Genomic DNA, 102,881 nt, shown 5'->3' on the forward strand with positions numbered 1-102,881 from the left:
ACGCAGATGGCCTGCCGCGATCGCGGTTCTGAATCGCTCGCAGATCTGCAGGTAGATCGGCAACTGATGGTGCCGGTCGATTTCGATGGTCAGGGCGGGCGTTGGGGCGGGCATCGCGGTCTCGTGGGCGACGGGAGCGAACGGCATGGACCAGTCCGATCGACGATTCTTGGCACTGATGGATAGGACATGATTCTTCCACAATTGCGCCATGCGATGCGACGGTCATGACCGTTTTCATCGGAGGCGGCGCGCGTCACGTGCCGCACGCGTCCAGGAAAACCCTTTCGTCAGGAGATTTTGCGATGAAGATCGTTGTCATCGGTGGTTCGGGCCTGATCGGCTCACGCGTCGTCACGTTGCTCGGCGAGGCAGGGCACCAGGCGCTCGCGGCGTCGCCGCGCACCGGCGTCAATTCCATCACGGGCGAAGGCCTGACCGACGCATTGACGGACGCCGACGTCGTCGTGGACGTCGCGAACGCGCCGTCATGGGAACCGCAGGCGGTGCTGGATTTCTTCCGCACGTCGGCCCGCAATCTCGGCAAGGCCGAAGTGGCCGCAGGCGTGCGCCATCACGTCGCGCTGTCGATCGTCGGCTGCGACCGGATGCCGGAGAACGGCTATTTCGCGGCCAAGGTCGCGCAGGAACAGGCGATCGAGGCGGCCGGCGTGCCGTACACGATCGTGCGTGCCACGCAATTCATGGAGTTCATCGGCGGTATTGCGGATTTCGGCACGGAAGACGGGACCGTGCGCATCGGCGACGGACTGTTTCAGCCGATTGCCGCGGAAGACGTCGCGGCGCTGCTCGCGCAGATCGCGCTGGCCGGGCCGCTGAACGGCACGGTCGAGATCGCGGGCCCGGATCGCGCGCCGTTCGCGGAGATCGTCGCGCGTTATCTGAAGTCGATCGGCGACACGCGTGCGGTGGTGACCGATCGCGATGCCCGTTATTACGGCGGCCGTGTCGAGGAACGATCGCTCGTGCCGCTCGGGGCAGCGCGACTCGGCAGCATCGGCCTGGACCGGTGGCTCGCGAGAAGCTGATTCGCGTGTCGAAGGTGGGGGGCAGGCGTACGCCTGCGACGGGCAGTCGGGATGGGCGGGATGTCTGGGGGCAGCGGAAATGAATCGATCGGATACGTCGGAGCACGGCGTTCGTCGCGACTTGCCAGGGCGCGCCGACGCATTGTCGGCCAGCTTCGGTGCAAGCTACGCGGGCATCCTCGCGTTCGTCGCGGTGGCGAGCGAGGGGAGCTTCACCAAGGCCGCCGAACGTCTCGGCGTCGGCCGGCCGGCCGTGAGCCGCAACGTCCAGAAGCTGGAGGCGCAGTTGAGCACGCGGCTGTTCCAGCGGACCACGCGCATGACGGAACTGACCTGCGAAGGCCAGCGATTCTTCGAGAACTGCCGCCAGGGCGTGGCGCAGATCGTCGAAGCGATGAACGACATGCTGGAACTGCGGGAGGGGCCGCCGCGCGGCCTCATCCGGATCAGCTCGGCGGTGGGCTTCGGCCGGAAGATCGTTGCGCCGCTGCTGGAAACGTTTGCGAAAGCCTACCCCGACATCGTCATCGATCTGCTGCTCGACGACCGGCCGGTCGATCTGGTGTCCGAACGAATCGACGTGTCGTTCCGCAATGGACGCATCGAGGATTCGAGCATCATCGCCCGGCAACTGATTCCGATGCAGATGGCGCTCTGCGCGTCGCCGTCGTATGTGGCCAGGCACGGCCTTCCGCAGAGTCTGGAGGATCTGGGACGGCACGAGTGCATCAACTTTCGTTTCGCCAGCGGCCGCATCTTCGAATGGGAGTTCAACGTCGACGGCCGCGTGCAGAAATACCTGCCGAAGTCGCGGCTGACGTTCAACGACGCGGACCTGGTGCTGCGTGCGGTCCTGAACGGTTCGGGCATCGCGCAGATGGCGGGTTACCAGATCCGCGACCATATCGCTTCGAGCGAACTCGTCGTCGCGCTGGCGAAGCATGTGCCGGAAGATCGCGGCCACTATATCTGCTATCTCAGCCGGCAACATCTTCCGACGCGCATTCGTATCTTCGTCGACTTCATAACCGAGCAGATACGCGCACTCGACCTGAACTGCATGACCCGGTTCAATCCGGATGTCGCGGTTGCGTCGCCGGCCGGGCTCGCAGCGTGACGAGCCGGTGAAGCGCGTCCACCACGGGCCGGGGCCGGTTCGTCAGGCATCGGCTGCGGTGAGCGGACGGCACGCGAGAAGCGTTCATGTCACGAACGGGACGATTGCGACGTCGCGGTTGTCGCGCAGGAAAACGAGGAATCGGGCGCGCGACCGGCGCGAAACCCGCGCGCGGCCGCTTACCCGCGCCCCTGCCGCAGCGCGCGGCCCATCTCCGCGATCGGCATCGAGACGATCGAGTTCAGCAGGCGCATTTCCCCGGCGTCGGGGCGCGCGACCTCGCGCACTTCGTCGAGCGTCTGCGCGACGCTGCGATCGAGCGGTTCGAGAAAGCGCAGCAGCTCGTTTTCGGCTGCCTTATCCCTGAGCCCGAGTGCGTTGCCGAACGCGATCAGCGCGCCCAGGTCGACGTCGGCGAAGCGCGTCGCCGCGCCGAGCGGCATCGTCAGTTCGCAGTGCGGCCAATGATCGCCGCGATGATCGGGCCGGTGCGTGGGCGTGTGATAGACGACCGTGCTGACGATGTCGTAGAACGGCGCGAGCCGGTAGCCGCGCGCGTCGACGAAGAACGACAGGTTCTTCAGGTGCGCGTCGCCGTTGCCGACCACCACGTTGAAGATCGTCCAGCGGAACACCGACAGGCGCGCCAGCGCACGCGTGCTGGTCTGCCCGATCGCGCGGCCGAGTTCTTCCGCGTTCGCGCGCTGGTACTTGAAGCCGCGATCGTAGTTCAGCAACTGCATCGCATCGATCGTATGCAGGCGGGCGGCCGGCTCCGATGCGGTATCGCGGTCGAAACGGTCGATCACGTAGCACGCGGACGGCGCGCGCAGAAAGTGCACGTCGGGCACGTCGAGGCCCATCCGCTTCGCGAGCTTCATGCAGAAGAACTCGTTGATCGCCGAATGCGGATAGCCGGCGGCGCGCATGTCCGGTTTCAGCAGATGCATCGACGGTTCGCTGCCGACCGGCTCGAACAGCGTGTAGTCGGGCGCGTCGCCGCGCAGGATCAGCAGCAGCTTCTGCTGCGCGCCGGCCGCCGACATGCGCTTGGGCGCGGTGGCCGTCAGCGCGCGCTCGGGCATCGCCTGGATGCGGCGTTCGAGTTCGTCGAGCGGGAGCGGCTGCATGCTGCCGGCCGCTTCCTGCTCGCCTTGCGCGAGCAGCGTGAGCGCGCCGGCCGATTCGCGCCCGAAGTACGCGAGCAGGCCCCACGCGTCGGCGGCGTCGACCCTGGCCTCGCGCGCAAGCGACGTGCGCATGCCTTCTTCCGGCAGCAGGTTGTCGAAGAACCACTGGACCGGGCGATCGGTCGAGGTGTCGGTGAAGGTGCCGGCGCGCAGCGGGAAAGCGGGGGACAGCGGGTACGCGCGTGGCGATGCCAGCCACTGCGCGTCGTAGGTGAACGACCAGACGCCTTTGTCGTCGGTCAGCGCGCCCATGCGCAACCCGTTCGCGGAGGCGATCAGCGTTCTACTCGCCATGGCGGCTCCTGCGGCGTTGCGCGGCCTTCAGCACGTTTGCCGCCGAAATCTCGATGGACGACTGCGCGAGCAGGGTGATGCCCAGTTCGCCGAGCAGCAGCAGGATCTTGCCGACCTGCGCGGTGGGTTTCCCGGCCTCCACCTGGCTGATGAATTTCGGCGAAAGCCCCGTGGCGTTCGCGAGTTCGTCCCGCGTGAATCCCTGCTGGAGCCGGGCCGCGCGGATGAGGTTGGCGAGTGCGCCGATCGTGCCGACGGGCAGGATCTCGTGCATGACGTCCTCCGTGCTTCGTATCTGATCGGGAACAGTATTGCACAACTCGTTGGCGCAGGCATCCATTCGTATCCGAACGGAAACGAATTGGTCGTGCCGGCAACGGAATATCCATTTCGTTCCCAATCGGGAACCAGATGCGCTGAAATGACGATCGTCGACATGTTCGTATCCGGGCGGATACGCGATGGATCGACGGAATGTCCCGAAGAAGGCCGGGGCAGCGCACGTCGCCATGGTTAGAATGACCGCCGCACGTCCGTTCATTCCGTGGCCCGTCACCGGGTCGACACGCGCCCATGACCTTGCAAGAACTCGAAAAACTGATGCGAAGCCTGTTCGAGGATGAGAGCCTCGACATCGTCGCCGACACCGGCTACAGCCTTTCCTTCGTCGTGCCCGGCAAGGTCCGGGACGTCAAGGCCGCGCTGCTCGCGCGCACCGACCCGGCCGGATGGGACGGCGAGGCGATCCACTGGTTCTACCGGTGCGACGACGAGGACTGGGCGCTGTACCTGCGCTCGGTTCCGCATTCGGTGTACTGCATCGCGACCGTGCAGTCGCTGCATGCGCGCCACATGCAGAAGTACGAGGATGCGGCGCGGGTCACGCCGGAGCAGCAAGCCATGTACGACGCCGAGGACGCGCAGCGCCGTGAGGAGGCGGAAGCGCGGCGGCGGCGCGACACGCGCAACGAGCCGCTTGCCCCGCTCGGCGGGCCGTTCCACAGCGATGGCGAACGCGTCTGGGCCCGCACCGGCAGCGGGCATCAGTATCGCGCGCTCAACAACTTCGATCTGGGCAGCTTCCGGCACCTGGTCGATCACTTTGCCGTCGATGCGTCGGGGTTGCGCTACTACGCGGGCGGCGCCGCGTTCAGCTACGACGATGCAGGCGAAGGGCTCGTTGCCGACGGCGATGCCGCCACGCTGGAATCCCTGGGCGGCGGCTGGTATCGCGATGCACGGCAGGCTTACTACTTCGAGCGTGACATCTACGATTCCGGCCACCTGACCGTCGTCAAGGCCGACGTGGCCAGCCTGACGCATATCGGCGGCGCGTACGCGCGGGATGCGAAACACCTGTTCTGCGCCGGCGTGCGCAAGCGCGGCATCGACGATCCGGCCGGCGTGGTGAGCCTCGGCTACCGGTATGCACGGCTCGGCGCGCAGATCCTTTACGACGGCAAGATCGTGACGAAGCCGGGGCGCGTCGACGTCGAGACCGCGCGCGGCGTCTTTCACGACATGCTGATCGACGCCGACGGTCACGTGCTGTGGGGGAAGAACTACCGCAAGCCGTTGCCGGGGATCGACGCACGAAGCCTGCGCTTTCTGAACTGGGCCTTTGCGGTCGACGACCAGCGCGTGTACTACCGCACCAATACGAACCTGGCCGTGTGCGAGGGCGTCGACCGTGCGAGCGTGGAGGTGGTGCCGCCGATCCGCATCCGCGACAAGCACGGGCTGATCGACATCCGGTATCCGGAGGGCATCGTGCGCGTACCCGACCCGTCGACGGAATCGTGACGGTCGCGATCGGCCGGGTTCGGGGGGCGCCACGCGCGACCGCCGCCGCGCCGGGGTATCGCGCAATGGTGCGATGGTGCATTGGTGCATTGGTGCATTGGTGCAATGGCGCGCGACCATTCCCTGCACACGCATAACAAAAGCTGAAATCGGCTTTTCACGCACACCGGGGGCGTCCCTATACTTTGCGGTGCCGTACGTGCGCCGGTTCGCGGATGTCGCGATCGCGCCGCGCAGCGGCATTCCCGAATCTCTCGTACAAGGAACCGCAGAATGACCGCCCGTGATGCCGTCGATCCGCGCGACGCGTTGCGCGACGCGCTCGCCGCATTGCCCGATCTCGCGAACGCGATCGGGCAGGATGCCGCGCAACGCGAGGCGCGTCGCGAATTGCCGTTCGACGGCTTCGCACTTTTCCGGCGCTCGGCGCTGGGCGTGCTGCGGATTCCGGTCGCGCGTGGCGGCCTCGGCGGCACGCTGGTCGATCTGTTCGACACGATCGCGACACTGGCCGCCGCCGATTCGAACCTCGCGCACGCGCTGCGGATCCACTACGACCAGACCGAGACGCTGCGGCTGTCGCCGCGCACGCCGTTCAACGACGTGCAACTCGAGCGGGCACTGGCCGGCGCGATCTTCGGCGGTGCGTCGACCGAGCGCGGCACGTCGCGGCCGGGCGAGAACACCACCGTGCTGCGCCGGGACGGCGAGCACTATCGCGTGACGGGGCGCAAATACTATTCGACCGGCACGGCGTTCGCCGATTTCGCGCGCATCAACGTGGAGAACGAGCAGGGCGACGCGGTCGCCGTGATCATTCCCGTCGCGCGCGACGGCGTGCAGGTGCTCGACGACTGGGACGGCATGGGCCAGCGCATGACCGCGAGCGGCAGCCTGCTGCTCGACGACGTGCAGGTGTTCGCGGACGAAGTGGCCCCGCGCGACGGCTCGACGCTCGTCGGCCGCCATTGCGGCGCGCTGCGCCAGCTGCATCTCGTCGCGACGGGCGCGGGCATCGTGCGCAACGTGGTTGCCGATGCGCGTCGTTATGTGCTCGCGCACGGCCGCCCGGTGCTGCACAGCCCGGCGCCGACCGCGCGCGACGATCACTTCATCCAGCAGGTCGTCGGCGAGCTGTCCGCGCACAGTCACGCGATCGACGCGCTCGTGCGCGAAAACGCGCGGGCGCTCGACCGTTCCGCCGACGCGATCGAGGCCGGCGATGCCGATGCGGATGCACGCGTGCTCGACAGCGCGCTCGCAACCGCGCGTACGCAGCTCGTCGTCAGCAAGCTCGCGCTGCACGCGGCCGAGCGGCTGTTCGAAGTCGGCGGGGCATCGGCGACGGCGCGCGAACACAATCTCGACCGGCACTGGCGCAACCTGCGCACGATCTTCAGCCACAACCCGCTGCTGCACAAGGCGCGCGTGATCGGCGACTACGACCTGAACGGCGTGACGACGCACCTCACCGAAGGCCGCGTGTTCTGACCTGGCCGTGTCGAAACCGTGAGTGCCGCGGCGGGCGATGCGTCCGCCGCCCGCGTCAGTGCCGCAAGCCGGCGGCGCGCAGCAGCGGCAGCACGCGCTCGCCGAAGAAGTCGAGATCGGGCTTGAAATCGTAGAAGCTCAACTGGATGCCGTCGATGCCCGCGCGGTGCAGCCGCACGATGGTGTCCGCGACTTCCTCCGGCGAACCCGTGATCGAGATGTTGCCGCCGATCGCGCGCGCGTCGGCCTGCGCGCGCTGTTCGAAGCCGCCTCGCCACGCATGCGCGTCGCTGTCGAAACGGTGGAAGCTGCCTTCGTCCGCATGCGCGACGATCGCGTCGCGATACGCGCGCGCTTCGGCTGACGTTTCGCGGCAGATCACGAGCGGGTTGAGCAGCGTGCGGATCGTCCGGCCGCGCGCGGCGGCGGCCGCCTTCACGCGCGCGGTATGCGCGGGCAGGGCGTCGATCGCGCGTTCGGCGTCGGGGCCGGCCGGGCTCGTGACGAACACGATGTCCGAATAGCGCGCCGCGAACTCGATCCCCGCGTCGGAGCCGGTCGCGTTGATCAGCAACGGGCGGCCGTAGCGTGGTTTCGGCGTGACGAACGCGCCGCCCAGCCGCCAGCCCGACAGCGCGGGCGTGTAGCTGAAATTGTCCGGTTGCGCCCACAACTGCTGCACCGCGTCGACGAACTCGGCGGCCATCTCGTAACGCCGGTCGTGCTCGATCCTGTTCCAGCCGAACATCTCGTGCTCGATGGCGCGATGACCGGTCACGACGTTGATGCCCCAGCGCCCGCGCGAGATGTGATCGAGTGTCGCGGTGAACTTCGCGAAATGCAGCGGATGCCACGGCCCGTACAGCACATGGCTCGTCGCGACCAGGATGATCCGCTCGGTGCGTGCGGTCAGCGCGGCCAGCGTCATGAACGAGTCGAGCGCGTGGCCGTCGAACACGCCGCCGTAACCGCCTTTCGGCAGCCATTGCGACAGCGCGAACACGAGATCGAAGCCGAGCGCTTCCGCGCGCGCGACCAGCTCGGCGTTGTAGTCGAACGTCCAGTCGGTCGTGCGCGGCAGTGTCGACGCGCTCCAGCCGCCGGCCTGGATCGGCAGGAACAGCCCGAGCATCAGCGGCTGCGCGAGCACGCGCGACACGGGGCTGTCGGGGAAATCCGCCGGCGAGCGGACGTCGACGAACGGTGACGTCGCGACCGGCGCGGCGACGGAGGGGGCGTTCATGATGGTTTCCTTGCGGGTTGGGCACGCACCGCACGGCAACGGCGGGTACGCGCGGCGGTGAATCGCCCGGGTGCGATGCCCGACGTGCCGACGCGCCGACGCAGTGCCGCGCACCGGCTGCTGCGCGGCGCGCGGGGAGGGAGTCGGTCATCGTCGAACGCGTATCGCGCCTGCGGGCAGCACGCGGGAAACACACGGGAAACGCCCATTCTCGGCAACCGGGCACGGCGCGGCAAACAACGATTCCCGCTTTGCTTATCGCGCCGCACCGCACCGCACCCGCTGCGCATGCCGTCAGAACTTCACGCGCAGCCCGCTGACGAGCGCGACCTGGCGGTTCGTCGACGACGCGCTGCCGATGTTCGAGATTGCCGCGATCCTGCGATAACCGCCCGCCGTCGCCGTGCTCGCATCGCCGGCCGCGAGCTGGTAGATGCCCGACACGTAGATATCGGTGCGCTTCGACAGCGCATAGTCGAACCCGAGCGTGAACTGGTGCCAGCGCGGCTTCAGCGTCTGGCCGCCGGTGCCCGGCAGGCCGCTCGCGCGCCCGTCGGTGAACGTATAGACGCCGATCAGCGTAGCCGCCGGCGTGATCTGGTAACGCGCGTTCACGTCGTAGTTGTTGAACTTGCGCGACGAGCCGTCGAGATAGTTGAGCTGCGTGTGGCTCCACGCGAAGCCGAGCGTCGCGCGGCCGAGCGCGTAGTTCGCGCCCGCCACGCCGATCTGCTGCTTGAGCACGCCGCCGTTCAGCCCGTAGAAGAACGCGCCGCTGTAGTCGTTGCCGGTGGTCGAGGTCGCGCCGCCCACCGCGCCGGTCGTATTCGACGTCGCATTCGGGTGATTGAGTCGCACGTAACCGCCGCCGACCGACAGCGGCCCGTTCACGTAGTTCGCCGACACGCCCCACGCATTGTTGTTCGAGAAGCCGGTGCCGGCGCCGCCGTTCGCCTGGTTGCTGAACGCATAGAGCAGGTCGGCCGTGAAGCCGGCGATCGTGTCGCTGCGGAACTTCACCGCGTTGTTCAGGCGGAAGCTCTGGTTCATGTTGTCGTTGTCGCCCACGTGCGTGGCCGGCGACCAGAAGCCGGACCCCGAGTACTGCGCGACGAGATCGGTGATCGGCTCGTACTGGCGGCCGAAGGTCAGCGTGCCGATGCCGGACTTGGCCAGGCCGACGTACGCGGAACGGCCGAACAGCCGGCCGCCCTGGCCGAGCCCGCCGTCGCTCGGCCGGAACCCGCTTTCGAGCGTGAAGACCGCCTGCAGGCCGCCACCGAGATCGTCGACGCCTTTCAGGCCCCAGCGGCTGCCGCTCAGCTTGCCGCTCGTCTGCTGGATGTTGCTCGCGCCGCCCTGGTTGTTCGTATAGGCGAAACCGGCATCGACGACGCCGTACAACGTGACCGAACTCTGCGCATGCGCGCTGACCGAACCGATCGAAACCAAACCCAGGACTACCGTTTTTTTGATCATGACTTTCCTCTGTTTTTATGAGTACGACAGTGAGGAGCACGATGCTATTGACGCGGGTCGAACCGGCGAACGGCCGATCCGTGGTTTGTAAATCGCTGCGCGGCCGATTTGTAATGTGCGTTGCTGCAAATCCGGCATGTGCGTCGCGATCGCGTCCGGCACCCCTGCTGCGGCGAACGCATCGCTCGAACGGCGAACGTCGGGCGCCGGCTACCCGCGGCCGCCGTCATATCGATCGATGAAATGGTTCGATATCCGCAATGTCCGCGATGCAACGGGCGATGCATTTACGCAACGGCCGTCTGTGCGGCGCACGATCGATGCGCTACGCGCGCCGGCATATCGATTTCGCAAAACGTTGGTAGGGCGGTGCGACGCGCAACGGTAGAGTCGGGCATCCGGCCAGGGGCCGGCCTGCTCCGGGATCACGACGGCGCCGACGTGCGCATGCGTCCCGGCTGAACAACGAACACGGGAGCCGTCTGACATGAGTCGCGATGTACTGTTTTTGCTGGAACCGGGCTTTGCCGATCCGAAGCATCCGGGCCAGCGTTTCGTCTGTCCGCACGGACTGTCGATCGAGGGGCTGCTGGCGAGTGCGCCCGAGCAGGCCGGCCGCATCGACGTGAAGCGCGTCGGCTTCGAGCGGCCGCGCCACGCGGTGATCGAGGCGCTCGACGATGCGCACCAGGGCTTGCCGGTCCTCGTGCTCGGTCGCGACCAGCCGGCGCCGGACGACGCGCAGACGCTCGGCGACGTGCGGTTCGTCACCGACGCGCGCCGCATCCTCGAACTGCTGGCCGAGCGCCACGGGTTCCCGGTGCTGCATTGATGCAGCCGCGCGGGCTTCCGCTCAATTCGCAACCGATCGACAGGAGGATTCGATGGCGTCAACGTCGGCGGCACGCCGCCGCCTGATTCTTGCCGGCGCCGCGGCCGTGGCGGCGCCGTTCGCCGCGAAGGCCGCGTTCGCCACGCCGGCCGTCAACGCCGATCTCGCCGGCACGACGTTGCGCGTCGCGACCTACAAGGGCGGCTGGCGCGCGCTGCTGCAGGCGGCCGGCCTCGGCGACACACCGTACCGGATCGACTGGCGCGAACTGAACAACGGCGTGCTGCACATCGAGGCGCTCAATGCGGACGCGCTCGATATCGGTTCGGGCAGCGAAATTCCGGCCGTGTTCGCCGCGCGCCAGAAGGCCAGCGTCCGGCTCATCACCCGCGTGCGCGAAGACCTGAACAACCAGGTCACGCTCGCACGCAAGGACACGCCGATCCGCAGTATCGCGGACCTGAAGGGCAAGCGCGTCGGCTACGTGCGCGCGACGACGTCGCACTACTTCCTGTATCGCCAGCTCACGGAAGCGGGCCTCGGCTTCGACGACATCCAGCCGATCAACCTGTCGCCGGCCGACGGGTTGTCGGCCTACGATCGCGGCGACATCGACGCGTGGGCGATCTACGGCTACAACGGCCAGCTCGCGCGCAATCGCTACGGCGCGCGCGTGCTGAAGACGGGGAAGGGTTATCTGTCGGGCAATTTCCCGGTGTACGCGAACCCGCGCACGCTCGACGATGCGCGCCGTCGTGCGGCGACGGGCGATCTGCTGCTGCGGTTCCGGCGCGCGTATGCGTGGGCGAACGGGCATTTCGGCGACTACGCGCGGGTGCAGAACCAGGAGACGCGCGTGCCGGTGGCCGATCTCGTCGCGATGTTCGACCAGCGCAGCGAAGACTATGCGCTGCTGCCGGTGACGCCCGACGTGGTGGCGCAGCATCAGCAGGTCGCGGATGTGTTCGCGCGGATCGGCGTGCTGGATGGGCCGGCGAATGTCGCGCCGTTGTGGGATACGTCGTTCAACACGCTGGTGGCATCGGCGTGACGCGATGCGCCGGGAAGACTTGCGCGTGAGCCGGCGGCTTCAGGCCCGACGCAGGTTTGGTCGGGCGCGCCGGTCCGGCGGGATCAGGCGAACGTCGTCGCGACCATGATGCCGAACACGAGCCCGAGCGCGATCCCGCAGAGCCGGCCGTAGATCGACGCGCGCACGTTGTCGTCGAGCACGAACGGCGAGCGCTTGTGCTTCCACACCGTGCTGAATGCGACCGGGCGGCTCAGCAGCGCAATGCAGGCGAGCAGCACCGGCGTGGCGATCAGCATCGCGATGCGCTGCCCGTTCCAGTCGACGCCGTGCATGGCGAGCGACACCAGCGCGGCGAGCGGCACCTCGACGCACAGGCCCAGCAACGAGCCGTTGACGAATGAATCTCCCGGGGTCTGGAACATGGTCGGTCGTCGCGTCCGGATGAAATCGGCGCCCCGTTCAGGCACCTGGAAAATGAAAGCCACGGCCGGAGTCCAGGGTCGGTCAACCGTGATCGGCGTCAGTCGAGATGACGGCCGGATGTTAAGGCAAATTGCCGGCCGGTTGTCGGTCATTCAAGCTATTTAACAAATGTTCGGAATCGCGACGCATTTTCAGGTCGCGCGGGAATATCGCGTCGTGGTAAAAATCGAGCATCCATTTTCTGGCGAACGGCCCCGGAGAACGGGGCCGCCGCCGAATGGATATCGCTCGCAATCGTATGACGATAACGGGTATTCGACTGCCTTCCGATAATCGGCGTCGCGCGTAAAGGCACACCGGCAGCCGGACCGATCGGAACGACGGACTGACCACTCTCACCACACGCATGAACACGTCCGACCACAACGAGGCCGACCGCCATCAACTCGTCGCGTTCGCGATCGACGACAACACGCAGGCCTGGTACGAAATGGTCATCCCGTTCATCGTCTCGCTGCGCGCGACGGACTACCGGGGGCGCATCGGCGTCATCGGCTACGGGTTGTCCGACGAGAAGCAGCAGCGGCTGCGCGCGAACGGGATCGAGGTGTACGCGGCGGCGGGCGTCGGCGACCTTGCCTGGGACCGCTACATCTCCGCGGCCGCGATCTTCGACGCCGATCCGGCGTTGCAGACGCTCGCGCTCTACGATGCCGACATCTGGTTCCCGGGGCCGCGGTTCGACATCTTCGACGTCGTGCCGCACGACGAGGCCCTTCACGTCGCACCGGATGCGCACTTCTGCGCGTTCGTGATGACGCCGCTCATCGGCGAACGGCGCGACGCGCTGATCCACCAGTGCGTGCAGGACGTGCTCGAGCGGCTGGGGCAGCCGCTGCAGGCGGGGCTCGTGGTCGGCGGCCGCGAGCCCTGGGCGCGATTCGCGCGGTTCGTCCGCGAACAGGCCGGCAGGATCGGCCAGGATTTCGTGGCGATCTACGGGCTGGACACGACCTTCCTGCATCTGTGGGGCGGCCTCGGCCACGTGCGGCTCGTGGGCTGCGAGCAGAATTTCGTCACGAAATGGGGCCTGCACGAGCGGCACGATTTCGACGCGGTCCGCATCGTGCTCGAGCATCAGGGCAAACCGATCCGTGGCCTGCACATGACGGGCGACGTGCGCTTCCTGAACCACTGGCGCTACCTGGCGCGTCATGCCGAGCATGCGATCGCGCTCGGGCAGGCGTTCGCGCTGGCGCCCGAGGCCGGCAAGCGGGCGCAGCCGGCCGATCCCGGCCTGCTTCAGCCCGAACGCTTCGTCGCGAGCGGGTTGTCGGTGCTGGCTGCGCACGAGGACGTGCTGGCGAACGTGCCGCGCCTGGCCGCGGGGCCGTCGTTCCGCAACCCGCAGGGCCATGCACTGAATGCGTGGGCGGCGCACACGGTCGAATTCGCGGTGACGCGCGACCGGTTGGTGCTGGACATCTGGCTGTCGCATCTGAGCGGCCAGCCTGCGGCGCCGGGCTTGCAACTGGAGCACAACGGCGCGACGGTCGCGCTGCTGGCGCCGCACAAGTTCAGCGTCGCGACGCAGCAGGGCGATCGGGTGGTGCTGCGCGCGCTGACGCTGCCGGGGCAGGCGTGTCATACCGCGTGGGATATCGTCGTGCGCCACGCGTGACGGCCCGGCCCGCACGCGCGATCGACCGAAGCGGCGCGCACCGCCGGACGGTCACGCGCGCCCCATGATCCGCGTGCCGAGCGAGATGCCGAGGTTGGACAGCGACGCGTTGGTCGCGAGTTGACGCTTTTCCCAGCCCGCCAGCGCGGCGTCGAACGCGGGGCCGTGCACGACGCCGCGCAGTGCCTCGGCGAGCCCGACCGCATTCTCCGCCGCTTTCGCGACGCCCGCGGCCGTATGCGGCCGCACGAGGCAGGCCGCGTCGCCGAGCAGCACCGCGCGGCCGAACGCCATGCGCTCGACCGAGAGATCGAGGATCGCCTGCGCGAACGGCGCCTGCGTCGCGTCGACGAGCGCGGCGAGCGTGGGCGCCAGCATCCGGCGGCCCGCGTCCACGAGTTCGAGACGGTTGTCGTCGCGCATCGCGCCGGGCGGCAGCGAACCGTCGCGCTGCGTGCCGTCCTGCGCGAGAAACAGCGACGGCAGGCTCGCCGGTGCGAGCCGCCGGTACCAGACCCAGTTCACGCGCCGCTTGCCCGGTTCGATCGCGCCGTCGCGGCCGGGGACCAGATAGGTGAGGAACAGGTGCGCGTCGCCTTGCTGGAACGTGAAGCGGTCGCGCAGCACGTCGAGCACCGGGGCCGGCAGCAGGTGCTCGTCGACGAGCCCGCGCCACGCGACATAACCCGCATACGCGGGCCGCGCATCGGGCAGCAGTTGCGCGCGCACGTTCGAGCGGCCGCCGTCGGCACCGACCAGCAGGTCGGCCGGCTCGACGCGGCCGTCCGCGAAGTGCGCGATCACGCGTTCGCCGTCCTGCTCGAAGCGCTCGAACGACACGCCGCCATGCACGACGCCGGCGGGCAGCGCGCGCTTCAGCGCCGTATAGATCACGTTCCACGCGGTCTGCGTCTGCGGCATGTTCATGCGTTGCACGATCCGGTCGTGCGCGTCGAGATAGATCCGGTCGCCGGAATCGACACCCGCGTCGTGCGGCACGGGCACGCCGCCGAACGCGAACGCGCGTTCGATCGGCGTTTGCAGCACGATGCCGCCGCCGCGGCTGTCGAGCTCGTTCGGCGATTGCTCGAAGACCTTGACGCGCCAGCCGGCCGCCCGCAGTGAAGTGGCGGTGAACAGCCCGCCCACCGATCCGCCGATCACGACCGCCAGCGGGCCCGAAATGTCGCTCATGCTGCCAGCCTCCCGATGGTTCGTTGCGCGCGCATCGAATCAGCCTTCCCAGTGCTGCAGGAAGTCGAGCAGCAGCGCGTTCACGCGCTCCGGCTGCTCCTCCTGCGGCAGGTGCCCGCACTGTGCGATCGGCTCGGCGCGCAGGTCCGTCGCCATGCTTTCCCACACGGATTTCATGTCGAACATCTTGCCGACCGCGTAGAAATCCTCGCCCCAGAGCGCCATCGTCGGGCACGCGATCTTGACGTCCGCGTCGACGAGATCCTGCTGCACGTCCTCGGCGTTCGCGCGATAGTCGGCCAGCGCGCCGCGCACGGCGCCCGGGCGCCGGTACGCGCGCACGTAGGTGTCGAACGCGTCGCCGGAGATCGCGTGCGGGTTGTAGCACCAGTCGGAGAAGAAGTGGCTGAGCCACTCGGCTTCCTTGCCGGCGATCAGCGCCTCGGGCAGATCCGGCACCTGATGGAACAGGAAGAACCAGTACGCGCGCGCCGTTTGCGCGGTCATGTTCTGCGCGACGATGCGCGTCGGCACGTTGTCCATCACGACGAGCCGGTCGACGCGCTCGGGGAAGTCCTTCGCGAAACGCGTCGCGACGCGCGCACCGCGGTCGTGCCCGACGAGCGCGATGCGGCCGATGCCGAGCGCGTCGAGCAGCCCGGCGACGTCGCGCGCCATGTTGCGCTTGTCGTAACCGGCGGCCGGCTTGTCGGTTTCGCCGTAACCGCGCAGGTCGGGCGCGATCACGCGGTAGCGCTGCGCGAGCGCGGGAATCTGGAAGCGCCACGCGAAGCTGGTCTCGGGGAAGCCGTGCAGCAGCACGACGGCGGGCCCGCTGCCGGCGTCGATGTAGTGCTGGCGGATGCCGTTCGCGGTGACGGTGTGATGGGTGATCGAAGGCATGGAGTGGGTCATGGGGCGGTCGCTGTTCGGTTCGGCCCGCGCGAAACCGGCGCGGCCGCAAATGCCTTTCGAGGATAGGCGAATCGTGCGGCGCGCCGGATAAATTGTTCTGAATTCGCGTGATTGCGCGCACGGCCGGAACCGGGCCGCCGGGTCACGGGCCGGCCGTGGCGGGCGGTTCCCGATCCCCGTGTGATTCGCCCGGCCGGTGGCGTCCCGTCGCGTGCGGGCCTGACGAAGACGCACGAGCGTGAACATGCCGGGCGACGATTCGACCGTCGTCGTCCGGCATGCCTGCCACCGGTGTCAGCCGCGCCGGCGCCGCCGCGCGGGTGCGTCCGACGTGAGCTGCTTCAGCGCGGCGGGCGTGCCGTGCAGGAACGCGTCGATCAGCCGTTCGATCTCGGTGTCGAGATCGTCGGGCACCGGCAGGCCGTAGACCCACTTGCGCACGCCGAAATAGAAGATGCTCGCGTGCAGGCTCCAGACCAGCTCGACTTCCGCATTGCGCTGGGCCTCGGTGGTGGGCGTCGCGAGGTCGTATTCGTGCCGCAGCTCGCGCAGCACCGGCAGGAACACGCGTTCGCGCAGCCGCGACAGGTAACGCGTGTTGAACCCCTCGCGGCTGAGCCCCGCGAAGATGAACGTGCGGATCCATTCGCGCCGCAGGATGGTTTGCGCATAGTCGCGATAGAACGCGACGAGCCGCTCCTGCAGCGACACCGTGCGGTCGGCGATCAGTTTTTCCCAGTCGGGGTTCCACGTGTAGATCTCGTCGTACACGCGGTCGATCAGCGCTTCCTTGCTCGGGAAGTACCGGTACAGCAGCGGCTGGGTGACGCCGATCTGCCGCGCGAGCTCGCGCGTGCTGCCGGAAAAGCCGTGCGTCGCGAAGTGCTCGATCGCCTTCTCGACGATCTGCCGCTCGCGCGCTTCCGGCGCGAGCCGGCGGCCCGGCGTGACGGCGTTGCCGTCGGCGTCCGTCCCGCGCTCGCGGGCCGGCGTGCTGCGTTTTCTTTCGGTCATGCATCGGCTCCCGATGGTGCGCCTGCGTTAACTATCGATCGAAAAATAGCACGATTGACAGGCCGCATGCCGTGCGCGGCGCGGCTTTCGGCGCGCTGCGGGGCCGGTGCGGGGCGCAATCCGCGTCGTGCCGGCCCGGCCCCCCGGCCACGCGAGCCCGCCGCCGATTCAGAAAAATTCAGGCGGGCGCCATGACATTAAGGTCGGCCTTCACTAGTCTGGCTTCCGAACCGCCGCACGGGCCGGATGCCAGTCGGCAGGCCGGGCCGGTCGGCGCAACCGGAGCGGAACATGCGTCATCAGATCTCGCCGGGCGCCGGCGCCACCATCCAGGAAACCGGGTCATGCCGTCGCAGCCGGTAACCGCGGGCGCCGTGCCCGACCGCGTGCGCGGCGAGGACGTGTTTCTCGCGTCGATCGCGGGTTATGTGGACACGCTCGGCTTCGTCGCGCTGTTCGGCCTGTTCACCGCGCACGTCACCGGCAACTTCATCCTGATCGGCTCGGGCCTGGCCGGCGTCGGGCAAGGGCTCGCGATCAAGTGGCTCGCGTTTCCGGCCTTCATCGCGGGGATCGTCGTCGCGCGCGTGCTCGACCACCGGATGCGCCAGCTGGGCCACGGCGTGCGCGCGCGTTCGCTGTATGCGCTGCAGGCCGTGCTGCTGGCCGGGTTCATGCTGGCCGGCGTGATGGCCTCGCCGATCGCCGATGCCGACGCGCCGAGGACGATCCTGTGCGGCCTCCTCGGCGCCGCGGCGATGGGCGTCCAGAACGCGCACGCGCGGCTGACGGCCCGTTCGGTCGTCGCCAACACGGTGATGACGGGCAACGTCACGCAGGCGGTGATCGATGCATTCGACTGGCTGGTGCCGCTCGCCGCGCCGGCCGAACGCGCAGCCGCGCGCGTGCGGCTGCGGCGCACGCTGCCGCCGGTCGCGGGCTTCGCGCTCGGCGCCGGCGCGGGCGCGATGGCTTATCTGTTCGCGGCGTTCTGGGCGCTCGCGCTGCCGCTCGCGGTGCTGTGCTTCCTCGCCTATCAATCCGGTCGGCCCGACGAGCGGCCGACGTCACGCTGAATGCGCGCGCGGCATGTGGCCGCGCGTGCCACTTTCAAGGAGAACCCGATGATCGCACTGAAATTGCAACAGGCATGGCGGCTGACGGCCGCGTCGGCGGCCGTGCTCGGCGCATTGCTGGCAACCGCGCCGGCCCATGCCGACGAGACGCGCCTGCTCGACACGTCGTCCGCGAAGGTGCCGGCCGTCGCGGTCGGCCCGCAGTACGACACGACGCACGTGTGCGTCGCGCCGGAAGATTTCGACCGTTTCACCGACAGCTTCGTCGCGACGTTCGGCGGCAAGAAATCGCAGCAGGGCGTGTTCCAGGTCACGCCGACGCCGAGCCAGACGATGTCGCAGCTCGTGTTCACGCCGGCCGGCACGATCTCGGTGTTCGGCTTCAAGACGCCGATCCCTTATCCGTTCTGCCAGGAGCGCACCGGTTACCTCGTCACCGACATGGACGTCGCGATGAAATCGGCGCGTGCGCACGGCGCGGACGTGGTCGTCGACACGTTCCCCGACCCGATCGGCCGCGACGCGATCATCCGCTGGCCGGGCGGCGTGAACATGCAGCTCTACTGGCACACGCAGGCGCCGAAATACGACCCGCTGCAGACGGTGCCGGAAAACCGCGTGTACGTGTCGCCGGAAAGCGCGAGCAAGCTGGTGCACGACTTCGTCGCGTTCTCGCGCGGCAAGGTGGTGTCCGACGTGCGCAAGGCGCCGGGCATCGAGATTGGCCGGCCGAACGATACGTATCGCCGCATCCGCATCGAATCGGGTTTCGGCAAGATGACCGTGCTCGCCACCGACGGCCATCTGCCTTACCCGTTCGGCCGCGAGATGACGGGCTACGAAGTGCCGGACCTGGCCGCGACGCTGAAGCAGGCGCAGGCCGCGGGCGTGACCGTGCTGGTGCCGACGTTCACGTCGGACGGGCGCGATGCGGCGCTCGTGCAGTTCCCGGGCGGCTACGTCGCCGAAATCCACGCGCGGTCGAAGTGATGGAACGCGGGTCGATGGGGCGGGCATGGCGGCGCGTGCTGCCGGCCGCCGTGCTGGCCGGCGGCGTCGCGGGTTATGCGGGTACGGCGGCCGGGGCCGAGGATGCCGCTTCGGCGGCTTCGACAGCTTCGACAGCTTCGACAGCTTCGGCGGCCCCGGCCGCCGGCACGACGTGTACCGCGAAGCGGCCCACGGTGCTGTTCAACCGCTGGCAGGAAGACTGGTCGGTGCTCGCGAACCCGTGCGTGCCGCGCCAGCCGGGCGATGCGCTGAAGTACATCCCGCTCGGCGGCGACCCGTCGACCTACCTGTCGCTCGGCGCGAACCTGCGCGAGCGCTTCGAGCTGAACAACGCGCCGCTGTTCGGGCTCGGCGCCGCGCACGACGACAACTACGTGATCCAGCGAGCGACGGTGCATGCGGACCTGCGTTACGCCGGGCATGTCCAGGCGTTCGTCCAGTTCGTCGATGCGCGGCCGTTCGGCAAGGACACGGTGTCGCCCGTCGACAAGGATCAGCTCGATATCGAGCAGGCGTTCGTCGCGTATGTCGACCAGATCGGCGGCGGCACGTTCAAGGCGCGGATCGGCCGGCAGGAGATGGCGTACGACCTGCAGCGGTTCGTGTCGGTGCGCGACGGCCCGAACGTGCGCCAGGCGTTCGACGCGCTGTGGGCGGATTACGAAATCGGCAAGTGGCGGCTGATCGGCTATGTGACGCGCCCGGTGCAGTATCGCAACGACGCGTCGTTCGACGACGTGTCGAACCGGCACCTGCGGTTCGACGGCGTGCGTGTCGAGCGCACCAACACGGGCCCCGGCGACCTGTCGGCGTACTGGTCGCGTTATACGCGCGACAACGCGCGCTACATCGCGGGGGCCGGCACCGAGCGGCGCGACGTGTTCGACATGCGCTACGCGGGCAAGTCCAGCGGGTTCGACTGGGACGTCGAGGCGATGCTCCAGACCGGGCACATCGGCCAGGACACGATCGGCGCGTGGGCATTCGGCGCGCTGGGCGGCTACACGTTCGCGAAGACGCCGGGCACGCCGCGCGTCGGCATCCAGGTCGACGGCGCATCGGGCGACAAGCATCCCGGCGACGGACGCATGGGCACCTTCAACCCGCTGTTCCCGAACGGCTATTACTTCACGCTCGCGGGCTACACCGGCTACAGCAACCTGATCCACGTGAAGCCGTCGCTGACGTTCAAGCCGTCGAGCAGCGTGACGGTGCTGACCGCGGTCGGTTTCCAGTGGCGCGAGACGACGGCCGACGCGATCTACGGGCAGGGGATGTCGGCGGTGCCCGGCACCGCAGGCAAGGGCGGTTCGTACACGGGGATGTATGCGCAGGCCCGCGTGGACTGGCTCGTCAATCCGAACATGGCGCTGGCCGTCGAGGCCGTGCACTTCCAGATCGCCGATTCGATCCGCGCGCTCGGCGCGCGCAATGCCGACTACGTAGGCGTCGAAGCGAAGTTCGGCTGGTAGCGTCGCGCGGCATGCCGCCGGACGGCTCAGTGCGGCGCGCGCACCAGCGTTTCGACGAAATCGATGAACGCGGTCACGCGTTTCGAGCCGCGCTGGGTCGGCAGGTAGAGCGCGGTGACGACCGAGCGGGCCGTGCCGGGCGTCACGTCGTATTGCTCGAAGAGGCGGCGCAGGCGGCCCGACTGGACGTCGGCCTCGACCAGCCAGTCGGGCAGCAGCGCGATGCCGGCGCCGTCGAGCGCAGCATCGCGAAGCACTTCGCTGTGGTTCGATTTCAGGCGCCCGGCAACGCGCACCTGCGCCGTGCCGTGCGCGTCGACGAACGACCACGCCTGCTGGTCGCCGCCGAAGTGAAAGCGCAGGCACGCGTGATCGACGAGCTCGCCCGGCGCGGCCGGCGTGCCGTGCGCGGCGAGGTAGTCGTGGCTCGCGACGACGTAGCGCTGGAACGTGCCGAGCGTTCGCGCGACGACTTCGGCGGACGGCGCCGCTTCGCCGAGCCGGATCGCGACGTCGATGCGGCTCGCGACGAGATCGACGCGTTCGTCGGTGAGCTGCAGGTCGAGGTCGAGCTTCGGATGGCGCGCGAGGAACGCCGCGACGTGCGGCGCGATGCGGCGCACGCCGTACGCGACCGGCACCGACACGCGCAGCGGCCCGGACGGCTCGTCGCCGCGATCGGACACCAGCGCGTCGGCTTCCGCGAGTTCCTCGAGCAGCTGCTTCGCGCGGGCGTAGTACATGGCGCCGGCATCGGAGAGCGTGACCTGGCGCGTCGTGCGATTCAGCAGCACGGTGCCGAGCGACGCCTCGAGCGCATCCACCGCGCGTACCACCGACGATGCCGCGAGGTCGAGGCGGCGCCCCGCGCTCGAGAAACCGCCGGCTTCCGCTACTTCGACGAACGCGCGCAGCGCGGAGAATTTGTCCATGTCGTGCTCTTCGAGTCTTCGTGCCTTTGTGCAGGCCGCAACGATGCATTGCGTGCCGTTCGCATTCTAACGTCGCCGCGCAAGCGTTATCTTCCGGACTGCAATGTACAGGAGATGACGATGAAACCCGTCGAAGTAACCGTGACCTACGACCTGATCTGCCCGTGGTGCTGGATCGCGGAGCACCGGCTCGCGGAGGCGATCGAGGCAGCCGGCCTGGCCGGCGCCGTGAACGTGCGGTTCGTGCCGTTCGAGCTGAACCCGACGATGCCGGCCGGCGGCATCGACCGCAAGGCGTACCGGAGCGCGAAGTTCGGCAGCTGGGCGCGTTCGCAGGCGCTCGATGCGCACGTGGCCGACGCCGGCCGCGCGGCGGGCCTCGTGTTCGACCACGCACGGATCGCGCGCACGCCGAACACGCGGCTCGCGCACCGGCTCGTCTGGTTCGCGCAGCAGCACGGCAGCGCGGTCGCGCTCGTCGATGCGCTGTTTGCCGCGTATTTCCGCGACGGCCGCGATATCGGCGATACGGACGTGCTGGTCGAGGTCGCGGCCGGCGCCGGCCTGTCCGGCGATGGGGTGCGTGCCTTCCTCGCATCCGGCGAAGGGCTCGACGCGGTGGTCGCGCTCGAGGAGGCGGCGGTGCGCGACGGCATCGCGTCGGTGCCGTCGACGCGCATCGGTACGACGGTCGTCAGCGGCGCGCAGCCGGCCGACGTGTTTCGCGCCGCGTTGCTCGACGCGCAGCGCGCGCGGGATCGGGCCGCGTAAGCCGCGCCGGCTTTCAGAACGATTCATGTCGTGCTCAGGATTATTGCGAAACCGGCCGGTAAGCTCGGTGTCGCGCGCCTGACCGGCCGGGCCGGCACCGCGCGCGATATCTCGATACGCAACCGGGGAGCGGACATGAAGAACCTGAACTGGCGTACCGGCGGCATGCTGGTCATCGCGTGGTGCTTCGGCATCCTCGCATCGGCCGCGTGTGCCGCCGAACCGGGCGGCGCCGATCAGGCGCCCGGCTTCTATCGGCAGCAGCTCGGCAGCCTGCGGATCGTCGCGCTGTCCGACGGCACGCATCCGTTTCCGGTCGATACGGTGTTCCGCGACATCTCGAAGGACGACATCCGGCGCGATCTCGACCGCGCGTTTCTCGAACCGCCCGTGCAGGGCTCGATCAACGCGTTCCTGGTCGATACCGGCACGAAGCGGATCCTCGTCGATTCGGGGGCCGGCGTGCTGTACGGCGATTGCTGCGGCAAGCTGCTCGCGAACCTGCGTGCGGCCGGTTATGCGCCGGAGCAGATCGACGAGGTGCTGCTCACCCACCTGCACAAGGATCATGTCGGCGGCATCGTGACGAACGGCAGGATGACCTTCCCGAACGCGGTGGTGCGCGTGAACGAGATCGAAGCGAACTACTGGCTCGATCCGGACAACAAGGCACAGGCGCCGGCGTTCCTCGCGTCGTTCTTCGATGCGGCTGCCGCGTCGGTCGCGCCGTATATCGCGGCGGGCCGCTTCAAGACGTTTCGCGGCGAAGCGACGCTCGCGCCCGGCATTCGCGCGGTGCCGATGCCAGGCCATACGCCGGGCCATACCGCGTACCTGATCGAGAGCGGCGACGCCGGGCTGCTCGCGTGGGGCGACATCGTGCACGTCGCGGCGATCCAGCTGCAGGACCCGGACGCGACGGTCCAGTACGACAGCGATGCGGACGTGGCGCGCCGCACCCGGCGCGATACGCTGAAGCGCGTCGCGAACAAGCGTTACCTCGTCGGCGCCGCGCATATCGCGTTTCCCGGGCTCGGGCATTTGCGCAGGGACGGGGAGCAGTACGACTGGGTGCCGGTCAATTACGACGCGACGCCGCTGCGGTGAGCGACGGGCGATGCGCGCCGTGAGGTGCCGTGATGCGCGCGTAGCGGTGGCACGCGGCGCGCGGCCGCGTCAGCGCGTCAGTTCGCGCCGCCAGGCGCCGGGCGGATGGCCGACGATGCGCGCGAATACGCGGTTCAGGTGGCTCTGGTCAGCGAAGCCGCAGGCGGCCGCGATTTCCGCGAGCGACATGTCGGTCGTCTCGATCAGTTGCCGCGCGCGGATCACACGCTGTTCGAGCAGCCATTGATGCGGCGTGCGCCCCGTCGTGCGCGAGAACGCACGAATGAAATAGCCGCGCGACAGATCGCATTCGCGCGCCACTTCCTCGATCGACACGCCGAGATCGGCCTTCTCCATCAGCAGCTCTTTCGCGAGCGCCGTCTTCGCCGGCGACAGCAGGCCCTTGTGCCGCAGGTCGCGCGCGTCCGCGTTGCCGTACTGGCGCGCGAGATGCGCGCCGATCGCGAGCCCCATCTGCTCGACGAACAGCGCGTTCAGTACGCCGGGCTCGTCGAGGCTGTCGGCCACCGCGTGCGCGAGATGGCCCAGCACCTCGTCCTGTACGTCGGGCGCGCAGGTCAGGCCGCCGATTTCGGTGCCGTCGTGCTCGCGGCCGAGGCCGTCGAGATACGCGTGCGACAGCTCGACCAGCAGGAAGTCGAACTTGCCGTACAGGTCGGCACGAAAATCCCGGGAGAAGTCGCGAATGTAGATCGAGTTGTGCTGGAACCGCCGCTCGGAGCGGGATTGGCCGGTGCCGCCGTAGATCGTGCGCCGGTGCCCGTCGTTGAGCGACACGCCGATCAGGAAGCCGCGATCGCTGGCCGACATCTCGATGCGCTCGAAGTGCTCGTCGCGCATGCATTTGCGATGGAGCGTGAGCCCGCCGACCGAGCGTTCGATGTCCTTGGACAGCAGGCTCGACAGGCAGCCGAGCGTGTCTTTCGGCCGTGCGGCCGGGGGCGCGGCGAGGGAATCTGGCATGGCGGAACAATCCTTCGTTGGGGGGCGGCGCGCGAACATATTTACGCGAAGTTTAAACGGTGCACTCACCCGGCCCAAGTTAACTTGAATAAATGTCCACTTGCTGACGAAATGCTTGCCAGCGGCCCGACCCGCACCGCGCGGGCTTCGACGGGCACGCGAGCGCGCTGCCATGGCCAACGCGGGGCCGATGTCGCCCCATTTTCATTCGGCGCGGCACCCGCCCGCGGGCGCGCCGGTGGGCGGGAGGCCAGCGCATTTTCCTTCAAGATTTTTGTTAATTCGGTGTTTACACTCAGTCCACATTTTGAGACTTTGCGCCCGGCCGGCAGCGCTGCACGGGTGTGCATTCCCGCCCTGGTGAACGGCCGTGTTCACACGGCGGTCATCGTGGGGAACCTGGAGGCGGCCATGATCCAGATCGGGACGTTGTCGGTGGATTTCGAGCAGCGGGACATTCGCCACCACGGCGCGTCGCTGCGTATCGGCGCACGCGCGCTTGACATACTTGAAGTGCTGCATCGTGCCAACGGTTCCGTCGTGTCGAAGGACGACATCATGGATGCCGTGTGGCCGGGCCTGATCGTCGAGGAAAACCGGCTGCAGGTTCACGTCGCGACGCTGCGCAAGGCGCTGGGCGCGGACCGCGACCTGATCAAGACGGTGCCGGGCCGCGGTTACCTGCTGGTCGCGCCGCCCGCCGTCGCGCACGAGCCCGCGCCGCGCGCGGCCGCGTTGCCGGCCGCCCCCGTCGCGGCGGCCCGCCCGGTTTCGCTCGTCGGGCGCCAGGCGGAGATCGGGCAGATCGTCGACAGGATCGAGCGCGCACCGGTCGTCACGCTCGTCGGGGCGGGCGGCATCGGCAAGACGAGCCTGGCCGGCCGCGTCGCCCACGAGCTGCGCGAGCGGTCCGGCGAACGCGTGCTGTTCGTCGCGCTCGCGAGCGCCGCGACGCGCGACGACGTGCTGCTCGCGATCGCCGCGGAACTCGGCCTCGAGACCGTCGGCGTGCCGGGCATCGCCCCGATCGCCGGCGCGTTCGCCGCGTCGCCGGCCCTGCTCGTGCTCGACAACGCGGAACACGTCGTCGATCTGGTGGCCGATCTCGTCGATACGCTGACGTCGCGTGCGCCGTCGCTGCGCGTGCTCGCGACGAGCCGCGAACCCCTGCATATCTCGGCCGAAGCCGTGTTTCGCGTGAGCCCGCTGGCGGTGCCGCACAGCGACGCGCCGCTCGACGAGATCGTGCGCCATTCGGCCGTCGAGCTGTTCCTCGCGCGGATCCGCGCCGCCACGCCCGACTGCGCGGTCGATGCGGCCGGCATCCGGCTGATCGGCGACATCTGCCGGCGCCTGGACGGGCTGCCGCTCGCGATCGAGCTGGCTGCCGCGCGCGTCGCGACGCTCGGGCTCGAGGCCGTCGCCGCGCGTCTGGACGACCGGCTGAACCTGCTGACCGGCGGGCTGCGCTCGGCGCTGCCGCGCCACCAGACGTTGCGGGCGACGTTCGACTGGAGCTACGTGCTGCTGGATGCGGCCGAGCGCGCGCTGTTTCGCCGCATGGCGTGCTTCATCGGGCCGTTCACGTTCGATGCCGCGCGCGAGGTCGCGATGGATCCCGGGATGTCGGCCGCCGAGACGATCGCGGTGCTCGGCGAACTGGTCGCGAAGTCGCTGGTGACCGTCGAGTTCCACGGCGCGCACGCGCGTTACCGGTTGACGGAATCGACGCGCGCGTACGCGCTCGAAAAACTGCGCAACGAAGGCGAATTCGACCTCGTCGCCGAGCGTCATGCGTGTTACGAACGCGAGCACGGGGAGGCGCGGATGCAGGCGCTGACGCCGGCCGCGGATCTCGCGAGTCCGCGTGTCGCCACGGACGCGCCGGCGCCGGCGCCGCACGAGCCCGTCGCGGTCGAGCCGCGCGGGCACGAAGCGGACGCACTGGCGCTCGCGTTGCTGGAGCCGGCGCGGATGCGCGAATGCGCGCAACCGGCGCGGCGGGCGCTCGACGCGATCGAGGCCGGCGGAACCGGCGATGCCGGCAGCATCGACGCGGCACGCGAGCTGCGCTTGCGCGCGGCCTACGCGACGGCGCTGCTGCATACCGACGGCGATACGCACGCGGCGGCCGCGATGTGGGACCGGACGCTCGTGCTCGCGGGCCGGATCGGCGACGAGGCGTTCGACGCGTGCGCGCTGGTCGGGCTGTGGAACACGATGCTGACGCGCTCCGACATCCACGAATCGCTGCGCTACGCGACGCGTTTCGAGCGCGCGGCCGAACGGCGCGGCGACCGGCCGCAGCGGCTGCTGGCGAACGCGATGGTCGCGACGTCGCTGCATTACTTCGGCGAACACGCGCAGGCCCGCGAGCGGCTGGAGGCCGCGACCGCCGGGCTGGACGTGGCCGGCGAGCCGTCCTGCGCGGAAGCCGCGCTCGGGGTCGACGTCGCGACGCTCGGCCGCACGATGCTGATGCGGCTCGTCTGGATGCAGGGCGATCCGGAATACGCGATGCGGCTGGCCGCGCAGGCGGTCGAATCCGCGCGTCGCACCGGGTCGGGGCTGGCGCTGTGCGTCGTGCTCGGCGCCGCGGCCGTGCCGATCGCGCTGCGCTACGGCGATCACGACGTGATTTCCGACTATCTCGGCACGCTGCGCTCGACCGCGGAGGCGAACGGGTTCGACATCTGGCTCAGCCATGCGGAAGGCCTCGCCGGGCAGTTCGACATGCAGGCCGGGCATCCCGGCGCCGGTCTCGCGCGGCTGGAACCCGCGCTGCGGCGCATCGAGGCGAGCGGGTTCCGGCGCCTGCTCGCGCCGCTGGTCGTCGCGTACGCGGAAGGGCTGACGCGCACCGGCCGCGCGGCCGAGGCATGCGCGAAACTCGACGCGACGCTCGCGCGCTGCCGCGCGCACGGCGAGCATCTGTTCGTGCCGGAACTGCTGCGCGTCCGGGGGCTCGCGATGCTCGAGCAGGCCCGCACCGCGGAGCCCGATGCCGCGCTCGCGTACGAAGTCGAAGGGCACCGGCATCTGCTGACCGGGATCCATACCGCGAACGGGCAGGGCGCCGCGATGTGGGCGCTGCGCGGCACGCTCGATCTCGCCGATCACCTGATCGAGCGCGGGCGGACCGGCCAGGCGTCGTCGCTGGTGGCGAACCTGTCGGGGCATTTCGATCCGCAATCGCGCGCATTCGACGTGCGCCGGCTCGCGCGCCTGCAGAACTTCGTGCGCCCGGAGCCGGCACTGCCGGCGGGCCGGCCGCGCATGCGGCACGAGGCGGCGGATGCGATGCAGCAGGTGGCGTAACGGCATGCCCGGTTCGCGCAGGACGACACCGCGCCATCGCGCCGCGGCCCGTCAGTCCGATCGTTCAATGTTCAAGGGGGAGTGGATGGTCCGTGTATCGTCGAACCGGAGGCAGGCGGCATGCGGCCGCGTGCCGGCTCACGGCGCAAGCGGAGGGCCTGACGGTGCTTAGGGCGACGGCATCCGCCGCGGCGGCGGACCTCATCGTATGCAATGGCAAGATCGCGACGCAGGACGACCGGCAGTCGTTCGTGACCGCGCTCGCCGTGAAGGACGGCCGGATTCTCGCAACGGGCAGCGGGCACGACGTGATGTGCCATGCGCATGCCGGCACGCAGTGCATCGACCTGAACGGCCGCACCGTGATCCCGGGGCTGAACGATTCGCACCTGCACATGATCCGCGGCGGCCTGAACTTCAACCTGGAACTGCGCTGGGACGGCGTGCAGACGCTGGCCGACGCGCTCGCGATGCTGCGTCGCCAGGTGCTGCGCACGCCCGCGCCGCACTGGGTGCGCGTGGTCGGCGGCTGGACCGAATTCCAGTTCGCCGAAAAGCGCGGGCCGACGGCGGCCGAACTGAACGCGATCGCGCCCGACACGCCGGTCTTCATCATGCACCTGGGCGACAGCGCGCTGCTGAACGCGGCCGCGCTGCGCGCGATCGGCTACGGCCGCGACACGTCGAACCCGCCCGGCGGCGAGATCCAGCGCGACCGCCTCGGCCGGCCGACCGGCCTGCTGATCGCGCGCCCGGACATGGCCGTGCTGCACGAGGCGCTCGAACGCGCCCCGAAGCTCGGCCACGACGACCAGATGAATTCGATGCGGCATTTCATGCGCGAGCTGAACCGGCTCGGCGTGACGAGCGCGATCGACGCGGGCGGCGATTTCCAGTCCTTTCCGGACGACTACGGCGCGATCCTGGCCCTCGCGCGGCGCGGCGAAATGACCGTGCGCGTCGCGTACAGCCTGTTCGTGCAGCATGCGGGGCGGGAGCTCGACGACTACGCGCGCTGGGTGACGCTCGCGAAACCCGGCGACGGCGACGCGTTCCTGCGGATGAACGGCGCCGGCGAGCTGCTGGTGTATTCGGCCGCCGATTTCGGCAATTTTCTCGAACCGCGCCCCGATCTGCCGGCGGCGCTGGAGGCCGAGCTGGCCGCGGTGGTGCGGCTGCTGGTGCGGCACCGCTGGCCGTTCCGGCTGCATGCGACCTACGACGAATCGATCGGCCGCTTCCTGAACGTGCTCGAAGCTGTGAACCGCGAGACGCCGTTCGACGGCCTGCGCTGGTTCTTCGATCACTGCGAGACGATCACGGATGCGAACATCGCGCGCATCGCCGCGCTCGGCGGCGGCGTGACGGTCCAGCACCGGATGGCGTTCCAGGGCGAGTACTTCATCGCGCGTTACGGCGCGCAAGCCGCGATGCGCACGCCGCCGATCCGCGCGATGCTGGCGGCCGGGCTGCCGGTCGGCGCGGGCACCGATGCAACGCGCATCGCAAGCTACAACCCGTTCGTGTCGCTGTACTGGATGGTGTCGGGGCGCACGGTCGGCGGCACGGCGCTGTATCCGGAACGCAACCGGCTCGGCCGGATGGAAGCGCTGCGCTGCTATACGGTCGGCAGCGCGTGGTTTTCCGGCGAGGACGACTGCAAGGGCGCGCTGGTGCCCGGCCACTACGCCGATTTCGCGGTGCTGACGGACGACTACTTCACGATCGACGAAGCGCGGATCACGTCGCTGTCGTCGGTGCTGACGGTCGTCGGCGGCAGGATCGTGCATGCGGACGACGAGTTCGCGTCGCTCGCACCGCCGCCGCCGGCGGTCAGCCCCGCGTGGTCGCCGGTCGCCGAATTCGGCGGTGCCGGCCGGCGTCGTTCGGCCGAGTCGGCTTCGCTGCGTGCCGCAGCCGGTGCAGCCGGCGCGGGCCCGCTGGCGGCCGGTGCCGCGCGGGGGTTCGGGCGCGCGTTCGTGCAGCGCCTGCATGCGGCCGCGATGGAAACCGCCGAGCAGTGCGAAGCATCGGGCTACCCCGGTTTCGCGTACTAGGCCGACGCCGTACCGGCCGTCAGTGTGCCCGCGCCGGCTGCGTCGGCGCGGGCCGCGCGAGACATGGACAATTTTCCGCCCCCGGCGAGGGGTAGAAGGAGACGAGATGAGTTCTGCGCACACGTGCGCGTCGGCCGACGATGAAGTCGCCGGTGTCCGCATTCCGCGGACGCCGATGGCGATCGAAGCGGCCGAAGCAGCCCGCGCGTCGCTGCCGCGGGCGATCACCGGGCATGCGAGCCGGGTGTTCGTGCTCGCGTCGCTGGCCGCGCAGCGTGCCGGCGAGACCTGCGATGCCGATGCGCTGTATGTGGCCGCGATGTACGCGAACATGGGACTGAGCACCGCGTATGGCCGCTCGGCCGCGCGCTACGAGCTCGACAGCGCCGATGCCGCCGATACGTTCCTGCTGCGCCACCAGACGTCGCAGCGCCTGCGCGACGACGTGTGGCACGCGATCGCGCTGCATACGACGCCCGGCGTTGCCGCGCGCGTGTCGCCGCTCGCTCGCGTGCTGGCGGCCGCCGTCTCGACCGACCTGATGGCCACCGATTTCGACGCGTATTCGGCCGACGAGCGGCGCGCGCTGCTCGCCGCCTACCCGCGCGGCGAAGGCTTCGGCGACGCGTTCCTCGATGCGGTCGCGCGCGGTGTCGCGCACCGGCCGGCGTCGACGTTCGGCACGTGGAGCGCCGACGTGCTCGAACGCGCCGATCCGGATTTCCACCGGCTGAATTTCTGCGGGCGCGTGCTCGGCGCACGCTGGCAGGACGCCTGACGGCGTCCCGCAGGTTCCGGCTGGTTCCGGCGGCGTGAGCCGGGTGCACAGGTGCTCGCGCGCCTGCGCACCTCGGCGCTTACGCACTCACGCCCGCCGCATCGTGACGCGCATAGTCGACGTAGCCCGCGCGGTCGCCGCCGTACCAGCCGACCGCCTTCGGCGCGGCGAGCGGTGCGTTCGCCGCGAGGCGTTCGACCAGATCGGGGTTCGCGATGTACGCCCGCGCGAACGCGACGAGATCTGCGTCGCCCGCGTCGATCAGCGCATTCGCGGCGTCCGGCGCGATGCCGCCGTTGACGATCAGCGTGCCGCCGAAATGCTGGCGCGTGTTCGCGACGATGCGCGGCAGGTCGGGTTCACCGCTCCAGCCGTTGGTGTCCGCCGCGTGCACATAGGCGACGCCGGCTTCGTCGAGCATGCGGCCGACGTACGCGTACGTTGCATCCGGATCCGCGTCACGCACGTTGTTGTATTTCGCGTACGGCGAGATGCGCACGCCCACGCGGCTGAGCGGCATCACGGCGCCGACCGCGTCGACGATCTCCTCGAGGAAGCGCGCGCGGTTCGCGACCGAGCCGCCGTATCGGTCGTCGCGGCGGTTCAGCGTCGACGACAGGAACTGGTGCGGCAGGTAGCCGTTGGCCGCGTGGATCTCGACGCCGTCGAAGCCGGCCGCCATCGCGCGAACGGCCGCGTCGCGGAATTCGTCGACCGTGTCGGCCACCTCGTCCGTCGTCATCGCGCGCGACGGCGTCGCGTGGATCTTCGTGTAATAGCCGTTCTGCAACTGCGCCCACACCTGCAACTGCTCGAGATCGTCGTTCACGCCGGACGGCGACAGCGGCGCGGCGCCGCCGAGCAGCGTCAGCGAGCTCACGCGGCCGCCGTGCCACAGCTGCGCGAAGATCCGGCCGCCGTTCGCATGCACGGCGTCCGTGACCTGCTTCCAGCCGGCCGCCTGCTCGTCGGTGACGAGCCCCGGCGTCAGTTCGAACGAAGCGGACGCCGGGCTGACGTTGGTCGCCTCGGTCACGATCAGGCCGGCGGACGCGCGCTGCGCGTAGTACTCGGCCATCAGTTCGGTCGGCTGGCCGCGCGACGGCGCGCGCGAGCGCGTCATCGGCCCCATCACGACACGGTTGGGAAGCGGCAGGCCGCGCAGGTCGTAGTGGCTGAGCAGGGAAGACATGATGGATTCCTTTTTGCGTGAGGCAGGGCGGCGCCGCGTGTCGCGTGGTGGCGACCGGTCAGGCGGCGGGCCCTGCGGAAAGTTCGGGAAAGACGGAGACGTCGTGCCGGCAGCGTTCCGGCGCGCATGCGGCCCGGAGGGCGTCGCGCGTGAACCGGTGCCGGCGCCGGTTCAGGACTGGGCGTGGCGTTGTGCGTGCGGACGCCCGATCACGAGGTAGTGGGCGAGCGCGATGACCGGGAACGCGCCGGCGACTGCAGCGACGAGCGGCCAGCCGCCGTGTTCGTACAGCGGGCTCGCGAGCGCGGAGCCGATCGCGCCGCCGACGAAGATGCTCGTCATGTACAGCGCGTTCAGCCGGTTGCGGCTTGCCGCGTGCAGCGCATAGATCTCGCGCTGGCCGAGCACCATGTTCATCTGCACTGCGAAGTCGAGCACGATGCCGGTGACGACGAGGCCATACAGGCCGGCGCCGTGGATCAGCGCGACCGCGTACGACAGCGCGCCGGCGACCAGCGCGATCAGCGTCGCCCGCACGCCGTGGCCGGCATCGGCGAGGCGGCCGGCAACCGGGGCCGACGTCGCGCCGATGGCCCCGACCAGCGCGAACAGGCCGATGGCCGATTGCGACAGCCCGTAGTGGCGCGTGAGCTCGACCGGCACGGCGGTCCAGAACAGGCTGAACGACGCGAACATCAGGCCCTGGTAGAACGCGCGATGGCGCAGCACCGGCATCGTGCGGACCAGGTGCAGCAGCGAGCCGATCAGCTCGAAATAGGTCGCGCGGTGATCGGGCTGGCGCGACGGGATCGTCAGCGCGAGCACGGCGGTCACGAGCGTCATCAGCACCGCGGCGGCCGCGAACACGAAGCGCCAGCCGAACGCGTCGGCCACCACGCTCGACAGCGGGCGCGCGAGCAGGATGCCGAGCAGCAGCCCGCCCATGATCGTGCCGACCACGCGGCCGCGCGAATGATCGGGCGCGAGGTGCGCGGCGAGCGGCACCAGGATCTGCACCGCGACCGAGCTGAAGCCGATCAGCAGCGAAACCGCGAGGAACAGTCCGGGCGTCTGCACGACGGCCGCCGCCGCGAGGCTCGCGATCGACACGACGGCCGTGACGATCATCAGCTTGCGGTTCTCGAGCAGGTCGCCGAGCGGCACGATGAAGAACAGGCCGAACGCATAGCCGATCTGCGTCAGCGACACGATCAGGCTCGCGGTTGCGCCGGACATGTGCAGGCTGGGCGCGATGAGTTCGGTGATCGGCTGCGCGTAGTACAGGTTCGCGACGATCGCGCCGCAACTGAACGCGAACAGCAGGATGAGGCCCTGCGTGAGCTTGGCTGCGTGCCCGTGGGCCGCGAGCGGGGTGGATTCTGCTGACATGGTCGACTCCTTCGAAAGAGATGTCGGGGGCCCGGCTGTCGGGCGGGCGTGATGGGATACGGGTGTTCGGGTGTTCGCCGCGGCGAAACGCAAGCCGCCGCATTGCCGACAAGGTTATTGATCGATCGATAACAAGAGAATACGGCCGGCGCGCAATCGAGCTTTGCGTGCCGCGCAAAGGGGTCGGAGCGCGTGCGGGTTCATGTGAGGGGGCTGAGGCCGAAGCCGAGATCGGTCGCGAGCCGCATGCCGGGGAGGGCGAGGGTGACCGCTGCGACGCGGCGCGTGGCCGCCCACGACGCGGTGCGCGGCGCGACGTCGCGCGCGTCGGCCGGCAACGCCTGCGCGAGCGTGGCCGGGGCGGCGAGCGCCTTCGACTTGCCGGATGCCGGATGCCGGATGCGGGCGCGGCGTGCGGGCCGCGTCGCCGACGCGCGCGATGCGCCCGTGCGCGAACGCGGGGCCGAGGACATCGAAGACGGCGTGGACGTCCTGGACGGACGGGCCGGCGTTCGCGATCGTCATGTTGGGCCTCTCGAAACGGGCCTCCGGCGCGGATATCGCGGATCGCAAGGCCCCTGAGAGCAGTCTGGATCGGGCGGACTGAATAGTCCTAAACCGCGTCTTAATTCACTTGATCGATGCGGTGTGCGCGCGGGCGCGGCCGCGCGGTTTCAGCGACGGGCATCGACGGCGGCCGTCAGCGGCGCTGCCCCTGCAGCGTCGGAATCTGCGCGAACAGCCCGGCGAGCCAGTCGACGAACACCTTGAGCTTGACGGGCGTATGCCGGTTGGGCGGATACAGGATCGAGATCGGCCGCGGCGGCGTGTTGAAATCGGTCAGCACCTCGCGCAGGCGCCCCGATTGCAGGTACGGCTCGACCAGGTACAGCGAGGTCTTGATCAGGCCGATGCCGGCGACGCCGCATGCGATATAGGTGTCGGCATCGTTGACCGCGACGGTGCCGCACATCTGTACGATGCGTGTTTCGCCGTCGACGACGTAGTCCCACGGCCGCGGCCGGCCCGTATCGGCCGACATGTGGCTGACCGCGATGTGCTGCGCGAGATCGTCGACCGTCTCGGGCGCGCCGCAGCGCTCGAGATACGCGGGCGCCGCGCACGTGCAGGTGGTCAGGCTGCCGATCCGTTTCGCGACCAGCCCCGAGTCGTCGAGCGCGCCGATGCGCACGACGCAATCGACGCCTTCACCGACGAGGTCGATCTGCCGGTCGGTCACGCCGAGTTCGACCGAGATGCCGGGATGCGCGGCGAGAAACTCGGGCAGCGCGGGCACCATGATCTGCTTGGCCATCGCCGGCGGCAGGTTCACCTTCAGGCGGCCGCGCGGCACGTTGCGCGCCTGCGAGACGGCCGCCTCCATGTCGTCGATCTCGCGCAGCACGCCGACGCAGCGCTCGTAGTAAGCTTGCCCGTCCTCGGTCAGCGAGATCCGGCGGGTGGTGCGGTTCAGCAGCCGGCAGCCGAGATGCTGTTCGAGCGTGCTCAGCAGCGCGGAGACGCGCGGCGTCGTCAGCCCGGTCGTGTCGGACGCGCGCGTGAAGCTGCCCGTTTCGACGATGCGCGTGAACACGCGCATCGAAAGCAAGGTATCCATCGTTCGGAAATCTCCAGCCTGTTCGTTGCCTGCGCCGGTGCATGCCGGCGCGGCTTGTATGTCGGGGTGCCGCCGCTACGCGTCGATGCGCTTCCTGAGCCCGTCGCCCGCGAACGGCATTTCGCGCATCCGCTGGCCGGTCGCATCGAAAATCGCGTTGGCCAGCGCGCCCGCGGTCGGCCCCATCGACGCCTCGGCCGCGCCGAGGAACGGCGCGCCCGGGCGGTTGATCAGGTGCACCTTGATGCTTTGCGGTGCCGCGCGGAAACGCAGGATCGGGTAGCTGCTCCAGTCGAAGCTGCGGATGCGCTGCGTATCGTATTGCAGCGCCTCGTACAGTGTCCAGCTTGCGGCCTGCACGATGCCGCCTTCGATCTGGTTGCGGATGCCGTCCGGCGACACGACCTGGCCCGCGTCGACGGCCACTTCCGCGCGGTCGAGCGTCACCTGGCCCGTTTCCGGCACGACCGTGATCTCGACCGCCATCGCGACGTAGGCCATCAGGTTCTTGTATTTGCCGAACGAGAAACCGACGCCGCGGTTGCGTTCGCGCGGCGGCCGGGGCCAGCCGAACTTCGTCGCGGCGAGCTTGATCACCTGGCTCGCGCGGTGATCCTGCATGTGCCGCAGCCGGAATTCGACCGGATCGACGCCGGCGGCGTGCGCGAGCTCGTCCATGAAGCTCTCGATCGCCCACACGTTGGTGTGCGCGCCGAGCGAGCGCATTGCGGAGGTCTGCAGCGGCATCGTCGGCGAGAAGTTGTTGACGATGTGCATGGTCGGCAGTGCGTACAGCGGGATCGCGTTGCGATCGCCGCCGCCCTCGGGCTGCAGCATCGGCGTCGACGGCGCGGGCACGAACGGCGGCTCGAGCATCCGCGCGGGCAGCAGCCGGCCGGCATTGACGATCCGTTCGTTGTGCGAGCTGCTCCACAGCGCGTAGTTCCAGTCGACGATATGGCCGCTCGCGTCGAGCGACGCGCTGAGCTCGGTGACCATCGCGGGCGTGAAGTGGTCCCACGTATGTTCCTGCTCGCGCATCCATTGCACGCGGATCGGCTTGCCGGGCAGCGCCGCCGCGATCAGTGCCGCATGCGCGGCCACGTCGTCCGCGCCGTTGTGCCCGTAGCAGCCGGAACCCTCGGTGTGGATGCAGCGCACGCTCGCCTTCGGCATCGACAGCATCTCGGCGAGCGCGTCGCGCAGCGGATACACGCCCTGCGAGTGGGTCCACACGGTCAGCATGCCGTTCTCGAGATGCGCGACCGAGCATGACGGCCCGATCGAGCCGTGCAGCAGGTAGTTCTTCAGGAACGTCGCGGACAGTGTTTTCGTGGCCGGCGCTGTGTCGCCCTTTGTGTTCGCGATCTCGATGCGCTGCGTCGCGATCCGCTTCAGGTCCTGATGCACGGTGCCGCGCTCGGGCAGCGCGCGGCCGGGCGACCAGCGGCTGCCGGCCGCCAGCGCGCGCTGCGCGACGACCGCCTGCCATTCGCCCTGCGCGACGACGGCGAGCATGCTGCCGTTGCGCACGATCCGCACCACGCCCGGCATCTTCAGGATCGCGGCTTCGTCGAACGACAGCAGCTTCGCGTCGTACACGGGCGGCATCACGACACGCGCGTGCAGCATGCCGGGCAGTTCCATGTCCTGCACGTAGCTGACGCCGCCCGTGACCTTGTTCGGAATGTCCACGCGCGGCAGCGACGTGCCGATCACCGAGAACGTGGCCGGCGGCTTCAGCGGCGACGTCGGTGTCGCGCTGCGGTGCAGGTCGACCGTGCGCACCGCGTCGCCGTAGCGCATCGTGCGGCCGTCCGGCGCCTTGATCACCGCGTCGGCGACGGTGAGCGTGCGCGGGTCGACGCCGAACTGCTTCGCCGCGCCGTCGACCAGCAGCCCGCGCACCTGTGCGGCCGCGTTCAGCAACGCGGAGCCGCTGTCGGCCATCGTGTGGCTGCCGGCCGTCAGGCCCTCGTCCGGCGACGCGCCGGTGTCGGCGGTCAGGAACGTGATCAGCGAGGGCTTCATGTTCAGCTCCTCGGCCGCCACCTGCAGCAGCGCGGTCCGCACGCCGGTGCCGAGCTCGACCTTGCCGGTGAACACGGTGACCTTGCCGTCGGGCGTGATCTTGATCCACGCGTCCAGCAGCGGGTTGGTCTTCAGGCTGCCGGCCAGCGTTTCGGTCGCCTTGGCGACGTGGACGGCGGCGCCTTCGTCCGCGATCACGAGCTGCGCGGCGGCACGCGCGACCGGCGCGAGGCTGAACGCGACGAAGAGCGCGCCGGAAACCATGAAGTGCCGGCGGCCTTCGTCGATGTCGTCGGTTGGGTTCATCAGAGTCCCTTGCTGATCATGACGGGCGCGGCGGCCGGTTCCGGGTCCGGCAGGCCGGCGACCTGGCGGATCGCCGCCAGGATCCGCATGTGCGTGCCGCAGCGGCACAGGTTCGGTTCCATCTGGGTGCGCAGTTCGCGTTCGGTGGGTTTCGGGTTGCGCTCGAGCAGCGCCTGCGCGCGCATGATCATGCCCGCGATGCAATACCCGCACTGCGCGGCCTGGTGATCGATGAACGCCTGCTGAAGCTTGCCCGGATGCGCGGCGCTGCCGAGGCTTTCGACGGTCCGCACGCGGCGCTCGCCGAGCGCGGACACCGGAATCAGGCACGAGAACATCGGCTTGTCGTCGACGATCACGGTGCATGCGCCGCATTGCCCGAGGCCGCAGCCGAATTTCGCGCCGTGCAGGTGCAGGTCGTTGCGCAGCGCGTACAGCAGCGGCGTGGACGGATCGATGTCGAGCGTGTGCCGCACGCCGTTGACGGTGAGGGTGATCATCGCGCGCTGTCCTCCTTTCTGAGCTTCGCGGCCAGGGTGTCGACGCCGCTCCACGCGGGACGATCGGAATATGCTTCCCGCAGGTACGCGGCGAGGTCCGCGATCTGCGCGTCGTCGTACTGGTCGATGAACGACGGCATGTAGTTCAGCGTGTCTTCGCCGTGCCAGCCGATTCCGTTGAACATCATCTGGATCGCGTTGCGCGGCGTATCGGCGGCGACGGCCGTGCTGAACGCGAGCGTCGGCCGCTCGCCGATCGACTGCATCGGCGCTGCCGGCCCGTGGCACTGCGCGCACGACGCCTGGAACAGCACCGCGCCGCGCTGGCCGGCGGGCGTCGTCGGGCCGTGTCCGGCACCGGCCGTCGCGGGCCGGGCGGCCGCCGGCTTCTGGATCGACAGGATGTATGCGGCGATCGCCTCGACGTCTTCCTGCGGCACGGTCGCGAGATCGCGCGTGACGGGCAGCATCGGGCCGGCCGCCGCGCCGTGCTCGCTCGCGCGGCCGGTGCGCAGGTAGGTGACGAGCTGCGCCTGCGTCCATGGCTTGACCGCGCTGCCGAGCGCATTGAGCGGCGGTGCCTCCCAGCCGTCGACGATGCCGCCGTCGAACGCCTTGCCGGCCTGTTCGCCGCCGATCGCATTGAGCGGCGAATGGCACGACGCGCAGTGCCCGAGGCCGTCGACGAGCAGCTTGCCGCGATTCCATTGCGCGGATTGCGACGGGTCGGGCCGGTACGCGCCTTCGCGCAGGAACAGTACGTTCCAGAATGCGACCAGCGGCCGGAAGTTCAGCGGAAAGATCAGGTCGTTAGTCGGGGTTTTCGTCCGCACCGGCTCGCGGGTCATCAGGTACGCGTAGGCGGCCGTGATGTCGTCGTCGGACATCCGCGTGAAGTGGATGTACGGAAATGCCGGGTAGAGCGGATGGCCGTCGCGGGCGATCCCGCTGCGCAGCGCGCGGGCGAACGCGTCGCGCGACCAGCGGCCGATGCCGGTGTCGGCATCCGGCGTGATGTTGGTCGCGTAGATCGTGCCGAACGGCGTCGCGAGCGGCAGCCCGCCGGCGAACGGCTTGCCGTCGTTCGCGGTGTGGCACACGACGCAATCGCCGAGCGCGACCACGCGCGCGCCGGCGCGAACGAGTTGCGGATCGAACGACGCGCGGGCGGGCGGATCGATCGGCGCGATCGACGGCTTGAACATGATGCCGATCGCGACCGCCAGGCCGACGGCCGCGATGCCGGCCGCGCCGAACCAGAGTCGTTTGTGCTTCATGCGCGCTCCACGCGAACCGGTTCGCCCGCGATCGTTCGAGCGGCGGGGCAATGGCGCGGATGCCGGACGCGCGCGCCGGCGCGGGTTCGGCTGCCGCGGCACGCGGGGCTGGATGGAAGGTCGGGCTCGCGCGTGCCGGCGGCGGTCGTTCCGGTCGGTGCGGCCGGATGACGGCGGCGCATCGCCGGGCGATCCGGCCATGGCGAGGCGGCCCGGTGGCAGCGGTTCGCGGCGGAGATCATGTCGTTGCTCCAGGTGTGGGGAGGCCGCGCGGGCAATGACGCAATCGCGTCATCGTGTGCGAGGCGGATGATGGAGGGCAGTCTACGCGGGCGTCGGCGGCATTTCCTGAAACTGCGCTGAAACGTTCTGAACCCCGCTGCGGCCCGGCCCGGCGCGGGCGCCGCTGCGTCAGCACGGCGTGCCGAGACCGAACGCCGCGGCCAGCTGCGGGCCCTTCTCGAGCAGCGACGTCACTTCGTCGCGCCGTCGCGCCGACCATTGCGCGAGGCGCGCGACGACGTCGGTCGCGTCCGCCGGCAACGCTTCGGCGAGCGACACCGCATCGCTCGCGGCCTTCGACGTGCCCGATGCGGTATGCGGGCGCACGGTGCACGCCGCATCGCCGATCAGCGCGACTCGACCATCGACGAATGCGGGGCTCAACGCATCGAAAATCGCCTGGTTGAACGGCATGCGCGTCGCGTGCACCAGTTGCGCGAGCAGGGCCGGCAGGCGTTCGCCGGCGAGTTGCCGCAGCGTCGCGACGACGTCGTCGGCGAGCTGCCCCGGATGCACGGACGCGTGATGGACGTGTCCGGCCCGATCGGTCAGGTGGTGGCGCAGCGCGTCGCGATCGGCTTCGTTGCGATACCAGAGCCAGTTGAAGCGGCGCGTGCCGGGCACGAGCGAGCCGTCGAGCGCGGGAATCAGGAACGCCATGAACAGCTCGCCCGGCGCCTTGTGCAGCGTCATGTTCTCGACCAGCGGCGCGATCGACGCGGCATCGAAATCCGCTTCGTCGACGATCCCGCGCCACGCGAGGTAACCGGCGAACGACGGCGCATAACCGGGAAAGAGCTGCGCGCGCAGGGTCGAGCCGGCCCCGTCGGCGGCGATCAGCACGTCCGCGCGGAGGCGCTCGTCGCCGAGGTGGACGTCGACGCCGTCCGCGTCCTGGTCGAAGCCGGTGACCGTGCAGCCGTACCGGATGCGCCCGTGCGGCAGCGTTTCGCACAGCGAACGGTAGACGGCGTCCCACGACGAAAACGGCAGTATCTCGGGCTCGTCGCGCGTGACGATGCCGTCGCGATCGATCCAGCGCCGCCGGTGTGTCGGCACGCTGATCGCGTGGCGGCAATGCCGGCCATGCCGTTCGAGAAACGCCATCATCCGGCGCAATACGGCCACGCCGCCGCCCTGGCCGCGCAGCGGCGACGGCGAGCGTTCGCAGACCGTCACGTCGTGTCCGACGCAGTCGAGCGTCAGCGCGGCCGCGAGACCGGCGATCGATCCGCCTGCAATGACTATCTTCATCGTGGGTGACTCCGGTGTGCGGCCGGTGGCGTGCGCCCCGGCCAGGCGTCGTGATGCACGGCGCCGCGCGCCTGCGGCCACGGCTGCTGCGGATCTTGCCATGTCCGGCCGCGGGCTGCGCCGACGGTGCAAGCGCGGCGGGCAGGCCGCCGTGCGCCGGCCCGACTGCTAGATCCGCAGCAGCTTGCCCGCATTACCGCCGAGGATCATCGCGCGCTGCTGCGCGCTCAGGTCGACACGGTCGAGAAAGCGCACCGGCTGCTCGTAGCCCATGTCGAAACAGTAGTCGCTGCCGAGCACGAGCCGGTCGACGCCGACGTTCTCGATCAGGAAGTTCAGCACGGGGCCCGAATGCGACACCGTGTCGTAGCTGAAGCGCCGCAGGTAGCTGCTGGGCTTCTGCGCGAGCCGGCGCGTTTCGGGCCGCACGGTCCAGCCCGCGTCGAGGCGCCCGACGAGGATCGGCAGTGCGCCGCCCGCGTGCGGCAACGTGATCTCCAGCGTCGGGTAGCGGTCGAGCACGCCGCCGAGGATCAGGTGCGAGCCCGCGATCGCTGTATCGAACGGGTTGCCGAGCAGGTTGCTGAGGTAGAAATCGCCGAGCCGTGCGCCGCCGACCGTCTGTTGCGGATGCAGGAACACCGGCAGGCCCAGCTGCTCGATGCGGGCGAACACGGGCGCGAACAGCGGATCGTCGAGATCGCGGTTGTCGATGTTGGTGCCCATGTACACGCCGCGCACGCCCGGCAATTGCGCGGCGCGTTCGAGTTCGTCGATCGCGTCGGCCGCGTTCAGCATCGGCAGCGTCGCGAGCACGACGAAACGCGTCGGGTGCCGCTGGTACACGCGCGACGCCGACGCATTCCAGTCGCGCGCGAGCTTCGCGTTGAACGGCCGGTCGCCCCAGTACGCCATCGGCACGCTGAGCGACAGCGCCTGCACGTCGACGCCGGACGCATCCATGTCCTTGAGCCGCGCATCGATGTCGATGAACTTCATCGGCAGCGGGCCGAGGCCGCCGGCGGGCGTGCGGAACGTGAACGACGTGTCGTCGCACACGAACGAGCCGCCGAAGCGCTTGCCTTCGCCGCCGACCAGGTCGCAGAAGCTCTCGGGGTAGTAATGCGCGTGGATGTCGATCGAGCGCGGCCGGTGCGGCGGCAGCGCGGCCGGGGTGCCGGCGCTGCCGGCGGCCGACGCGGACTGTCCGGCGACGGCGGTGCCCGCGAACGCGGCAAGCGCGCCGAGCAGGCGGCGGCGTCCCGGCGACGGGCAGCAGGTGCAATTCAGCATGGTGTCTCTCATGGTGTATCGAGGGTGCGTGACGTGCGGTTCAGCCGCGTTGCGTGATGGTCGTCGAGATGCCCGCCGTGAGGCCCATCTCGCACGCGACGAGCTGCGTGTCGAACTGCGCGCGCTCGCGTTGCGCGCGTGCCGAACGATCGGTGACGGAGAACAGGACGACGCCGGCGAAGGCCGCCGCCATCGAGAACAGCGCCGGGTATTCGTACGGATAGACCGCGTGCGCATGGCCCAGTACCTGGACCCACACGGTCGGGCTCAGCACGGTGAGCGTCACCGCGGTGGCGAGCCCGAGCAGGCCGCCCAGCACCGCGCCGCGCGTCGTCAGCCCGCGCCAGTAGATCGAGAGCAGCAGCACCGGGAAATTCGAGCTGGCCGCGATCGAAAACGTGAGGCTGACGATGAACGCGATGTTCTGCTTCTCGAACGCGATGCCGAGCAGGATCGCGAGCACGCCGAGCACGACGGTCGTGGCGCGCGCCACGCGCATTTCGTCCCGGTCGGACGCCTGCCCGCGCCGCAGCACGTTCGCGTAGAGGTCGTGCGAGATCGCCGACGAACCCGCGAGCGTGAGCCCGGCGACCACGGCCAGGATGGTCGAGAACGCGACCGCGCAGATGAAGCCGAGGAACACGTTGCCGCCGACCGCATGCGCGAGGTGGATCGCCACCATGTTCGCGCCGCCCGCGATCGCGCCGGACGCGTCGTGGTACTGCGGGTCCGACGCGACGAGCGCGATGGTGCCGAAGCCGATGACGATGATCAGCGCATACCCGATGCCGACGATGCCGGTCGCGTAGAGGATGCTCTTGCGGGCCGCCTTGACGTCGCCGACCGTGAAGAAGCGCATCAGGATGTGCGGCAGGCCCGCGGTGCCGAAGATCAGCGCGAGGCCGAGCGACACGGCCGAGACCGGATCGGACACCAGCCCGCCGGGGCGCATGATCGCCGCGTGTTTCGGGTGGACGAGAGTCGCCTGCGCGAACAGCGCGTCGAGGCTGAAGCCGAAACGGCTCAGCACCATGATCGCCATGAACGCCGCGCCGGCGAGCAGCAGCACGGCCTTGATGATCTGGATCCAGGTGGTGGCCAGCATCCCGCCGAAGAACACGTAGACGACCATCAGCACGCCGACGACCAGCACCGCGACCGTGTAGTTCAGGCCGAACAGCAGCTCGACCAGCTTGCCCGCGCCGACCATCTGCGACACGAGATACAGCAGCACGATGACGATCGAGCTCGACGCCGCGAATGCACGGATCGGCCGTTGCCGCAGGCGATACGACACGACGTCGGCGAGCGTGTACTTGCCGAGGTTGCGCAGCGGCTCGGCGATCAGGAACAGGATGATCGGCCAGCTCGCGAGAAACCCGACCGAATAGATCAGCCCGTCGTAGCCGCTCGTGAACACCAGCGCGGAGATGCCGAGCAGCGACGCGGCCGACATGTAGTCGCCGGCGATCGCCCAGCCGTTCTGGAACGCGGTGATCTTGCCGCCCGCCGCGTAGTGGTCGGCCACGCTGTGGTTCTTGCGCGCGGCCCAGCGCGTGATGAACAGCGTCGACGCGACGAACACGACGAACATGCCGATCGCGACCGGATTGTGCCCGTGCGCGAGCGCGGCCGGGCCGGCCGCGAACGCCGGTGCACAGCCGCAGGCGGCGAGCAGTGCGGGGAGCAGGCGTTTCATGATGCGTCTCCGTGGCGAAGGGCCGCGACGACCGTGTCGTGCACCGCATTGGCGCGGAACACGTAAAGCGCGACCAGCGCGAAGGTTGCGACGAACATGCCGAACCCGACCGGGATGCCCCACGGAGTCGGCCGGCCCGGCACGATCGGTGCGCCGAGCAGCGTCGGCGAAAACGCCAGCGTCAGGATGAACGCGAAATAGAGGGCGAGCATGACGAACGTCAGCGACCAGGCGAACAGCCTTCTGCGCCGGACGTGTTCGCGAAAGCGGGCATCGCGCTGCAGCGGATGCGTGGTGTATGACGGTGCGGCCGGTTCGGGCGCGGTGCCGGCGGTGGCCGGAAGCGGGTGGTTCACGGTGTCTCCTTCTCGTCTGGAATGGCCTGGCATGGCTTGGCTTGGCTTGGCGATGGGCGCCGCACGGGTCGCGCACGGCGCCCGTGCATGCTCAGAAATGCGGCGGGACGGCGGTTTCCCGCATCACGACTTCCGGCGTGCGATAGCGCTCGGCCATTTCGCGCTCGGTGTCGTTCCTGAGTTGCGCCTGCATGTAGGCGCCGAGGTGGCGCGCGTGCTCCACGATCGCCGCGCCGAACGCCGTGCGCGTCTCGCTGTATTCGCCCAGCGCGTCGAGCGTGTCGGTGCGCGTGGCGAGCGCGGTGGCGAGCGCGAGGGCATCGCCGGCGGCCTTCGTGACACCCATCCCGCAATGCGGCCGTGCGACGAACGCGGCGTCGCCGAGCAGCGCGATCCGGCCGAACGCCATGTTCGGCACTTCGAGGTCGTAGATCGGCTGGAACAGCGGCTGCGTCGCGCGTGCGACGACCTCGGCGAACTGCGGCGCCAGCAGCGCGTGGGCGGCGTCTTCCATGTCGTCGAGCACCTCGCGCCGGATCAGCGTCGGCGGAATGCCGCCCGCCCACAGCTTGCCGGTCGCGTCGGTCAGCAGGTTCGGCAGGTCGGTGTCCTCGCGGGTCGCGCGATACCACACGAAGTTGTAGCGGCGCTCGCCCGGCTTCGTGCTGTTGCCCTGGCCGGCGACCGGATAACCGAGGATCTGTTCGTGCGGCGGCAGGCCGAACGCGAAATTCCCGAACAGCGTCGCGTGGGTCGCCTCCGACAGCCCGGGTTCGTCGACCAGCCCGCGCCACGCGACGTAGCCCGCATACTGCAGCCGCGCGTCCGGCAGGAATTTCTCGCGGATCGCCGAGCGGAAGCCGTCGGCCGCGATGACCAGGTCGGCATGCACGACCGAGCCGTCGGCGAGCGTGACCGACGCGTGCCCGGGGCCGTCCGCCACGTCGGTGACGACCGCGCCCGCGCGGTAATGCTGGTCGGGCAGCGCCGCGCGCAGCACGTGGTACATCTTGCTCCATGCGGTGAGCGTCTGCGGCATCCGGCGTTCCGATACGACGGTGCCGTCGCGGCCCAGCGTGATCCGCGACTCGACCTCCACGCCGATCGATTCGTCGATGCGCACGCCCGCTGCGCGCATCACGTCGAACAGTTCGGGATGCGTGACGATCCCGGCGCCGCGGCCCGACAGCGCGTCGGGTACCCGTTCGAACACATCCACGTCCCAGCCGTTGCGCAGCAGGAGGTTCGCGGCAAACAGGCCGCCCAGCGAGCCGCCGACGATCGCGGCCTTGCGTTTGGTCGAAGTGCGGTGGTTCATGTCAGTCTCCGTGTGCTTGCGAGTCGCCGGCCGGGACGGCCGCGGGCAGTGCCAGCCCCGCGACTTCGGCGGCGGGGAAGTTGAGTTCGATCGTCACGCCGGACGGATCCTCGATGAACACCTGGTGCAGCCCGAGGCTCGGCACGGTGCGATCGCGCCACGCGACGTGTTCGGCGCGCAGCGTGTCCCACATCGCCTCGACGCCGGTCGCGAGGAAGGCGATGTGGTCGACGGTGCCGGTGCCCGACGCCGGCAGCGTCTTGTCGCCGAGGTAGGCCGCGAGCCCGTCCGGGTTGGCCGGGTCGACGCCGATGATGTGGACCGTGCCGTAATCGCTTTCGTCGCCGCCCTTGTAGAGCCATGCGCCGGGAAAGTCGAACGGCGGCCGGTAGCCGCGCTTGAAGCCGAGCACACGTTCGTAGAACCGGCACGATCGCTCGAGATCGAGCGTGCGGATCGAGTAGTGCGCGAGTCTGGATACCGTCATGACGAACCTCTTGTTTATCGATAGATAAGTTATCGTTCGATAAATACTAGTCGAAAAAAGCGGCGAGAAGAAGCCGCGATCGAACCGTGTATACCCTCGGTCGAAAACGGTGCCGGATGCCGGTGCGCGGCGGGTTACGGCGTGATTTCGCCGGCCATCACGTCGTCCGCGTAGCACCAGACCCAGCGCTCGCCGGGCTCGATCGAACGGGCGAGCGGGTGCGTCGTTTCATGAAAATGCCGGCTGGCGTGACGGTTCGGCGACGAGTCGCAACAGCCGACATGCCCGCAGCTCAGGCACAGGCGCAAATGCACCCATCGGCTGCCGGACTTCACGCATTCCTCGCAGTAGTCCTTGTCGGTGTTCAGGATGCGCGCTTCGCCGAGGTGGGTGCAGGTCGTGGCCATCTGCCGCTCCGATGCCGGCGCAGGGGGCGCTCGCAGCGCGGCCGGCGCGAAGCTGCGAGCGGGGGAACACGATGTATTTTGGACGGCGCGCATCGCGCTCGGACCTTAATTCTTATGAAACATGGCGGCCGTGGCGACGATGACGACTACAGTCACACGTGCGGCCGGCGCGGGAACCGGCCGGGATTCGACACGCGGTCAACGGGAGACGCTCATGGCGCAGTCGCAGCATGTCAAGGTCATCGGCCTGCCTCACAGCAAGGAGGCCTACGCGATCCGCGACTTCCTGAAGCGCGGCGTGGTCGAGTACGAATGGTGCGAGCTGACGTCCGACACCGATTGCGTGCGCGAGCTGGGCATCGCGCCGCTGCGCGACGTCCGGCTGCCGGTGGTCGTGTTTCCGGACGGCACGTGCATCTACCAGCCGACGCTGCCGGAGATCGCCGCGAAGCTCGGCTGGGTCTCCCGGCCACGCTTCATCGAGTACGACGTCTCGATTTACGGCGCCGGCCCGGCCGGCCTGTCGGCGGCCGTCTACGCGGCGTCGGAGGGGCTGCGGGCCGTCGTGATCGAACGCGACGCGATCGGCGGGCAGGCGGGCACGAGTTCGCTGATCGAGAACTACATGGGCTTTCCGGACGGCATCCCGGGTGCCGAGCTGGCGGAACGCGCGCGCCAGCAGGCGGTGAAGTTCGGCGTCGAGTTGCTGATGATGCGCGAGGGCGTGCATGCGACGTTCGTCGACGGCAAGATCCGCGTCGACATGGCCGACGGCTCGATCCTGACCGCGCGCTCGAACATCTGCGCGACGGGGATCGAATACCGCAGTCTCGGCCTGCCCGACGAACCGAAGTTTCTCAACGCGGGCCTGTATTACGGCGCGGGATCGAGCGAAGCGCCGATGTGCGAGGGCAAGCATGTGTTCATCGTCGGCGGCGGCAATTCGGCCGGGCAGGCCGTGATGAACTTCGCGCGGCACGCGCGCGAAGTCACGATGATCGTCCGGGGCGCGTCGCTCGCGGCGACGCTGTCGCGCTACCTGATCGACCGGATCGAGCGCATGCCGAACGTGACGGTGCGCTACGGCACGACCGTCGACGCGCTGCAGGGCGACGGCCGGCTCGAGGCGATCGTGCTGCGCACGGAAGACGGCGCGCGCGACGTGCTGCCGGCCACGCACCTGTTCGTCTGCATCGGCGGCGCGCCGAACACCGAATGGGCGCGCGACACCGACATCATCCGCAATCCGGGCGGTTACCTGGTGACGGGCAGCGACCTGTACGACTGCCCGGACTTCGCGCGCGTGTGGCCGCTCGAGCGCCGGCCGTACTACCTGGAAACCAGCGTGCCCGGCTCGTTCGCGGCGGGCGACGTCCGTTCGGGCTCGGTCAAGCGGGTGGCGTCGGCGGTCGGCGAAGGGGCGATGGCCGTCACGTTCGTGCACCGGTTCCTCAGCGAGGACGCGCACCGGCCGAGCGGAACCTGAAGCGCGGGGCAGGCCGGGCGGCGCAGCGGTGCGGGCTTCGACGTGGCGGGCCGCGCCGCGACGGTGACGACGGCGACGGCGCTCATGCGGCCACCGTGTTGCCAGCGTCCGTGGCTTGCGTGACCGCACGCACGTCGTGTTGCTTGGCCGGCCGCGCGGCGGGCATCTTTCAGAGCCGGTCGTCGCGTTGCGCGACGTTTTGCGGTGCGACGGAGGGCGGCGTCCACCCGCCGCCCAGCGCGCGCACCAGATCGACCGTCGCAATCGCGAGCGCCTGGCGGCTATGGATCAACTGGCGTTGCGCGTTCAATGCGTCGCGGTCCGCGTCGATGACCTCGAGATAGCTGACGTAGCCATGTGCATAGCGGCTCAGCGACAGCCGCGCGGCCGCTTCGGTCGAGCGCGCCGCGCTGTCGTAGCGCACGATCCGCTCGTTCTGCGCGGCGATGTCGTTGAGCGCGTCCTGCACCTCGCGCAGCGCGCCCAGCGCGGTCGCTCGATAGTTCGCGTCGGCGAGCGCCGTGCCGGCCTTCGCGGCGGCTACCGCGGCATCGCGCTTGCCGCCGTCGAACAGCGTTTCAGCCACGCTCGCCCCGAGGCCCCACAGCGAGCTGTTGCGCTCGAGAAACGAGCCGAGGTCGCGGCTCGCGAACCCGCCCTGGGCCGTCAGCGTCAGCGTCGGCAGCCATGCGGTGCGGGCAACGCCGGTTTCGAGCGATGCCGCATCGACACGGCGTGCCGCCGCATAGACGTCCGGCCGTTGCGCGAGCAGCACGGACGGCAGGCCGGGCGGCACCGCCGGCACGCGAATCGCGGCGGCGGTCGGCGCGACCGTGAAGCTGGTCGGCGACACGCCGGTCAGCACCGCGAGTGCATCGACGAGGTTCTCGCGTAGCCGCCGGCTGTCCGCGAGATCGGCGCGCGCGGTATCGAGATCGGCCGCCGCGCGCAGCGCGTCGAGATCGCTCGCCGCGCCGGCCCGCACGCGCGCGGCGATCACGTCGAGCGCGGTGCGGCGCAGCTCGATCGCGCGGGCGAGCGTCGCCAGATCCTCCTCGACGTAATGCAGCGTCAGGTAGTCGCTCGCGACCTCGGTCGCGACGCGCAGCCGCACGGCCGCGCGATCGGCGTCGGCCTGCAGCACGTTCTGCCTGCCGATCTCCGCGTCGCCGCGCAGGCGGCCCCACAGATCGACTTCATAGCTGGCGTTGAACGGCACCGACCAGTTGTGCATCAGCCGCTTCGGCAACGCATTGTCGACCGTGCCGGACACACGCGAACGGTTGAATGACGGATCGACGCCGACGGTGGGTGAAAGCGCGGCTTCGCGCACGCCGAGCAGCGCCTGCGCCTGGTCGACGCGCGCGGCGGCCGCACGGATGTCGAAGTTGCCGGCGAGCGCCGCGTCGACGAGCGCGACGAGCGGCGGACCGCCGAACGACGCGGGCCATCCGGCGAGCGACGGGGCCGGTTCGCCGGGCGCATCCGCATGACGGAACCGGTCGGTGCCGACCGGGACGGGCGCGAGCGGCTGCGGCGCGATCGTGCAGGCGCCCAGCAGGCCGGCGGCGAGCAGCGCGGCGAGGCGGCTCATGGCTGTTCCCGGCCGGCTTGCAGCGTGACGACGACCGACAGGCCGGGCCGGATGCGCGGCTCGGTCGACGCCTGCCCGTCGAGCAGGATCTTGACCGGCACCCGCTGCGTGACCTTCGTGAAGTTGCCGGTCGCGTTGTCGGGCGGCAGCAGCGCGAACTGCCCGCCGGTCGCGGGCGACAGGCTGTCGACGTGCCCGTTGAAGGTCAGGTCCGGCAGCGCGTCGAAACGCAGCCGCACGGCATCGCCGGCGCGCACGTGCTTGAGCTGCGTTTCGCGGAAGTTCGCGACGACCCACGGGTGCGGTTCGACCAGCGTGAGCAGCGCCTGGCCCGGCGCGACGTGCTCGCCGGTCTCGACGGTCTTCTTCCCGACGCGGCCGTCCGACGGCGCGACGACCGTCGTGTACTGCAGTTGCAACTCCGCATCGCGCAAGTCGGCGTCGCCCTGGTGCGACACGGCGTCTGCCGCCTGCCATGCGGCCTGCGCGCTGCGCTGCTGCGCTTGTGCCGCGTCGATGCGGGCACGCGCGGACTTGCGCGCCGCGTTGGCCGCATCGAATTCCTGTTGCGACAACCCGCGCGGTGTTTCGCGGGTCAGCTCGCGCGCCCGTGCGTAGTCGAGTTCGGCTTTCTCGGCGTCGGCGTGCGCGGACACGAGCGTCGCGTCGGCCTGCTCGACCAGCGCCTTCGCGCGCATCGCATCGGCACGCGCCTGCGCAACGCGCGCACGCTGCAGCGCGACGCGCACGTCGAAATCGCGCGGATCGAGCCGCACGAGCGGGTCGCCCGCATGCACGAACTGGTTGTCGTCCACCAGCACGCGCTCGACGGTGCCGGCCACGCGCGGCGAAATCACGTGCAGGTGGCCCGTCACGTACGCGTCGTCGGTGCCGCGTTCATGCGCGTCGTATTCGTAGACCAGCAGCGCGACGAGCAACAGCGCGGCGCCGGCGATCAGCACGATCGGCCATCTGCGCGAGCGCGCGGGGGAGGCGGGCGGCGGGCTCGACGCGTCGGTCGGGTTCGTCGGGTTCGTGCTCACGATCGGGTAACTCCATCGAACGGACAGGTTTCTTCACATCGCGCTATGCTTGCGCGAGCCTCAAATACGGGAGCCGCACGACGATGAATACCACGTTCGCCCCCGGTGGCGCGACACCGGGGCCGGCCGCGCCGGCCACCGACATACCGACGTTTCGTTCCATCGCCGCGATCGCGGCCGTGCTGCTCGGCGCGATCATCTCGACGCTGACCTCGCGCATCACCTCGCTCGGGCTCGCCGACGTACGCGGCGCGCTCGGCGTCGGCTTCGACGAGGGCGCATGGATCAACACCGCGTTCACCGCGTCGCAGATGTTCGTCGGGCCGCTCGCGATCGCGGCGGCCTTCGTGTTCGGCACGCGCCGCGTGCTGCTGGCGGGCGCCGCGGCATTCCTGGCCGTCGAAAGCATGCTGCCGCTGTGCACGGACTTCGGCACGTTCATCGCACTCCAGAGCGTAGCCGGTTTCGCATCCGGCGTGTTCGTGCCGTTGACCGTCGGGTTCGTCGTCCGCACGCTGCCGCCGCGGCTCATTCCGTTCGGCATCGCCGCGTATGCAATGAACCTCGAGATGTCGCTGAACCTGTCGGCGACGCTCGAAGGGTGGTACAGCGAACACCTGAGCTGGCGCTGGCTGTTCTGGCAGAACGCACTGCTGACCGTGCCGTTCATCGTGTGCCTGATGCTGTCGCTGTCCAACGAACCAATCAAGCGTTTCGCGTCCGGGATCGACACGCGCGGCATGGTGCTCGGCGCCGGCGGGTTCGCGTGCCTGTGCGTCGCGCTCGACCAGGGCGAACGGCTGTTCTGGTTCCAGTCGCCGCTGATCGTCACGTTGCTGTGTGTCGGCATCGTGATGGTGGCCGCGTTCCTGATCCACGAGCTGGCGTCGCGCAGCGCCGGGCTCGATCTCGGCTACCTCGCGCTGCCCAACGTCGCATGGCTGATCGTGCTGGTCGGCCTCGTGCGCTTCACCGTGCTCAACACGAGCTTCATTCCGTCGGCGTTTCTCGCGAGCACCTACGGGCTGCGCCCGCTGCAGATCGGCGACACGCTGCGCTGGATCGCGATCCCGCAGCTGCTGTTCGCGCCATGCGTCGCATGGCTGCTGCAACGCGTCGATCCGCGCCGGCTGATCGTCACCGGCTTCGTGATGGTGGCGTTCGCGTTCGCACTCGGCGCGCGCCTCACGCCCGTATGGGCCGAACCCGATTTCATCCCGTCGCAGTTGCTGCAGGCACTGGGCCAGACGATGGCGCTCACGTCGGTGATCTTCTTTTTCGGCAAGCACGTGACGGCCGAGCACGCGCTGACGTTCGGCGCGGTCGTGCAGACGACGCGCCTGCTGAGCGGGCAGCTCGGCACGACGTCGATCGCGGTGATCCAGCGGATCATGGAGGCTACCCATTCGAATCTCGTCGGTCTGCATGTCACGCTGTCGGACCCGCAAACGCTTGAGCGGCTGCGAGCCGGCGCGGCGTCGCTGGTCGCGCACGGCGCGACCTTCGCGGCAGGCGACCAGGCGACTTACGCGCTGCTCGACCGCGCGGTTCGCGTCCAGGCGACCACGCTCGCGCTGGCCGACAACTTCCGGGTGGCGATGGCGTTCGCGATCGCGGGCGCGCTGATCGGCTTGCTGCTCAGGCCGGCGCGTACGCCGTGAGCGCCCGCTGCCGCAGCAGCGGCGATCCCGGCGACGGCGCATGCGGCATGCGGAATCGCGACGGCCTGAAAATTCCTGAAAAATGCTGAAGGGCGCGCCGGCGTGACGGCATGACAGTATGACGTCCGGCGCGCCGTGTCGCGCGGCTTACGCCTTCAGGAAGGCGAGCAGTTCGGCATTGATCCGTGCGGCATCGACGACGCACATGCCGTGCGAGCCGCCCGGGATCACCTTGAGTTCCGCGTGCTTCACGATCTTCGCGGACAGCCGGGCCGAATCGTCGATCGGCACGATCTGGTCGTCGTCGCCGTGCAGGATCAGCGTCGGCACGTCGATCTTCTTCAGGTCTTCCGTGTAGTCGACCTCGGAGAATTCCTTCACGCACAGGTACTGGCCGTGCACGCCGCCCATCATGCCCTGGGCCCAGAACGCATCGATCGTGCCTTGCGACACCTTTGCCTGCGGCCGGTTGAAGCCGAAGAACGGCACCGCGAGATCCTTGTAGAACTGCGAGCGGTTTTCCGCGACGTTCTTGCGGATCCCGTCGAACACGTCCATCGGCAGGCCGCCGGGATTGGTCGCCGACTTCACCATCTGCGGCGGTACGGCGCCGATCAGCACGGCCTTCGCGACGCGCTTCGTGCCGTGCCGGCCGATGTAGTGCGCGACTTCACCGCCGCCGGTGGAGTGGCCGACGAGCGTGGCTTCGTGCAGGTCGAGCGCGTTCATCAGCGCGGCGAGATCGTCGGCATACGTGTCCATGTCGTTGCCCTGCGACGGCTGGCTCGAGCGGCCGTGACCGCGGCGGTCGTGCGCGATCACACGGAAGCCGTGCTGCACCAGGAACAGCATCTGCGAATCCCACGCGTCGGCGCACAGCGGCCAGCCGTGCGAGAACACGACCGGGCGGCCGCTGCCCCAGTCCTTGAAGTAAATCTGCGTACCGTCTTTCGTGGTGATCGTGTTCATCGTGTGGGTTCCTGAATGGGTGGAAGCGGCGTGTTTGGGGGCAGCCGCGGCGGCTGCCGGCAGCGCGGCGGCTGCAACGGCGGTCGCGCCGGCGAGCAGCATGTCTCGGCGGCGTGCCGAGGGAAGGGCGTCGGTATCTGCGGGACGCATGAAGTCTCCTTGAACGTGCGGTACATCGATGCCGCGTTGGATGGTGGGTTCGGATCTGCCCGCAGGCGGCAATCCCGCGGGCAGCCGGCATGTGTTCGAGAGGTCGCGCGCAGGCCGGCGCGCGAACGTCGTGAACGAAAGCCGACAGGAGCCTATCCCGCGGCCATGCGGGCTGTACTGAAATCGCGCTGAATTTTCGTGAAGCCCGTATGTGGTGCACGCCGCGGGACGCCTGCGCGCGCGCCGGCCAGAAAAATTAAGTCTCGCATCAAGACTCTTCAGCGGCGGCCCGCTATCGTCAGCGTCAGGTCATCCCGTCGCGGGCCGGTGCCGGCTCGCGCGGCGGATGACGATCGCGTAGCGGGCGGGTGCGAGGCATCCGGCCCGCCTCACCTGCCTGGATCTGCCATGGACGCATTCGATCGCTGGGAGCACGTGATGACGCTGCTCGACCCGTCGCCGGCCGCACGCCATTGCGCGCCGTCGCTTGTGCGCGACCCGGACACCGCGCGCCGCCGCCATTGCAACGATGCATCGGCCGCATCGAGCGGCAGCGTGCGCCGTCGTTGCGCGATCATCGCCGCCGAGCGACAGACCGATTCGTCGGTCCTGGTGTCGTGGAGCGACCCGACGCGCTGCCGCTACGACGAGCAGCGCTGGATCAGCGCGAAGTCGCGCGCACTCGCGCGCTGCGCGCTGACCGGCACGACGATTCGTCCGGGCGACGCGATCTACAAGCCGCAATGGCGCGGGGCCAAGCGTCCCGCGAACTACCGGGAAGTGATCCTCGCGACCGAGATGGACCGGTTCATCGGCCGGCTGTCCCGGTCGTGACGACTGACGCGGCACCTGTCCGCCGGCCGACGCCGGTGCGCGCCGCTTTTTCACCACTGAGGAATCCGTATGAGCACGTTCACGACCCGCGACGGCGTGTCGATTCACTACAAGGACTGGGGCGCCGGGCGCCCGGTCGTGTTCATTCACGGCTGGCCGCTGAACGCGGATATGTGGGACGTCCAGATGCATCACCTTGCGTCGAACGGCCTGCGCTGCATCGCCTACGACCGGCGCGGCTTCGGCCGCTCCGGCCAGCCGTGGACCGGATACGACTACGACACGCTGGCGGACGATCTCGCGACGCTGATCGATACGCTCGGGCTGCGCGACGTGACGCTCGTCGGCTTCTCGATGGGCGGCGGCGAGGTGGCCCGCTACATCGGCCGGCACGGCACGCGGCACATCGCGAAAGCCGTACTGGTCGGCTCGGTGACGCCGCTGGTCGCGCGGCGCGACGATCATCCGGACGGTGTCGACGTCGCCGTGTTCGACGGGATTCGCGCGGGTATCGTGGCCGATCGCGCGGCGTTCCTCGAGCAATTCTGGCCGCTGTTCACCGGGTCGAACCGGGCCGCTTCGACGATCTCGCGCGCCGCGCTCGACTGGACGTCGTTCATGGCGCTGCAGGCCGGGTTGAAGGGGACGCTCGACTGCGTCGGCGCGTTTTCCGAAACCGATTTCCGTGCGGATCTCGACAAGTTCGACGTGCCGACACTCGTGATTCACGGCGACGACGACCAGACGGCACCGCTCGCGCTTACGGGCGCCGTCACGGCGCGGCGCGTGCCGCACGCGACGCTGAGCGTCTACGAGGGCGGCCCGCACGCGTTGTACCTGACGCATGCGCAACGCCTGAACGACGAACTGCTGGCGTTCGCGCGCGCATGATCCGGCGGTGGCGGCGGTGACGCGGCCGCACGGGCCCGGCCGGACGGCCGGCTCACTCCGCCCATTTCGACCCGAGCACCAGCCCGCAGAAATTCGTCCGGCGATAGTCCGGGTCGCAACGCTCGAGCACGTCGGCGGACACGTTGCCGAACGCGGTAGCGGGGCGGTGTGCGGTGCCCGCGGCGAGCGCCTCGAGAAACAAATCCTTGAAGCAAGGGCCGCGCGGCCATGCATGCACGATCGCGTCGCGTTCGGACCGGCTCACCTCGTCGAAGTGATGCGCGAAGAGGTCGGTCTCGACGCCGGCGCCGAGCAGCGCCGTCAACGGCGTCATGTACGGGTGGATCCCGAACGTCGCATGCAGCGCGATCGCGCGCCAGACCTCCGCTGCGTCGTCGGCGGCGACGCCGTATCCTCCGAGGAATGCGTGCGCCGCATTCGCGCCGTCGATCTCGAAGCGCCGGCGCGAATGCCGGTAGCGCTCCGTCAAGCCGAAGTGATGGAACAGCGCGGCGACATACAGCAGCTCGGCGTTGAACACGATGCCGCGACGCAGCCCGATGATCGATGCAAACGCGAACACGCGCATCGCGTGCCGGAACAGCAGTTCCGGTTCGCACGCGCGTACGGTGTCGGCGGCGTCCCGTGCGAGGGGGGCGTCGGGAATCCTGATGCCGGCGATACGGTTGCCCATGGTCGTGTTCCTCACGGCGTGGTGAAAGTCGCTCGACGCTGGCGCCATCGATCCATCGTTGCGCGCCGCGCCGCTGAATGTCCTGAGCGGCGCCTGAATCGTTATGAACGGAAAATCCGACCGACCGCCGCCCGGGAAATCGGTTACACCACGGTTACGCCACGTCCAGCATGTCTTTTTTACCCGGTCCTGTCCGCCAATCCGGCGCGCGGCTATTTTTAATTGATGAGTCGAAGAAATTAACTCCGGCAAATCGCAGCTTTTATCCTACGAAACAGGTTCATGGGTGAATCACTGTTTCGCATGCAGTGGGCGCGAAATGCCGCGCCGCACAGGGGCAGCGTCGCCCCACGCGGAGACGCCGGGAAAATCGCGGCTTTCATCGATTCAAAAAATTTGCTCAGTAGCTTCTGATAATTTGAATCATTGCAAGGGGCAAATGCCGTAGCATGAGCATCCAGTCGATGTCATTTTTGACAGGGCATCGATGCACGCTATCGATTGAAAATTCTCATGATCCGAATTGGAACGCTACACGTATTTCTTGACAGGCGTGAAATTCGCTCGAACGGCAAACTGCTGCGTATCGGCAGTCGCGCATTCGAAATTCTCGAACTCCTGATTCGGGCGAACGGCGCCCTGGTCTCGAAAGACGAGATCATGCAGCGCGTGTGGCCGCACACCGTCGTGGAGGAAAACAACCTGCAGGTGCACATTGCCGCGTTGCGCAAGGCGCTCGCCGACGATCGCAACCTGATCGTGACGGTGCCGGGGCGCGGTTATCGGCTGGTCGGCGGCCGGACCGACGTCGCGCCCCCCGTGCGCGCCGTGACGTCGCGGTTGACGGCCGCGCCGACCGCGCTCGTCGGCCGCGAGCAGACCGTCGCCGAGGTGCTGGCGGCGCTCGACACCGCGCGCGTCGTGACGCTGGTCGGGGCGGGCGGCATCGGCAAGACGCGGCTTGCGCTCGAGGCGGCCATGCGCGCCGAAGCCCGTTTTCCGGACGGCGCCGCGTTCGTGTCGCTGGCCACGGTCGCCGCTCCGCAATTCGTGCCCGACGCGCTGGCGGCGGCGTTCGGCATCGCGCAGCCCGCCGGATCGCTGACGCTCGAGGCGGTGCTGGCCAGCGTCGCGAACCGCCGGATGTTGCTGGTGCTGGACAATTGCGAGCATCTGCTCGACGCGGCCGCGCGGATCGCAAGCGCGCTGACCGAATCCGACGCCGGCTTGCGCGTCCTCGCGACCAGCCGCGAGGCGTTGCGTATCCAGGGCGAGCGGCTGTGTCCGATCCCGCCGCTCGAGGTGCCGCGCGAAGGTGCCGACGATGCGGAAACGCTGGGTGCGAGCGCGGTGCAACTGTTCTCGGCGCGTGTGCAGGCCGCCGATCCGCGTTTCCCGCTCGACGAACGCAGCGTGTCGCTGATGGCATCGGTGTGCCGGCGCCTCGACGGCCTGCCGCTCGCGATCGAACTGGCCGCGGCCCGCGCGGCCGTGCTCGGCATCGACGTGCTGGCCGCGCATCTCGACGACCATTTCCGGTTGCTGACCGGCGGGTTTCGCACGGCGTTGCCGCGTCATCAGACGCTGCAAGCGATGTACGACTGGAGCTACCGCCTGCTCGGCGATGCGGAGCGCCTGCTGTTGCGATGGCTCGGCGTATTCCGCGGCACCTTCTCGATCGACGCGGTGCGGGAGATCGTCGGCGCCACGCGGCTGGCCGATGCGGACCTGCTCGACACGATCGCCGGCCTCGTGTCGAAGTCGCTGCTGAGTCTCGAAAGCGCGCACGGCGCACCGCGTTACCGTCTGCTGACGACGACGCGTGCGTACGCGCTGCAGCAGCTCGAGAACAACGGCGAGTGCGCGGCCGCCGCCCGCGCCCACGCGAACTACTTCCATGCGCTGTTCCGGCTCGCGCCGGTAGACGACGGCGGGACGCTCGGCGAATCGCGGCTCGACGTGATCCGGCGCGAGCTCGGCAACCTGCGCGCGGCGCTCGACTGGGCGTTTTCGCCGAACGGCGATGCGGAGATCGGCATCGCGCTGGCTGCCGTGGCGGTGCCGTGCCTGTTCGACCTGTCGCTGGTCGACGAATGTCGCGAACGCGCGCGCGCGGCGCTCGATTCGATGCGCGACATGGACGAGACGCGCACGCGCGACGACGCGCGCGTGCGTCTGCTGGCCGCGTATGCGGCCGCGCTTGCCCATACCGCCGGGTCGACGCAGGTCGCGGACGACGCGTGGTCGGTCGTGCACGCGCTCGGGCTCGACACGGGCGAGACCGAGCTGCCGCCGCGCGAATCGTAGCGGCGCGCGGCCGTCGCGGCTTCAGAACGTTTCAGGTTGAACACATGACCGGGCCGGCCGGTGCGTCTACATTGGACGCACGGACCGTCGACGATGCGCGGGCAGGCGGGCAGGCCGCCGGCTCGCGCTGCAGCGTCGCGCGGTCACGGCGCCGCTGCATGCCGGTGTGGCGCGGCGGCCGCCACACGTGCCGCCGCGGCGGCTTCGCGCGTCATCGAACGACTACCGCATGAAACCTGTCCAGCCCGACCTTTCGCGCCACGATTCGCCGCCTGCGGCTACACGCCGGATCGGGCCGTGGGCGATGTGCGTGCGCGGCTTCCGTGCGCGTCCTGTGTCACGCTTGCCGCCCGCTCCCTCATGCTGAACCTTTCCGCCACGGTCGCTTACGGCGCACCGATCGTCATTGTCGATCTCGTCGCATGGCGGTTGCTCGGGCCCGGCCGTTCGACGGCGAAGGCGATAGGGCGCTGCGCGTCGTTCGCCGCGCTGACCTATGTGCTGTTCGCGACCGGCGTGAGCCCGCTCGCGGTGCCGCCGTCGCCCGACCGGCTCGACCGGCTGGCGATCCAGGTGATCGGGGTCGCGTGGTGGCTGCAGTGCGCGCTCGTGTTCAGCCTGATGCTCGACCATCTGCTGCTGCCGCGCGCATGGCGCACCCAGCGGCTGTTTCACGACATCGCCGCCGGCGCCGTGTTCGGTGCGGCCGCGGTGGCCGCGCTCGGCTACGTGCTGGGCCTGCCGCTGAGCGGGCTGGTCGCGACGTCGGGCGCGGTGGCCGTGATCCTCGGGCTGGCCGTCCAGAACACGCTGAACGACGTGTTCTCCGGCCTCGTGCTGAATACCACCCAGCCGTTCCGGCTCGGCGACACGGTGGCCATCGGCGAGCTGGAAGGGCGGATCGTCGAAAGCAACTGGCGCGCGACCAAGCTGATCGACGGCCTCGGCAACCTGGTCGTCGTGCCGAACAGCACGGCGGCGAAGACGACGATCGTCAACCTGAGCGAACCCGAGAACGTGCACGGCGTGACGTTGACGATCGAGATCGATCCGGAAGTGCGGCCGGCCATCGTCGTCGATGCGCTCGACCGCGCCGCCGCCAGCTCGCTGGACGTGCTGCCCCGTCCCGCACCGGTTGCGGTGGTCAAGGCGTTCCGTACCAATTCCGTCGAATACGAACTCGTCTGTTACGTCGATGCGCTGCAGAAGAAGATCGCCGTGCGCAACCAGCTCTACGACCTGGCCCACCGGCATCTGGCCGCCGCGGACATCGCGTTGCGCCCGCTGGGCGGGACGGCCGCTGCGCACCGGCCGGTGTCGCGCGGGCAACGGCTGCTGCGCGCGGTCGAACTCTTCCGGCAGCTCGGCGACGCCGATCTGGCGGTGCTAGCCGATGCGCTCGCGTCACGCGTGTTCCACAAAGGGGACGTGATCTATGCATCGAATGCCGATACGCGCCTGCTGACGATCGTCGGGGCCGGTGTCGCGTCGGTGTTCGTGCCGGGCGCGGCGGGGGACATCGAGGTCAGGCGGATGGCGCCGGGCGACGCGATCGGCCAGTCCGTCGTGCTGGCCGGCACGCAACTGCACGCGAGCGTCCATGCGGTGACGACGGTGACGGCGTTTCAACTGAGCAGCGGCGACCTGTCGCCGCTGATCGCGCGCAAGCCTGAACTCGGGCGGCTGATGTGCGAATCGCTGTCCGAACACATCGCGACCGAGGAGAAGATGATGATCCCGCCGGCCGCGAGTGCGCACGCGTCGTTCAACCTGATCGAGTGGCTCGAGAAGGAGATGAAGCGCCTGCACGATTCGTTCGGCTGATGCGGGGCGGTTGCCTGCGGCCGGGGGCCAACGCAAGCCGCGGGCGGCGGAATTACACGAGCGCGGTAAACCGGTCGACGAGATCGGGTTGAGCGAGCTGGTCGACCCACCAGTGCAGCGCGCGTCCGGCTTCGTCGCCGCGCCATGCGATATAGCACTGCGTCGTGTCGCGCATGCCGGTCACCTCGCGCGCGACGAGCTTGCCCTGCGCGATCGCGCGTGCCGCGATGCAATCCGGGAGCGTGCCCACCGCGAGCCCTTCGCACTGCGCGGCCAGTTTCGCGGCGAGGGTGGGGACCGCGAGATACGGTTGCCCGGCATCGATCGCGACCGAGCGCGGCTGCAGCTCGCGCGACGTATCGCTGATCACGGCGCCGCGATACTCGACGACGGACGCCATCGACAGCGGTTCGGGCAATGCCGCGAGCGGATGGGTGGGCGCGATGGCGAACACGTGCCGGAGCGAGCCGATCGGTCGCGCGACGATGTCCGGCAGTTCAGGCGGCTCGCCCGCTGCGCCGACGACGAGATCCGCGCGCCGCGAAATCAGCGCATCCCACGTGCCGCCGAGGACTTCGGTGGACAGGCGCAGCCGCGTGTCCATCTCGAGCCCGTAGAACGCATGCACGTACGGCCACAATGCCTCGAAGGGCAGGATCTCGTCGATGCAGATGCGCACCTCGGTTTCCCAGCCTTGCTGCGCGCGCTGCGCTTTCAGTTCGAGCTGCTCGGCCGCATGCAGGAGCCGGCGGCCTTCCTCGACGACCACGCGTCCCGCGTGCGTGAGCTTTGCGCGGCGTCCGCTGCGGTCGAACAGCGCGACGCCGAGATCGCTTTCGAGCTTCTGCACGAGATAGGTCAGCGCGGACGGTACGCGGTGCAGCAGCTCGGCGGCTTCGGCGAACGTGCCGGTGCGGTCGATCGCGTCCAGTGCCTCGAGCGCTTCGAATGACAGCTTCATGATGAATTCCACGGGGGCATCGGGCTGTCATGTTATCGCCAAGCACGCCCGGCTCCAACACGGTTCACGACAATTGCGCCGCGTACGCGATCCAGGCGCCCTCGATCGGCGCGCGTCAGGCCGGTGTCGACGGCCCTTTCTTCGCGGCGGCCCGGGTGGCCTGCGCACCGGGCAGCGTGCCGAACATGTGCTGGCCGCACTTCGCGTCGCTCCACGCGGTTTTCAGCTGGATCCCGGACAGCATGCGGCGGGCGACCGGCAGGATCTGTTCGCCGGCGAGGATGCCCAGCAGGCCGGCCAATGCGACGGTAGGCGGCGCCGGCGATGCAACACCGATCAACGCGTAGACGGCACCCGCGAGAATGCCGGCCAATAACGATGCGATATAGGACGTCATGATTCGGATAAGGGAAATGACAACCGTGTGAAAAATACGGATAAATACCGACCGGTCGATGATCGGAAAATCAATTCGGAGCGTAGCAGGTCTGCTCCGGAGGCGCGTATTTAATTCGGGGCTTTTAAGATCTTTTAAGGCCTGAATTTAGGGTTTTTATTAATCAAGTCGATTAATTGGCGCTACGATGAATTCGCGTGTTGAATGACACCGGCTGGTACGCGAACCTCCCGTCACAGCGCAGTGGGCGCCTCCCGGTTTGCCGGTGAGGCTGGCTCTCTCTTTTCCCGCGTCAAAGGATATGACCGCCATGAGCAATCCGAAGCTTGAAGTACTCACTCCCCACAACAGCCAGATCATCTTCATCGACCAGCAGCCGCAGATGGCGTTCGGCGTGCAATCGATCGATCGCCAGGTACTGAAGAACAACGTCGTCGGGCTCGCGAAGGCCGCGAAGGTGTTCAACATCCCGACCACGATCACGACGGTCGAGAGCGACAGCTTCTCGGGCCATACCTATCCCGAACTGCTCGACGTGTTCCCGAACCAGAAGACGCTCGAACGTACGTCGATGAACTCGTGGGACGACCAGAAGGTGCGCGACGCGCTGGCCGCGAACGGCCGCAAGAAGGTGGTCGTGTCGGGCCTGTGGACGGAAGTCTGCAATACGACGTTCGCGCTCTGCGCAATGCTCGAAGGCGACTACGAGATCTACATGGTCGCCGATGCGTCGGGCGGCACGTCGAAGGACGCGCACGACTTCGCGATGCAGCGGATGGTGCAGGCCGGCGTCGTGCCGGTGACCTGGCAGCAGGTGCTGCTCGAATGGCAGCGCGACTGGGCGCACCGCGAGACCTATGACGCGGTGATGGCGATCGCGAAGGAACACTCGGGCGCGTACGGGATGGGTGTCGACTACGCGTACACGATGGTCCACAAGGCTGCACCGCGCACGGCGACGCCGCACGAGTCGATTCCGCCGGTTCCGGCGAAGTAATCGCGGGCAGTTGCGACTGCCCGTGCCGATGCCGCGTGTCCTGCACGAATACGCGCCATCGGCTCCATGAAAATCGCGGGCGGCTGCCGTGACTGCTTCACGGATGTCGCCCGCGCCTGTTTTCCAGGACGTAGAGCCTGCATTTCAACCTGACCGGGACATTGATCGTATGGAACCTTATCTGGTTTCCCTTGGCGCGGGTTTGCTGATCGGCGTGATCTACAGCGTGATCAAGGTTCGCTCTCCGGCGCCGCCGCTGATTGCCCTTGTCGGGTTGCTCGGCATGGTGATCGGCGTGCAGGCCATTCCCGCCGTCAAACAGCTTTTTGGCTTCTGATCGATACGAGGTGACGCACATGACCGCAACCGAGTCCCAACCGGATCTGATCCTTCACAACGGAAGGTTCACGACCCTCGACCGCGCGAACCCCGTCGCGACCGCCGTCGCAATCAAGGACGGCCGCTTCGCCGCGGTCGGCCACGACGCGGACGTGATGCCGCTCGCGGGCCGCGCGACGAAGGTCGTCGATCTCGGGGGCCGCGCCGCGCTGCCGGGCCTGATCGACAACCACTGCCACGTGATACGCGGCGGCCTGAACTACAACATGGAACTGCGCTGGGACGGCGTGCCGTCGCTCGCGCTTGCAATGGACATGCTCAAGCGGCAGGTGGCGATCACGCCCGCGCCGCAATGGGTGCGCGTGGTCGGCGGCTTCACCGAGCACCAGTTCGCCGAGAAGCGCCTGCCGACGATCGACGAACTCAACGCGGCCGCGCCCGATACGCCTGTGTTCATCCTGCACCTGTACGATCGCGCGCTGCTGAACGCGGCCGCGCTGCGCGTGGTCGGCTACACGAAGGACACGCCGGAGCCGCCGGGCGGCACGATCCTGCGCGATGCCGCGGGCAACCCGACCGGGCTGCTGCTCGCGAACCCGAACGCGACGATCCTGTACGCGACGCTCGCGAAAGGGCCGAAGCTGCCGTTCGAATACCAGTACAACTCGACGCGCCACTTCATGCGCGAACTGAACCGTCTCGGCGTGACCGGCGTGATCGACGCGGGCGGCGGTTCGCAGAACTATCCGGACGATTACGAGGTGATCCGCAAGCTGCACGACGCGGGCGAGATGACGATCCGGATCGCGTACAACCTGTTCACGCAGAAGCCGAACGCCGAGAAGGAAGACTTCGTGAACTGGACCAAGAGCACGAAGTATCACGACGGCACCGACTACTTCCGCAACAACGGCGCGGGCGAAATGCTGGTGTTTTCGGCGGCCGACTTCGAGGACTTCCGCGTCGCGCGTCCGGACCTGCCGGCGCAGATGGAAGACGATCTCGAGGGCGTCGTGCGCGTGCTCGCGCAGAACCGCTGGCCGTGGCGCATGCATGCGACGTACGACGAAACGATCAGCCGCGCGCTCGACGTGTTCGAGAAGGTGAACAAGGACATCCCGCTCGAAGGGCTGAACTGGTTCTTCGATCACGCGGAAACCATCACCGAAAAATCGATGGATCGTATCGCGGCACTGGGCGGCGGCATCGCGGTGCAGCACCGGATGGCGTACCAGGGCGAATACTTCGTCGAGCGCTACGGCGCGCAGGCGGCCGAAGCGACGCCGCCGGTCGCGAAGATGCTGTCGAAGGGCCTCAAGGTGTCGGCCGGCACCGACGCGACGCGCGTGGCGTCGTACAACCCGTGGGTATCGCTGTCGTGGCTCGTGACGGGCAAGACGATCGGCGGGCTGCGCATGTATCCGCAGCGCAACCTGCTCGACCGCGAGACCGCGCTGCGCATGTGGACCGAATACGTGACGTGGTTCTCGAACGAAGTCGGTAAGAAAGGGCGGATCGCGGTCGGGCAGCTGGCCGACGTGGTCGTGCCGGATCGCGACTTCTTCGCGTGCGCGGAGGACGACATCGCGGGCACGACCGCATTGCTGACGGTGGTCGGCGGCCGGATCGTGTGGGGCGCGGGCCCGTTCGCGTCGCATGACGCGCCGATTCCGCCCGCGATGCCGGACTGGTCGCCGGTGCGCGAGTACGGCGGTTACGGCGGCTGGGGCGCGACGCAGCGCAGCGGCGCACCGCTGCAACGCGCGGCGGCGGCCGCCGCGATGTGCGGTTGCGCGAATGCGTGCAACGTGCACCAGCATGCGCACGCGAGCGCGTGGGGCAGCGCATTGCCGACGTCGGACGCGAAGGGCTTCTGGGGCGCGTTCGGCTGTTCCTGCTGGGCGGTCTGACATGTCGACGACAACCGGCCGGTACAGCCCCGCGTGGATCCGTGCGCTGCTCGCGCAGCCGTGGATCGGCGCGCTGGTTCGACTTGCACTCGTGTCCGCCTTTCTGATCGGCGGGGTCAACAAGGCGATGCACTTCGATGCAGCAATCGCGGAGCAGGCGCATTTCGGTTTGCACCCGCCCGCGTTGTGGGCTGCACTGGCGGTCGTCGTCGAGATCGGCGGTTCGCTGTGCATCGTGTTTCGCCGCTTCACGTGGCTCGGCGCCGGCGGCCTCGGCATGCTGACGCTCGTCGCGATGGCGGTGGCGAACGACTTCTGGAACCAGACGGGCGCCGCGCATTTCATGGCGCTCAACAGCTTCTTCGAGCATCTCGGGCTGATCGCCGCGCTTGTCCTCGTCACGATGCTCGGCGACGTGCGAAGCGGGGAAGGGGACGGTCGAAGCTGATCGTCTGCTCTCCAGGCGATTGCAACGGGAAGGAGCGGCGGTCACGAAGCACGTTCGCGCGACATGCCCGGCGCGGATGGTGGCGGGCCTCTGCGCCGCACGCACGGCGTTCACGGCGTGGCGGAAACCCGTCGCCATGCCGGCGCCGACGCTCGCGGTCGGGCCGCACGACGACGCGGCGCATGTGTACGCGTCGCCCACCCGCCCGAGGAATTCGACCGTTTCACCGACAGCTTCGTCGCCGCGTACCGTGGCAGCAAGTCGAAGCAGGGGCGTGTTCCCGGTGACGCCCGACGTATGGTCAGACCATTTCCCGGCTCGTCTTCACGCCGTGCCGCGCGATTTCGGTACTTGCCAATATGTGGGAAACGTCGTGCATCCGGCACTGACGTCAGCAACCGGGCACGCCCCCCATCCAAACACCGGCCTATCGGCCGCACCGATCCCTTTGCAGGCTGCGCACGCGGCCACGATCCAGGCCTGCCTTCCTGATGACCGTCAGCGCAAGCGGCGGCACGGCCCATTGATCCCGGCCAAGCCCGCGCCCGAAACAATCGATCGAGCATGAACCGGCGCTCCGGTCAGCGCCCCGATTTGCGCGAGGTCGAGTTGCCCGCCGCCGCATGTCGCGTGGCAAGCGTCGAGTGATCGAATTCAAAATTTGTCTAGTCATCCTTGCGATTTGTCCATCCATCCTGCACCAAATCCGTGCCTGAATTCCCCGCGAAGAGGCGCGCCAGAGCCCTGTATTTAGGGGATTTCCCGCGTTTACGCGGTTTTTTTTGATCAACGCTTGTCCGGCCGTTTTTCTTCTTGCATGCTTGTATAGACAAATTCCTGAGGCGTCTTGCAGACCGAAGGGATGACGAACTTCAACGCAAGGAGAAATCTCGTGAACGGCAAGCGCATCAAGTGGGCAATCAGGACGATCGGCGCGATCGCGGCGGCTGCGGCAACTCTCTCCGCGCCTGTGCAGGCAAAGGAATGGAAGACGGTGACGGTGGCGCTCGAAGGCGGCTACGCGCCGTGGAACCTCACGCTGCCGGGCGGCAAGCTCGGTGGCTTCGAACCGGAGCTGCTCGCCAACGTGTGCGAGCGGATCAAGGTCCAGTGCAACATGGTCGCGCAGGACTGGGACGGGATGATTCCGGGCCTGCAGGCCGGTAAGTTCGACATCCTGATGGATGCGATCTCGATCACGCCGGAGCGCGAGAAGATCCTGCTGTTCTCGCGCCCGTACGCGGCCACGCCCGCGACGTTCGCCGTCACCGATACGAAGATCCTGCCGAAGGCCGCGCCCGGCGCGCCGATCGTCAAGCTGACCGGCGACGCGAATGCGGACAAGGCAACCGTCGATGCGCTGCGCAAGCAGTTGAAGGGCAAGACGATCGGCATCCAGTCGGGCACCGTCTACACGAAGTTCATCAACGACGGCTTCAAGGACATCGCGTCGATCCGCGTATACAAGACGTCGCCCGAGCGCGATCTCGACCTCGTCGCCGGTCGCATCGACGCATCGTTCGACGACGTCACTTACTACGCGGCGAACACCGGGAAGAAGGAGAACGCGTCGATCGTGCTCGCGGGCCCGAAGCTCGGCGGCCCGATCTGGGGGCCGGGCGAGGGCCTCGCGTTCCGCAAGCAGGATGCCGACCTGAAGACGAAGTTCGACGCGGCGATCGGCGCGGCACTCGCGGACGGCACCGTGAAGAAACTCGCCGACAAGTGGTTCAAGACCGACGTCACGCCGTAAGCACACGCGCGGCCGCCGCTGCATGAGCGACCCGACGGTCGCGCAGCGGCGCGCATCCCGCCGATCCACTCAACGCTTGCCGGGAGGCACGCATGGCCATCCTTGAAATGCTGGGCTTCGGAACCGAAGGCTGGGGCGGCGTCCTGCTGCTCGCGGCGCTGATGACGATCGCGCTGACGCTCGCCGCGCTCGCGGTCGGTGCCGTGATCGGCGCAGGCATCGCAGCCGCGAAACTGTCACGCCACCGCAGCGCGCGCGTGCTCGGCGACCTCTACACGACCGTGTTTCGCGGCGTGCCCGAACTGCTCGTGATCTACCTGTTCTATTTCGGCGGCTCGACGCTCGTCACGACCGTCGGCCAGTGGTTCGGCGCGGAGGGCTTCATCGGCGTGCCGCCGTTCGTGATCGGCGCGCTGGCGGTCGGGATGATCTCGGGCGCATACCAGGCCGAGGTGTATCGCGCGGCCGTGCTGGCCGTGTCGAAGGGCGAGCTCGAAGCGGCGCGCTCGATCGGCATGCCGCGAAGCATGGTGCTGCGCCGCATCCTGATTCCGCAGGTGCTGCGTTTCGCGCTGCCCGGCATCGGCAACGTGTGGCAACTGAGCCTCAAGGACTCCGCGCTGATCTCGGTCACCGGGCTCGCCGAGCTGCTGCGCACCAGCCAGATCGCCGCGAATTCGACGCACCAGTATTTCGTGTTCTTCGTCGCGGGCGGGGCGCTCTATCTCGTGATGACGGGCCTGTCGAACCGCGTGTTCAACCGGGCGGAAGCGATCGTCGGCCGCTCGTTCCGCCGCAATTTCGCACGCAACTGACGGAGCGATCGCATGTCCATCGATTTCGACTTTCTCCTCGACACGCTGCGCCAGCTGCTCGCGGCCGTGCCGACCACGCTCGGCCTGTTCTTCGCGTCGCTCGTGCTCGGCGGCCTGCTGTCGCTCGTGATCGTCACGATGCGCGTGTCGCCGCACTGGCTGCCGAACCGCTTCGCGCGTGCGTACATCCTCGTGTTTCGCGGCTCCCCGCTGCTGATCCAGATGTTCCTCGTGTACTACGGGCTCGGCCAGTTCGGCGTGATCCGCGAGAGCTTCATGTGGCCGCTGCTGCGCGAACCGTATGTGTGCGCGGTGCTGTCCCTCGCGCTGTGCACGGCCGGCTATACGGCCGAAATCCTGCGCGGCGGCTTGATGGCCGTGCCGGTCGGGCAGATCGAGGCCGGTTATTCGATCGGCCTGTCGGGCTTCGCGCTGCTGCGTCGCGTGATCGGCCCGATCGCGCTGCGCCAGTGCCTGCCCGCGTATTCGACCGAAGCCGTGCTGCTCGTCAAGTCGACCGCGCTGGCGAGCCTCGTCACCGTGTGGGAAGTGACGGGCGTCGCGCAGCAGATCATTCAACAGACCTACCGGACGACCGAGGTGTTCGTGTGCGCGGCCCTCATCTACCTGGGCCTGAACTTCATTGTCGTGCGCGTCCTCGGCGCGCTCGAATGGCGGCTGTCGGGCCACCTGCGCGCGCCGAAGCAGACCGGCGCGCCGGCCGCGGCCGCGCGCGACGCCCGGCGCGTCGCGTCCTGAGCGCATCCATCCTTCCAGGAGAATCCGATGAACACCGCTGCTCCCGTTGCCCTGTCGGTCAGGAACATCCACAAGTCGTTCGGCGATCACCACGTGCTGAAGGGCATTTCGCTCGACGCGCACGAAGGCGACGTGATCTCGATCCTCGGCGCGAGCGGCTCGGGCAAGAGCACGTTCCTGCGCTGCCTGAACCTGCTCGAAACGCCCGACGACGGCACTGTCGCGCTCGCCGGCGAGGAACTGAAGATGAAGCGCGCGCGCGACGGCAAGCTGCAGCCGGGCGACCGGCGCCAGGTCGACCGGATTCGCTCGCAGCTCGGGATGGTGTTCCAGAACTTCAACCTGTGGTCGCACATGACGGTGCTCGACAACCTCGTCGAAGGCCCGCTGCGCGTGCAGAAGCGCAGTCGCGCCGAAGCGGTCGAGGAAGCGGAGGCGCTCCTCGCGCGCGTCGGCCTCGCGGACAAGCGCGGCTACTATCCGGCGCACCTGTCGGGCGGCCAGCAGCAGCGTGTCGCGATCGCCCGTGCGCTCGCGATGCATCCGAAGGTGATGCTGTTCGACGAACCGACGTCGGCGCTCGATCCGGAACTGGTCGGCGAGGTGCTGCGCGTGATGCGTTCGCTCGCCGAGGAAGGGCGCACGATGCTGGTCGTCACGCATGAAATGGGTTTCGCACGCCACGTGTCGAATCGCGTGATGTTCCTGCACCAGGGCGAGGTCGACTCGGACGGCACGCCCGGCGACCTGTTCGGCGGCCAGTGCTCGGAGCGCTTCCGGCAGTTCGTGTCGAGCCATCACGACCGCGCCGCGAACTGAGGCCGTCATGACCGTATTCCGTTCGGCAAGGCCGCTCGACTGGCGGCAGATCGCGGAGGTGGCCGCCGGCGAATCGCTGGCGCTCACGGACGAAGCGCGCGTGCGCGTCGCCGCGGCACGCGAGCTCGTCGATGAAATCGTCGCGCGCGGCATCCGCGCGTACGGCGTCAACACCGGCGTCGGCGCGCTGTGCAACGTGATCGTGTCGCCGGCGCAGCAGAGCACGCTGTCGCGCAACATCCTGATGAGCCACGCGGTCGGCGTCGGCGCGCCGCTCGGCGCGGCGGAAACGCGCGCGATCATCGCGGCGGCGATCAACAATTACGCACACGGGCATTCCGGCGTGCGCGCCGATGTCGTCGACCAGCTCGTCGCGCTGCTCGAACACGATTGCCTGCCGGAGGTGCCGGCGCACGGGTCGGTCGGCTATCTGACGCATATGGCGCACGTCGCGCTCGTCTGCATCGGTCACGGCCATGCGCGCCATCGCGGCGAGCGGATGCGCGGCGACGAAGCGTTGCGCCGCATCGGCCGCGAGCCGCTGGTGCTCGGTGCGAAGGAGGGGCTGAGCCTCGTCAACGGCACGCCGTGCGTGACGGGGCTGGCCGCGCTCGCGCTCGCCCGCGCGGAGCGGCTGCTCGACTGGGCCGACTGGGTCGCGGCGATGAGCTTCGAGAACCTCGGTGGACAGCTGGCCTCCTTCGATCCGGCATCGCTCGCGCTACGCGTTTCGCCCGGCATCGGGCAGGTCGGCGCACGGCTGCGCGCGCTGCTCGCCGACAGCGGGATGCTCGGCGCGGCGAGCGGCCGGCATACGCAGGATCCGCTCAGCCTGCGCACGATTCCGCATGTGCACGGCGCGGCACGCGACGTGTTCGCCGTGACGGCGGAAGTGGTGGATCGCGAACTCGCGTCCGTCACCGACAACCCGATCGTCGCCGGCACGCGCGACGAACCGGCCGTCCATTCGCAGGCGCATGCGGTCGGCGCCGGCATTGCGCTCGCGATGGACAGCCTCGCGGCCGCGATGGCCCAGGTCGCGGCGATCGCCGAACGGCGTCTCGACCGTCTCGTCAATCCGCTCGTCAGCGGGCTGCCTGCGTTTCTCGCGACGCCGGGCGGCACGTGCTCCGGCTTCATGATCGCGCAGTACACGGCGGTCGCCCTCGTCGCGCAGAACCAGCGGCTCGCGGCGCCCGCGAGCCTCGACGGCGGCATCACGTCGGGGCTGCAGGAAGATCACCTGTGCCATGCGACTCCGGCGGCGCTGAAGGCGCTCGACATCATCGAGAACACGACGCGCGTGCTCGCGATCGAGATGCTGGCGGCCGCGCAGGCATACGATCTGCAGGCGAACGGCGCGGCGCGGGCCGCGCCCACCGATACGTTATGGCGGCACGTGCGCGAACGCGTGCCCGCGTACCAGGACGACCGGCCGCTCGCGGACGACATCGCGATCGCGACCGGCATCGTCGCGGGGATGCCGCCTCCGGTGCTGTGACGTCGGGTGACGGCTGGCGGTGGCGGGTTGTCTGGACATCTAACAATCATTCGGGCGAGGGCGCATGAACCATACGGGACGACACCTTTCCGCCGGGCTGGCGGTCGCGTCGGGCGACGACGTGCCGGCGCGCGCGCTGCCGGCCTACCAGCAGATCAAGCGCTACGTCGTCGAGCGGATCGCGAAAGGCGACTGGAAACCCGGCGGGGCGATTCCGACCGAAGCCGAACTGGTCAAGGAGTTCGGCGTCGCGCGGATGACAGTGTCACGCGCGCTGCGCGAGCTGACCGCCGAGCGCGTGCTGACCCGTATCCAGGGCGCGGGCACGTTCGTCGAACGGCGGCATTACGAATCGACGGTGCTGGAAATCCGCAACATCGCGGACGAGATCGCGGAGCGCGGCCATCGGCACAGCGGGCGCGTGCTGCTGCTCGAAAGCAGCGACGATACGGAGGCGATCGAAGCGCTCGGGCTGCGCTCGGGGCCGGTGTTTCATTCGCGTATCGTGCATTACGAGGACGACGAGCCGATCCAGTTCGAGGATCGCTACGTGAACCCGGCGCTGTTTCCCGCGTATCTGGAACAGGACTTCACGGTCGAGACGCCGAATCACTATATGGTGCGGCTCGCGCCGATCCAGCGCGCGGAGTTCCGGATCTATGCGCAGAAGCCCGATGCGCAGGTGCGCCGGCATCTGGTGATGGAAATCGGCGAGCCGTGCTTGTTGCTCCGGCGGCGGACCTGGGTCGGGGACCAGGTCGCGACGTCGGTGCGGTTGTGGCATCCGGCTTCGCGGTTTCATTTGGCGGGGAGGGTGTAGGGGCAGTTGCAGCCAGAGCACCTGTCCGCTTTCGGCGCGTTGGGCACGGCCGGTACCAACGAGGGTGATCAGCGCTTGGAAACTGGTGCGCCGCTCGCACTCGCGGCGATCCTGCTGCTGGTGAGAGGCGGGATACTGTGGTCCGCCATCCTGAAGCGATCGCGCGCGTCCACGTCGCGGCGCTCTGGGTAGCGCTCTTGGAGCGGCTGGCCGATGCCCCCGATCGCAAGATCGCGTGCGCCGTGTGTCAATCGGAGCCGCGCGGATGATGGCCGCGTCTGAACGTCAGCCGGCGTTCGTTGACGAGCGCACGCCAATCGAGCTTCATCAGCGCGAGCACGAGGCCGAGCAGGACCAGTTGCGTGACGACGAAGTAGCCGCCGAGATACGTGCCTTCGAGTTCCGATTCCACGTCCAGCCGGGTCGACGCAAAGCGGCCGAGATGCGCCCAGATCGCATAGGTCGTTGCGCGGCCGATGAAGAACGCCGTCGCGATGATTCTGAGCGGCAACCCGGAAAGCCCGTATGCAATGAAGAGGTAGTTCGACGGCAGCGGGCTCAAGGCGTAAAAGAAGAACGCGCCGGCGGTGAGCGTCCGGTGCTGTTGCAGCCAGCGCGTGGCGACGTCGATATTCTCGCGGTCGGATTCCCGCACCCAGCGGGAGCGGACGAGCGATCTCGCGAAGGTCGCCAGGATGACACGGCCCGTCGTCGCCGCGCCGGCCGCCACGACGGCAAAGATGAACGGATTGCCGTCGGGCAGGTTAAACCCGACCCACGACATCGCCATCCACGTGGGCGGGGCGAACGCCGGCATGAGATTCAGCAGAAGAATCAGCACGAAGAGCACAGCCAGCGTCAGCACGATATCGACTCCAGGCCATCCGGTGTCACGGCTCGATTTTGCTGAGGAAAGAGGCCGATGGCTTGACTCACGTCAAGCAACGCGGCGTGCCGGTCGTTCACGGGACGCACGCCGTCCTGACCCATGTCAATGCTCGAAGCACGGCGCTTCCTAGACTGATGCCACGCCGTCCGCAACCGGAGCCGGATGCGGCGAACACCACCATGCACGACGATCGGAGCAATGGTCATGTCCCGAGTCCCCTGGTCGATCGATCTCGTGTTGCTGATTTTGGCGGCCGCCACGCTCGCCGGCGGCGGCGTATGCGTGGCGTTCGGCCAGCCATCGCTCGCGCGATTCGCCTGGCTGCTGGGGACGCTGCCGGTCCTGCTCGCATTGACGGTCTCGCTGGTCAAGGCCGTGATGAGGCGGCAGGCCGGCATCGACGTGCTCGCGTGGCTCGCGATCGTGCTGGCGGTCGTGCTCGACGAAACGCTTGCGGCGGCCGTGATTGCGTTGATGCTGGCGAGCGGGCGGACGCTGGAGCGGTATGCGCAGGACCGCGCGCAACGCGAGATGAGCGCACTGCTCGGCCGCGCTCCCCGGCAGGCGACCCGTTTCGAGAACGGGGAATGGCGCTCGGTTGCGCCGGACACCCTTGTCCCCGGCGACAGGCTGCTGGTGCGGAGCGGCGAGTTCGTGCCCGTCGACGGCACATTGACCGGCGACGCGGAACTGGACGAGTCCATGCTGACGGGCGAATCGTCCACCCTGCGGCGCCGTTCCGGGGAAAACGCATGCAGCGGCGTGGTCAACGCCGGCGCGCCGTTCGAAATGGTTGCCCGCGCGACGGCGGGCGACAGCACGTTTGCCGGCATCGTTCGCATGGTCGAGCGTGCGCAACGCGAGCGCAGTCCGTCCGTGCGTCTCGCGGATCGCTACACAGCGTTCTTCGTGCTCGCATCGCTGCTCGTCGCGGGTATCGCGTGGCTGTTGACCGGCGACGTCGCACGTGCGCTTGCCGTGCTCGTCGTGGCCTCGCCGTGTCCGTTGATCCTCGCCGTGCCGGTCGCCATCGTATCCGGCACGTCGCGTTGTTCGAAACGCGGCATTCTGGTCAAGGGCGGAGGTGCGCTGGAGCGTCTTGCGCAAGCGACAATTCTGTTCTTCGACAAGACCGGGACGCTGACGGGAGGACGGGCGCGCATCGTTGCGATCGAATGCGGCGCGGACGTCGCAGCGGACGATGTGCTGCGTTTTGCAGCGTCATTGGCCCAAGCATCGGGCCATATCATCTCGGACGCGCTGACGGTCGCGGCGCGTGAACGTCGCATCGATCTGTCGCTGCCGTCGGCTGTCATCGAAACAGCCGGCGAAGGCGTGACGGGCCAGGTCGACGACCGGACCGTTGCAATCGGCAAGTTCGAATACGTGTCTGCGTGCGCGACGATTGCGCCGTGGAGCGACGCATTCCTGGCGCGAGTCGTCAGCGAGGGCGGGGCTGCCGTATTCGTCGGCGTGGATGGCGTCATGATCGGCGCGATTCAAATGGCCGATCAGGTGCGGCTGGAAACACCACGGGCATTGCGGTTGCTCAAACGTGAAGGCGTCGAGCGTCTCGTCATGCTGACCGGCGACCGGCACGACATTGCCGAGGCCGTCGGCGAACTGCTGGGCGTCACCGATGTACGCGCGGAGCAGACGCCGGCGGACAAGCTTGCCGCCATCCAGGCTGCCCGGCAGGAGGGCGTGACGATCATGGTCGGCGACGGTGTGAACGACGCACCGGCGCTGGCCGCGGCCGACGTCGGCATCGCGATGGGTGCGCGGGGAGCGGCCGCGTCATCCGAAGCAGCCGACGTGGTCTTGCTGGTCGATCGGCTGGATCGACTCGTGGATGCGATGCGTATCGCACGTCGATCGCGCCGGATCGCGCTCGAGAGCGTGGTGATCGGCATGTCGTTGTCGGTCGTCGGGATGACGATCGCGGCGGCGGGATTCCTGCCGCCGATTGCGGGTGCGGTGATTCAGGAAGTCGTCGACGTCGTCGTCATCGTCAATGCGCTACGCGTGTTGCTGGTGCGCACGAGGCCCACGGGAGCCGGGCTGGCCGATATCGACGTCGAGCAACTCAGGCGCGAGCACACGGCATTGTTGCCGTTGCTGGACCAGATCAGGGATTTCGCGGATCGCTTGCCGACACTGTCCGGGGGTGCCATCGCTGGCGAACTGGCTGGCATCATCGATGCGCTCGACCAACGGCTGCTGCCGCACGAACGCGCCGACGATCTGGAGGTCTACGCGCGTCTTGCACCGCTACTCGGCGGCGAAGATCCACTGGCTGCGATGAGCGGCGCACACCGGGAGATCTTCAAGATGGTCCGATCGCTCAGACAGATGGTCGCGGACCTGCCGCGCGACGGCACGAACACCATGCAGGTGCAGGCGATACAGCGCTTGTTGTACGGGCTGGAAGCGATCGTGCGCCTGCATTGCGCCCAGGAGGAGGAGCTGTTCCACGCCGTGGGTGCGGATGCGTGACGACGAAGCGCGTCACGCACGCGACGCTTGGACGAGCAGGACCGGCGTCTTCGTGATGCGCGCCACGCGCCCGGCCACGCTGCCGACGAGCCAGCGCGTCACGCCTCGCCGCCCGTGAACGGATAACTAATTTTACATAAGGTGATTTATCGGTGGTTTTTGTTGTAGCGGCTAAGTTGTAATGTCCGCTTCGGGGGTGCGGCTAGAATCTTGGACTGGTTTATGCCGCGAGTCCGAGGCGCTCCCGGTATTCGAGCGGACTCAGTGAGCCAAGCGAGATCTTAATCCGCTTGGCGTTGTACCAGCTGATGTAAGAATCGACCGCCTCGATGAACTGCTCGATGCTTGTAGCCTGCCAGGTCCGAGGATGGAACAGTTCCGTTTTCAATCGGCCGAAGAAACCTTCGCATGCCGCATTGTCGGGCGAGCAACCTTTGCGCGACATCGAGCGAATCAGCTTCGCATCGCGCATCCGTGAGAGCCACCCTGGCCAGCGATAGTGCGCACCGCGATCGGAGTGAACCATTGGCTGGTGTTGGCTGTTGGCCACTGTCTCGATCGCTGCGTCGAGCATGGTATTCACAAGCTCGGCGTCCGGACGCGTGCTGATCGACCAACTGACAACTAGCCCATCAAAGCAGTCGATCACGGGCGATAGATACACCTTGCCGGCTGGAATCTGGAAGTCCGTAATGTCGGTGAGCCACTTTTTATTCGGCGCTGCCGCCCGGAAGTCGCGATTGACGAGGTTTTCTGGCGCGGGGCCTATTTCGCCTTGATAGGAGCCGTAGCGACGCCGGCGGGCACTGCCAGCGGCCAAGCCTTCTTGCCTCATCAAACGTCGAACGACTTTCTCCGATATGAAGACCTGCTGCTTACCGAGTGCCGCGCGTATCCGGCGATAGCCGTAGCAACGGTAATTGAGTTCGAAGATGTTCGTGATGACGCGACGCACACCAGCATACTTGTCAGCGACAAGCAATCGTGCGCGATGGTAAAAATAGGAACTGCGGGCAAGACCCAATACGGCGAGCAGTTCTGGCAGTGCATGGATTTGTCTCAGGGCATCAACCAACGTCGTCTTCTCCCGATTGCTCAGGAGCCGCGGGTCGATGCCCAGGCCTTTTTTTAACAGTTCATTGGCCTTCTTCAGGATGTCGCGTTCGAGTTCCAGCTGCCGTATGTCGCGTCGAAGCGATTCCAGCTGCTGCTCCAGTTCTGCCGGCTCAGGGGCCGATGCCAGATTCTTATGGCGTTTCATGGATGCCGGAGCCTCTCGACCGAGTAGCTTATTTTTCCAGTTGTATAGCGTCGGCCTGCTCACGCCTATCTTTTCCGCGATCACGCGTGCACCTTCGTCTCTGGTGCACAGCTCAATGACCGCTGCCTGCCTCAACACTGGCGACGACGGCACATTCCGAGCATTGCTGACAAGACGCTTCCGAATATCGGGGCATAGCTCGTAGACCCACGCGGCCAGCACTGCGCGACACGGATACCCCAGTGCTCTCGTGGTCCCGATAGCCCGCCGGCAAATCGCCAACCTCAACGAACGCACGGTACCACCGTGCCAAGTTCTTGCGCGAAGGATATCCCAGCTCGCGAATAGTTGCCGCTGCGCTCCTGCCGTACTTGATGTAGAGCTGAACCGCTCGAACGCGGTCTTCGTATGAATACATGAACTACCTCCAAGGTAGTCCAAGATTTTGTCCGCACCCCCGAGCCGCATTCTTGGATTCGTGCGCCTCGCGATCGCGCCGCATATTCGAGCGCCGCGATCTTCGTGAGCCCGAGCACGCCATGATTCGCCGCGTGGTAGGTGCCTCGCTCAGCACCGCCGACAAGACCTCCGAGCGACGAGCAGTTGACGATTGCGCCGCTTCCCTGCTTTCGCATCTGCTGCAACTCGAACTTCATGCAGCTCCAGACCCCGCGCAGATTGATCGTATGCGGTCCGTAAGCGACGCCTGTTAGATCGGTATGCGCAGAAACGGAATGAATCTTCTCGGGATGACGGACAATTCCTTACGGTATGCTTATTGTCAACCGTAGCGACGCGAGGACCGTTCATACGTTACCAAGCGGCTTTCTCCATGCGGCCCGTTCATCGTACGCCGGTTCCTGTTCGAATCCATGCTGGTTCTTTCTTGGCAAGACCGGCGCAACCATTATCGGAGCCATATGGCATCTCATCAGCCCTTGCGAGCAGCAGCCACGATTCCCGTTCTTTGCATCGTGATGCTTGGGGGATGCACCGCCACGACGCAGCACCATACCGGCGTGACCGGTTCATACCAGCCATACACCGATGCGCAGCCGAAGCCCGCGCCCAGCGCCCGCGTGGCCGGCGCACCTTTTGTTCACCCCGGCCTGCTGCATACGGAGCGCGATTTCACGCGCATGCGCGAGAACGTCGCCGCGCGGCGGCAGCCGTGGTTTGACGGCTGGCAGCGCCTGGTTGCCAACCGGCATGCGTCGCTCGACTGGAAGCCGAATCCGCAGCCGGCCGTCTATCGCGGACGCAACCCCGACCACGCAGAGAATTACGCCACGCTCTTCAACGATGCCGCTGCGGCCTACGCGCTTGCACTTCGGTGGAAGATCACCGGCGACGACGCCTACGCGCAACACGCCATCGAAGTCCTGAATGCGTGGTCGCGCACGCTAACGATGATCGGTGGCAGTTCCGACAAGTTCCTGGCTTCCGGTATTTACGGCTACCAGCTGGCGAACGCCGGCGAAATCCTGCGCACGTCCCCACTGTGGCGCGCCGACGATTTCCGGCGCTTCCAGTCGATGATGCTCAGCGTGTTCTATCCCATGAACCACGACTTCCTGGTGCGGCACAACGGCGCAAAGATCGACCACTACTGGGCCAACTGGGATCTTGCCAACATGACATCGATGCTGGCAATCGGTGTCCTGACCGACCGTCGCGACATCTATGCCGAGGCGGTCGACTACTTCAAGCATGGCGCCGGCAACGGTTCCATCGAACACGCAGTGTGGAAGCTGTATCCGGATGGGCTGGGCCAGGTTCAGGAAAGCGGGCGCGATCAGGGGCATACCATGCTCGATATCACGCTGCTCGGGGCGTTCTGCCAGATGGCCTGGGGCCAGGGGGACGATCTTTACGGATATGACCACAACCGGTTCCTGCGCGGAGCCGAATACGCCGCCCGATACAACCTCGGGAAGGACGTGCCTTACACGCAATACACGAACAGCGACGTCACGCAGCCCGTCATCTCGCCGGATGAGCGCGGCGACGGGCGCCCGATCTGGGCACTCATCTACAACCATTACGTGGTGCTCAAAGGGCTTTCCGCGCCGGCAGTCGAGGCTTTTGCCCGCAAGGTCGCGCCGGAAGGCGGCGGTGGCGATTACGGTCCCAACAGCGGTGGCTTCGATCAACTCGGATATGGTACGTTGACCTATACGCTTAAATGACGGCCAGCGCGGAAGGCAATTATCCGGTAGGGTGTGGCTGGCGTAACAGGAGGCGTGATTTGTGATCAGCGGAGATCGGCCGGCATCTTCCATGGAAGCAGCGCATCGTAGTCGTCGGCGGTCTTCGCTCGTGGCAGACGCTGGAACAGCCAAGTGAGGTATCGGTACGGATCGATACCATTGGCCTTGCAGGTCTCGACGAGCGTATAAAGATTGGCACTCGCGTTTGCGCCGTCGACGGTGTCCGAGAACAGCCATCCGCGGCGCCCAACGCAGAACGGGCGAATCGCGTTTTCGCATGGATTGTTCGAGATGGGCCAGTCCCCATTCTCGAGGTAGCGGATCAACTTCGGCCATTGCGCGCGCAAGTAGGTCAGTCCCTTGCCGAGCAGGCTTTTCGGTACGACGCCGGCTGACTGCTCGAGCATCAGCGCGTGGATAGCGTCGAGTACGCGTGCACTGTAGCGTCGTCGCAATCGCTGTCGTCGCTGCGACGGCCACGTCTCACTACGTGTCTCGGCAGCGAACAGCTTTCCGATCAGCTTGATGAAGCGTGTCGCAAGCAGATCGGGCGTGCGCGCTGCCTTCGGTACGCTGTCCTCCGCTTTGACGAAGTACCGTCTCACGTGCACCCAGCATCCAAGGTGCACGAGCTGGTGACGTTGAGCGATGTCGTTGTAGGGCTCGTAGCCGTCGGTCATCATGACCGCGCCTTCGTGGATTCCGGTGAACAGCTTGTCGGCCAGCTTGGTGCCGCGCCCCGGCGTATAGGTGAAGCAGCGGATGGGGACACCCGAACCGGTCATTTGCGCCCAGAGGTAACTTTTCGTTTGGGGCGGCGGCCTTCCTCCTTCAGCACCTGGAGCGTCGTCTCGTCGCAGTAGATCAGCTCGGCATCGAGTAACGCATCGCGCATCAGGTTAATCACGGGCTGCGTCGCGAGGCCAACGCGGACCATGCTGGCGGCGATCGTGTTCGACGAGATGTCGCCGCCGAAACGCCGCAGCAGGCCGGCCTGGCGATACAGAGGCATGCCGAACTGGTACTTTCCGGTGGCAATCCACGCGAGTGCTGATTCGCTCAACAGTCCGCGAGGGATGATGCGCGGCGGCGCCGGCGTGACCTTGATGCCGAGATCGCAGCACGGACACGCGTATTTGACGCGCTGGTGCTGGATCACGCGAAGCTGCTCGGGGATCACATCGAGCTGCTCGCTGATATCCACGCCGAACTCGACAAGCGCGTACCCATCGTTTGCGCAGAAACGTTCAGCTTCGGGCAGTTCGTGTCGCACGACGTCGCGCGGCAGGTTGGGATCGAGCGGTTTGCGGTGGCCGCGCTTCTTGCGCGTATGCGCAGCGACCGTCAATTCCGGAGTGTCTTCCTGCGCCGGCGTCGCGTTTGTGCCCAGCGCTTCGGCTTCATTGAACAGACCTAGCTGTTCCGAGGCTCGCGCTTCGCTTTTGGCGCCGAACAATTCGTGTCGATAGGCGCGCAGCCGCTCCTCGGCGAGATCGCGTTCCGCCGTCACGAGACGCAGCGTGCCGCGAACTTCTTCATGCTCGCGTTGAAGCGAACCATACGCTTCGCGTATCGCGAGCAGCGCGGCAAGTTCGTCGGCGGTGATGGTGACCTGGATCGGCATGCCGATTCGACAGACATGCCGATCCCGCGTTCAACTGACGCGATGATATTCGCGTCTCGGATGCCGCTGGATCGTGGTAATGTCATCACCGTCGAGCAACGCGTGCAGCAGGTCCGTCGTCATCGTCACGACTTCGGTTTTCTTGTCTGGCCAGGTGAAGCGATCGGCCTCGAGGCGTTTCATCAGCAGCCAGAAGCCGTTCCCATCCCAGCCGAGGATCTTGATGCGATCACGACGCCGATTGCCGAACACGTAGAGCGAAGCATCCATCGGGTTCAGTCGCATCGACTGTTCGACGAGAATCGACAGGCTGTTCATGCCGTAGCGGAAGTCGACCGGATCGCGGTGCAGGTAGACCTTCAAGCTTTCGTCGAGCCGGAACACGGCATCCTCCCCAGGATCTGAACCAAGGTCGTCAGTTCGTCGACGGTCGCGATAGCCTTGCCGAGCTCAATCTCGACACCGTTGGATAGACGCACATGCAACGCGAGCGTCATCGATGCTGAGGGTGGTGTGGGCGATGTCAACGACGGCGCCGAAACGACCGGCACGAACGCAGATGGTGGTGCAGTGGCCGAAATGCGCTTGAGCGAACCTGGGTGATCGATAGCCACGCCATCGATCACCTCAACGGCGGGGGGCAATTCGCGCCCGTCAGCGTCGTTATCTTGCGACGCAGGCACGAGGCCTTTCTCGCGCTCGAGCAGATACTTCGAAATCCACTTGCGCAGCAGGTTGGCGTTGATCGCGTGCTCCTGCGCCAGGCGAGCCACCGACACGCCCGGGCGTAACGCCGCTTCGACCAATGCGCGTTTGCCCTTCTCGTCGTAGCGGCGACGGCCGTCGCTGTTTTGACGAACCACTCTCAACTTAGAGTCTTTGTCAGCCATAGGTGTCCACCTCCCAAATAGGTGGACACCTATGCTCCTCGCTCAGAGCGCCGCTGGGTAGACGCCGATAATGGAGCGCTTACGATTGATCGACATGACACGGTCATAATCGTCTCGCCGAAAATCTGCAGTTTCAGCGAGAACATTTTGCACACTGGCGTTGTTGTAGGCGACATCGCGTCGACCGAAAGCCGACACGGTTTGCGCGATCATTGTTTGCACCTGGCGTCATCGGACACATCGCACTGCACAGCAAGGGCTCTGGACCCTTGGGTCCTCAACGCGTCGACGGCTGACTGCACTGCTTCGACGTTCCAGTCTGCCAGCACGACCACGGCTCCCAACGAAGCGAACGCCTTTGCCGTCGCGAGACCCAACCCGGAGCCCTCACCCGTGAGGAGTGCGACCTTGTTTTCAAAAGTGATGTTCAAGACGCTTTCCTCTGCCCGGTACGGATACGGGCGCCAGCAATGATGTGCGTTGCTCCTACGACGGGAGCTGTCACATATGCACCTGTTCGGCATTCGCGGCGATCCGCACGGACGGATCAACCGACGCGTCGGCCTTCAACCGGATAGTTGGGATCGGTGTAGCCGGGAGTCGACGCATGGCCGGGCGGAACCAGACTGTCGACGAACTTTTCATCATCTGCTCCCAGTTGTAGCGTCAGTGCGTCCTTATAGCTGTCCCATTGCGCTTCCGTGCGCGGCCCAGCAATGGCAGAACTCACGAGCTTATTGCGGAGTACCCATGCGATCGCGAACGCAATTAAGGTGGTATCGCGCTCAGCGGCGTGCGCCGCGGCCTTCTGCGCGATGGCAAGCGACTCAGGACGCCACTCGGTCTGCTGGATGCGCTTGTCGCCGCGTGCAACGCGCGAGTCGGACGGCGGTGTGCCATCGATCGCATATTTGCCAGTCAGGATGCCTCGCGCGAGCGGGCTGTAGGGCACGACGCCGATGCCATAGTGTCCAGCCGCAGGCATCAGTTCGAGTTCGGCGGTACGGTCGACCATGTTGTAGACCGGCTCGATCGCAACGGGGCGATCAATGCCCAACTGATCCGCAAGCCGCACGATCTCCGCGATACGCCAGGCGCGGAAGTTGGACAGACCGAAGTAACGCACCTTACCCTGTCGAATGAGGTCGCCAATGGCACGAACCCCTTCCTCCAGCGGTGCGTCGACGAGCGACCGATGGAAATAGAGAACATCAATGTAGTCTGTGCCGAGGCGCTTCAGGCTGGCGTCGACCGTCTGGCAGATCCATTTGCGTGACTGCCCCTGCTCGTTTGCACGAGCGTTCGCCGAAGCCGGATACCCGAATTTGGTCGCCACGACCCAGTCGTCCCGACGCTCTGCGATCGCGCGACCGACGATTTCCTCTGATCGACCCGCGTGATAGACGTCAGCGGTGTCAAGAAAATTGACCCCTTGATCGAACGCCTTGTCGATGATCCGGCGAGAGGTTGCTTCGTCCGTTTCGCCTCCAAACATCATCGTCCCCAGACACAGGGGCGAAACCTTCAGGGCGCTGCGCCCCAGATATCGGTAGTCCATTCTGATCATCTCCATGCAGGCTGCGCCTGCCGTTACCGTTGCGCGCACGCCGTGAAGGGACGTGCCCACTGACGCCAGTCGCGCCATTTGCATGGAACATGGTAGAGCGGAGGTATCTAGCGGTAAAGTACGTAAAACGGCAAAACCTCATGAACCACATTCATGAATTCGACTATTCGCGGCCCGGATCGCCCTTGCGATAGCGGATCGCGTCGATCACGACAGTCAACGCGCCTGAGAACTCACGTCGGGTCGCATAGCACGCGTGCAGCCCCGGGAAAGTGGGACACCATTCATCCAATACTTTCACGAGGCGACCTGCTTCGACGTGCGGCTGGGCAAGATCCGCGGGAACATATGCCAGACCGTACCCCGACAACGCCGCAGCCAGCATCTGGTAGGTCCCGTTGAAAGCGAGTTGTCCATCGACGCGAACCTGCACCTCACGACTGCCTTTCCTCAGCTCCCACGAGTAGAAGCCACCCAAAGTCGGCAATCGAAGATTGATGCAGCTGTGTGCGGTGAGATCCTGAGGCTTTTGGGGCAACGCGCGTGTCTTCAGATATTGCGGCGCACCGACAATCGCCATGCGCATTGCTGGCGCCAGCCGAACGGCGATCATGTCCTTCGCCACCTGATCGCCGTGTCGAACCCCGATGTCGTACCCGTCGGCCACGATGTCCGAGAGGCCATAGTCGGTGATGATTTCCACCTTGAGATCCGGATAGTCATGCAGGACCGGTGACAACCTGGGCCACAGGATCGTCTGTGTCGCGTAGTCGGTCGCGGTAATACGGATCGTGCCTGCTGGTTTGCCGCGTAACTCCGACACTGCCGCCAGTTCGGAATCGATCTCTTCAAAGCGGGGTGCAATGTTCCGTATGAGGCGTTCGCCCGCCTCAGTCGGCGCCACGCTGCGGGTCGTGCGGGTGAGCAGTCGCATACCCAGCCGGGCTTCAAGCGCCCGGATGGTATGACTCAGGGCAGATTGGGATACACCGAGCTGCGCTGCGGCACGCGTGAAACTGCGCTCGCGCGCGACGGCGATCAGCGCAAGAAGGTCGTTGTAGCTTTCGCGACGCATTGATGAACTCGAGTCATAGGTGTTTGCCGATTCTATCGCCTAGTCGCATGCAACGGGGCGCGCTAGATTTCGGGTATGGCGCAATGCTTATCTGCCCCTGCTGCCTACGGCGCGATTTCTGGCCAAATGAGAGCGCCTTGCAGCGCCGTTGAGCGGTGTCGCGGTGATCGAATGGTTCAATGTGGGCGGAACTGATGGAGTACACGCCGATGAGGATGTTTGTTGTGGCGATACTGTCGTTGGCGCTCGGCACTTCGGCCTGCTCGCAGCTAGAAAGGAAACCTGAAATGACCAGTCTGGATCGCTCAACATCCGCGACATCGTTTGCCGCCATGAGCAACGTTTCGCCTGCCTTGGAGCACTATACGAACGCTGTGGTGCTCGGTGATCTGTGGAAACGTCCGCAGTTGTCTGCACGGAATCGAAGTGTCGTGACGCTCTCGGTGCTGATTGCCCGCAATCAGAGCACAGAGTTGCCGTTTTACCTCGATCTCGCGCTCGACAGTGGACTGAGGCCCAGCGAGATTTCAGAAATCATCGCTCACCTCGCCTTTTATTCCGGTTGGGCCAACGCCACCGCTGCTGCGCAAGTGACGAGTGCCGTATTTCAGAGACGTGGAATCACTGTAGAGCAGCTGCCGCCCGCGACAGTCGAAATGCTCCCGCTCGACAAGGCTGCGGAGGCCCAGCGAGAAAGCACGGTACAGCAGAATTTCGGCTTGGTGTCGCCAGGGGTCGTTCAGTTCACCCGCGACACGCTGTTCAATGATCTGTGGTTAAGACCCGGTCTGGCACCAAGGGATCGCAGCCTTGTCACCGTGAGCGCTCTGGTCGCAACAGGACAGGTCGCGCAACTCACCTATCACCTGAACCGCGCCATGGATAACGGCTTGACCGCGGAACAGGCGTCGGAAGTCATGACGCAGCTGGCCTTTTATGCTGGCTGGCCAAATGTTTTTACAGCGCTCCCCGTCGTGAAGGACGTTCTTGCGCGACGCCCCGGTTGATTTCCCACCACCCATCGTGCCGAGGTATTCGAATGACATCATGGTCAAAGGATGGCCTTGCGGCGATCGCCTCGAGCGACGATCTTTATGTGCGAGCCTACAACGGGCAGGCGTCCCGTTGGTATCAGGCTGCATTGCAGAAGCGGGCTGGCAGAATTCGCGTTGCCGGCATGACGCAAGACGTGGGCTTTGAGCCAGTGGCAGATGCTCTGAATGACAGCATCGACGACGCATACGGGATCAAATACCGCAACCGCCGCTATCTCGACTCAATGAAAAGCCGGCAGGCACGTTCTGCAACGGTAAAGATCTCCCCGTGCCTCCCGACTGGAGCGAACGTGGCGACCGGCCGCCATCCGCGCCGCGCGATAGCACAGCAGGCGCGCTGCATCGACCTTGGTCTGGCAGTCGGCGAGCAGGTGGCGGATCACCTGGAAGTCGTACAGCTGATGGTCGAACTGGATGCGGTCGTGCGCGTAGCGCGTGGCCGTCGTCACGGCCTGCTGGGCATTGCCCGTGTAAGCTGCCGCCACCGCGCAACGCTCGAGTTCGAGGTGTTCGGTGATGATCTTCCAGCCCTGCCCCTCTTCGCCCAGCAGCGCATCGGCCGGCACGCGCACTTCGTCGAGGAAGATTTCGGTCGTGCCCGTCGCATGGCGCGACAGCGTCGGCAGCTTGTTGATCACCACGCCCGGCGTGTCGTTCGGGATCAGCAGCACCGACAGGCCCTTGCGCTTGTCGTCCGTGCTGGTGCGCACAGCATCGCGATCGCGGTGTCCTTCGCGGCCGCGCCACTGCACCGAGCTTCTGGCCGCTGACGATCCAGTCGCCGTTGGCGTCGCGGCGTGCGCGCGTTTTCGTGTTCGCCGCATCGGAACCTGCATCGGGCTCGGAGATCGATACCGAAAAACGGATCCTGCCGTCGATGAACGCCTGCACGTACTTTTTCTTCTGCTCCGGCGTGCCGAACTTGGTGATGTTCATCGCAGTGAACGTCGGCACCAGCACCGAGCACGCGAAGTCGAAACCGAACTTGCCGAGGCCTTCGGCCATCAACGAATAATCGAAGATGTCGCCACCCGAGCCGCCCTCTTCCTCGGGAATCAGCAGGCCGAGCCAGCCCTGCTTCGCAATCTTTTCATAGGCCTCGTACGGGTAGTCGCGATTCATGTCGCACTTGCGCACGTATTCGACCGTGATCCGACAGCAGCATGCAGCAGAACGGCACCGGCCCGACGCCGCCCAGTTCCACGATTCTGATTCCCGCAAGCGGCCCGTTTGCATTGCCCATCTTGATCGTCTCCGTGAACATTTTGTTTTCAGGGTACGCGTGTCGGGCGATCCGTCCAATTTCGATTAATCGAATCGGCACTTCGGGCGGATCGAAACGGCGGGTCGCGCGGGAGGCGATGCGTCGCGCGGTCCCGTTCAGCCGAGCGCGTGGGCGTCGCGCTCCAGCCGCTCGCGATGATCGGGATGGGCGATGGCAATCATCTTCGGAATGCGCTGCGCGAGCGACAGGCCGCGCAAATCGGCGATCCCGTATTCGGTGACGATCACGCACGCATCGCTGCGCGGCACCGTGACGGGCCCCGACAGCCGGTTCACGATGCGGCTGTGCACGCCCGCGGTGGAAGGCAGCGCAACGACCGGCACGCCGCCGCGGCTGGCCTGTGCCGCGCGCAGGAAATCGGCGACGCCGCCGATCGCACCGACGTACGTGCCAACGGCGACCTCGGCGTTGATCTGCCCGGTCAGGTCGACCTCCACCGCCGAATTGATCGCGACGAAGCGATCGATCCTGCGCAGCACGTGCGGATTGTGCGTGTATTCGGTACCGCGCAACTCGAGCGCGGGGTTGCGATGCGCGAAACGGCGCACGTGCGCGGAGCCGATGATGACGCCGCCGACAGTGACGCCTGTGTCGATCGTCTTGCGCGCGTTCGTCACGATGCCGGCTTCGCACAGCGTCGCGATGCCGTCGCCGATGCTGCCGCTGTGCACGCCCAGGTCGCGCTTGTCGTGAAGCGCGGCCATCACCGCATCCGGAATCGCGCCGATGCCCGTCTGCAGCGTCGCGCCGTCTTCCACGAGCGATGCGACGTGCTGCCCGATCGCCTGTTCCACCGGCCCGGGCGCTGTCGATACGGTTTCCGGGAACGACGCGTCCGACGCCACCAGCAAATCGATGTCGGCTGCGCGCAGGTAGGTCCCGCCATAGGTCCACGGCACGTCGGGGTGCACTTCCGCGACGATCGACCGTGCATGCTTCACCGCTTCGACCAGGTACTCGCGCGCGAGCCCGAGGCTGTAGCGGCCGTGCTCGTCCGGCGGCGAGACCTGCAGCATCACGACGTCGATCCGCAACGCGCCGCTGCGGATCAGCTCCGGCAGTTGCGAATAGTGCGCGGGGAGAATGTCGAGCACATTCGCGCGCGCGAGCTTACGGTTCGCGCCGCTGCCGCAGTAGGCGAGGAAATCGAATGCGTCGGCATGTTCGGGCGCGAGTATGTCGGCGAGGCCGATGCCGAGAAAGAGGCGAATCCGCTTCAGGTCGTGCCGCTGCGCGACCAGCGCGCGCATCAGCGTCACCGGCTCGGCGTGCGACTGGCCCCACATCACCGTGTCGCCGGGGCGAATGAGCGTGGAAAGTGCGCGGCCGTCGCCGCCCTGGCGGGCATCGGCCGAACCGCCCGGAATCGCGAGTTCTGCGTGGTTCATGAATGGACAAGGTCGAGGGTCACGTCGCACGCGCCGGCGTCGTTCACGTGATCCGGATGCGTCGTCGTGACGGATTGAAGTGCTCGTGCGTCGCGCCGGCGTATCGACGGGACATCCGGATAGGCGTCTCTCCCGGAACGAGCCCGGCCGCCGGACGATGCGACGCTCATCGGCATTCATCGTGTGCGGCGCACCGGGGAGCGTCAACGCGATGCCGGCGGTTGTTCCGTACCTCGGAACGCCGGCGTCGAGCCTTTTCGTCCGGCACGCATGACCCGTCCGGCGGGCCGGATTCCACATTCCCGACCTGCTTTCCGAAGTACGGAATCATCGGGCAAGCGGTATTGACGGCGCGACGGTCGAACCGACACTGTTGGCGCTACGGCATGGTTGGGTCGTGGTGGAAAGCGTGGTCAATGGTGGCTTCGTCGGCGATCCGCGCGACACGATGCCGGAATCGACGGGCCAGCCTGGCTCATCGCGAGGCTCAGACAATGCAGAAGCGACGAACCGAGAATTACTTATCGAGCATGATGGGCGCGCGCGCGGCAGCGCGTGACAGCGCCAATGCGGAAGACGCTGCGCTGTGGCGATGGTTCGCCGCGTTGCTGGACGAGCGGCGGATACGCTGGTGCCACAGCGGACGCGGATGGCTGGTCAGCGTCGATCATCGTCACGTCGCGACCGGCACGCAGTTCGACCAGGCGATGCGGATCGCAAAGGAAAACGTCGAAGGCGGCGGCACCGTGCGCATTGATGCACCGTCGGCATCCGCCGAATCCGGACGAAGAATTCACCTCGTGAAGTAACGACGGCTTCGAACGCGCTGCACGATCACCCTTCCACGATCGGTCGCAGGCATGCATACGCCGGCGATCGATCTCCCCCACATCCCCCACGACATATCGCTCGCAACGCCGCACAATCGCGGCAAAATGCGCTCGGGACCGCGCGCTGCGGCTTTACCCTTAAGGGTCTCCACGCGGGGCGCAGGGCCTCGCGGCACGCCAGTTTCACTGCACGGAATCGGATCGCCAGACCGATTGACGGTGATATCGGCCACGCATCTAATCACCGAACGTTGCTGCAGCGGGACGTTGCAGGTTCGGTCGAGCCGGATGGACAGGTGGTTGGAAAAAGACCTCCATCGAGTCAGTTCATTTAGTCGTCCAAATCATTTTATCGTCCGCTGATTGCTACGTCACGACACGTAAATTCAGAAGAAATTTGGAGACGTTCAATGAGAAAGACGATTGCGCTTTGCGCAGCGGTAGGGTGCGCCTGCGGCACGGCACATGCGCAGAGCAGCGTGCAGTTGTACGGGATCCTCGACGAAGGGGTCAACTACGTCAGCAACGCATCCGGCCATCACCTCTACAGCCTCGCGAGCGGCGTGCTGAACGGAAGCCGCTGGGGGTTGCGCGTGAAAGAGGATCTCGGCGGTGGCTACGGCGTCGTGGCCGTGATGGAAAATGGCTTTGACGTCAATACCGGCAAGCTCGGCCAGGGCGGTCTCGAATTCGGCCGGCAGGTCTATGTCGGGCTTTCCGGCCCGTACGGCGTCGTCACTCTCGGGCGTCAATACGACTCCGTCGTCGATTCGGTCGGCCTGCTCGAGGCGGGCGATCAATGGGGTGGCTACCTCGCCGCCCATCCGTCCGACAACGACAACTTCAACAATACCAACCGCGTCAACAACGCGATCAAGTACACCAGCCCGGTATTTCACGGCGTGACCGCGACCGCGCTCTATTCGCTGGGCGGCGTACCGGGCCGCACCGGGCGCAACCAGATCTGGTCGGCCGGCGCCAGCTACGCGAACGGCCCGCTTTCGCTGGGCGCGGGCTACCTCAACGTGCGGAACCCGAACACGTCCTTCTACGGATCGGGGGGAACCGTCGCCGCGACGGTCAACGAGGTGCCCGGCTCGAACTTCGGCGCATCGCCGGTGATTTCGGGGTATGCATCGGCGCATACGCTGCAGGTGATCGGCACGGGTGCCGCCTATACGATCGGTTCGCTGACCCTGGGCGCGACGTATTCGAATACGCAGTTCCGCCATCTCGGCGATACCACGTCGGGCCCCGTGCCGGCCGGCGGGATCGGCGGTACCGCGAAATTCAACAACGCGGAATTGAACGTGAAGTATCAGATAACGCCCGCATTCATAGTTGGCGCGAACTATGTCTATACGAAGAACAGCGGCGCCGATGCGGTCGGGGGCGCTCACTACAACCAGGCTTCGGTTGGCGCCGACTACTTCCTGTCGAAACGTACGGACGTCTACTTCGTCGGCACGTATCAGCGTGCAAGCGGAACCGATTCGACCGGCCGCAGCGCCGTTGCGTCGATCAACCAGTTGACACCGTCGACGTCGAATCACCAGGTCGCGCTTCGCATCGCGATGCGGCACAAGTTCTGACGCATCGCGGCGACTCCGATCGCCGTGTCGACGTACCGCGCCGCACGAATCCGCCGCAGACCTCCCGGTGGGTTCGCGCGGCGCACTGCATTTCGCATCCGGTGCGACGAGCCGGAACTGGCCGTCGACGCACGCTCGTTACAGATCCAGAACCAGCCGCGCGGATTTCGACCGCGAACAGCACGGCAGGAACTGGTCGTTCGCCGCGCGTTCGTCGGGCGTCAGGCAGAGATCGAAGTGCTCGGGTTCGCCCGCGAGCACACGGGTCGCGCACGTCCCGCACACCCCCTGCTCGCACGACGTTTCGATCGCGATGCCGGCCTTCGCGAGTGCCCGCACGACCGATTCGTTCTTCTCGACGACGATCACCCTGCCCGAGCTTGCTATCTCGACTTCGAACCGGCCATCCCGATCGGTCCGTCGCGCGTCGGCCGCGAAGAACTCGTAATGCAGTTGCGCTTCCGGCCATCCGCTCGCACGCGCGGTGGTCAGCACGGCGTCCATGAAGCCCTTCGGGCCGCATACGTACAGGTGCGTGCCGGGCGCGGGAGCCGCGAGCCGTGCTGCGATATCGAAGCGCTGGTTTTCGCCTTCGTCGTCGAAATGAAGCTGCACTCGGCTGGCATAGGGTGCGTGCGCGATATGGTCGAGAAAGGCCGTGCGCGTGCGTGAGCGCGTGCAGTAATGCATGTCGAACGACGCATCGATGCGCGCCAGCCGTTCCGCCATGCAGAGAATCGGCGTCACGCCGATGCCGCCCGCCAGAAGCAGGCTGTGCGTCGCGTCATGCGCGAGCGCGAAGTGATTCCTCGGTGCGCTGATCGTCAGCATGTCGCCGGCATTCACGCGATCGTGCATGCCGGCCGACCCGCCGCGCGATTTCGGGTCGCGCAGCACGGCAATCCGGTACCGATGATGTTCGTCGGGCGCGTTGCACAGCGAATACTGGCGCGTCGGCCCGCCGGGCACGATCAAGTCGATATGCGAGCCTGCCGAGAACGGCGGCAGCGGCAGGCCTTCGACGTGAACCAGTTCGAAACTGCAGATGTCGGCGGCTTCGTCATGTTTCGCCGCGACGCGGACGGTCAGTCCGTCGATCATGATCGTCGCCTCTGGTGGTCGAACGTTGCAAGTGCACACGTTCGCGGTCGTCAACCCTCTGGAAAACGCGCGACGGACATCGCACGATTCCCCTCCCTGATCGTTCGATTACAGGGGGTGGGCTGCCGGGTGTCAATTCGGCGCGTTTCGACGTTCCGTACATCGGGGTGGTTTCGTTGGCTGCACCGGGCGACACCCGGCCTGCGTCTCGCGGGTTGACGGTCAACGACCGGGTACCGCCGACGCTCGAACGCGCGAGGCCGCGATGGCTTCCCGCTTCTCCACCAGGAAATCGATGATCGCCCTGACCTTGGCCGGCATCTGGGTCCGGGTCGGATCGCGATCATCTCCGTGGCAGGTGCCGTGATCGCGCTGGTTCAGAAGCAGATCAAATGACGGCCCGGAGGCAGCGCGCGTTCTGTTGACCGTTGCCCCTGAACCCGAATCGGTCGCGGGCGGCCCCGGCAGCACGGCGGCTGGACGCAATGTGAGGCAGCCTGATTCCAGCGTGCAGACAAGTCAATTCGCGCGGCGATACCGTTCCGTGCTTCGGAATAACGGGCATTGGAAGCGAAAAGGCGGAGCTGCGACACCGCGCAGGCCTTCATTGCAGGCAGCTGCAGAGATTCAGATACCAGAGCAGCAGTTCCCGGTGGCTGCCGATCGACAATCGTTCATACAGACGCTTTCGATACGTGACGACGGTCTCCGCGCCGATGCCGAGATCGGCCGCGATCCCCGACGTCGGCAGGCCGTACAGATAGCGCGCGCAAACCTCGGATTCGCGCGCGGTCAGCCGTTCGCCGGACAGCGCGATCTGCCGTTCGATCTCGGCGAGGTCGGTCAGCAGGCTCGGCAGCCGGCGCGCGCGCATCGCGAGGTCGTAATGCCTGGCGACGATCGACAGGATCGTCGCGGCGCGGTCGGCCAGCGCATCCACGTGACGCGATGCGAACGGACCGTATTGTTCCGGGCGCGTGACGCCGAGCACGAGCGGATGACCGTCGACGCGGCCGCCCATAAGCACCCGGTCGCGGATGTTCAGTTGCCCGTAGAGGGTCTGCCGCAGGCGCGGCGGTGCCGACAGCTTGAAGTCGGTCTTCAGCAGACGGCAATCGTCGCCCCCGCTCGTTGCGAGTTCGTTGATCTCGTCGTCGAACTGCCACCATCGGCCGCCGAGATAGGTGTTGCGCACGTGCTCGACACGGTCGGACCCGTCGCAGCCGATCGAGACGAATTCGACGGGGCGCGCGTCGACGATCCGGAAAATGAACGCGAGCTCCGCGCCGCACAGCGCGTGCAGCGACGCGCCGAACCGCTCGGGAAACGCGGCGCTCCCGATCGCGCCGATCAGGCTGTCGAGCGGATGGGTCGATCTGATTGCCGCACCGGACAAGCTCGCCTCCGTCTGCCCCAACAGGGTGGATTCATCGAATGCCGGTTCCGGCACGGGCGTCACGCCGGAACCGGAAACCGAACCGATCAAATGTTAGGTAGTCGGGGCGACCTTTGATAGCTGGTGTTTTCCTGTATGCCACCCGCGCACGGCCGGCTCGCCGATCTGACGCATCCGGCCATGCACGTGTGAACGTTTCACGTGCGAACGCCGTCAGCGCGCCGCGCGCAGGCGTTGCGTGCCGGCTTCGTCGATACGCAGCCCTTCCGGGTCCCGAAGCGGATCGCCCACCACCACGACACCATAATCGCGCGCCGCGCCCGCGATGCTCACGTACTCGTCGCGCACGTCGGCCAGCACCTTCGCCGGATCGCGCGCGAACGCATCGCCCCACCCGCCGCCGCCGTTCGTGATGTAGCGCGAGATCGCACCCGGTTCGGTCCGCCACACCGGCTGGCTACCGTAGTAGTGGTAGCGCCCCCGCTGCGGGTCGAGCACCTTGCTCTGCGGATCGAGCACGCCCGCGACCGGCGTGCTGGCCGCATAGACGTCCGGGCCGATGCCGAGCAGTGCGTTCGGGCGGCCGTCCGCATCGCTCGCGGGCGGGAAGAACCAGACGCCGCCGCACGGCCCCGCACTGCCGCCGTTCGCGCCGACACCGCTCGGTTCGCGCGTGCGGAACGGCGAGCTGTGGTGCTCGGCGGCCGTCAGCCACAGCGTGTCCTTCAGGTGCGCGGCGCCGCCCCGATGCGTGCCCGCGCCGCCGCCGTCGATCGCATGCTCCTTGCGCAGCAGCACGACCGGCGAATCGGCCTCGATCGATTCCGTCGCCGGGTCGAGGTTGTTGAGCGTCAGCAGCACGGTGTAGCTGTCGCCGTCCGCCTCCTTGGTCGCGCCCCACGGGCCGTGCTCGCCGCCGCACTGGCAGACATTGGCCCAGGGTGTGCCGGCACGTGTCACGCCGTAGGCGTTGTGCGTGCTGGTCGAGCCGTAGTCGCCCGCCACCGCGTTCTCGGCGAGCACCGGGTTGAGCGCGTTGAGGATCGCCGCGACCAGCGCGCCGCTGCTCTCCCAGAACATCATGATCGCGCCGTCGGGCGGCAGCGACGTCAGCAGCGTGCCGGCCGGCGCGGCCAGGTCGATGTCGCGCCAGGTGCCGGAGGTGAACGGCGCCTCGGGGTCGAGCAACAGCGTCAGCGCGACGCCGAGTGCCGTCTTCGCATCGAGAATGCCGCAGTTGATCGACGAGCGCGCCTGCGCGGAGCTGCCTGACAGGTCGGCCTCGATCCGGTGGCCGCGCTTGCGCAGCGTGATGTTGACGCGATAGTCGACGCTGGCGTCGACACCGTCCGCGTCGATCAGCGCGGAGCCCGTGTAGTCGCCGTCGGGAATCCGCCCGATCGCGTCGCGCATGCGTTCGGCCGATACGTCGCACGCGTAGGCCAGGCTGCCGAAATAGGCCTCGAGGCCGTAACGCGCGATGTTTTCGCGCACCAGCCGCTCGCCCAGTTCCAGCTGATGGGCAATGCTGTGGAAGTCCGGCAGCAGCAGGCCGCCGAAGCGCGAGTTGTCGAAGATCAGGCTGAACGTCGAGCGCACCGGCTTGCCTTTCGACCACAGCAGCATCGGCGGAATCACGAGGCCGTTCTCGTAGACGTTGCGCTTGGTTGCCGAGAAGCCGCCCGGCACGACGCCGCCGATGTCGAGCTGGTGCGCGCGCATGTTGACGAACGACACCAGCCGGCCGTCGACGAACACCGGGCGGATGAAGCAGACGTCGTTGACGTGCGTGCCGACGCGGTACGGGTCGTTGCAGATCAGCACGTCGCCGGGTTCGAGGTTGTGCGGCCCGTATTCCTGCACCGCGTTGCGCACCGCGTCGCCCATCGTGCCGAGGAACACGACCAGGCTGTTGCTGACCACCGGCATCGGGTAGTCCATCTCCGGCGGCCCGCTCAGGGTGCACGCGAAGTCGTACCAGTCTCGGATGATCGGCGAGAACGCTTCGCGCATGAAACCGGTCGACATGTGCTCGACCGCGTAGCGCAGCCGGTTGATCAGCACGGATGCCGTGAAGCGCTCACACGCGTACCGCTCCAGGAATTGCGCGTCGGACAGCGTGCGGATGCGCGCATGGGTGTCGCCGGCGCGCGGTGCGGCGGCGATATCGGTCAGGAGATTCATGGTGCGCTCATTCCTTGTTGCGAATCAGCATTTCGCCGAAGCGGCCCACCGTCGCGGTCTGGCGCGCGCCGATGTGCGTGGTCGACAAGCCTTCGTTGACGACGGCCGGGCCGTCGATCACGTCGCCGCGACGCAGCGCATCGCGGTGATAGACGGCCGCGTCCTGGCGCCCTTCGCCGCTCGCGTCGGACAGGTCGCCGAGGTAGCGCAGCGTCGTGCGGCCCGCCGGGCGCAGCGGTTCGGCGCCGCGCGCCGGCAGCTCCGGATAGGCGACCTTCGGCGTCTCGAGCACGGCGCGCACGCGGAACGTCACGCCCTGCACCGGGAAAGCTTCGAAGCGGTTGCCCGAGCGCGTCTCGTAGCTGTGGTGGAACGCGGCGATCATGGTGTCGATCGCGACCGCGTCGATCGTGCCGTTCGGCGCGGGCACGAACGGCGTCTCCCAGCTCTGGCCGGCCAGGCGCGCGTCGAAGCTGCGCTCGAAGGTGACGCGTGCGCCCGCATCGAGCCCTTCGCGCAGCTGCGCTTCCATCGTTGCAAAGAGCGCGTCGACCTGCGGCGCGAGTTCCGCCGAGAGGATCGCGTAGTGACTGCGGCTCGCGGTGAACACCTGGTCGGCCGACAGCAACCCGAGCGCCGAGAACAAACCGGGATTCGGCGGCACGATCACCTGCTTGCACTTGAGCGTGTCGAGCACGCCCGGCAACAGCATCGGCCCGGCCGCGCCGTACGCCATCAGGCTGTAATCGCGCGGATCGATGCCGTTCTTGATCGCGACGTTGAGCAGCCCTTCGGCGATGTTGTGGATCGCGATCTCGTACGCGTAGCGCACGCGCTGGGCCAGCGTGAACCCCGTGTCGAGATGCTCGAAAGCCTGCCGCGACAGCGCGCGGTCGAGCTTGATCGCGCCGTTCGCGAAGCCGTGCTCGTCGATCACGCCGATCATCAGGAAGGTGTCGGTAGTGGTCGGCTGCGTGCCGCCGCGACCGTAGCAGGCCGGCCCCGGCGTCGAGCCGGCGCTCGCCGGCCCGACCTGGATCTCGCCGGCCGGCCCGATCGCGACGATGCTGCCACCGCCCGCCCCGATCGCCGTGACGTCGATCGCGAGTGCGTTCACCACCATGTCGTGCTCGAGCTCGAACGACGTGTTGACGAACGGCGCGCCGCCCGTGACAACGCTGATGTCGAGCGACGTGCCGCCGACGTCGGCGCACAGCAGGTTCGGCTCGCCGATCATCGCGCCGAAGTGCGCGCTGCCGATCGCGCCCGCCGAGGGGCCGGAAAACACGATGCGGTACGGCTGCTCCATCGCGCGCCGCACCGGCACGAGCGTCGCCGCGCAGTCCGCGAAGTTCAGCTCGCCGCCGAAGCCTGCCGCCTTCAGGCCGTTCTCGAGCCGCTCGGTGTAGTCCGCGTAGATGATCTTCATGAAAGTGTCGATCACGGTCGTCGACGCACGCGGATACTCGCGCGCGAGCGGCGAAACCTCGCTCGAGATCGAACAGGCGACGTCGCCGAGCACGTCCCGCACGAGCGCCTTGAGACGCACTTCATGGGCGGGATTCAGGTATGAATTGAGCAGGCAGATCGACACGCCGGTCACACCGCAACGCTTGAGCACTTCCAGCTCTTCGCGCGCCTGCGCTTCGTCGAGCGGGAACAGCACTGAGCCGTCGGCGAGGATCCGCTCGCGGATGCCGCGGCGCAGGTAGCGCGGCACCAGCGGGCGCGTCGCGTCGCCGAAGCTGCGGCGCCACCGTGGATCGAGGATCGCCGAGGCGGGACGCCAGACGCGCCCCATGTCGAGAATGTCTCGGTGGCCTTCGGTCGTCAGGAATCCGATCTTCGGCAGCCGGCGCGTGATGACAGCGTTCAGGCCGTGCGTGCTGGCGTGGTTGAAGGCCTTGGCATCGGCGACGTTCAATTCGCGCGCGCCGGCGAGAATCGGTTTCGTCACGTCGTCATAGTCCGTCGAGATCTTGGCGGTCTCGATGCGGCCGTCGCGCAACGAGACCACATCGGTAAACGTACCGCCTACATCGATAGCAATCATCCGGGTTCTCTCCTACAGGGTGTCCGACAGCAGGCGCAGCACGGGCCCGAGCCGGGACGCCGGCTCGCGCCGGATGGAATGCAGGCATGCCTGGCATTTGACGACATCGAACCAGCCGCCCTCCGAATGCACGGGATAGCGCGCCAGCATCGTCGCGTCGCACGCGGGGCAAGCACCGTCCACGGGCGTGCGTTCCAGGTGCAATGCCTGGCTTGTCACGGTCGTTGAAGTCATGGGGTCCTCGCCGGATGGCCGGCGGCCACGGCTCGATGCCGGGGCCGGCACGACACGCTGAATGTCATGGACATGTCTCCTGTCGGTTGTGATCGTTGTCGTCGCGTTCGCGAGGGCGAACGACGAGACCGATGATAGGAAGCACGTGCGCCGCAGGGCATCACCTTCCAGGGGGACAAGCCGGTTCCTGCATTGTTAAGCGGGACTTACATGTGTAGTAGCCGGGCGGCGCTTGTCGATGGTGGATTCGGTTCCTACCATTTGAACCTGACAGCACGCATCGCCGACAGAGCGACGATTCGCAGTCTCACATCGCCAGCCACGCAAACCGGTACACGACGCGTGCTGGAACGAACCCCACGTCGCCGTACGACGTGCCGCCATGCGCTACCCCGGCCGCCTCGGCGCTCGCGCCGCTTTCCCGACGCGCGTCGAAGCAAGTCCTCGCAGGGCGCGAACCAGGCCGCCATGCCCGTCACACTGGAGCAATTCATGAGTACAAGCCCGATCAAGACCGTCACCTACCCGAACCTTGGCTGGGACACGGCCGCCGATCTCTATTTCCCGCCGGGTTTCGACGAGGGCAAGCAGTACCCGGCCATCGTCAGCACGCACCCGATCGGCAGTTGCAAAGAGCAGACCGCCGGCAACATCTACGCGAAGGGGCTGGCCGAGGCAGGCTTCGTCGTGCTGGTGCACGACGCGAGCTTTCAGGGTGCGAGCGGCGGCCTGCCGCGCTTCATCGAAGATCCGTCGATCCGCGTGTCCGACATCCGCTTCGCGGTCGACTACCTGCAGTCGCTGCCGTACGTCGACGCCGGCCGTATCGGTGCGATCGGCGTGTGCGGAGGCGGCGCCTATACCGTGCATGCGGGCATTACCGACCACCGTATCAAGGCGCTGGTGTCGATCACCGGCGTGAACTACGGCCGCCTGATCCGTGAAGGTTTCGCCGCCTTCAAGCCGGTTGAGTTCCTCGACAACATGGCGTCGATGCGTACCGCCGAAGCACAGGGCGGCGAACGTCACGTCGCCAACCTGCTGCCCGAGTCCGTGGCAGCCGGCAAGCAGGCCGGTATCACCGACATCGACGTGCTCGAAGCCACCGAGTACTACAAGACCGCACGCGGCCAGCAGCCGAATGGCGCCACGAGCCAGCTGATGTCGTTCAGCAGCGCCGCGATGGGCTGGGATGCGTTCCTGAACGCCGAAGTGCTGCTGACCCAGCCGCTGCTGGTCGTAATTGGCGACAAGCCGGGCGGCTTCGGCGCGTATCGCGACGGCTGGGAGATCTACGGCCGCGCGGCGTCGAAGGACAAGCGGATCGTCGTGGCCGAGGGCTGGTCGCACTACGACCTGTACGACAAACCCGAACCGGTCGGCATCGCGATGGCGAAGGTCGTGCCCTTCTTCAAGGAAACCCTCTAGGCGTCACGGCAGGCCACGACGCCACTCACCGGACGGGCGTGGCACACGCCCGTTTTCTTTTGACCATACGAAATCATTTCCCATGAAATCACTGCTTTCCGGAAAGACCGCCATCATCACCGGCGCCAGCAAGGGTATCGGCCTCGCGACTGCACAACTGTTCGCGCAGGAAGGCGCCAATGTCGTGCTGACCGCGCGCAAGCAGGCCGACCTGGACGCGGCCGTGAACGGCATCGTCGCGGCGGGCGGCAAGGCCATCGGCGTGCTGGCCGACTCGGCCGACCCGGGCGCGCCGAAGACGGTCTTCGCGCAGGCCATCGACGCCTTCGGCCAGGTTGACATCCTGGTCAACAACGCCGGTTACGGCGACATGGTTTCCATCGAGGAGTGCTCGGACGAGCACTTCGACCAGGTCGTGCAGGTCAACTACGCGGGCGTGTTCCGCTTCTGCCGCGAAGCGATCCAGCACTATCTGCCGCGCAACGAAGGCGTGATCGTGAACGTCACGTCGATCAACGGCTCGTTGCCGGTCGGCGGCGTGGCCTACACGTCGACCAAGGGCGCGGTCAACACGATGACGACCAACATCGCCGTGCGCTTCTCGGGCACCGGCATCCGCTGCAACGCGGTGGCGCCCGGCAATACGGACACGCCGATGGCCCAGGCTTGGGCGGCAGGCGAACTGCCGGGCGGCACGACGATGGTCGAATACGCGGGCAAGTACGCGAACCAGGACCTGCCCTTCACCCAGCCGGACGACCAGGCCAACGCGATCCTCTATTTCGCCAGCGACCTGAGCCGGGCCGTGACCGGCCGCGTGCTGGTGGTCGACAACGGCGCCTATATCGGCGCATGACGGGCTCGGCCGGCGTGCCGGGAGATCCGGCGCGCCGCGTGCGCGCCGGCCCGCATGCCGGCCGACGCATCGCAATCATCGTAAAAGGAGTCATCTCGTGAAGCACGTCCTCATTCTGGGCGCAAACGGCCAGATCGCCCGCTGGGTGATCGACGCACTCGCGGCCGACAGGAATGTCCGTCAGACCTTGCTGGTGCGCAACCCCAAAAATCTCGGCGATACGCCGGCGAACGCGCGAGTCGTGACCGGCGACGTGCTCGACCGGGCGCTGTTGCTGAATACCGTGCAAGGGCAGGACATCGTCTACGCGAACCTTGCCGGCGCGAACCTTGACACGCAGGCGGCGAGCGTGATCGCGGCGATGCAGGCGGCGGGCGTCAAGCGTCTCGTCTTCGTGCTGTCGCTCGGCATCTACGACGAAGTGCCCGGCAAGTTCGGCGACTGGAACAACGCGATCATCGGCGAAGACCTCAAGCCGTACCGCCGCTCGGCCGACGCGATCGAGGCGTCCGGCCTGCAATACACGATCCTGCGCCCGGCCTGGCTGACGGACGAGGATGAAGTCGACTACGAACTCACCGGCAGGAACGAACCGTTCAAGGGCACCGTGGTGTCGCGCAAGAGCGTGGGCGACCTGATCGTGCGGATCGTCGCTGCGCCCGAGTTGCACGTGGGCGAGAACCTCGGCGTCAACCAGCCCGGCAGCGACGGCGACAAGCCGTACTTCATGTAAGAGGTGACACGGATGAAGTTGCAGGAACTGAACGGCAAGATCGCCGTGATTACCGGTGCGTCGAGCGGCATCGGCGAAGCTGCCGCGCGCCTGCTCGTTGCCGAAGGCATGAAGGTCGTCCTGACCGCGCGCCGGAAGGAACGGATCGACACGCTCGCCGCCGAGCTGGGCGATGCGGCGCTTGCCGTGGCGGCGGACGTCTCCGACGCCGCCCAGGTCGCCGCGCTGTTCGACACCGTCCGCACGCATTTCGGCGGGCTCGATCTGTTGTTCAACAACGCGGGCATGGGCATCGCCGGCGCGTTCGAACACAGCCGGCCCGATGAATGGCGTACGCAAATCGACGCGAACCTGTACGGCATGCTGCATTGCACGCACGCGGCCATTCCGTTGATGAAGGGTCGCGCGGGCGCGATGATTTCTACCGTGTCCAGCGTCGGCGGCAAGACGGGGGCACCGAACTGGGCCGTGTACTGCGCGACCAAGTTCGCGGTTGGCGGCTTTTGCGAAGGCTTGCGGCAGGAACTGGCCGGCGACGGCATCCGTGTGTCGCTGATCTACCCCGGTGCCGTGCATACCGAATGGGGGCACAACGTCCCGGCCGAAGCGATGCGCGAGCGTCGCGACGCGATCGGTGCATTGCTGCCCGAAGATGTCGCCCGCGCGCTGGTGTACAGCTTTGCGCAACCGCCGGGTGTGCTCATCAATGAGCTCGAGATTCGCCCTAGCCTGCAGCTCACGCTGTAGGCGCCGCGGCCGCGCCGCGACCGATGCCGCCGCCGGGTTGCCCCGCCAGCGGCATCGCTGCGTCAGGCGGCCGAACGCGCGTCGCGCTGCACCGGGAACCAGCCGGTCGTCGCGTCGATGACACCCCACAGCTTGTCGGGAATCCCGAGCCGCGGCACATCGGACGGATTCAACTGCGTATTGATCGCGGCAGCGTCGCCACGTTGTGCATGCTCGACCCAGCCGGGATTCATCACGAGCCCCTTGCCCACCGCCACCACCGACACGCCCAGCCCAAGCGCGGCTTCCGCCTCTGCGGGCGTCCTGATCGTGCCAGCCGCCATCAGCGGCACGCGGCCCTGCACGATGTCGGCGACGCGCTCGATCGTGCGGCGCTCGTCGCTCGCATCGAGCGGTTTCGCATTCAGCAGGTCCGTCAGCGACACGTGGATGTAGTCGATGCCCGCCACGATCAGGCGATCGACCAGCGTCAGCGCATCGCCGATGCGCAACCCGTCCGCATCGGGTTCTTCCGGCGAGATCCGGTAGCCGAGCACGAACGGACGATCCGCATGCAGCGCGATCACGCGCTTGAGTTCGGCAACCAGCGCAAGCGGGAAACGCATCCGGTTCTCGAGCGAGCCGCCCCACGCGTCGGTGCGCTGATTGAAGCGCGGCGAGAAGAAATTCTGGATCAGGAAACCGTGTGCGCCGTGCAGCTCGACGCCGTCGAAACCGGCTTCGATCGCGCGTCGCGTGGTTTCGCCGAACGCGCGGATCATCTCGCCGATTTCGTCGTGGGTCAGCGCGCGGCTCTCGAGTTCGCCGCTGTTGAACGGCCCGGGCGGCGCCTTCATCGCGCTCGCGCTGACGAGCACGCCGTCCGGCACGAGCGCCGGCACCGCCTTGTTGCCCGCGTGAAAGATCTGAAGAATCGCGGGCGCCCCGCCGCTTTTCGCGGCGTCCGCCAGCTTGCGCAGGCTCGGCACGTAACGATCGTCGTGCGCCGCGAATTCGTCGGTGAAGCCGATGCCGCTTTCCGCCACGTGCGTGCAGCCGGTCAGCACCGCGCCGACGCCGTTCGCGCGGCGGCGGTAATACGCGAGCTCCTGATCGGACACGGTGCCGTCCGGATTCGACGACCAGGTGGTCATCGGCGCCATCAGCACGCGGTTGCGGAACGTGACGCCGTTCGGAAACGTGAGCGGCTGGAACAGCGTCTGAAATGCTTGAGTCATGGGAATCCCTGATTGGCTGCCGCACGCGGTGCGTTCACGGTGCGGCATGGAGTGGAACGTGCGGCTCGACGCCGCCGTGATGTGGCGCTCGCCTCACCGACGCTGGACTCGCGACACGCGGCCCGGGCCGGTGGTGCGGCGGACCCTCCTATCGTAGGGGCCGATTGGCATTACTCAAGCGCGCAAATCTGACATCAGTCGTATGCCAGCCTTAACAATCGCGGCCTTGGGCAACGCATCGTGGCGAAGCGCGCGCCTCAGATTCTGTAAAGACGGGCTTAACACTGAAGTCTGTTTTAGCCCATATATCCGAATCAATTTCTTGCCTACCATGGCATCACATCACCTCGTTGCCACCCACCACTGGAGTTACCCATCATGCAGAAAGTCAACTTCAAGAACCTGAACGGCCAGGGCGTCACGATTGCCGCCGTGATTCACGTTCCCGCCGGTTTCGATTCGAACGCGAAATACCCGGCCGTCGTCGTCGCTCATCCGGGCGGCGGCGTGAAGGAACAGACGGCCGGCCTGTACGCGCAGAAACTGGCCGAGAACGGTCTCGTCGCGATCGCGTTCGATGCGTCGTATCAAGGCGAAAGCACCGGCGAACCGCGCCAGCTCGAAAACCCGTATATCCGCACGGAAGACGTCAGCGCGGTGGTCGACTACCTGACCACGCTGCCGTACGTCGACGTCGAGCGGATCGGCGCGATGGGGATCTGTGCGGGCGGCGGCTACGCGGCCAACGCGGCCATCAACGACCGGCGCATCAAGGCCCTCGGCACGGTCAGCGCGGTCAACATCGGTTCGATGTTCCGCAACGGCTGGGAAAACACAGTGAAGGACGCCGATGCGATCCCGTACATCGCGCACGGTTCGCAAGCGCGCACCAGCGACGCGTCGGGCGCGCAACTGGCCACGCTGCCGCTCGCGCCGATGCGCAAGGAAGACGCACCGAACAAGGAACTGGAAGAAGCATGGGAGTACTACCATACGCCGCGCTGCGAGCACCCGAACGCGCCTGGCTTCATGACGGCCCGCAGCCTCAACCAGATCATCACGTACGACGCGTACAACAAGGCTGAAGCATTCCTCACGCAGCCGCTGCAGATCGTGGCCGGCAGCGTCGCGGGCAGCAAGTGGATGAGCGACGACCTGTTTGCACGTGCCGCCAGCGCGGACAAGCGCTTCCATGTGGTCGAAGGCGCGAACCACATGTCGCTGTACGACGTCCCGCAATACGTTGACGAGGCGGTTTCCGTGCTCGCGCCGTTCTTCAAGGGCGCGCTGTAACGCGAACCACGACCGGTACACGGCCGGTGCGCGCAACCGCGCACCGCGCCGACCGGACGGACAACGAACGGATCGCCTGCTTCGCGCGGCGATCCGTTCGTGCATTCCGATTCTCCTTGCGTCAACCTAACTACTGTTAGTATGTCGACATGACTCACCATGTACAGGCAACCAGGGGAATGGCCAAACGATCGAAATCGAATTCCGCCGGTACGTGCGAGACGCGTGAATCGCTGATCCGTTTTGCCGCCCGCACGTTCGGCCTGCAAGGCTATTCGGCCACGACGATGCGCAACATCGCCGATCAGGCCGGCATCGAGGCCGCGAGCATCTACTACCACTTCTCGTCGAAGGAAGAACTCGTCGAAGCGGTGATGGAGCAAGGTGCCTTGCACATCCTCCATCACCTGAACGAGCAGCTGGACGCACTCGGCGCCGGCGCCACCGCCGAGCAACGGTTCCGTGCGGCGGTACTCGGGCAGATGCGCGGCCTCGTCATGCACGGCGATTTCGCGGTCGCGCACGGCCGGCTGCTGGGCCAGTTGCCCGACACGATCCGCGAACGGCAGGTCGTGCGGCGCGAACATCACCAGACGCTCTGGAACGGGTTGCTGGAAGACCTGCGTGCCGAAGGCAGGCTCCGCGACGACGTGGACATTCCCCTCGCGCGCATCCACATCCTGGGCAGCATCAACTCGATCCAGTCGTGGTTCAACCCGCAAAAGGGCTCGCTGGAGCGGGTCGCCGACCAGCTTTGCACCCTGTTCTTCTCCGGCGCGGGGCCAGCGTCGCGCTGATTGCCGCGCCCTGCCCCGCAGCCGCCCCCCCACCG

Annotated in this window: 89 protein-coding genes and 6 pseudogenes; 45 read left to right on the top strand and 50 right to left on the bottom strand. The window is 67.4% G+C overall.

Annotated elements, in window-relative coordinates:
- Positions 1-305: 305 nt before the first annotated feature.
- Together VK92_RS18270 and VK92_RS18275 are read left to right on the top strand one after the other, a co-directional pair.
- On the top strand, positions 306-1,049 hold the full coding sequence (locus VK92_RS18270; protein ID WP_048027001.1) for an SDR family oxidoreductase: 744 nt from the start codon (positions 306-308) through the stop codon (positions 1,047-1,049).
- A gap of 79 nt (positions 1,050-1,128) precedes the next feature.
- Positions 1,129-2,166, top strand: a complete 1,038-nt coding sequence (locus VK92_RS18275; protein WP_048027003.1) for a LysR family transcriptional regulator — start codon at positions 1,129-1,131, stop codon at positions 2,164-2,166.
- A 179-nt stretch (positions 2,167-2,345) separates the two neighbouring features.
- Here VK92_RS18275 and VK92_RS18280 read toward each other — a convergent pair whose 3' ends face one another.
- Both VK92_RS18280 and VK92_RS18285 read right to left on the bottom strand, forming a co-directional pair.
- Positions 2,346-3,650: a HipA domain-containing protein gene (locus tag VK92_RS18280; protein ID WP_048027005.1), complete on the bottom strand. Its 1,305-nt coding sequence runs from the start codon at positions 3,648-3,650 to the stop codon at positions 2,346-2,348.
- Entirely contained in the window at positions 3,640-3,924 is a 285-nt protein-coding gene (locus VK92_RS18285) for a helix-turn-helix domain-containing protein (protein WP_021158233.1), read from the bottom strand. The genes VK92_RS18280 and VK92_RS18285 overlap by 11 nt, the downstream gene beginning before the upstream one ends.
- A 299-nt stretch (positions 3,925-4,223) precedes the next feature.
- Between VK92_RS18285 and VK92_RS39035 the strand changes: the two genes are divergently transcribed.
- Complete coding sequence (locus tag VK92_RS39035) at positions 4,224-5,453, top strand: DKNYY domain-containing protein (RefSeq protein WP_053077820.1); 1,230 nt, start codon at positions 4,224-4,226, stop codon at positions 5,451-5,453.
- 273 nt (positions 5,454-5,726) lie between these two features.
- Positions 5,727-6,944: an acyl-CoA dehydrogenase family protein gene (locus tag VK92_RS18295; RefSeq protein ID WP_048027008.1), complete on the top strand. Its 1,218-nt coding sequence runs from the start codon at positions 5,727-5,729 to the stop codon at positions 6,942-6,944.
- Positions 6,945-6,999: 55 nt separating this feature from the next.
- Here VK92_RS18295 and VK92_RS18300 read toward each other — a convergent pair whose 3' ends face one another.
- Together VK92_RS18300 and VK92_RS18305 are read right to left on the bottom strand one after the other, a co-directional pair.
- Positions 7,000-8,187: an LLM class flavin-dependent oxidoreductase gene (locus tag VK92_RS18300; protein ID WP_048027010.1), complete on the bottom strand. Its 1,188-nt coding sequence runs from the start codon at positions 8,185-8,187 to the stop codon at positions 7,000-7,002.
- Positions 8,188-8,481: 294 nt separating this feature from the next.
- Entirely contained in the window at positions 8,482-9,666 is a 1,185-nt protein-coding gene (locus VK92_RS18305; protein WP_048027012.1) for a porin, read from the bottom strand.
- Between the two features lie 487 nt (positions 9,667-10,153).
- Between VK92_RS18305 and VK92_RS18315 the strand changes: the two genes are divergently transcribed.
- Positions 10,154-10,498 (top strand): DUF3088 domain-containing protein, encoded by a 345-nt coding sequence (locus tag VK92_RS18315; protein ID WP_021158240.1) that lies wholly within the window; start codon positions 10,154-10,156, stop codon positions 10,496-10,498.
- Between the two features lie 52 nt (positions 10,499-10,550).
- On the top strand, positions 10,551-11,549 hold the full coding sequence (locus VK92_RS18320; protein WP_048027016.1) for an ABC transporter substrate-binding protein: 999 nt from the start codon (positions 10,551-10,553) through the stop codon (positions 11,547-11,549).
- 83 nt (positions 11,550-11,632) lie between these two features.
- Here VK92_RS18320 and VK92_RS18325 read toward each other — a convergent pair whose 3' ends face one another.
- A complete protein-coding gene (locus VK92_RS18325; protein WP_048027018.1) occupies positions 11,633-11,953 on the bottom strand; it encodes a hypothetical protein in 321 nt (106 codons plus the stop codon).
- Between the two features lie 407 nt (positions 11,954-12,360).
- On the opposite strand from VK92_RS18325, the gene VK92_RS18330 reads away from it, so the two are divergent.
- Entirely contained in the window at positions 12,361-13,635 is a 1,275-nt protein-coding gene (locus VK92_RS18330) for a hypothetical protein (RefSeq protein ID WP_048027020.1), read from the top strand.
- Between the two features lie 51 nt (positions 13,636-13,686).
- Here VK92_RS18330 and VK92_RS18335 read toward each other — a convergent pair whose 3' ends face one another.
- From VK92_RS18335 to VK92_RS18345, 3 genes are all read right to left on the bottom strand, one after another.
- Positions 13,687-14,829: an FAD binding domain-containing protein gene (locus tag VK92_RS18335; protein WP_048027021.1), complete on the bottom strand. Its 1,143-nt coding sequence runs from the start codon at positions 14,827-14,829 to the stop codon at positions 13,687-13,689.
- A gap of 39 nt (positions 14,830-14,868) precedes the next feature.
- Positions 14,869-15,744 carry an alpha/beta fold hydrolase gene (locus VK92_RS18340; protein WP_042973926.1) on the bottom strand — a complete coding sequence of 292 codons (876 nt, stop codon included), beginning with the start codon at positions 15,742-15,744 and terminating at the stop codon, positions 14,869-14,871.
- Between the two features lie 294 nt (positions 15,745-16,038).
- Positions 16,039-16,758, bottom strand: a complete 720-nt coding sequence (locus tag VK92_RS18345; RefSeq protein WP_021158247.1) for a TetR/AcrR family transcriptional regulator — start codon at positions 16,756-16,758, stop codon at positions 16,039-16,041.
- Positions 16,759-17,102: 344 nt separating this feature from the next.
- Here VK92_RS18345 and VK92_RS18350 point away from each other — a divergent pair, with 344 nt between their 5' ends.
- The 3 genes from VK92_RS18350 to VK92_RS18360 are packed head-to-tail and all read left to right on the top strand — an operon-like array spanning position 17,103 to position 20,317.
- The gene (locus VK92_RS18350) at positions 17,103-17,834 is read left to right on the top strand and encodes a YoaK family protein (RefSeq protein WP_048027023.1); all 732 of its coding nucleotides are present in this window, start codon (positions 17,103-17,105) and stop codon (positions 17,832-17,834) included.
- 48 nt (positions 17,835-17,882) lie between these two features.
- Positions 17,883-18,824, top strand: a complete 942-nt coding sequence (locus VK92_RS18355) for a hypothetical protein (RefSeq protein ID WP_021158249.1) — start codon at positions 17,883-17,885, stop codon at positions 18,822-18,824.
- A gap of 14 nt (positions 18,825-18,838) precedes the next feature.
- Complete coding sequence (locus VK92_RS18360) at positions 18,839-20,317, top strand: alginate export family protein (RefSeq protein ID WP_048027654.1); 1,479 nt, start codon at positions 18,839-18,841, stop codon at positions 20,315-20,317.
- A 26-nt stretch (positions 20,318-20,343) separates the two neighbouring features.
- Here VK92_RS18360 and VK92_RS18365 read toward each other — a convergent pair whose 3' ends face one another.
- Positions 20,344-21,249 (bottom strand): LysR family transcriptional regulator, encoded by a 906-nt coding sequence (locus tag VK92_RS18365; RefSeq protein WP_048027025.1) that lies wholly within the window; start codon positions 21,247-21,249, stop codon positions 20,344-20,346.
- Positions 21,250-21,369: 120 nt separating this feature from the next.
- Between VK92_RS18365 and VK92_RS18370 the strand changes: the two genes are divergently transcribed.
- Positions 21,370-22,020: a DsbA family oxidoreductase gene (locus tag VK92_RS18370; protein WP_048027656.1), complete on the top strand. Its 651-nt coding sequence runs from the start codon at positions 21,370-21,372 to the stop codon at positions 22,018-22,020.
- A 135-nt stretch (positions 22,021-22,155) separates the two neighbouring features.
- Positions 22,156-23,127 carry an MBL fold metallo-hydrolase gene (locus VK92_RS18375; protein ID WP_414142941.1) on the top strand — a complete coding sequence of 324 codons (972 nt, stop codon included), beginning with the start codon at positions 22,156-22,158 and terminating at the stop codon, positions 23,125-23,127.
- Between the two features lie 69 nt (positions 23,128-23,196).
- On the opposite strand, the gene VK92_RS18380 is transcribed toward VK92_RS18375, so the two are convergent.
- On the bottom strand, positions 23,197-24,111 hold the full coding sequence (locus tag VK92_RS18380) for a helix-turn-helix domain-containing protein (RefSeq protein WP_048027027.1): 915 nt from the start codon (positions 24,109-24,111) through the stop codon (positions 23,197-23,199).
- A 411-nt stretch (positions 24,112-24,522) separates the two neighbouring features.
- On the opposite strand from VK92_RS18380, the gene VK92_RS18385 reads away from it, so the two are divergent.
- The 3 genes from VK92_RS18385 to VK92_RS18395 all read left to right on the top strand — a co-directional run bounded on the left by VK92_RS18385 (position 24,523) and on the right by VK92_RS18395 (position 30,264).
- Positions 24,523-27,429: an ATP-binding protein gene (locus VK92_RS18385; protein WP_048027660.1), complete on the top strand. Its 2,907-nt coding sequence runs from the start codon at positions 24,523-24,525 to the stop codon at positions 27,427-27,429.
- Positions 27,430-27,593: 164 nt separating this feature from the next.
- Positions 27,594-29,486 carry an amidohydrolase gene (locus VK92_RS18390; protein WP_048027662.1) on the top strand — a complete coding sequence of 631 codons (1,893 nt, stop codon included), beginning with the start codon at positions 27,594-27,596 and terminating at the stop codon, positions 29,484-29,486.
- A 106-nt stretch (positions 29,487-29,592) separates the two neighbouring features.
- Positions 29,593-30,264, top strand: coding sequence for a hypothetical protein (locus VK92_RS18395; RefSeq protein ID WP_021158258.1), 672 nt, complete (start codon positions 29,593-29,595; stop codon positions 30,262-30,264).
- Between the two features lie 79 nt (positions 30,265-30,343).
- Here the strand turns inward: VK92_RS18395 and VK92_RS18400 are convergent, their stop codons facing one another.
- The 14 genes from VK92_RS18400 to VK92_RS18465 form a co-directional block, all read right to left on the bottom strand.
- Positions 30,344-31,456: an alkene reductase gene (locus VK92_RS18400; protein ID WP_048027029.1), complete on the bottom strand. Its 1,113-nt coding sequence runs from the start codon at positions 31,454-31,456 to the stop codon at positions 30,344-30,346.
- Between the two features lie 171 nt (positions 31,457-31,627).
- The gene (locus tag VK92_RS18405; protein WP_021158260.1) at positions 31,628-32,845 is read right to left on the bottom strand and encodes an MFS transporter; all 1,218 of its coding nucleotides are present in this window, start codon (positions 32,843-32,845) and stop codon (positions 31,628-31,630) included.
- A 200-nt stretch (positions 32,846-33,045) separates the two neighbouring features.
- Positions 33,046-33,318, bottom strand: coding sequence for a hypothetical protein (locus VK92_RS18410; protein WP_048027031.1), 273 nt, complete (start codon positions 33,316-33,318; stop codon positions 33,046-33,048).
- A gap of 227 nt (positions 33,319-33,545) precedes the next feature.
- Complete coding sequence (locus VK92_RS18415; RefSeq protein ID WP_021158262.1) at positions 33,546-34,463, bottom strand: LysR family transcriptional regulator; 918 nt, start codon at positions 34,461-34,463, stop codon at positions 33,546-33,548.
- A gap of 75 nt (positions 34,464-34,538) precedes the next feature.
- Positions 34,539-36,800 carry a xanthine dehydrogenase family protein molybdopterin-binding subunit gene (locus VK92_RS18420; protein WP_048027033.1) on the bottom strand — a complete coding sequence of 754 codons (2,262 nt, stop codon included), beginning with the start codon at positions 36,798-36,800 and terminating at the stop codon, positions 34,539-34,541.
- The gene (locus VK92_RS18425; RefSeq protein WP_021158264.1) at positions 36,800-37,300 is read right to left on the bottom strand and encodes a (2Fe-2S)-binding protein; all 501 of its coding nucleotides are present in this window, start codon (positions 37,298-37,300) and stop codon (positions 36,800-36,802) included. The genes VK92_RS18420 and VK92_RS18425 overlap by 1 nt, the downstream gene beginning before the upstream one ends.
- Entirely contained in the window at positions 37,297-38,577 is a 1,281-nt protein-coding gene (locus tag VK92_RS18430; protein WP_048027035.1) for a c-type cytochrome, read from the bottom strand. The genes VK92_RS18425 and VK92_RS18430 overlap by 4 nt, the downstream gene beginning before the upstream one ends.
- Positions 38,578-38,988: 411 nt before the next feature.
- A complete protein-coding gene (locus VK92_RS18435) occupies positions 38,989-40,113 on the bottom strand; it encodes an FAD binding domain-containing protein (protein ID WP_053077821.1) in 1,125 nt (374 codons plus the stop codon).
- A 168-nt stretch (positions 40,114-40,281) separates the two neighbouring features.
- Complete coding sequence (locus VK92_RS18440) at positions 40,282-41,418, bottom strand: amidohydrolase family protein (RefSeq protein WP_230952237.1); 1,137 nt, start codon at positions 41,416-41,418, stop codon at positions 40,282-40,284.
- A 28-nt stretch (positions 41,419-41,446) separates the two neighbouring features.
- Positions 41,447-43,105 carry a cation/acetate symporter ActP gene (actP, locus tag VK92_RS18445; protein ID WP_048027039.1) on the bottom strand — a complete coding sequence of 553 codons (1,659 nt, stop codon included), beginning with the start codon at positions 43,103-43,105 and terminating at the stop codon, positions 41,447-41,449.
- Entirely contained in the window at positions 43,102-43,461 is a 360-nt protein-coding gene (locus VK92_RS18450) for a DUF485 domain-containing protein (protein ID WP_048027041.1), read from the bottom strand. The genes actP and VK92_RS18450 overlap by 4 nt, the downstream gene beginning before the upstream one ends.
- A 91-nt stretch (positions 43,462-43,552) precedes the next feature.
- The gene (locus VK92_RS18455; RefSeq protein WP_048027043.1) at positions 43,553-44,779 is read right to left on the bottom strand and encodes an FAD binding domain-containing protein; all 1,227 of its coding nucleotides are present in this window, start codon (positions 44,777-44,779) and stop codon (positions 43,553-43,555) included.
- A 1-nt stretch (position 44,780) separates the two neighbouring features.
- Positions 44,781-45,266 carry a VOC family protein gene (locus tag VK92_RS18460; RefSeq protein ID WP_048027045.1) on the bottom strand — a complete coding sequence of 162 codons (486 nt, stop codon included), beginning with the start codon at positions 45,264-45,266 and terminating at the stop codon, positions 44,781-44,783.
- A 134-nt stretch (positions 45,267-45,400) separates the two neighbouring features.
- Positions 45,401-45,673 carry a ubiquitin carboxyl-terminal hydrolase 14 gene (locus VK92_RS18465; RefSeq protein WP_027792630.1) on the bottom strand — a complete coding sequence of 91 codons (273 nt, stop codon included), beginning with the start codon at positions 45,671-45,673 and terminating at the stop codon, positions 45,401-45,403.
- Between the two features lie 214 nt (positions 45,674-45,887).
- On the opposite strand from VK92_RS18465, the gene VK92_RS18470 reads away from it, so the two are divergent.
- Complete coding sequence (locus VK92_RS18470; protein WP_048027047.1) at positions 45,888-47,159, top strand: NAD(P)/FAD-dependent oxidoreductase; 1,272 nt, start codon at positions 45,888-45,890, stop codon at positions 47,157-47,159.
- 169 nt (positions 47,160-47,328) lie between these two features.
- On the opposite strand, the gene VK92_RS18475 is transcribed toward VK92_RS18470, so the two are convergent.
- Positions 47,329-48,753 (bottom strand): efflux transporter outer membrane subunit, encoded by a 1,425-nt coding sequence (locus VK92_RS18475; protein ID WP_048027048.1) that lies wholly within the window; start codon positions 48,751-48,753, stop codon positions 47,329-47,331.
- Positions 48,750-49,796: an HlyD family secretion protein gene (locus tag VK92_RS18480; RefSeq protein WP_021158277.1), complete on the bottom strand. Its 1,047-nt coding sequence runs from the start codon at positions 49,794-49,796 to the stop codon at positions 48,750-48,752. The genes VK92_RS18475 and VK92_RS18480 overlap by 4 nt, the downstream gene beginning before the upstream one ends.
- Before the next feature lie 83 nt (positions 49,797-49,879).
- On the opposite strand from VK92_RS18480, the gene VK92_RS18485 reads away from it, so the two are divergent.
- On the top strand, positions 49,880-51,457 hold the full coding sequence (locus VK92_RS18485) for an MFS transporter (protein WP_021158278.1): 1,578 nt from the start codon (positions 49,880-49,882) through the stop codon (positions 51,455-51,457).
- Between the two features lie 147 nt (positions 51,458-51,604).
- Here the strand turns inward: VK92_RS18485 and VK92_RS18490 are convergent, their stop codons facing one another.
- A complete protein-coding gene (locus VK92_RS18490) occupies positions 51,605-52,426 on the bottom strand; it encodes an alpha/beta fold hydrolase (protein WP_042973930.1) in 822 nt (273 codons plus the stop codon).
- Between the two features lie 558 nt (positions 52,427-52,984).
- Here VK92_RS18490 and VK92_RS18495 point away from each other — a divergent pair.
- Positions 52,985-53,410, top strand: a complete 426-nt coding sequence (locus VK92_RS18495) for a DUF3331 domain-containing protein (RefSeq protein ID WP_048027050.1) — start codon at positions 52,985-52,987, stop codon at positions 53,408-53,410.
- 69 nt (positions 53,411-53,479) lie between these two features.
- Positions 53,480-54,301, top strand: a complete 822-nt coding sequence (locus tag VK92_RS18500; protein ID WP_048027052.1) for an alpha/beta fold hydrolase — start codon at positions 53,480-53,482, stop codon at positions 54,299-54,301.
- Positions 54,302-54,353: 52 nt separating this feature from the next.
- On the opposite strand, the gene VK92_RS18505 is transcribed toward VK92_RS18500, so the two are convergent.
- Positions 54,354-55,247, bottom strand: coding sequence for a phosphohydrolase (locus VK92_RS18505; RefSeq protein WP_331457815.1), 894 nt, complete (start codon positions 55,245-55,247; stop codon positions 54,354-54,356).
- 261 nt (positions 55,248-55,508) lie between these two features.
- Between VK92_RS18505 and VK92_RS18510 the strand changes: the two genes are divergently transcribed.
- Entirely contained in the window at positions 55,509-57,302 is a 1,794-nt protein-coding gene (locus VK92_RS18510; protein WP_048027056.1) for a winged helix-turn-helix domain-containing protein, read from the top strand.
- Positions 57,303-57,662: 360 nt separating this feature from the next.
- Entirely contained in the window at positions 57,663-59,126 is a 1,464-nt protein-coding gene (locus VK92_RS18515; protein ID WP_048027058.1) for a mechanosensitive ion channel family protein, read from the top strand.
- A gap of 52 nt (positions 59,127-59,178) precedes the next feature.
- Here the strand turns inward: VK92_RS18515 and VK92_RS18520 are convergent, their stop codons facing one another.
- Positions 59,179-60,087, bottom strand: coding sequence for a LysR family transcriptional regulator (locus VK92_RS18520; protein WP_048027060.1), 909 nt, complete (start codon positions 60,085-60,087; stop codon positions 59,179-59,181).
- Between the two features lie 115 nt (positions 60,088-60,202).
- Entirely contained in the window at positions 60,203-60,484 is a 282-nt protein-coding gene (locus VK92_RS18525; protein WP_021158288.1) for a XapX domain-containing protein, read from the bottom strand.
- A 310-nt stretch (positions 60,485-60,794) separates the two neighbouring features.
- Here VK92_RS18525 and VK92_RS18530 point away from each other — a divergent pair, with 310 nt between their 5' ends.
- The 11 genes and pseudogenes from VK92_RS18530 to hutC all read left to right on the top strand — a co-directional run bounded on the left by VK92_RS18530 (position 60,795) and on the right by hutC (position 70,645).
- Positions 60,795-61,481 carry a hydrolase gene (locus VK92_RS18530; RefSeq protein WP_021158289.1) on the top strand — a complete coding sequence of 229 codons (687 nt, stop codon included), beginning with the start codon at positions 60,795-60,797 and terminating at the stop codon, positions 61,479-61,481.
- A gap of 169 nt (positions 61,482-61,650) precedes the next feature.
- On the top strand, positions 61,651-61,818 hold the full coding sequence (locus tag VK92_RS18535) for a DUF1427 family protein (protein ID WP_048027666.1): 168 nt from the start codon (positions 61,651-61,653) through the stop codon (positions 61,816-61,818).
- 19 nt (positions 61,819-61,837) lie between these two features.
- Positions 61,838-63,730, top strand: coding sequence for an amidohydrolase (locus tag VK92_RS18540; RefSeq protein WP_048027062.1), 1,893 nt, complete (start codon positions 61,838-61,840; stop codon positions 63,728-63,730).
- Position 63,731: 1 nt separating this feature from the next.
- The gene (locus VK92_RS18545) at positions 63,732-64,178 is read left to right on the top strand and encodes a DoxX family protein (RefSeq protein WP_048027064.1); all 447 of its coding nucleotides are present in this window, start codon (positions 63,732-63,734) and stop codon (positions 64,176-64,178) included.
- 76 nt (positions 64,179-64,254) lie between these two features.
- Positions 64,255-64,528 (top strand): annotated as a pseudogene (locus VK92_RS43525) (glyoxalase); the annotation flags it as partial.
- Between the two features lie 512 nt (positions 64,529-65,040).
- Positions 65,041-65,931, top strand: coding sequence for a transporter substrate-binding domain-containing protein (locus VK92_RS18550; protein ID WP_205713620.1), 891 nt, complete (start codon positions 65,041-65,043; stop codon positions 65,929-65,931).
- A 92-nt stretch (positions 65,932-66,023) separates the two neighbouring features.
- Positions 66,024-66,746 carry an ABC transporter permease gene (locus tag VK92_RS18555; RefSeq protein WP_021158294.1) on the top strand — a complete coding sequence of 241 codons (723 nt, stop codon included), beginning with the start codon at positions 66,024-66,026 and terminating at the stop codon, positions 66,744-66,746.
- 12 nt (positions 66,747-66,758) lie between these two features.
- Positions 66,759-67,505 (top strand): ABC transporter permease, encoded by a 747-nt coding sequence (locus tag VK92_RS18560; protein ID WP_027792650.1) that lies wholly within the window; start codon positions 66,759-66,761, stop codon positions 67,503-67,505.
- A gap of 27 nt (positions 67,506-67,532) precedes the next feature.
- Complete coding sequence (locus VK92_RS18565; protein WP_021158296.1) at positions 67,533-68,324, top strand: ABC transporter ATP-binding protein; 792 nt, start codon at positions 67,533-67,535, stop codon at positions 68,322-68,324.
- A gap of 7 nt (positions 68,325-68,331) precedes the next feature.
- Positions 68,332-69,825, top strand: a complete 1,494-nt coding sequence (locus tag VK92_RS18570) for an HAL/PAL/TAL family ammonia-lyase (RefSeq protein ID WP_048027065.1) — start codon at positions 68,332-68,334, stop codon at positions 69,823-69,825.
- Between the two features lie 64 nt (positions 69,826-69,889).
- The gene (hutC, locus tag VK92_RS18575) at positions 69,890-70,645 is read left to right on the top strand and encodes a histidine utilization repressor (RefSeq protein ID WP_021158298.1); all 756 of its coding nucleotides are present in this window, start codon (positions 69,890-69,892) and stop codon (positions 70,643-70,645) included.
- Positions 70,646-70,892: 247 nt separating this feature from the next.
- Here the strand turns inward: hutC and VK92_RS18585 are convergent, their stop codons facing one another.
- Positions 70,893-71,510 (bottom strand): membrane protein, encoded by a 618-nt coding sequence (locus VK92_RS18585; protein WP_048027067.1) that lies wholly within the window; start codon positions 71,508-71,510, stop codon positions 70,893-70,895.
- Positions 71,511-71,738: 228 nt separating this feature from the next.
- Here VK92_RS18585 and VK92_RS18595 point away from each other — a divergent pair, with 228 nt between their 5' ends.
- Positions 71,739-74,030, top strand: coding sequence for a heavy metal translocating P-type ATPase (locus tag VK92_RS18595; protein WP_048027669.1), 2,292 nt, complete (start codon positions 71,739-71,741; stop codon positions 74,028-74,030).
- Positions 74,031-74,042: 12 nt separating this feature from the next.
- Here VK92_RS18595 and VK92_RS42980 read toward each other — a convergent pair.
- The 3 genes and pseudogenes from VK92_RS42980 to VK92_RS43530 form a co-directional block, all read right to left on the bottom strand.
- Positions 74,043-74,156: pseudogene (locus tag VK92_RS42980) on the bottom strand (universal stress protein); the annotation flags it as partial.
- Between the two features lie 94 nt (positions 74,157-74,250).
- A pseudogene (locus tag VK92_RS18600) lies at positions 74,251-75,667 on the bottom strand (IS3 family transposase).
- Positions 75,576-76,052, bottom strand: a complete 477-nt coding sequence (locus tag VK92_RS43530; RefSeq protein ID WP_423064343.1) for an SDR family NAD(P)-dependent oxidoreductase — start codon at positions 76,050-76,052, stop codon at positions 75,576-75,578. Before VK92_RS43530 ends, VK92_RS18600 begins: the two are co-directional and overlap by 92 nt.
- 159 nt (positions 76,053-76,211) lie before the next feature.
- Here VK92_RS43530 and VK92_RS18605 point away from each other — a divergent pair, with 159 nt between their 5' ends.
- Positions 76,212-77,480 (top strand): alginate lyase family protein, encoded by a 1,269-nt coding sequence (locus VK92_RS18605; RefSeq protein WP_197094495.1) that lies wholly within the window; start codon positions 76,212-76,214, stop codon positions 77,478-77,480.
- A gap of 65 nt (positions 77,481-77,545) precedes the next feature.
- Here the strand turns inward: VK92_RS18605 and tnpC are convergent.
- The 7 genes and pseudogenes from tnpC to VK92_RS18635 all read right to left on the bottom strand — a co-directional run bounded on the left by tnpC (position 77,546) and on the right by VK92_RS18635 (position 82,657).
- Positions 77,546-79,125, bottom strand: a pseudogene (gene tnpC, locus VK92_RS18610) (IS66 family transposase).
- A 30-nt stretch (positions 79,126-79,155) separates the two neighbouring features.
- Positions 79,156-79,488 carry an IS66 family insertion sequence element accessory protein TnpB gene (gene tnpB, locus VK92_RS18615; RefSeq protein ID WP_165589095.1) on the bottom strand — a complete coding sequence of 111 codons (333 nt, stop codon included), beginning with the start codon at positions 79,486-79,488 and terminating at the stop codon, positions 79,156-79,158.
- A complete protein-coding gene (locus VK92_RS18620; protein ID WP_048027071.1) occupies positions 79,485-80,015 on the bottom strand; it encodes a transposase in 531 nt (176 codons plus the stop codon). Before VK92_RS18620 ends, tnpB begins: the two co-directional genes overlap by 4 nt.
- A gap of 42 nt (positions 80,016-80,057) precedes the next feature.
- A complete protein-coding gene (locus VK92_RS42515) occupies positions 80,058-80,228 on the bottom strand; it encodes a hypothetical protein (protein WP_197094496.1) in 171 nt (56 codons plus the stop codon).
- Positions 80,225-80,446 carry an SDR family NAD(P)-dependent oxidoreductase gene (locus tag VK92_RS42520; protein WP_053077822.1) on the bottom strand — a complete coding sequence of 74 codons (222 nt, stop codon included), beginning with the start codon at positions 80,444-80,446 and terminating at the stop codon, positions 80,225-80,227. Before VK92_RS42520 ends, VK92_RS42515 begins: the two co-directional genes overlap by 4 nt.
- A gap of 116 nt (positions 80,447-80,562) precedes the next feature.
- On the bottom strand, positions 80,563-81,573 hold the full coding sequence (locus tag VK92_RS18630) for an aldo/keto reductase (protein ID WP_048027673.1): 1,011 nt from the start codon (positions 81,571-81,573) through the stop codon (positions 80,563-80,565).
- Positions 81,574-81,745: 172 nt separating this feature from the next.
- A complete protein-coding gene (locus VK92_RS18635) occupies positions 81,746-82,657 on the bottom strand; it encodes a LysR family transcriptional regulator (protein WP_048027072.1) in 912 nt (303 codons plus the stop codon).
- 179 nt (positions 82,658-82,836) lie between these two features.
- Between VK92_RS18635 and VK92_RS18640 the strand changes: the two genes are divergently transcribed.
- Positions 82,837-83,664 carry a carboxymuconolactone decarboxylase family protein gene (locus VK92_RS18640; RefSeq protein WP_338390906.1) on the top strand — a complete coding sequence of 276 codons (828 nt, stop codon included), beginning with the start codon at positions 82,837-82,839 and terminating at the stop codon, positions 83,662-83,664.
- Positions 83,665-83,696: 32 nt separating this feature from the next.
- A pseudogene (locus VK92_RS40250) lies at positions 83,697-83,915 on the top strand (DUF2255 family protein); the annotation flags it as partial.
- Between the two features lie 18 nt (positions 83,916-83,933).
- Here VK92_RS40250 and VK92_RS42990 read toward each other — a convergent pair.
- On the bottom strand, positions 83,934-84,422 hold the full coding sequence (locus VK92_RS42990; RefSeq protein WP_231616461.1) for an acyl-CoA dehydrogenase family protein: 489 nt from the start codon (positions 84,420-84,422) through the stop codon (positions 83,934-83,936).
- A gap of 101 nt (positions 84,423-84,523) precedes the next feature.
- Here VK92_RS42990 and VK92_RS42995 point away from each other — a divergent pair, with 101 nt between their 5' ends.
- A complete protein-coding gene (locus VK92_RS42995; protein WP_231616462.1) occupies positions 84,524-84,727 on the top strand; it encodes a hypothetical protein in 204 nt (67 codons plus the stop codon).
- Here VK92_RS42995 and VK92_RS43535 read toward each other — a convergent pair.
- Both VK92_RS43535 and VK92_RS18650 read right to left on the bottom strand, forming a co-directional pair.
- Positions 84,643-84,948 (bottom strand): annotated as a pseudogene (locus VK92_RS43535) (acyl-CoA dehydrogenase family protein); the annotation flags it as partial. The gene VK92_RS42995 and the pseudogene VK92_RS43535 sit on opposite strands and share 85 nt — an antisense overlap.
- A 144-nt stretch (positions 84,949-85,092) precedes the next feature.
- The gene (locus tag VK92_RS18650) at positions 85,093-86,385 is read right to left on the bottom strand and encodes an acetyl-CoA hydrolase/transferase family protein (protein ID WP_082163752.1); all 1,293 of its coding nucleotides are present in this window, start codon (positions 86,383-86,385) and stop codon (positions 85,093-85,095) included.
- A 416-nt stretch (positions 86,386-86,801) separates the two neighbouring features.
- Here VK92_RS18650 and VK92_RS43005 point away from each other — a divergent pair, with 416 nt between their 5' ends.
- Entirely contained in the window at positions 86,802-87,194 is a 393-nt protein-coding gene (locus VK92_RS43005) for a hypothetical protein (protein ID WP_226143604.1), read from the top strand.
- Between the two features lie 431 nt (positions 87,195-87,625).
- Entirely contained in the window at positions 87,626-88,807 is a 1,182-nt protein-coding gene (locus VK92_RS18660) for a porin (RefSeq protein ID WP_048027073.1), read from the top strand.
- 138 nt (positions 88,808-88,945) lie between these two features.
- Here the strand turns inward: VK92_RS18660 and VK92_RS18665 are convergent, their stop codons facing one another.
- From VK92_RS18665 to VK92_RS18685, 5 genes are all read right to left on the bottom strand, one after another.
- Complete coding sequence (locus tag VK92_RS18665; protein ID WP_048027074.1) at positions 88,946-89,908, bottom strand: PDR/VanB family oxidoreductase; 963 nt, start codon at positions 89,906-89,908, stop codon at positions 88,946-88,948.
- 604 nt (positions 89,909-90,512) lie between these two features.
- Positions 90,513-91,304, bottom strand: a complete 792-nt coding sequence (locus VK92_RS39045) for a helix-turn-helix transcriptional regulator (protein WP_131723220.1) — start codon at positions 91,302-91,304, stop codon at positions 90,513-90,515.
- A gap of 213 nt (positions 91,305-91,517) precedes the next feature.
- Positions 91,518-93,488 (bottom strand): hydantoinase B/oxoprolinase family protein, encoded by a 1,971-nt coding sequence (locus VK92_RS18675; protein WP_048027075.1) that lies wholly within the window; start codon positions 93,486-93,488, stop codon positions 91,518-91,520.
- A 7-nt stretch (positions 93,489-93,495) separates the two neighbouring features.
- Positions 93,496-95,541, bottom strand: a complete 2,046-nt coding sequence (locus VK92_RS18680; protein ID WP_048027077.1) for a hydantoinase/oxoprolinase family protein — start codon at positions 95,539-95,541, stop codon at positions 93,496-93,498.
- A gap of 12 nt (positions 95,542-95,553) precedes the next feature.
- Entirely contained in the window at positions 95,554-95,775 is a 222-nt protein-coding gene (locus tag VK92_RS18685) for a hypothetical protein (RefSeq protein WP_048027079.1), read from the bottom strand.
- Positions 95,776-96,267: 492 nt separating this feature from the next.
- Between VK92_RS18685 and VK92_RS18690 the strand changes: the two genes are divergently transcribed.
- From VK92_RS18690 to VK92_RS18705, 4 genes are all read left to right on the top strand, one after another.
- On the top strand, positions 96,268-97,203 hold the full coding sequence (locus VK92_RS18690) for an alpha/beta hydrolase (protein WP_048027684.1): 936 nt from the start codon (positions 96,268-96,270) through the stop codon (positions 97,201-97,203).
- An 82-nt stretch (positions 97,204-97,285) separates the two neighbouring features.
- Positions 97,286-98,059: an SDR family NAD(P)-dependent oxidoreductase gene (locus VK92_RS18695; protein WP_048027080.1), complete on the top strand. Its 774-nt coding sequence runs from the start codon at positions 97,286-97,288 to the stop codon at positions 98,057-98,059.
- Between the two features lie 97 nt (positions 98,060-98,156).
- Positions 98,157-98,792 carry an SDR family oxidoreductase gene (locus tag VK92_RS18700; protein WP_048027082.1) on the top strand — a complete coding sequence of 212 codons (636 nt, stop codon included), beginning with the start codon at positions 98,157-98,159 and terminating at the stop codon, positions 98,790-98,792.
- Between the two features lie 12 nt (positions 98,793-98,804).
- Complete coding sequence (locus VK92_RS18705; protein ID WP_048027084.1) at positions 98,805-99,539, top strand: SDR family oxidoreductase; 735 nt, start codon at positions 98,805-98,807, stop codon at positions 99,537-99,539.
- Positions 99,540-99,601: 62 nt separating this feature from the next.
- Here the strand turns inward: VK92_RS18705 and VK92_RS18710 are convergent, their stop codons facing one another.
- Positions 99,602-100,756: an NADH-dependent flavin oxidoreductase gene (locus VK92_RS18710; protein ID WP_048027086.1), complete on the bottom strand. Its 1,155-nt coding sequence runs from the start codon at positions 100,754-100,756 to the stop codon at positions 99,602-99,604.
- Positions 100,757-101,134: 378 nt separating this feature from the next.
- Here VK92_RS18710 and VK92_RS18715 point away from each other — a divergent pair, with 378 nt between their 5' ends.
- Together VK92_RS18715 and VK92_RS18720 are read left to right on the top strand one after the other, a co-directional pair.
- Positions 101,135-102,049: an alpha/beta hydrolase gene (locus tag VK92_RS18715; protein WP_048027088.1), complete on the top strand. Its 915-nt coding sequence runs from the start codon at positions 101,135-101,137 to the stop codon at positions 102,047-102,049.
- A 179-nt stretch (positions 102,050-102,228) separates the two neighbouring features.
- Positions 102,229-102,846 carry a TetR/AcrR family transcriptional regulator gene (locus VK92_RS18720; protein WP_048027089.1) on the top strand — a complete coding sequence of 206 codons (618 nt, stop codon included), beginning with the start codon at positions 102,229-102,231 and terminating at the stop codon, positions 102,844-102,846.
- Positions 102,847-102,881: the final 35 nt, after the last annotated feature.

The organism is Burkholderia sp. LK4, assembly GCF_001043615.1.
In the GTDB taxonomy this organism is placed as follows: domain Bacteria; phylum Pseudomonadota; class Gammaproteobacteria; order Burkholderiales; family Burkholderiaceae; genus Burkholderia; species Burkholderia cepacia.

What these genes read in the sequence shown, in the direction of transcription:
- VK92_RS18270 (WP_048027001.1), top strand. Translation starts at nt 306, where the DNA reads ATGAAGATCGTTGTCATCGGTGGTTCGGGCCTGATCGGCTCACGCGTC.
- VK92_RS18275 (WP_048027003.1), top strand. Translation starts at nt 1,129, where the DNA reads ATGAATCGATCGGATACGTCGGAGCACGGCGTTCGTCGCGACTTGCCA.
- VK92_RS18280 (WP_048027005.1), bottom strand. Translation starts at nt 3,650, where the DNA reads ATGGCGAGTAGAACGCTGATCGCCTCCGCGAACGGGTTGCGCATGGGC.
- VK92_RS18285 (WP_021158233.1), bottom strand. Translation starts at nt 3,924, where the DNA reads ATGCACGAGATCCTGCCCGTCGGCACGATCGGCGCACTCGCCAACCTC.
- VK92_RS39035 (WP_053077820.1), top strand. Translation starts at nt 4,224, where the DNA reads ATGACCTTGCAAGAACTCGAAAAACTGATGCGAAGCCTGTTCGAGGAT.
- VK92_RS18295 (WP_048027008.1), top strand. Translation starts at nt 5,727, where the DNA reads ATGACCGCCCGTGATGCCGTCGATCCGCGCGACGCGTTGCGCGACGCG.
- VK92_RS18300 (WP_048027010.1), bottom strand. Translation starts at nt 8,187, where the DNA reads ATGAACGCCCCCTCCGTCGCCGCGCCGGTCGCGACGTCACCGTTCGTC.
- VK92_RS18305 (WP_048027012.1), bottom strand. Translation starts at nt 9,666, where the DNA reads ATGATCAAAAAAACGGTAGTCCTGGGTTTGGTTTCGATCGGTTCGGTC.
- VK92_RS18315 (WP_021158240.1), top strand. Translation starts at nt 10,154, where the DNA reads ATGAGTCGCGATGTACTGTTTTTGCTGGAACCGGGCTTTGCCGATCCG.
- VK92_RS18320 (WP_048027016.1), top strand. Translation starts at nt 10,551, where the DNA reads ATGGCGTCAACGTCGGCGGCACGCCGCCGCCTGATTCTTGCCGGCGCC.
- VK92_RS18325 (WP_048027018.1), bottom strand. Translation starts at nt 11,953, where the DNA reads ATGTTCCAGACCCCGGGAGATTCATTCGTCAACGGCTCGTTGCTGGGC.
- VK92_RS18330 (WP_048027020.1), top strand. Translation starts at nt 12,361, where the DNA reads ATGAACACGTCCGACCACAACGAGGCCGACCGCCATCAACTCGTCGCG.
- VK92_RS18335 (WP_048027021.1), bottom strand. Translation starts at nt 14,829, where the DNA reads ATGAGCGACATTTCGGGCCCGCTGGCGGTCGTGATCGGCGGATCGGTG.
- VK92_RS18340 (WP_042973926.1), bottom strand. Translation starts at nt 15,744, where the DNA reads ATGACCCACTCCATGCCTTCGATCACCCATCACACCGTCACCGCGAAC.
- VK92_RS18345 (WP_021158247.1), bottom strand. Translation starts at nt 16,758, where the DNA reads ATGACCGAAAGAAAACGCAGCACGCCGGCCCGCGAGCGCGGGACGGAC.
- VK92_RS18350 (WP_048027023.1), top strand. Translation starts at nt 17,103, where the DNA reads ATGCCGTCGCAGCCGGTAACCGCGGGCGCCGTGCCCGACCGCGTGCGC.
- VK92_RS18355 (WP_021158249.1), top strand. Translation starts at nt 17,883, where the DNA reads ATGATCGCACTGAAATTGCAACAGGCATGGCGGCTGACGGCCGCGTCG.
- VK92_RS18360 (WP_048027654.1), top strand. Translation starts at nt 18,839, where the DNA reads ATGGGGCGGGCATGGCGGCGCGTGCTGCCGGCCGCCGTGCTGGCCGGC.
- VK92_RS18365 (WP_048027025.1), bottom strand. Translation starts at nt 21,249, where the DNA reads ATGGACAAATTCTCCGCGCTGCGCGCGTTCGTCGAAGTAGCGGAAGCC.
- VK92_RS18370 (WP_048027656.1), top strand. Translation starts at nt 21,370, where the DNA reads ATGAAACCCGTCGAAGTAACCGTGACCTACGACCTGATCTGCCCGTGG.
- VK92_RS18375 (WP_414142941.1), top strand. Translation starts at nt 22,156, where the DNA reads ATGAAGAACCTGAACTGGCGTACCGGCGGCATGCTGGTCATCGCGTGG.
- VK92_RS18380 (WP_048027027.1), bottom strand. Translation starts at nt 24,111, where the DNA reads ATGCCAGATTCCCTCGCCGCGCCCCCGGCCGCACGGCCGAAAGACACG.
- VK92_RS18385 (WP_048027660.1), top strand. Translation starts at nt 24,523, where the DNA reads ATGATCCAGATCGGGACGTTGTCGGTGGATTTCGAGCAGCGGGACATT.
- VK92_RS18395 (WP_021158258.1), top strand. Translation starts at nt 29,593, where the DNA reads ATGAGTTCTGCGCACACGTGCGCGTCGGCCGACGATGAAGTCGCCGGT.
- VK92_RS18400 (WP_048027029.1), bottom strand. Translation starts at nt 31,456, where the DNA reads ATGTCTTCCCTGCTCAGCCACTACGACCTGCGCGGCCTGCCGCTTCCC.
- VK92_RS18405 (WP_021158260.1), bottom strand. Translation starts at nt 32,845, where the DNA reads ATGTCAGCAGAATCCACCCCGCTCGCGGCCCACGGGCACGCAGCCAAG.
- VK92_RS18410 (WP_048027031.1), bottom strand. Translation starts at nt 33,318, where the DNA reads ATGTCCTCGGCCCCGCGTTCGCGCACGGGCGCATCGCGCGCGTCGGCG.
- VK92_RS18415 (WP_021158262.1), bottom strand. Translation starts at nt 34,463, where the DNA reads ATGGATACCTTGCTTTCGATGCGCGTGTTCACGCGCATCGTCGAAACG.
- VK92_RS18420 (WP_048027033.1), bottom strand. Translation starts at nt 36,800, where the DNA reads ATGAACCCAACCGACGACATCGACGAAGGCCGCCGGCACTTCATGGTT.
- VK92_RS18425 (WP_021158264.1), bottom strand. Translation starts at nt 37,300, where the DNA reads ATGATCACCCTCACCGTCAACGGCGTGCGGCACACGCTCGACATCGAT.
- VK92_RS18430 (WP_048027035.1), bottom strand. Translation starts at nt 38,577, where the DNA reads ATGAAGCACAAACGACTCTGGTTCGGCGCGGCCGGCATCGCGGCCGTC.
- VK92_RS18435 (WP_053077821.1), bottom strand. Translation starts at nt 40,113, where the DNA reads ATGAAGATAGTCATTGCAGGCGGATCGATCGCCGGTCTCGCGGCCGCG.
- VK92_RS18440 (WP_230952237.1), bottom strand. Translation starts at nt 41,418, where the DNA reads ATGAGAGACACCATGCTGAATTGCACCTGCTGCCCGTCGCCGGGACGC.
- actP (WP_048027039.1), bottom strand. Translation starts at nt 43,105, where the DNA reads ATGAAACGCCTGCTCCCCGCACTGCTCGCCGCCTGCGGCTGTGCACCG.
- VK92_RS18455 (WP_048027043.1), bottom strand. Translation starts at nt 44,779, where the DNA reads ATGAACCACCGCACTTCGACCAAACGCAAGGCCGCGATCGTCGGCGGC.
- VK92_RS18460 (WP_048027045.1), bottom strand. Translation starts at nt 45,266, where the DNA reads ATGACGGTATCCAGACTCGCGCACTACTCGATCCGCACGCTCGATCTC.
- VK92_RS18465 (WP_027792630.1), bottom strand. Translation starts at nt 45,673, where the DNA reads ATGGCCACGACCTGCACCCACCTCGGCGAAGCGCGCATCCTGAACACC.
- VK92_RS18470 (WP_048027047.1), top strand. Translation starts at nt 45,888, where the DNA reads ATGGCGCAGTCGCAGCATGTCAAGGTCATCGGCCTGCCTCACAGCAAG.
- VK92_RS18475 (WP_048027048.1), bottom strand. Translation starts at nt 48,753, where the DNA reads ATGAGCCGCCTCGCCGCGCTGCTCGCCGCCGGCCTGCTGGGCGCCTGC.
- VK92_RS18485 (WP_021158278.1), top strand. Translation starts at nt 49,880, where the DNA reads ATGAATACCACGTTCGCCCCCGGTGGCGCGACACCGGGGCCGGCCGCG.
- VK92_RS18490 (WP_042973930.1), bottom strand. Translation starts at nt 52,426, where the DNA reads ATGAACACGATCACCACGAAAGACGGTACGCAGATTTACTTCAAGGAC.
- VK92_RS18495 (WP_048027050.1), top strand. Translation starts at nt 52,985, where the DNA reads ATGGACGCATTCGATCGCTGGGAGCACGTGATGACGCTGCTCGACCCG.
- VK92_RS18500 (WP_048027052.1), top strand. Translation starts at nt 53,480, where the DNA reads ATGAGCACGTTCACGACCCGCGACGGCGTGTCGATTCACTACAAGGAC.
- VK92_RS18510 (WP_048027056.1), top strand. Translation starts at nt 55,509, where the DNA reads ATGATCCGAATTGGAACGCTACACGTATTTCTTGACAGGCGTGAAATT.
- VK92_RS18515 (WP_048027058.1), top strand. Translation starts at nt 57,663, where the DNA reads ATGCTGAACCTTTCCGCCACGGTCGCTTACGGCGCACCGATCGTCATT.
- VK92_RS18520 (WP_048027060.1), bottom strand. Translation starts at nt 60,087, where the DNA reads ATGAAGCTGTCATTCGAAGCGCTCGAGGCACTGGACGCGATCGACCGC.
- VK92_RS18525 (WP_021158288.1), bottom strand. Translation starts at nt 60,484, where the DNA reads ATGACGTCCTATATCGCATCGTTATTGGCCGGCATTCTCGCGGGTGCC.
- VK92_RS18530 (WP_021158289.1), top strand. Translation starts at nt 60,795, where the DNA reads ATGAGCAATCCGAAGCTTGAAGTACTCACTCCCCACAACAGCCAGATC.
- VK92_RS18535 (WP_048027666.1), top strand. Translation starts at nt 61,651, where the DNA reads ATGGAACCTTATCTGGTTTCCCTTGGCGCGGGTTTGCTGATCGGCGTG.
- VK92_RS18540 (WP_048027062.1), top strand. Translation starts at nt 61,838, where the DNA reads ATGACCGCAACCGAGTCCCAACCGGATCTGATCCTTCACAACGGAAGG.
- VK92_RS18545 (WP_048027064.1), top strand. Translation starts at nt 63,732, where the DNA reads ATGTCGACGACAACCGGCCGGTACAGCCCCGCGTGGATCCGTGCGCTG.
- VK92_RS18550 (WP_205713620.1), top strand. Translation starts at nt 65,041, where the DNA reads ATGACGAACTTCAACGCAAGGAGAAATCTCGTGAACGGCAAGCGCATC.
- VK92_RS18555 (WP_021158294.1), top strand. Translation starts at nt 66,024, where the DNA reads ATGGCCATCCTTGAAATGCTGGGCTTCGGAACCGAAGGCTGGGGCGGC.
- VK92_RS18560 (WP_027792650.1), top strand. Translation starts at nt 66,759, where the DNA reads ATGTCCATCGATTTCGACTTTCTCCTCGACACGCTGCGCCAGCTGCTC.
- VK92_RS18565 (WP_021158296.1), top strand. Translation starts at nt 67,533, where the DNA reads ATGAACACCGCTGCTCCCGTTGCCCTGTCGGTCAGGAACATCCACAAG.
- VK92_RS18570 (WP_048027065.1), top strand. Translation starts at nt 68,332, where the DNA reads ATGACCGTATTCCGTTCGGCAAGGCCGCTCGACTGGCGGCAGATCGCG.
- hutC (WP_021158298.1), top strand. Translation starts at nt 69,890, where the DNA reads ATGAACCATACGGGACGACACCTTTCCGCCGGGCTGGCGGTCGCGTCG.
- VK92_RS18595 (WP_048027669.1), top strand. Translation starts at nt 71,739, where the DNA reads ATGTCCCGAGTCCCCTGGTCGATCGATCTCGTGTTGCTGATTTTGGCG.
- VK92_RS18605 (WP_197094495.1), top strand. Translation starts at nt 76,212, where the DNA reads ATGGCATCTCATCAGCCCTTGCGAGCAGCAGCCACGATTCCCGTTCTT.
- VK92_RS18620 (WP_048027071.1), bottom strand. Translation starts at nt 80,015, where the DNA reads ATGGCTGACAAAGACTCTAAGTTGAGAGTGGTTCGTCAAAACAGCGAC.
- VK92_RS42515 (WP_197094496.1), bottom strand. Translation starts at nt 80,228, where the DNA reads ATGATCGCGCAAACCGTGTCGGCTTTCGGTCGACGCGATGTCGCCTAC.
- VK92_RS18630 (WP_048027673.1), bottom strand. Translation starts at nt 81,573, where the DNA reads ATGGACTACCGATATCTGGGGCGCAGCGCCCTGAAGGTTTCGCCCCTG.
- VK92_RS18635 (WP_048027072.1), bottom strand. Translation starts at nt 82,657, where the DNA reads ATGCGTCGCGAAAGCTACAACGACCTTCTTGCGCTGATCGCCGTCGCG.
- VK92_RS18640 (WP_338390906.1), top strand. Translation starts at nt 82,837, where the DNA reads ATGTGGGCGGAACTGATGGAGTACACGCCGATGAGGATGTTTGTTGTG.
- VK92_RS18650 (WP_082163752.1), bottom strand. Translation starts at nt 86,385, where the DNA reads ATGAACCACGCAGAACTCGCGATTCCGGGCGGTTCGGCCGATGCCCGC.
- VK92_RS43005 (WP_226143604.1), top strand. Translation starts at nt 86,802, where the DNA reads ATGGTGGCTTCGTCGGCGATCCGCGCGACACGATGCCGGAATCGACGG.
- VK92_RS18660 (WP_048027073.1), top strand. Translation starts at nt 87,626, where the DNA reads ATGAGAAAGACGATTGCGCTTTGCGCAGCGGTAGGGTGCGCCTGCGGC.
- VK92_RS18665 (WP_048027074.1), bottom strand. Translation starts at nt 89,908, where the DNA reads ATGATCGACGGACTGACCGTCCGCGTCGCGGCGAAACATGACGAAGCC.
- VK92_RS18675 (WP_048027075.1), bottom strand. Translation starts at nt 93,488, where the DNA reads ATGAATCTCCTGACCGATATCGCCGCCGCACCGCGCGCCGGCGACACC.
- VK92_RS18680 (WP_048027077.1), bottom strand. Translation starts at nt 95,541, where the DNA reads ATGATTGCTATCGATGTAGGCGGTACGTTTACCGATGTGGTCTCGTTG.
- VK92_RS18685 (WP_048027079.1), bottom strand. Translation starts at nt 95,775, where the DNA reads ATGACTTCAACGACCGTGACAAGCCAGGCATTGCACCTGGAACGCACG.
- VK92_RS18690 (WP_048027684.1), top strand. Translation starts at nt 96,268, where the DNA reads ATGAGTACAAGCCCGATCAAGACCGTCACCTACCCGAACCTTGGCTGG.
- VK92_RS18695 (WP_048027080.1), top strand. Translation starts at nt 97,286, where the DNA reads ATGAAATCACTGCTTTCCGGAAAGACCGCCATCATCACCGGCGCCAGC.
- VK92_RS18705 (WP_048027084.1), top strand. Translation starts at nt 98,805, where the DNA reads ATGAAGTTGCAGGAACTGAACGGCAAGATCGCCGTGATTACCGGTGCG.
- VK92_RS18710 (WP_048027086.1), bottom strand. Translation starts at nt 100,756, where the DNA reads ATGACTCAAGCATTTCAGACGCTGTTCCAGCCGCTCACGTTTCCGAAC.
- VK92_RS18715 (WP_048027088.1), top strand. Translation starts at nt 101,135, where the DNA reads ATGCAGAAAGTCAACTTCAAGAACCTGAACGGCCAGGGCGTCACGATT.
- VK92_RS18720 (WP_048027089.1), top strand. Translation starts at nt 102,229, where the DNA reads ATGGCCAAACGATCGAAATCGAATTCCGCCGGTACGTGCGAGACGCGT.